Below are 115,343 nucleotides of genomic sequence, written 5' to 3' on the forward strand. Positions count from 1 at the left end.
TTTCTTTACTTTGGCAACCAACCTATCGTTTTTTCGAGCAATGGATAGCACAAATTTTAAGCTATACAATTCTCATTGTACTCCTAGCTACCGTATCTAGTTTGCTCATGAATATCTTTGCAAATTACATGACAGATTTGAAATTTGATGGCACTCAGAATGTGAGTTACGCGCTTGGTGGAGCCCTCATTTTATCCATTATCTCCATTGTACTGTTGTTCAAACTCTCAAGCATTGCCAATGCCCTAGCAAAAGGCGTTACATTGGGGCATTTATGGAGGAGATGAAATGCAACAAGAAATAATATTTGCCGTAATAACCGCACAATCAAATAAAGATATCAGCTGCCCAGTAAAAACATCTAGGCCGCAGTTAAACGTTTTCATAAACAAAAAAAATAATAAATACAATTTAAGCAAATATATTTTATAATCAAAATTGAAATAATGACAAAAAAATGTTAGAAAAATACATTGCGATTATAAAATAGGAGTATTAAAATGAAAAAAATCGTTTTTGCAATTTTGATTGCAAACCTTTTATCAGCTTGCGAATCGGCTCCAAAGCCAAAACAACCAAGTAATTGGAACCGCCTACCTATTAATAAAACAATTCCTGCCGAAATTCAGCGAGGAGCCATATGAAAAAACAACAAGCTAAACCCGTAAAAGCCGAAAAACTTAATAGCTATTATGAAGAAAGCCGAGGCTTAGAGCGTGAACTTATCAACGAATTTGTAAAATCGCGTAAAACAGCTTGGCGTGTAGCAAGTGTCGTTGGTATTTTTGGATTATTCGGTATGGTATGTGGAGTTGTTGGTTTTTCTCAGCCTGCTCCAACACCTTTGGTGTTGCGCGTTGATAACACAACTGGTGCGGTTGATGTAATTTCTGTGATGCGCGAACATGAAACCAGCTATGGTGAAGTTGTGGACAGATATTGGCTTAACCAATATGTGCTTAACCGTGAAACTTACGACTACGATACCATTCAGCTCAATTATGACACAACAGCGCTTTTAAGTACTGCAACTGTTCAACAAGAATTCTATAAAATCTATGAGGGGGAAGATGCCCGTGATAAAGTGCTCTCCAACAAAGCGCGCATCACGGTGAAAGTACGATCAATCCAGCCGAATGGACGTGGTCAAGCGACAGTGCGTTTCACCACGCAACAACATGATAGTACCGGTAGCGTTGGAGCAAAACAACATCAAATTGCAACAATTGGCTACACCTATGTTGGTGCACCAATGAAATCATCTGATCGATTGCTGAATCCTCTTGGTTTCCAAGTGACAAGTTACCGCACCGATCCGGAAATACTGTTAAATAATTAAAGAATTGATTATTATGAAAAAACTTACGTTCTTTGCCTTACTCTATTCGTTTTCCTTTCTTTATACGGTACCCGTACAAGCACTCAAAACCCCTTCCAATTCACAATATGATCATCGCATTCGCTATGTAACATATAACGAAGCTGATGTGATTCAAATTGAAACTGTTCTTGGAGTAGCAACACATATCATCCTTGAGGAGGGTGAGCACTATATCACACATGCTTTTGGTGATTCAGACGCTTATGCCTTTGCTCATAAAGGACGACATATTTTTATTAAGCCTAAAGCAGAACTAGCCAATACGAATCTCATCGTCGTAACAGACAAACGTAGCTATAAATTTCGCTTGCAATTTCGAAACGACCGTGCTGGAGCCACCTACGAATTAGCTTTCCATTATCCTGATACAAATACTCAGAAATTAGAGATTAAAAGCCAGCAGCTTGATATTGAACGTGGCTTTCACCGAGGTGTAAAAGGCTATAACCTTAGCTACACGATGAGTGGCAACCAAGATATTGCTCCTATAAATGCTTGGGATAATGGACGTATTACCTATTTCAAGTTTCCTGCCAACATGGATATGCCGTCAATTTATGTCGTGGATGCTGAAGGCAATGAAAGCTTAATACCACGCACTGTTATAGGCAGTTCCAATAATATTATTGCCGTTCATAAGGTTAATCCAAAGTGGCTTATACGGCTTGGCAAAAGTGCTTTAGCTGTTTTCAACGAAGCTTATGACCCTAATGGTATACCAAATACAACTGGAACAGTGTCTTCAATGGTTCATCGTGTTAACAAAGGAGGAAGATAATGTTTGGCGATAAGAAAGGAGATGAAATCAACAAGAATACGGAGCGAGATTACGCTGAGCAAAAACATATTGAAGGTGCCTATGGTAGTTCTGAATTAGGTATAGAGCGTCGTCCAAAAATTCCTGGTGCCCGTGCGTTATTAATAGTAGGACTCATTGTCATAATAGCAGTGCCAATAGCTTTGACTTGGAAAGCTTTAAAAATGCGCAATAGCATAGAAGTTGAGGAAGAAAAACCTCAACAAACGGTGCAGCAAATTATACCAAGCTATACCCCTCGCGTTATAGAAGAACCAAAGGTGGAAGAAGAAGAAAAAAGTGCAGAAGACTCGACGCAGGAAATTCCAGCAGCCTTAGCGAAACTTCTACAGACAACGATACCCCCACATTTGATCAAAGATACTGAAGATTTGGCGCGCAAGCGTATGTTTAGTTCTGGTCTCAACAACGGTGGCAGTAGTGAAAGCTCTACAGAACATTCAAAAAATAATACATCAAATGATGATAGAAGTAGTGCATTATTTGATAACCTTCAACCTGTACGATTAGGTCAATCACAAGCAATGCAACTCCGCAACCGTGATCTCTTGATCACCCAAGGTACGCAAATAGATTGCACATTGGAAACAAAAATTGTCACAACCCAACCAGGAATGACAACATGTCATTTAACACGTGATGTTTATTCTACAAGTGGGCGGGTTGTTTTGCTTGATCGTGGTTCTAAAGTTGTTGGTTTTTACCAAAGCGGCATACAGCAAGGACAAACACGCGTTTTCGTACAATGGTCCCGTATTGAAACACCCTCTGGTGTTATCGTCAATCTTGATTCACCCGGCACAGGTCCTCTTGGCGAATCTGGTATCGGTGGTTGGATCGATACACATTTTTGGCAACGATTCGGTGGGGCTGTTATGGTGAGCATCATTGGTGATTTGGGAGAATGGGTCAAAGACAAAATTTGGCGAAAAAAACATAAAAATAAAGAAGAAACACAATCCCAAGCTGTGCCCCAAATAGCACAAAATGCTGAATCGATGGTAAACGATATTCTTCAAAATTCAATCAATATTCCGCCAACACTTTATAAAAACCAAGGTGAGCGTGTGAATATTTTTGTTGCTCGAGATTTGGATTTCAGTGATGTCTACAGCCTCGTTACCCGTTAATGGAATACAGAAAGACCAAGCAGTTGCACAGCTTTTGCAACCGCTTGATCATTTCTTAGAAGATCCAAAAATTATTGAATTATCGATAAGCCGCCCCTGTGAAGTGTGGACAAAAAGCTTTGAGGGTTGGCAGGTGCATAATGTGCCGGAATTGACGACTGCTTTTTTGCAAACGCTTATTACAGCCATTATCGTTTACAATGGTATGGCACCCCGAAGTATTAATTATGTACGTTTACCCGGAGGACAACGTGGTACAATTATACAAACGCCAGCGGTCATTGATGGCACACTATCCTTTGTAATTCGTAAACATTCCCTCACAGTTAAGACTTTAGAGGAACTAAACAGAGAAGGTGCATTTGATAGTTTTGCCGATGTAAGTTTCAATAAGCCTTCGGAAAAAGAAGCCGAAAGCCTGTTATCAAAGCAGGATTTCACGCGGCTCGAGCTATTTGAAAAGCAACTCCTGCATCTCAAACGTGAGAGAAAGATTCTTGAGTTTTTAGAAAAAAGCGTACTCTATAAACGTAATATTATCATAGCAGGAAAAACAGGATCGGGTAAAACGACATTCGCTCGCTCACTTATTGAAAAGGTACCGATAGAAGAACGCATTATTACTATTGAAGATGTTCATGAACTTTTTCTGCCCAATCATCCAAATCACGTCCATATGCTGTATGGTAGTGGTGCAGGTCGCGTTCCAGCTGATGAGTGCTTAGATGCCTGTTTGCGTCAATCGCCTGACCGCATTTTTCTTGCAGAACTGCGTGGCAACGAAGCATGGGAATATCTCAACTCCTTGAACACTGGGCATCCAGGCTCAATTACAACAACACACGCCAACAATGCTTTGCAAACATTTGAACGGTGTGCTACGCTGATAAAGCGATCAGAAGTTGGTCGCCAGCTTGATCTAGAAATGATAAAAGTAGTGCTTTACACAACAGTGGATGTGATATTATTCTTTAAAGATAGAAAACTCTCTGAAGTCTTTTATGATCCTATTTTTGCTAAATCAAAGATAGTTTAGGTGAAACGCTTCTTTTAAGAATATGATACAAACAACAACAGCCGTGACAAATTGTTACGGTTTTTTATTAGATTTTCTTCTTCCTCTAACCTTTTTGATAAAGTTTTTATCCTCTTACAATGGAGAAGATAAAAGTTGATGATAACAATCCTACGAGAAAAACCAAACTACATACAAAATTTTGTTTTTGCTCATTTATTTTTGGCAATTTATGTAGATGCAAAAGAGAAAAAATGCGACAAATATATTTTTAAAGGCGGCGTTCAACCATAAGCTTTTTAATCTCAGCAATTGCTTTTGCTGGATTTAATCCTTTTGGACAAGTTTGCGCACAATTCATAATTGTATGGCAGCGATAAAGACGGAAAGGATCTTCTAAATTATCAAGACGCTCACCACACATCTCATCACGTGAATCCGCAATCCAACGATAAGCTTGAAGCAAAATGGCTGGTCCCAAATAACGATCACCATTCCACCAATAACTCGGACATGATGTTTGACAACAGGCGCATAAAATACACTCATAAAGGCCATCAATTTTTTGGCGGTCTGAATGACTTTGTAACCATTCTTTGGCAGGTTCAGGTGAAACCGTTTGCAACCAAGGTTCAATCACGCGGTGTTGAGCATAAAAGCGTTTTAAATCAGGAACCAAATCTTTAACAACCGGCATAGAGGGCAAAGGATAAACCTTAATGGGGTGCTTTACATCATCCATACCTTTGGTACAAGCTAACGTATTGAACCCATCAATATTCATGGCACAAGAACCGCAAACACCCTCCCGACATGATCGGCGAAGAGTCAAAGTTGAATCAATATGGTTTTTAATAAACAAAAGCCCATCAAGAATCATAGGGCCACAAGCAGAACGATCCACATAATAGGTATCCAGATGGGGGTTTTCTTCATCATCAGGTGACCAACGATAAACATGGAACTCTGTCAGTTGCGTAGCACCTTCAGGTTTAGGCCAAACTTTCCCCGGTTTTACTTGAGAGTTTTTGGGAAGTTTAATTTGTACCATAATTCATTTCCCCCTTAGTAAACACGCTTTTTAGGTGCAATACGTTTTAAATCGATACCGCCATCTGCCTCAGCTGTTAACGGATCAACATGAACAGGCCGATAGGACAAAGTCACCTTACCTTTTTTTGACAAATGTGAAAGTGTATGTTTGCGCCAATTTTTATCGTCACGCTCCGGATAATCTTCACGGGCATGAGCACCCCGACTTTCCAAACGTGCTCCTGCAGAATAAACAGTAGTAATTGCATTAGCCATCAGATTTTCAAGCTCTAATGTTTCAACCAAATCAGAATTCCATATCAGAGAACGATCTGTGACTTTGAGATCAGCCAATTCATCCCAAATTTGACTGATCCGCCGACATCCTTGTTGTAAAGAATCTTCTGTACGGAAGACGGCAGCATCTTCTTGCATCGTGCGCTGCATTTTTTCACGCAATACAGCTGTTGGTATTGCTCCTTGAGCAAAACGTAAACGATCAAAACGGGCCATAATTTCGTCAACCGCCACCTCATTGAGAGGAGGAATTTCTGCATCTCGATCAATCACTTCACCAGCACGAATTGCAGCGGCACGACCAAAGACGACAAGATCAATTAATGAATTTGACCCCAAACGATTAGCTCCATGAACAGAGGCACATCCAGCCTCCCCCACTGCCATCAAACCTGGCTGGACACGATCAGGCGAATCGTCTGTTGGATTAAGCACTTCCCCATAATAATTGGTAGGAATTCCTCCCATATTATAATGAACCGTAGGCAGAATAGGGATAGGTTCTTTTGTCACATCAACACCAGCAAAGATTCGTGCGGATTCGGAAATCCCTGGTAAACGTTCATGCAATATAGCGGGATCAATATGATTGAGAACCAAATGGATATGATCTTTTTTTGGACCAACACCACGCCCTTCGCGAATTTCAAGGGTTATACAACGTGAAACCAGATCCCGTGAAGCCAAATCCTTAAAGGAAGGCGCATAGCGTTCCATAAAGCGTTCGCCCTCAGAATTGATCAAATAGCCACCTTCACCCCGCGCCCCTTCTGTAATGAGACAGCCTGAGCCATAAATGCCTGTGGGATGAAATTGCACAAACTCCATATCCTGAAGAGGTAATCCAGCACGTGCAATCATTCCACCTCCATCACCTGTACAGGTATGTGCCGATGTTGCCGAAAAATAAGCACGCCCATAGCCACCGGTTGCGAGAACAACCATCTTGGCAGAAAAACGGTGTATTGTACCATCATCAAGATTCCATGCCACCACACCTGTACAAACACCATCAGTCATGATGAGATCAAGTGCAAAATACTCAATAAAGAACTGAGCATTATATTTTAAGCTTTGTCCATAAAGCGTGTGCAGGATAGCATGCCCTGTACGATCAGCTGCTGCACAAGTCCGCTGCACAGGGGGCCCTTCACCAAATTGTGTTGTATGCCCACCAAAGGGACGTTGATAAATTCTGCCTTCTTGTGTACGTGAAAAAGGCACTCCATAATGTTCTAATTCATAGACAGCGGCAGGCGCATTACGAACCAAATATTCCATTGCGTCGGTATCGCCCAACCAATCAGATCCCTTCACGGTATCATACAAATGCCACTGCCAATTGTCAGGTCCCATATTAGAAAGCGAGGCCGCAATACCCCCTTGTGCCGCAACAGTGTGTGATCTTGTTGGAAAAACTTTTGTAATACAAGCTGTTCTTAATCCTTGCTCTGCCATCCCAAGTGTTGCCCGCAAACCTGCCCCCCCTGCCCCAACAACCACAACATCGAATTTATGATCGACAGTGCAATAAGGGGCATTTCCTGCTCTCGCGCCCAGAGATGATACTGTATCCGCCATATCCATTAACCCCCTAACGCAATTTTCAAAAGAGCAAAAATGATGACACCCCCCAAAACAAAACAAAACAAAATATTTAATGTTAAAAAGAATATCCGGAAACCTTCACGTGGAATATAATCCTCAATCACCACCTGCATTCCAAGTTTCATATGATAAAGCACTGAAACCGTAAGCAATCCCATTAAAATAGCCACAACAGGATGTGCAAGCCGTGCCCGCACCACGCTATAGTTCTCTCCAACGAGAGAGAGAATAAGAACAATAAAAAAGATTAAAAGTGGTAAATTTATAAAACCTGTCAAACGCTGTAACCAAAAGTGCTCTGTACCCTCATGTGCACTTCCACGTCCACGCACTTTGGCAAGTTCCGTTCGAAAATCTTTTTTCATAGCCCTCTCCACCCCCAGCTAAACAATGCTATATCCAATAAGCCAAATTGCAAGAGTTATAATAAGAGAAATAAACACAGTTGCCCATGCCACCATTGTTGCTTTTTCTTTAGCTAAAAGGGCAGGTTTCAGATCCCAAATAATATGACGAAGTCCACCAACCATATGATGAACGCCAGCAAGCGTATAAAGAAATAAGATACAAAGCCCAGGCAAAGAACTATAAATCTCATGAACGGTTCTAAATACTTCTGCTCCACAAGCAATTGCCATTAACCAAAGAGCGAGAAAGATCATTCCAAAATAAAGAGCCATACCCGTTATGCGATGAGCAATCGACATCGCCATTGTAATAGTCCAACGATAAATACTGATATGAGGGGAACGAGGGCGCTCTTTTATCCTAATTATCTCTGCCATCAAATATCCTGACCTGGCTTTTACTGCAACTACATCATGGGCGATAAGATTCGCACAAAATGCCAAGTGCATTATTATTTCCACTTACAATTTAGCATTTCAAGATGCCAATATTACAGGTCGGTTGTCTCAAATAACGGATTAAAGGTCACGCATAAAAAAACCGATTATTTTACAGCTATACAGCTGTAAAACGCGTTTTAATCTAATACAATTTTATCTTCACGTCAAAGGGCTAACATCATTTCTCAAATATAAATATTTATTTTCTCAAGCAGACTTCCATCCTTTTCTAAATATCAACACTCTCTTTCAAAAATCTTGAAAGTTATCCATAACTAAAAAAAACAAAACCCTAAAGACTTTGAGAAGCATTGTATGGGTACGTCAAATCCACTTCCTTAGCTGAAAACACGAACCACGGAGAATAAAAAGCTGCTTTTGTATAAATTTTAGTAACTACAGCTGTTATTCAGCAGTTTGCGCTGATGTATCTACATTTACAGCTGTTGTTTCTACAACCTCAGCAAATTTTTCAGCCTTTTTGCGGTAATCTCTCTTTTCAGCGATACGGGCAGCTTTTCCTCTCAAACCACGAAGATAATAAAGTTTCGCACGACGCACTTTACCTTTTCGCACAAGCTCAACGCCCTCAATGAGGGGAGAATATACTGGGAAAACACGTTCAACACCTTCGCCATAAGAAATCTTACGCACTGTAAAGGTCTCATTTAAACCACCACCTGAACGTGCGATGCAAATTCCTTCATAGGCTTGCACACGTGTACGTGTACCCTCACTCACGCGTACCATCACCCGCACGGTATCACCTGGCTGAAAAGCTGGTAGTTGGCGTTTTGCTGCAATTTTTGCACATTGTTCAGCTTCGAGCTGTGCGATAATATTCATTTTTTTATCCTTCATGTTCTTTATCGAACAGTCAGAGCGCTCAACTCTTGCCGAAAAAAACTACTCATCAACAGAAAAGAAGTTCTTTAGGCTATGCCTTACAACAGGAGCGAATACACCATTCCTTCATTTTAATTTTGGAACTATAGAAAACTCTTTAATCTAAAGAGAGCCATGCCATACACCACCTTACAACATGAATCAAGTTTTCTGACGATTTTTATCATAACGGGCATAAAGATCAGGACGCCGTTGACGCGTTAACAGTTCCGCTTGCTGTTGCCGCCAATCGGCAATAGCTTTGTGATGTCCTGATGTCAACACTGATGGAATAGCGCGTCCTTCGAAAAGAGCAGGACGTGTGTACTGGGGATGTTCTAGCAAACCATTCTCAAAACTTTCACATTTTGCAGAAATCGCATTGCCTATAACACCGGGAATAAGACGTATAACAGCATCCAAGACAACCAGCGCTGCTGTTTCACCTCCTGAAAGAATATAATCCCCAATGGACACCTCTTCTAATTTCCGCGCTTCTATGATCCGTTCATCGACACCTTCAAAACGTCCACAAACCAATGTCAGTCCCTCCTCACATGCCAAAGAACGGGCATAAGTCTGGTCAAAAAGCCGCCCCCGTGGACTCATTAACAATCTTGGCGAATCATCTAAGCAACTGTCTAGTGCAGCGGCTAACACATCTGCTCGCATGACCATACCAGCGCCCCCACCAGCTGGTGTATCATCAACACTATGGTGTTTATCCAAAGCAAAATCCCTAATTTGCACTGTCTCCAACGACCATATCCCCTTCTCTAAAGCTTGACCGGCTAAAGAATACCCCAAAAATCCAGGAAACATTTCAGGGTAAAGTGTTAAAACACGCGCATGAAACTTCATTATTTATCTTCCATCTCCACCTTATACCCTCAAGCTGCACGAGACCAATAGGCGACCACAAACACCATAATATGCAATCCACAACAAAAGCCCCCAACTCCTTAAATATCAAATATCCATATTCCCTGCATGCTTGTCCTGCTAAACAATGCTTAAAAATCCAAGAATCTTTTAGAATTCACATAATACTTAGAAGTGCATTTTTTTATTTTTCACTTTATTTTTTCCTCAGTTATCACTTAAACCAGCAGCCACTGGATCAACAACCAAAAAACCAGAAGCAAGACAAATTTCTGGCACGGCTGCTTTACTAAAGGGAATGAGCACAGTTTTACCCGTATTCAAACGGATTTCAAGCAAATCGCCAGCACCAAAATTAAAAAAACCATACACCTTGCCCAAAATTTGACCAACACCATCTTGGACACGAAGCCCAATTAAATCAACTTGATAAAATTCATCCTCAGTCAAATCCTCTAACAATTGATCACGGGTAACATACAAACGGATGCCTTTTAAGTTTTCTGCTGTATTGCGATCTTCAATCCCTTTAAAATGCACAATCGCGTTATTTTTTAGCATGCGAAATGTTACAATTTCATAACAACGCCCCATATCATCATAGAGAGCACCGTAAGTCTTTAAATGCTCTGGTTTAGCACTCAAGACTTTCATCATAATGTCTCCTTTTATACCATGAGCGGAACCAATAATGGCAAGATAGACTTTATTTTTAAGCTTTTTTTTATTATAATTCATGCAAAAACATTATCTCTCACAAACGGATCTTCACGCGTAATTTTCTGTTCAATTTTGTTGCCATATGAGACAATCTTCCCCAAAGACCTTTCTTGGTAACAACAGCAAATTAATAAATAAATTAATATATTAATATTAAGGAGAAGTCTTATGGCAAATGTTATGCTCTTTTACAAAGATATCACCCCAATCAACAAAGTTTCCCATAAAAATCTAAAATTTGCTCCTCCAAGTGATATGTCTTTTGCCAAAGACACCCATTGGGTTCCTCTCGCAAGCAGTGAATATTTTCAAGCAGCACTCGACTATCCAATTTTATTTATGTGCGCCGAAGATGAACAAAAGAAACGGCATTATACATCTGCAGCTCTTGTTGGTCTTTCTAATGACGAGAATGACTATATCGCTTCTGATAAAAATTGGAAAACAAATACTTATGTTCCAGCTTTTGTCCGTCGTTATCCCTTTGTTCTTGCACAATTAAGCAATGAAAAAGAGCTTTCCGTTTGCTTTGATCAAAAATCAGGCATGTTTAATGAAGTGGCAGGCACAGAACTTTTTAATTCTGATGGCTCTATTTCTCCTTTCATGGAAGAGCGAATTCGTTTTCTTGAAAGCTTTAAAATCGCTATGGAAAAAACCACTGAATTTATTGATGCCCTTGTGGAAATGGATCTTCTCAGTCAAAAATCCATCAATGTAAAAAACGACCAAGGCCTTTCAGCGCAATTAGAGCATTTTTGGATTGTTGATGAAGAAAAACTCAATAAACTCTCTGCAAGCCAACTTGCAAAGCTGCACAAAAATGGTTTCTTAGGATTGATCTTTGCACATTTGATGTCAACGCATAATCTTCTAAAAATACTCTCTCTCAAAGGGGAAAAGCAACTTGCCAATAATGAAGAGCAACAACAAAGTGAAAAAAGTGAAGAATCTACAAAGAAAGAGATACTCAATTAAGAAATGCCTATAAAAGATGACACGAGAAAAGACGAAAATGTTCCTCTCATTCCAGCAGACCATGCTGTTTTAAATGCAAGAAAAAATTGGCTGGACTGTCTGCGAGAAACACGTCGTATGGCTGTAAAAACAGTAGAAGCCTATGAACGTGATACACGACAATTTTTATTTTTTCTCTGTCAACATTTGGGGCATAAATCAACCTTTCATGATCTGGCCAATTTACGCGTTTTTGATTTGCGGGCTTATTTGGCTTATCGGCGTGCGAATAATATAAGTGCACGCTCGTTAAGCCGAGGCTTAGCTGGTTTACGTTCTTTTTTCAGCTATCTCTCGCGCGAAAAAATTGTCACCATCCCTGCAGCTCAGCTCATCAGAACCCCAAAACAGCCAAAATCTCTGCCAAAGCCTTTAGCAGTACAGTCCGCACTGCATTTAGTTAAACAAGAAAACCAACAAGAAAATAAACCATGGATTATCGCCCGTAACAGTGCTATTTTAGTGCTTCTTTATGGCAGTGGCATGCGAATATCAGAAGCTTTAAGCCTCACACCAGAACAATTTTCTGATCCCCAAAAAACAAGTTTATTCGTGACAGGAAAAGGGGGAAAAACGCGCCTTATTCCTCTCATCAAAGTTGTTCACGAAGTCGTACAAAATTATCTCAAACACTGCCCCTATCCTTTAGTGGACAACCAACCAATGTTCCGCGGAGCGAGAGGTGGTCCCCTGCAACCAGCTATTATTCAACGCGCTATGCGAAACTTACGAGCGCATCTTGGTTTACCAGAAACAGCAACCCCACACACATTGCGCCATTCTTTTGCCACCCATCTTTTATCACGAGGTGGGGATTTACGCTCTATTCAAGAACTTCTTGGTCATGTGAGCCTTTCTACCACCCAAACCTACACCCATGTGGATACAGACCATCTTTTGGAAATTTATCAAAAAGCACATCCACGTTCTCGAAAGATTTGCAAAAAAAGAAAATTAAAGATGCAGCTTTCTAATACTAAAGCATAAATACAGATTGTAGCTTCTTCTAAAAAACTTAAATATAGGAGCCTAAAGAATCTCTACGCGCACCATGCCTGTAAAGACTACATTCTGTATCTACAAACTCTTATTACAAAAATAAAAATTAAACAGAGATAATTTCCAACGCTAAAGCATGAACACAGGTCGCCAATTCTTTTTTTAAAACTTGATAAATTGCCCGATGAATTTCCACACGCGTCATCTCTTTAAAAGAAGAAGACGAAATTTTCACCCGAAAATGCGTTTCTCTTTTACCATCAAAAACATGTTGATCATGCTGATGTCCCTCATGCAGATGACTCTCATTGATCACCTCAAGTTTCTGTGGATGAAACGCATCTTGAAGCTTAATCTTAATGGTTGTTTGAACAGCTGTAGACATTTTTATTCCTTCACAAAATGAACGATGCAAAGCATCTTGTTCGTGAGCAAATAAGTGTGAAAATAAATTTTTCAAAAGTCAATTCTTGTAAAATTAATCGATTTTGCATAAATCAAAGACATGACAATAACATCTAAATTATTCGACTCAATTCGAATCAGCTCCAATAAAAAACAAAAAGCTGAATTAGAAACACAGCAGTGCCAGTGGGAAGGGTGTGAAAAATCAGCATCCCATAAAGCACCAGCGGGCCGAAATCACGAAGGACAGTATCTGCATTTTTGCATTGAGCATGTGCGTGCCTATAATAAGGATTTTAATTATTTCTCTGGCCTTAGTGATAAAGATATTGCAAAGTTTCAAAAAGATGCCCTTACAGGACATCGCCCAACGTGGCGGACTGATTTTAACAATGGCACATCGAAAAAAACAGCTGCCAATTATGCACAAATTCGCTCTGGCACAGCAGCCTATCAAAATCGTATGCGTGATCCCTTTACACTCTTTAATGAGCGTCATTCAACCAATAATTCGTCGCGAAGGTTAAAACCCTTAGAAGCAAAAGCTTTTGATACATTAGGGTTACAAGCAAACGCTTCAGCTGAAGATATTAAAATGAAATATAAGGAGCTGGTAAAAAAACACCATCCTGATTCCAATGGTGGCAACCGCTCTTCAGAAGAACGTTTCCGCGATGTTTTACATGCCTATAATTTGCTAAAAAAAGCTGGTTTATGCTAAAAAAGATGCATTCCAATTCCTAAGTTTGTTTTCGCTGTAGAAAATTCAAAGAGGAGATCAAAAGAAACAGTCTTCTGATTCCAAAATGGTGGCATTATTCTTTGAAAGGGGTGTTTTTGCAATGTTCTACCTACTTAGTAATTCACTTTAAAAAGCTGGTTTATGCCAAGAAAAATTGCTCCTATCAAATTCATTCCTCACGCGCATTATCGTTGTTTGTAAAAATATGATAATATAAATTTGTTCCTCCCTATCCAAGACTTTCATGATAGGGCATTGCATAAGTGCTCTAACTCTTGTATCGTTTCCTAACAAATGAAAATAGCATTCTTTCCCTTCCAGAAAAACCATGACAAAAACAAATCTTACAGTCGAAAATGTGCCTGATATCTCACTCTGTGCCCATGATTTGTTTCATGTTGATACGGATATGAAGGTTCCTGCTTTTAGTACAAAAAGCCCCCATGTTCCAGATATAGATCCCGATTATGTTTTTGATCAGCAAACAACATTAGCGATTTTGGCAGGTTTTGCGTTTAACCGCCGTGTGATGGTTTCCGGTTATCATGGAACAGGGAAATCGACTCATATTGAACAAGTTGCTGCACGTCTTAACTGGCCTTGTATCAGAATTAATCTCGACAGTCATGTAAGTCGTATTGATCTTGTGGGAAAAGATGCCATTGTTTTAAAAGATGGCTTACAAATTACTGAATTTAAAGAAGGCATTTTGCCATGGAGTTATCAAAACAATATTGCTCTTGTTTTTGATGAATATGATGCTGGTCGTCCTGATGTTATGTTTGTTATCCAACGGATCCTTGAAGCCTCTGGACGCTTAAGTTTACTTGATCAAAGTCGTGTGATTACCCCTCATCCAGCATTTCGTCTTTTTGCAACGGCAAATACTATTGGGCTTGGTGATACAACAGGCCTTTATCATGGTACGCAACAAATCAATCAAGCGCAGATGGACCGTTGGTCTATTGTCACGATCCTCAATTATTTACCCCACGATAAAGAAGTTGACATTGTCTGTTCAAAGGTCAAATCTTTTCAAACAATAGAAGGAAAAAAGACAATTTCTCAAATGGTCCATGTTGCTGATATGATACGTCAATCTTTTATCAATGGGGATCTCTCAACCGTCATGAGTCCACGCACAGTGATCACTTGGGCAGAAAACACGGAAATTTTTCAAAATGCGGGCTTTGCCTTCCGACTTACTTTTCTCAATAAATGTGATGAACTCGAACGCACTATGGTTGCAGAATTTTATCAACGTGCTTTTGGAGAAGAACTTCCCGAATCACTCATTCATGGTGTTGTGCCTTAAGGAATCTGTCACGCATGGCTACCGATATTAGCGACAACAAAAATCCGGCAAAGAACTCTCTCAACACCACTCTTGATACTGAAGCTTTTAAACAAGCACTTTCCACCTGTATGCGTGCCATAGCAGGTACTCCCAATCTTGAAGTTTCCTTCAGTCAAAACCGACCATCTTTAAGCGAAAATTATGCCCGTTTACCGGAATTACCACCTCACACCACAAAGAAAGATATAACAATTAGACGTGGATTAGGGGATTCCATGGCTCTGCGTACAGCATGGCATGACAAGCACATTCACAGACAATTTTCTCCACAAGAATCGGAAGCATGTGCCATTTTTGATGCCCTTGAGCAAACACGTATTGAAGCCATTGGCACTTTACGTATGGAAGGAATTGCACAAAATCTTGATGAAATGCTCGCAGATAAATATCAAAGAGCCCATTACCAAAAGATAAGCAGCCAAAGTGAAGCCCCCATTCAGGAAGCCATTGCACTTTTATTGCGCGAGAAAATAACAGAACGCCCTCCTCCAAAAGAAGCGGGGCCTGTCTTAGAATTATGGCGTCAAGAAATTGAAAAAAAAGCCGCCACAGAGCTGAATGAATTAACAGGATATATTCACGATCAACAGACATTTGCACGGATTGTTCGTCAAATGCTTGTTACGCTCAAAATGGCAGTTCGACTTGAAGAAACCTTTGAAGGTGAAAACAATAAAAAATTAAAAGACGGGTGTGAAGTTCAAAACCTAGCAGAAAAAGAAAGCAAAAACCAAAAACACGATAATAATGAAGAACAAACAGCTACTGAACAAGAAAGTGATGTGCAAGACAAAGGCAAAACCCAAGCGGCAAGATCAAATGACAATGATAAAGATGAAGAAGAGCAAGAAAGTAGCCCTTGGCACAAAAAATCGAGCCAATCCAAATATCTTTCTACTGTTTCAGAACAAATGCAAAAACTGACTGATTATAAAGTTTTTACCCGTCAGTTTGATGAAATTCTAGAAGCCACGGATTTTTGTTCTGCAAGCGAATTAGATCACTTACGCCGTTATCTTGATAAGCAAATCAACCATCTACAAAACATTGTTGGGCGCTTAGCAAATCGTCTGCAACGCCGCCTTATGGCACAACAAAATCGCAATTGGAATTTTGATCTTGAGGAAGGATATCTTGATACAGCACGGCTTTCACGCCTGATTATAGATCCCATGCAACCCCTTTCTTTTAAAATGGAAAGCAATACCCAATTTCGCGATACCGTTGTTTCACTGCTCATTGATAATTCGGGCTCCATGCGAGGACGCCCCATTACGGTTGCGGCAAGTTGTGCGGATATTTTGGCACAAACGCTTGAACGCTGTGGTGTAAAAGTCGAAATTTTAGGCTTTACCACAAAAACTTGGAAAGGAGGAAAATCGCGGGAAGAATGGCTCAAGCAAAACAAACCCACTCATCCAGGCCGTCTGAATGATTTATGTCACATTATCTATAAAAGTGCGGATACTCCATGGCGTCGTGCTCGACGCAATTTAGGTCTCATGATGCAAGAAGGATTACTCAAAGAAAATATCGATGGAGAAGCATTAATTTGGGCATATCAGCGCCTTTTATCACGGCGTGAACAACGGCGCATTCTTTTGGTTATTTCTGATGGAGCCCCTGTTGATGATTCAACACTCTCGGTCAATTCCAGCAATTATTTAGAAAAACATCTACGCGCAGTGATCCAAGAAATTCAAACACACTCACCTATAGAACTCATTGCCATTGGCATTGGTCATGATGTCACACGTTATTATCAACATGCTGTAACCATTATGAATGTCGAAGAACTTGCTAATGCTATAACAAAACAATTAGAAGCGCTCTTTAGCGAGAAAAAACTTCGTTCTCATCATCATAAGAAAATTTAAAACAACCCTATATTCTTTATTCAATTTTCACCTTTTAAAAAACACCTTCATCACATATAAAAATGCCAATCAAATCGTTTTGCTCTTGCGCCGCTGTTTCATAAACCATTCCTCTCTCATAAGAAAACCAACCATTGCGCGCGGTATCAACACCAAACACAAACAGATTTAAAGCATAGCTTGTTTTAGAAAAATGAGACTATCCCTCACCAGAGAACAGCGATTTGTGGAACGTTCTTTATGCTTCTCATCATTTATAAAAAGTTAATCGTCTAGAATGCACACAACCATAAGTTTCTAAGACTATCATCTCCTAGATTAAAATAGCATTTTGAAGTTATGCTGGCAGATGAAAAATCTATAGAAAAGCCTCTCTAGTGTAGATACAGCTAAAATACTTCTGATAAAGACAAGAAAAAATTTTCTTCTTTAAAAATAACAAGAGGAGAAATCATGATTTATTTGCTGCTCATAAAAGATGAAGTATCTTTTGAATGTCCTTGATAAAGGGGTATTTTCAGAGCGTTAAGCATTGTTCCATAAGGAAGCAACATAAACAGACTCATAATGATTTTTACAGAAAAATCACCAAAGGCCAGTGAAAGCCAAATTGGAATCGCAATTCCTCCAAAAACAGTACTTTCCAAAATGGAACTATCAGCATAACCTGTTACCTGATCAACAAAAGCAAAAGAGCTAGAAAAAGCAAGAGCAAAAAACACAACCGTATCCAAAGCCGAACCGACCAATGCTGCTGCTAGAGGTGCTTTCCACCATGTTTTACGTCGCAAAGGAGTAAAGACAACAATATCGAGAAGTTGCCCAAACAAAAATGCTAAACTTGAAGCAACTGCAAGCCGCGGTGTAGCCAATATCCACGAAACAAAAACACCGGCAAAAAAGCCAGCATAAACCACGCGCCGTGCAGCAGCCGGACCATAAAAACGATTGGTTAGATCATTGATAAGAAAAGCAAACGGATAAGTAAAAGCTCCATAAGTGAGCAATTCATTTAAACCAAACCAGTAGACAGGATACTGAACCAAAATATTAGAAGCAGTGACAGTAGCACACATGGCAAGAATGGAAAAAGCAATATACTTTTTTTCTTGCCATGCTAATAAAAAATCGTGTTTTGAAGACATTTTTGTAACCTGGGATATGGAACCAATCAAATACAACGATCAAAAACTATAAAATCATAAAATGCTGGGAGAGAATAAAAACAAAGATTCAGCTCCATAACCACCAAAGGCAATTAAGCTGCTTGTTCAGCTTTTTTCTTAACAATTTGGCGCTTTAACAAACGCGCACGTTGTGACAATTCTTTATCATCGGCTTTAAGTAAAAAACCATCCAAGCCACCTCGATGCTCCACAGACCGCAAAGCACTTGCCGAAACCCGTAAACGGTAATTTTGCTGTAATACTTCCGAAATCAATGTCACATTACAAAGATTTGGTAAAAAACGACGACGGGTTTTATTGTTCGCATGGCTAACACTATTGCCATAAAGGACTGTTTTCCCTGTCAATTCGCAAGCACGAGACATAAACTTCACCTTTAAATTCTGAAAAACTCTTATAAAATCCCAATACCCACAAAATAGAATGAAGGCAAAGAGCACACAACACCCTTATATATTGGGAAGGTTTGTTTTTAATAGGGTGTCGATACCAAAAGGTCAAGTCTTTTGTAAAGCCTTTTGCATTCCTTACCGACTCATTTTGCTCTCTTTTCTCAATTAAAAGGCACAGAAAATGTTTTTTTTTAACAAGCATCATGCTAAAAGAATGCTTATCATCTTAAATAAGGAAGCATTCATCATGAGCAAAGCAGATTCCACCATGACGAAACTTCCACAAAAACAAAGCCGTTTTTCTTTATTTCTCTTTAGCGTTTTCTGTGTGTGTTGTTTTGTTCTCTTCAGCGCACTCGGTATATGGCAAGTACAACGATTAAACTGGAAAACAAATCTTATCACCAGTGCCAATCAACGGGTTCATTTGCCTCCTATAACAGCCCCATCACAAAATCAATGGGCGCAGATTACTTTTGAAAAAGATGAATATCGCCCTGTTACGATCACAGGAAAATTTTTGACAGATAAAAATATCTTGGTCACAGCTGTTACTCAAGATACGAGCGGCTACTGGGTTTTAACCCCCTTACAAACAGCGGACAACACCCTAACTTTCATAAATCGTGGTTTTATTCCCATGGATGCGCGCCATGACTTTCAAAGCTCTAAGCCATTACAAACAAAGGCAAAATCTCATCCCTATGAGGCTATAAATACAAAACAAACCACCATCATAGGATTGTTGCGCATGAGTGAAAAAAATGGGTTTTTTCCACGCAAAAATAATCCTGATAAAAATATATGGTACACGCGCGATCTCCCAGCTATGGCAGAGAAACTTGGTTTGTCCACGGTTGCGCCTTATTTCATTGATGCTGGCAAAAAAACAGCCCCGTACGAAGCCCTTCCCATTGCTGGTCTCACAATTGTGCACTTTCGAAACAATCATCTTGTCTACGCCATCACGTGGTTTATCTTAGCTGCTGGTATCTTGGGTGGCTCTCTTTTTCTGCTACGACAAAAAAGCTAAACAGACAAAATATTCAACCTTGTGAAACATTACCGTTAACAAGTCTGCTTTAAGTCACTCCCTAAAACAAAACATATTCTCCTCTCCATGATGTAGAGAATTTTAACAGCAAAACATTTGTTTTTGAAGCGACTAAGAGAAATACCTATCATCTCCCTATACTCTCTTGACCGCATCATAAATAAATGGGGAGATAAAAAGCCACTTCCCTTCATCTCATAATGAGACAATACAGTGATTTATAAAGATAATAAAGGTTTTACATCTCGCATGAGAAGGTCAATTAGATCAGGATTCTCCCATATCAAGCCTATTTACGTTGAAGCAATTAAGATTCACCTTAGCCTATCACAAATGAGATTAGCGTGTGGATAAAACTCTCAATGACTAGTAATAAAAGCAGCCCCCCCGCTCTCTCAAATGTAAAAGCTACCATTTGGAAAATCGTGCAATTATAAAGCCTTGCACCTTTACAAACATAAAGATAGTGGTGATCGATAATTTCTACACCATACCATTCACCTACAGCGTCACAAAATTTACTCGAAAAACACCAAAAGATGTTTCTTTACGAAAAGACACATTTCTTACTTGTCATCACAAGTAAATTTTATCAGGACTTCTGAGAATAACGCCGCGCAACAGAATCAATATTGCCACGATAAATACCAAGATCTTTAAGCTCATCTGTTGAAAGACGACTCAACGCATTTACTGTGCGCCGGTAACGACGCCAATGACTATAAGAACGCAAAATATCCATCTCTTTTACTCAAACTTGCTGTTACTCACCCTAGAGCATAAGGTAGAGCAAATTACAAAAAAGAGTTGTGCTATAACTTCATAACAGATATGCAACTATGATATGGGAAGCATCTTTAAAACTTATCTTACTAAAAAAACCATCAAAAGCTGTTAATGACGAAAGTGCCGCACACCCGTAAAAACCATTGCCAAACCATGCGCATCAGCAGCGGCAATTACTTCTTCATCACGCATGGAACCACCTGGTTGAATAACCGCTGTTGCTCCTGCCCCAGCAACTGCCAACAAACCATCAGCAAATGGGAAAAAAGCATCTGATGCAACCACAGAACCTTTCGCGAGAGAGTGTGTTAAACCTGCTCTCTTTGCACTTTCTTCAGCTTTGCGTGCAGCAATTTGAGCTGAATCGATGCGACTCATCTGCCCCGCGCCAATTCCAACGGTTGCATTATTTTTTGCATAAACAATAGCATTTGATTTAACATGCTTTACCACCCGAAAAGCAAATTGAAGATCATGCATTTCTTCTTGACTGGGAGCCCGCTTTGTCACCACTTGCAGTTTAAGATCATCAACCACCATATTATCACGCGACTGTACTAAAATCCCACCTGCAAGCGTTTTGGCAAGAACCCCTCCACACCGTGGATCGGGAACACCACCTGTTATCAGCAAACGAAGATTTTTCTTGCTTGCAATAATTTCACGTGCCGCCATTGTTGCATCAGGAGCAATAATCACTTCCGTAAAAATTTTAATAATCTCTTCTGCACTTTCTTCATCAAGAGTTTGATTTAATGCAACAATTCCACCAAATGCCGAGACATTATCGCACATCAAAGCTTTCAAATATGCCTCTTTCAAATTCGCCCCTTCAGCAACACCACAAGGGTTAGCATGTTTAATAAGCGCAACAGCAGCAGTTTTTTTAGGATCAAATTCTGCCACCAGTTCAAATGCCGCATCGGTATCATTCATATTGTTATAAGAAAGCGCTTTACCTTGCAAAAGTTTGGCTGTTGCAACTCCAAAACGTTTTTCATTATTGCGATAAAATGCTGCCTGTTGATGCGGATTTTCCCCATAGCGCATCACCGTTTCAAGATGCCCAGAAAAACTCTGCCATGTTGGTGGTACAATTTTTAAATCCTCGGCAAACCACGCCGCTATTGCCGCATCATACGCAGCCGTATGTGCATAAGCACGCATTGCTAACTGACGTCGCAGGGAAAAACTTAAACATCCCTCATGCTGCTTTAATTCAGCAAGGACCACTTCATAATCACGCACCGCTGTTACTACACCCGTATAAGCATGATTCTTTGCCGCAGCACGGATCATTGCCGGTCCACCTATATCAATATTTTCAAGAATGGTTTGTCCATCCGCTCCAGATTGAACAGTCTCTTCAAAAGGATAAAGATTCACCACAAGCAGATCAATACCATGAATGCCATACTGCTCCATAGCACTCTTATGGCTAGGATCTTCTCTTACACCTAACAAAGCACCATGAACTAAGGGGTGAAGTGTTTTGACACGTCCATCCATAATTTCTGGAAACCCTGTGACCACGGCAACATCTTTTACCGGTAAACCAGCAGCCATTAAGGCTTTTGCTGTTCCTCCTGTTGAAATCAATTCAACACCATAAGCGTGAAGCGTTTGTGCAAAAGCAACTACACCTGTTTTATCAGACACGGAAAGAAGAACACGACGAACCCGATGAAGATCAGGTATGGGAAAATTTTTTACAACAACACCCATAACAGGAATCCTAAAAATGAAATGGTTAAAATTCAAATAAAATAAGCTTATAGCTTCATAGCACACGCTATTATCAAAATACACTGCAAGGATAAAATCTCTTTCTCTTTTAACAGAGAAAGAAGAACTATCCATTTATCAACAATGATCAGAAAAGTATCATTGTTCTCATGAACGGCGGATAAAACGCCAACGAACTTTTTCCTGAACTGTGGGGCGAAAATACAAAACAATCTGTTGTGTACGTTGGGGTCCTGTTAATTCAGCAAAATCAATTGAATTCTCAAGGTAAATATCTGCATCAGGCGATATAAAATACCATACTTGCCCATTTTCCACAGCTAAACGCACATGCTTCCCATCATAATTGACTTCTACTTTTGGGTGAAGATGAAAGCGCACAGCAACATTATTTTGTTCACTTTGTACCCTCTTATGTCGCTTTGACAGTACTTTTTTTGGCACAAAAAAGTGATCAAAACCTTCTATCATATCGCCATTTGTCGCTAGAATGAGGCCACGTTCATGAACAAGATTAAAAGGTCGCACATACCCATCATGGCTAGCAATAAAACCAGTTTTCTCTGAATCGTCTATACGACGCACTTTAACATCCGTTGGTCCCTCAAGCAAAAAGGAAGCACCGGTTCTTTTTTTATGAAAAACCCCGACTGAACAATCATTCACCGTTGCTGTTGAATGTGCTGCGGTCACACGCCCTAAATGTCGATATTCCTCACGACCATAAGGATTAACACCCATATTAATAACAAAACGGCTTCCCTGTGAAGACATTTCAAAAGACAAACATCCCGAACCAGCATATTCTGCAGCAGAACGTGGTGGAAATTTTCCTGTATCAGCCAACACTGTTGTCTGATTGGCTTGTAAACGCTGAAATCCTGAATAACGTGCATAACTAAACGGTTGGCCAGCTGTCTTATCGAGCTCTAACAGTGCTGATAGCCGTTCCGATACAAGGGGTCCCACCCCATTAAAATGCGCTAAAGTTTGATCTTCATGGATAAAAAACCGTAAAGCTGGTAACATACGCTCCACAGCATCAATCAAAATACGCGGTGCCGTTTCATTGCTATGCATAAAAAGATGCCGTAACGACAATAAATCCGCTAACAAATTGAGCAAAATAACAGGGCTACGCGAAATATGTCCACCATCAACCAAAATTTGGCATGAAAGTTCCTCTATAAGAAAATTTTGCAGCTTTTTTTTCATGACCGCAGATACAGGCAAAGCCAGAGAGGCAAATGTCAAAGCTATTGCTGCTTGTAGACGTTGATCATTATTTTCCATACTGGAAATCGTGACACGTAAATATCGAAACTGGAATCCAACAGCACGCAAAAAGCATTTTTCAAACCGCTCATTTGCCCCTTGCAAGAGCATTCTTGCGTGACAAATCCATGAAATTAAACGCCGTGCTACAACTGGTGTACTCCAAGCCAACCCTTTTACTTTTTTGCCTCCATGGTCCAGCCAATCTTCTAAGAGCGCGCGTGCATGGGCTGCTGCCAAATTGCTCTCCGCTGCTTCCATATGCCGCAACCAATGAAAATCATGAAGAGCTTCCTCCCATTCAGGTGTTGGTGGAACCAATGCAAAAGGAGAAACAGCACCAGAGTGAACAACATGACCGGCAAAAGCAAAACGACCATGGTAAAACTCATGTGCCATCACTGGATCAGCCAAATGCAAATCCATGGGATACGCTAAAATTTTATGGGGACGAAACCCTGAAAATCGCCAACGAAACAGTGGTCCAACCCATAAACGCCGTATAAATTGTTGTGCTCCATAGACAAAATCCGAGGCCTTTACCTGAGGATCTTTTACTGCAATTGCCACAATCTCATCTCCGTACCTACTGAATCGTGTACAATTTCAGCCATTTTAGTAAATGAACCGTTAACTAAGTCACTTTTCGCAAGCGTGCAGCAAAAAAACCATCCATGCCTAAAAATACGTTTTTCTCAGTATTAAAATCTTCATGACAAAAATCTGCAGGTGTTGTGCGCAAAATCCCCTCACTTGAGAGCAAATGCGCCATACCCCGCATTTCCTCTGCAAGAATAGGCTCTAAAACAATGTCGCTACGTGTCGATAAAATCTTCTCAATAACATCTTCACCTTCTTGTTTTGCCAAAGAACAATTGGAAAAAACAATGCATCCGCCTTTTTCCACCAAAGCAATGGCTGCAACAATTAAATCATATTGTAACGCTGCTAATGTGGCAATATCATCTATTGATTTTGTCCATAAAACGTCTGGATGGCGACGTATTGTGCCCGTAGATGAACAAGGAGCATCAAGAAGAACAGCATCAAAAAGCTGTTCGGGATGAAAATTTCTCACATCCCCCTGCCAAGTAGAAACTAAAAAATGAAGACGACCCATATTCGCCTTTAAACGCTTTATCCGACTAGCAGAGAGATCAATTGCTGTCACATCAGCGCCCTGCAAAGCCAATTGTGCAGTTTTTCCTCCAGGACTTGCACAAAGATCCGCCACCCGTTTGCCCTGAACATTGCCCAGTAAAACAGCAGGCAAGGCCGCAGCAAAATCCTGAACCCACCAAGCTCCCTCCTCATAGCCTGGCAAATCAATCACAGAACAATCTAAACTGTTCAACCGAACAGAACCATTGGGCAAAACAACACCTCCCAGCCGTTTAGCCCATCCTACACTATCGGATTTCACGGTTAAATCGAGAGGAGGCTGGACACTTTGAATTGCCAAAATCTGTTTAGCCTTTTCTTTTCCATAAGTTGACACTAAAAGCTGAGAAAACCATGCTGGCACTCCTTTAATGTTAGGAGCTTGTTGGCGTAAAAATTCTGCCTCCCGTGCAACATTGCGTAAAAGAGCATTGACCACACCTGAAAACCGACGCATCCGCGGATCAAGTTTAGCCACCCGCACAGCTAAATCAATGGCCGCATGATCAGGAATATCAAGATAGAGAATTTGTGCTACACTGATGTGCAAAAGATGCTGAAAAGAAAAAGCTTGTGAGGGTAAAGGGCGCGATAAGAAGCGTGCTAAAACCTCTGTAATCTGCCCTCGATGACGCAACGCCGCGGCCAAAATAGCGCGACACAACAAACGATCTCGCTGGGAAAGCCTTAAATATTGAGAATGTCCATGTTCATTATCAGTGAGCCCCGAAAGGGACACATGCTTATCAAGCACCGCCCCTAACAGACGAACACACATCCGTCGCACAGCCAATCCCGGAATCTCTTTCTCGGACACAAGCCCCGCTTTCTTGTCTTTCAAAACAACACCTCTATGCCTTTAAGAGTTCGATAATCAAAGCTTTTTTCTATCTCTATAATGAAGCCAAGAAGGACGTTTTGTAACGCGCTGAAAATCACTCTTTTGCTGATAATCGGATACACCAGTTTGCGCATGAGGCTGCAGATCTTGCTCATTTAAGCCACTGCTTTTTTCATGCAAACCGCTCTCTTCATTCCACTCTATATTTTTAGCCAGAGCTTCTTTCATCTCTTCAGCCTGCCGATAAAGAGCAGCAATACGATTTGCCGTTGCTGGATGGGTAGAAAAAAGGCTATCAGCTCCCTCACCACTCAAGGGATTAATAATAAACATATGTGCTGTTGCTGGATTATGCTCTGCCTCTTCATTGTATATTCTACGTCCACCATCGGCAATTTTACGCAATGCTGAAGCCAACCACAACGGATTACCACATATCTCACCACCTCGCCGATCAGCAGCATATTCACGTGTGCGACTAATAGCCATTTGCACAAGCATCGCGGCAAAAGGAGCCACAAGCAGAGCAATAATTCCTCCAATTCCGCTCGTACTATGAGAACCCTCTGAAGAATGACGCTGTCCCCCCATAAAAAAAGCGAAATTACCAAGCATTGAAATTGCACCTGCAATCGTTGCCGTCAAGGTCATCGTCAAGGTATCACGATGCTCAATATGTGCAAGTTCATGCGCCATAACTCCGGCAATCTCCTCTGCACTTAACTGTGCTAACAATCCGCTACTTGCCGCAACAGCTGCATTTTGAGGATTACGTCCTGTAGCAAAAGCATTAGGCTGTGCATTATCAAGAATATAAACTTTTGGTTGAGGCAGAGAAGCTTTTTTGGCCAAATCGTTTACAATCCTATAATAAACGGGTGAGGAATGCTGATCTACTTCACGCGCCCCATACATACGTAAAACGATTTTATCCGAATTCCAATAAGAAAAAAAATTAAGTCCACTTGCCATAATCAGTGCAATAACCATGCCACTGCCCCCTCCAACAAGATAACCAACTCCCATAAAAAGAGCGGTCATGAAAGCCAAAAGCATGGCTGTACGCATTATATTCATTACTCAAAAAACTCCATGATAAAATACAATCAATATTATATGATGGGGTTTTCTTTCTGCTTCTTCAATGGAATAGGTGTAAAATGGATAAAAAAGATGAGAAAATAAGCACACAAAATGTCATTATCGATAAACAACAACCCCTCTCTCCCGCTGCACAACGCGCACTCAAAGAAGCAGAAGAAAGGCGTAAGCATGAAAAAGATGAAGAAAAACCTTTAGAAAATGGTGGACGTGGCGGCAAAGACCCTTCACGCTACGGAGATTGGGAAATTAAAGGCCGCGCCATTGATTTTTAAAAGCATATTTTCATTTCTTCAAAATGAAATCGGCTTTTGGCAAACAAAAGTAGAGAACCGTTTTTGTCCTCTCATAAAAAGTTTTACACAAGATACATCCAAGGTATATCTAAAAAATGAAGAGAAATACTACAAAATGAAGCATAGCAACAAAAATCCATTCTCTTATGGAAACAAAAAAGAAAACCACGCCATGATTTTTCAAAAAGAATATTGATTAAAAAAATCAAACATCTTCTTAAAGGAATATCCGTTTTTGAAAAACAAAAACGGATAAGAGTTATTCTTTTCTATAAAAGCTTTTAAAAGCAGAATTGATTATTTTTTAAAAACAATCACCCTTATGATTCTGAAGCGGATTCAGCTTCAGCCGCAGCAGCTTCTTCAGCAGCTTGTTTTGCAGCGGCTATACGTTCTTGTGCTTTTTTGCCTGGCTCAGCTTTTTGGGGATTATTACGGATTGGACGTTTTTTCAAACCAGCTGCATCTAAAAACCGTAACACGCGATCTGTTGGCTGTGCCCCTTGACCAAGCCAATATTGGATACGTTCTTCATTCAATTTCACACGTGGTCCATCTTTCGGCAACATTGGGTCCCATGCACCAACACGTTCAATAAAGCGTCCATCACGCGGACTCCGTACATCCGCAATAACGATGTGATAATAAGGACGTTTTTTTGAACCTCCACGGGACAAACGAATTTTTAATGCCATATTTTATCTCCTATTGTCAGCTCTGGCTTTCGTTTAAATTAATTTGCGTTGTTTTGCTCTTTGGCAATCACCTCATGGTGCCGCACAACCTCTTTAATAACAAACTTCAAAAATCTTTCAGCAAAATCGGGATCAAGATGACTTTCTATAGCCAATTGCCGCAATCGTGCTACTTGATGTTGCTCACGCAGAGGGTCAACAGCAGGCAAATCACAACGGGCCTTTAGATGCCCCACCATCTCTGTACAACGAAATCGCTCTGCCAAAATATGTATCAAGGCTGCATCAAAATTATCAATAGATGCTCTTAAACGCACTAATTCATCCAATATTTTTTCTTGCATCCTCTTATCCTTATCCTCTTTGCATCTTACTTTTTCTTAGGATGCTGAGGATATTTTCCCCTCTCAGCTATGCCACTGGAAAGATCAGAAAATGGAAACGAACGCCCTGGAAGACCGGGCAAGACTTTCCCTTCCTTGCCACTTTCCATCTGCCTTTGTAGTGTTGCAAGCTGCTTTGGATCAAATCCCGATAAATCAGGTAATGTTGCAGAATCGCCGCCCACAGGCCCCGTACTAGCAAGTCCCATTTTAGAACCAAGCCCGCTCAACATTTTTCCCATAAAACCACCTTTGCTTTTGCCACCGATGGCTTTTACCATATCAGCCATCTGTCGATGCATTTTTAAAAGCTTATTAATATCAGCAGCGCTTGTACCAGAACCTTTAGCGATTCGTTGTTTACGACTATGTTTCAACAACTCGGGATTGGCACGCTCCAAGGGAGTCATAGATGAAATGATAGCCAATTGCCGATTAAACAAGCGATCATCAAGCCCCGCAGCAGCCATCTGATTTTTTACTTTACCCAAACCGGGTAGCATTCCCATAATGCCGCCCATTCCGCCAAGTTTTTTCATTTTCTGCAATTGTTCTGCCAAATCATTGAGATCAAATTTACCGGCTTGCATTTTTTTTGCAAAAGCAGCAGCTTTTTCATGATCCATCGTCTCAGCAGCTTTTTCCACCAAAGAAACGATATCTCCCATTCCGAGAATACGATCAGCAATGCGGCTTGGATGAAATTCTTCCAAAGCCTCTATTTTTTCACCGATCCCGATTGCTTTAATGGGCTTGCCTGTAACAGCACGCATAGAAAGCGCCGCACCACCACGACCATCACTATCCATACGCGTTAAGATAATTCCTGTAATTCCCACACGTTCATCAAAAGAACGTGCAAGATGGACAGCATCTTGACCGGTCAAACTATCTGCCACCAACATAATTTCATGCGGCAAAGAACACGCTTTAATTTCAGCCAATTCAAGCATCAAAGCTTCATCAATATGGTTACGACCAGCTGTATCAAGGATCAGCACATCATAACCACCCAATTTGGCTGCTTGTACTGCTCGTGTTGCAATATCAACAGGAGATTGCCCAGCAATAATAGGTAAACTTTGCAAATTTGCTTGTTCTGCTAATTGACGAAGTTGTTCCTGTGCAGCAGGACGGCGTGTATCTAAGGACGCCATAAGAACTTTTTTATTATTTTTATTCGTAAAACGCTTAGCAAGTTTTGCAGTTGTCGTTGTTTTTCCTGACCCTTGCAGACCAATCATCATGATCACAACAGGTGCTGGTGCATTTAAATCACTAAGAACACCTTCACTTCCAAGGACACGAACCAGTTCGTCATGAACAATTTTAACAACCATCTGGCCCGGTTTAATTGATTTAACAATCTCAGCCCCAATTGCTTTTTCACGAACCCTATCGGTAAAAGAACGTACCACATCAAGCGCAACATCAGCTTCCAATAAAGCACGACGAATTTCCCGCAATGCCTCTGTAACATCCTGATCCGACAAAGCACCACAGCCTGTCAAGTGAGACAGTATGGAGCCAAGCCGCTCTTGTAAGGATTCAAACATTCTTTACCTCATTGCTGCACAACACATAAAACAAAATGGCACCCGAGAACGCATCGCGCCGTCGGATGTTGACCTCTGAGATCTCTTTATACCCTATAGCATTGGGGTCTCAGTCGGTGGCTCCAAGTCAATCTTGTTACTGAAAGCTCACTCTTTCAAACAATAAAACCTAAGCTTTGTCAAGATTTATCATACAATAGCTTCAAAAGACAGCATACATTACACTGCATCTGTCTCAACTTCAACACGCACAAAGCGCCCTGTTTTCTGTTCTACACTCCACAATTCACCGCTTGAGATATCAAACCAAACACCGTGTAATGTCAAAACGCCCTGCTCTTTACGTGTCTTTATCCACGGAAAGGTTTCTAAATTTTTCAGCGAATAATGTATAGACAATCGTTCTAGTGTCATTTGCTGTTCTGATGCGGTCAATGTTTCATCGTTAAGAACTGTTTGTGCTGCTGGTACTAAAAGACTGATCCATTGACCAATAAAATCATTTGAAGATAAAGACTTACACGCTCCTTGCAGAGCAGCACACACCCCGCCACAATGGGCATGACCAAAAACAACGATATGTTTAACCTCAAGCAATTGCACGGCATATTCAATTGCTGCTGATGTTGCGTGATATTGGTTATCAGGAGAAAATGGAGGTACCAAATTTGCCACGTTGCGCAATGTGAAAATTTCACCTGGCTTAGCATCAAAAATCGTTTCTGGTATTGCCCGCGAATCACAACAAGCAATGACCAAAACTTCAGGTTTTTGCCCTTCAACTGCTAATTGTTGATAACGTGCTGTTTTATATGAAAAATGATTTTTTCTAAAGGATTGGTAACCACTTAAAAGTCTTTCAGGCAAACACATCATTCTCTCTTTACTTTCTTGTCTATATTTTTTAAAGAACAAACCATTAACATATGAGAATACTAAAAATGTCTTTTACCCAACGCAAGATACTTAATCTTACCTCAAAGAAAAATATTCCCGTAAAATAACAGACTATTACTATAAAATGGAAACAACAATTTTATTCTTTCCAAATAAATAACTATTCCCTACAAAAAGAAAGTGCTACACTAACTAGAGAGAATAGTATAGAGATCTATTTTTATAAAAAGACTAAAGAACAGCAAGATCAAAAAAGGGAAAATCACCGTGTTAAAACAACAAACACCAAAGACAAAAAGTCAAACGCAAATAGAACAAATGCTTTTTGCTCATACCGATAAAGAAGATATTATTTTTTACGAAAAGAAAGAACTTGAAAAGGCTACAAGCGCTGCTATTGAGGCTTTTAACCTCCATAAAGCAGGAAAAAGTACTATCTGCTTTGCACAAAATTTAACCCGCAACAACAAACCTATCACCGTTATAACGCTCGTTAACGATAACAAACCCTTCCTCCTTGATTCTATTTTAAATATCTTTAATCAGCATAAAAATCATATTTATTTGATTGCCCATCCTGTCCTTGATTGTGCCTCTGGACAACGCATTAGTCTGATGCAAATCCACATTGAGTCCTTGAACGAACAACAGACACAAAAACTTAAAAAGGAACTTACCTTAGTCCTTGAACAAGTCAATGCCGCAGTGCAAGATTGGCAGCCGATGCTTAAAGAAGTTAAAAAGCATATTCACGCCTATCAAACCAGTCTTCCACCTCATTACAAACAAGAAGGGGTAAAAGCCATTGAATTTCTCAATTGGTTAATGGACGATAATTTCATCTTTCTTGGCATGCGTACGTATAATTTTCTTAAAGACCAAGCGCCTACAAAATCCTTTACAGCCAGCGACATTGAACTGGGTATTCTCACCGATGCTTCTATTCGTATTATTGGTGATGCACAAATGGAAGAAGCATCCCAAGAAATCCTCTCCTTTATGGAAAGTAATAATCTGCTTATTGTTACAAAAGCCAATAGCCGTTCAAAGATTCACCGTTCTGTTTGGCTTGATTATATTGGTCTTAAAATCTTTGACAAAGCAGGGCACCTTAGTGGAGAATTGCGCATTGTAGGGCTTTTTAGCTCATCAGCTTACACTCGTTCTATTTTGCAAATCCCTTTTTTAAAAGAGAAGGCAAAAACCATCATTCAACGCCTCGGACATAATAGCGCTGATTACTCTGGAAAAGCCCTTATCAGTGTTTTAGAAACTTATCCAAGGGATGAAATGTTTCGCTCTAACATTGATACACTAACGGAAAATGCTAAACTTATTATGCAATTAGATGAGCGCCCTCGTTTGCGGGTGCTTGCCCACACGGATCCTTTTGGGCGCTTTGTTTCTATACTTGTCTATATACCGCGTGACCAATACAACAGTAACATTCGTGAAAAAATTGGTGAATATTTTGTTGAGCTCTACCAAGGTGATTTTTTTGAATCCTACCCTCTCTTTTTGGAAAGCACACTGACGCGTGTCTATTATATCATCCACCGAAAAGTCAATGAAAGCGTTCCCCTTATAGAGCGAGCCACACTTGAACAACATGTACGTTCTATCGCAAGAAGTTGGGAAGACAGTGTTCAAACCATAGCACTTGCCGGTAAAATAACTGAGAAACAAATGCGTTTGGCCGGACAATTTCCCAATAGTTATCGTGACCTTTTTTCAGCTGAAGATGCCCTTAAAGATGCAGGACACATTTTAAAGCTTCATGATAAAAAACCACTTTTTGTTACATTTTATCATACACACAATAAAGAAAAACACAGCATTTCCCTTCGGCTTTTTCACCACCACGAAGCGTTAGCTCTTTCCAAGCGTGTCCCACTTCTTGAAAATATGGGATTTCGCGTCATCGCTGAACAAACACTTGAATTACCAGATGGAAACGGACGCTCTGTATATCTCCATGATATGCAATTAGAAAGTGCTTTCCAAGCTTATATCGACTTCGATAAAAATGGTCAAAAGCTCGCTGAAACATTTGAAGCCATTTGGGCACAAGATGCTGATAATGATGCTTTTAATGCTTTAACGCAAACAGCTGAACTCAATTGGCGTGAAATTGTCATTTTGCGCCATTATGGACGCTATCTCCAACAAACAGGCATTCCTTATTCACAAGACCGCGTTGCCCAAACTTTAAATAGCTATCCTGATATTACGCAAGATCTTTACGCTCTGTTTCATTTAAAATTTCATCAAAACCATACAGAACAAGAAAGAGAAAAAAACCAACGAATCATTCAAAAGCGAATTGAAGAAAAATTACAGAAAGTCTCTGGTTTAGATGATGATCTCATCTTACGCCGTTATCGTAATCTTATTGATGCGAGTTTACGTACCAATGCCTTTACTCCTTTTTCCGATGGGAAACCGCGGCGTATTTTAGCCACCAAATTAGATCCACGCCAAATTGAAGGCTTGCCTGAACCACGCCCCTATCGAGAAATTTTTGTTTATGGACCAGAAGTAGAAGGAGTTCATTTACGCTTTGGACCTATCGCACGCGGAGGAATTCGTTGGTCTGATCGCGCACTTGATTATCGTACTGAAATACTTGGTTTAGTCAAAGCCCAACAGGTCAAAAATGCCGTTATTGTTCCTGTTGGTGCCAAAGGTGGATTTTATCCACACCGCCTTCCCCAAACGAATGATCGCGCCATAGTCATAGAAGCTGCACGACAAGCTTATATTGATTTTATTACAGCTCTGCTTTCCATTACTGACAATCTGGTTAGCGATAAAATCACTCCTCCTCATGACATCATCTGCCATGATGGTGATGACCCTTATTTTGTTGTTGCAGCAGACAAAGGTACCGCAACATTTTCTGATACAGCCAACAGCATCAGCCAAACAAACCACTTTTGGCTTGATGATGCTTTTGCTTCTGGAGGTTCAGCAGGCTATGACCACAAAGAAATTGCGATTACAGCCAAAGGTGTATGGGAAGCGGTTAAAAGACATTTCCGAGAATCCTTTAACCACGATATTCAAACGACACCTTTTACCTGTATTGGTGTTGGTGACATGTCTGGCGATGTTTTTGGCAATGGAATGCTGCTTTCCAAACAAACAAGGTTGATTGCTGCTTTTGATAACCACGATATTTTTATCGATCCGAATCCCAATATAGCTGAAAGCTACGCAGAACGTATGCGCCTTTTTAAACTTCCTAGTTCAAGTTGGCAAGATTACGACGAAACAAAATTATCAAACGGTGGTGGCATTTTTTCACGCAGCATGAAAACCATTACACTCTCCCACGAGGCAGCACAAGCTATTGGTTTTGAAAAACAAACAGGAACGCCTTTTGAAATTATCTCTGCAATTCTCAAAGCACCTGTTGATCTTTTATGGTTTGGTGGCATTGGTACTTATATCCGTGCAACCACAGAAACAGATGCCCAAGTAGGAGATCGAGCCAATGATGGACTACGCATTACCGGTGAACAAGTTCGTGCGAAAGTGATCGGTGAGGGAGCTAATCTTGGAGTTACACAACGTGGTCGAATTGAATATGTTTTAAACGGTGGGCGGTGCAATACAGATGCCATTGATAATTCGGCAGGTGTTAATTGTTCAGATGTTGAGGTCAATATCAAAATTGTTTTAGCATCTGCACTGCGTGCAAAAACGCTTACCCTAGAAGCACGCAATAAACTCTTGAAAAAAATGACCCCACAAATTGAACAATTAGTTTTGCGCAACAACTATTTGCAACCTATTGCTCTTTCTTTAGCTGAAAGCCAAAGCATTGTTGATTTACCTTATCAAATACGCTTTATGCACGATTTAGAACAGAAAAAGCGTCTCGATCGCAAAGTGGAAATGCTCCCTAATGACCAAATTTTGCGACAAAGAATGACGCAAGGTCAGGGACTTATACGTCCAGAACTCGCCGTTATTTTGGCATATGCGAAATTAACCTTAAAAGAAGAAATCGCTCACAGCCCTATTGTTGATGATCGTTATTTTGATGCAATCTTATTGCATTATTTCCCAACACAAATGCAAAGAGACTTTGCAAAAGAAATCATTCATCACCAGTTGCGTCGTAATATTATTGCAACAGTACTTGCCAATGATATTGTCAATCGTGGAGGTCCCACGTTTGTGAGTCGGCTACAAGATGCCACAGAACAAAAGGTTGAAAATATACTTCGCGTTTTCGTTGCATTATGTGATGGTTTTGAAATAGCGCAATTGTCTAATCAAATTGATAAACTTGATAATAAAATACCCGGTCTTGTACAAAACAAATTCTATGCAGTCATTACTTCAATGCTCTTTGAGACAACAAATTGGGGATTGCACAATATGGATCTCTCAACTCCATTAGAGGATCTTGTAAAAACAATAAAGCAAGCTCGTACTGTTATTGAAAAACTTCTTACACATTCCAATAATAAAGATATCAATCAAAAAATTAAAGAAAAAACGATACATTATAGCGAAGATGGAGCACCAAAATCTCTAGCAAAACAATTGGCTCTCTTGGAAGCTGCTTCAATAATTGGTGACATTTCTTTGATTGCGCAAAAAAGCAACAGCGATCTTATTACAACCGCAGAGATTTATTTTTCACTTGCTCAGGTCATTCGTATCAACCGCATAAACGAAGCAAGTAAAACAATTTCTGTTCTTGATTATTATGATAGTATGGCTCTAAGCCAAGCGAAAGAAAATATTACTGAAAGCTTACGACAAATTGTTATGAAAATCCTGAAAAATTATGGAAAAAAAGACAATCCTTTTACCACTTGGAGTAAAAGAGAAGAAAGCCACATTAACAATATAACAAATCGTATTAGTGCTCTTATTGAAAATGATCTCAATATTTCTCGCTTTACTTTTGCAGCTGGGTTAATTGCACAACTTCAAAACACCGGCTTTCAAACCTAAAAATGGCGCAAAACGGCTAAGTTTTAAAAATCCTAACTTTGTCCATTCATAATGGATGGACAAAGGTACAACAGGAGTGCAATCGGCACTTTTAGGCATAGCATCTTAAAAATCTTATTTTACCTCTCTGATTAGGGTAAATGTGCAACCACAGGCACATGAGCTTTCAAATCTAAAATGGCGCAAAACGGCCAAGTTTTAAAAATCCTAACTTTGTCCATCCATGATGAATGAACAAAGGTATAACAGGATAGCCATCGGCACTTTTAGGCATGGCACCAAGAACAAAAAATAAAGCCTGTAGATTGTTAGCTTGTTCAGGAAACAAGCGCTGCATGGTTGTAAGAAGTTCCATATGCTTAACAAAGACAAGTTCAAATTTTGCCGTCAAATATCCTTCATCATCAAAAGAAAAAGGCCCACTAACACGCAATGTACCACCTGTATGAAAAATCAATTCACCACGCTTTAAAAGCCCACTTTTACCATATAGGCGTTGTTTCCAACTGCCTCTACCATTTTCAAACAGATGAAACATATCATTGAAAATCCATTCCAAATTGCCATCAACTTTGGGAACTTCCACAAAGTAAGCAGCAAAAAACATAGAAGGATCAAAATCATCAAAAGTGATCTGCCCCGATAAATGATTTTTCTCGCGTTTCAGATCAAGGCGTAAAAATTCTGCTGTTATTTTTGGGGTTAAATTCTCTTGATTTAACACAGGTACAATCACATCTGGAGCATCTTTAAAAGATATTTTATCTCCAATATTTTCTTGAATTGTCTTTTTATTTTCCGTCTGTGATTGCGGTTTTTCTTGAAATTTTTGATCTTCGAAAGATGAAACTATAGGGGAAATTTCAAGCCCTTCAGCGATCAATTTAAATGTTTTATCCGTTTTCCGATAAGATTCTGTTTCAATCACCAAATTGCGCCAATATGATACGATAGGCGTTTTTCCATCAAAAATAATGGATACAGGAGAATGAATATGAAACTCTACTCCATAAGGTGCATAAATTGGTGCTTCTGCCGTCAAATATCCCGTCAACAAAGAAAGCTCATGTAAAGGCCAAGTTAACTGAAATTTATTACAAGCAACACCGATACGTAATGGATAACCACTCTTGTGAAGTTTCTCGCACACAACGCTCATATCATGGGCAGCTGCTTTTGCGAACAGACCGGCAACACGATCTTCTATTTTACGTGAAAAAAAAACCCACAATGCGCTATAAATAAGTACCAGAGCAAGACAAAAGAACCCACAAAACAAATAGCTTAAAGAAAAGCTTTTCCGTATTGATTTCAATGGAGAAGACATAGACACAATAAAAACTTTCCTTATTTTATGATTATAAAAATTTTTTAACTCTCATACGCTTGTGATGGATAGACAAAAATTTGTTGCAATGCATTTTCAAACCATTTGCTCAGAGCTTGATCATAGATTAAACGACCTTGCAAATGTGTAGAAGCGGGTTGAGCGCCTTTTTCCATAAGTTTGTCTGCCGAACGCACGACCAAACGCCGCATCATAGCCCGTGTAAATTCAGCGTGAAATTGTAAGCCCCATGCATTTTTTCCATAACGAAAAGCTTGTGTAGGATATGTATTACCTGTTGCCAAAAGCTCTGCTTCTTTAGGTAAATCATAAATACCTTCATCATGAAAATGATAGACCATTTGTGGCCAATTCATCACTTCTTTTCCTTTCATGGTCGCTTCCAGTGGATACCAACCAACTTCAACAGTCCCATCACTTCTTGTCCTAACCCCCCCCCCTAAATTTCGTGCTAACATTTGCGCTCCAAGACAAATACCCAAAAAAGGCTTATTTTCTTTCAGGGATAAAGAAATCCAATCAATTTCCTCACCAATATAGGCATCCTTGTCATTCACACTCATCGGTCCCCCTAAAATGACAACACCAGCATAATGCTTCAATGTATCCGGGAGTTTTTGTCCCAAAATAGGACGATAAATATCAAGAACAAAACCATTTTGTTGCAAAAACTTTCCCAAACGACCAGTATACGTAGAGCGCCGATGAATAACAACTGCAATCCTTGATTTACTCTTTCTTTGTTTTTGACCAATACACCTTTGACTTAAAAACATCTTTTAACCAATTAATTCTGTACCCAAGTAAAGTTCCATACTTTAAGTATAAGAAAATAATTTTGACGAACAATATTGACTATAATTTTACTTATTTAAATAAACGAAATTTCTTTTTCGATAAAGATGTTCTCTTATCTTCTATTTTAACTCCTGGATCATCAACATTTAAATGGGTTCTGCTGACTGTGTTCGTTTCTTGTTCTTTTATATTTTGTTTTTCTACCTGTACATCATACAAAAAAGAATCCTCTAAAGGAGGTAATTTTTCCAGTATCTTATCTTCAATATCGGCAGCTTTTCCCACAATATCTTCTTTATCTTGTTTTTTAGGCACAATATTGACAGCCTCTAATGTAATGGGAGGCATACATGGAGGGGCTTTCCATTCAAAACAGCCCAAACGGCCACTTATTGGAGAAATCACCGACCAAGAAGGAAAAATGGACCCCTCACACATCCACACCGGATCACGTTCAGCACGAAGTGCTAGAGAAAGCCATTGACGCACAGCCGCCTGATTATTGCCCTGTGCTTCTTCAATATCTGCCAATAATAAATAAACACTTTCCCGTTGATGATATTGCAAAGCTTTTTGTGCCTGTAATCTTGCTAATGCTATCTCTCCAGCATCCAAAGCAGCTTTAGCAATAAGAAAGGTTGCTGCAAATGTATCTTTATTGTAAGAAGCAAGTGTCTTAGCCTTTTTCAATCGCCCAACTGCTCCTTCTTCTCTTTCAAGATAAAGCGCACTCAAATCAGGATGAGGTTCTTTTTGCCAAGCTGTAATAATCATTTTATCAGCTTTACGTGTTTCATTTAACTTATAAAGCATATCAGCAGCAACAACTGTTATCGGAACAAAATCAGGCTCCAATTTATGTGCTTTCAAAATGGCTGCCCGCGCTTCTGCTGGATGTGTTTCAAACAACTGAAGCGCTTTCCCACAAAGCAGCAAAGCCTGTGTATGTTGACGCTCTAGAGTCGAGCGAACAGAGCGCGGTATAACTTTTTGCGCGCGTTCAAAAACAGTAAGTGCTTTATCCCACTGCCCGCTCATACTAAGTTGATCAAGCACCGCCCGATGTGCCCATACAAGTGCTGGTGATAAAGTCAGCGCTTCTTCTGCATATTGCTGCGCTGCTTCATAAGCTTTGCTTTTTACAGCTTCGCGAAATAAACCATAAAGCCCTGCCAATTTTGTTGATGTATTTTTTTTCATTTCTTCATAAAGACTGATGGCAGAAGCCGAATTATTTTGCAAAGATAAGGTTTGTGCTTGTAAGAGTTTTACCAATGGTTCACGTGACCCTGCAAGATATTTATCAACACGTGCTTTCATTTGTTGTGCCAAAACACTATCACCGGCAAACACCGCAAGAATTCCTTGTGAAAGCGCCTCATAACCGCGCCTTTTATGACGTTTATAAAAATAATTGGAAAAAGCACGAGGTACAGAAAAAAGTATAGAAAAAAACCACCATAAAAGTGTCAAAATTCCCAAAAACAAAATAAGGACGCTTAACACTGTAAGTAGTGAAGCAGAAAATCGAAAATGCAAAAATGTTAAAACTAAAACACCATTATGATTAGCAACCCAGCCAAACACTAAACCCAGCACACATACAACAAAACTATAAATAAAAACACGTATCATCTGGAGCCTATTTACATCTTTGTTGCCTTAAAAGATTCTTGTTGCACAGACATCAACAACTTCTGCAACAACTGATGAACAGCAATATATGTTTCAAGCAGACGAACAAAATCTGCTGAAACATCTCTTGCATTTTGGGGCAATGTTCGCCATTCACTCAAAGCCTTTTGGTAATCACCCATCTGAATGGCCACTTCCATCCGCGCCGCAATTGCCCCCAATGTCATACCTTCAATATTTCCAATCGGACGCGAAACAATAAGACCTTTTACCCATGCTAAAATCCGTTGAAAAAAACCAGCATTTTGTGAAACACTATTTTGTGTTGCAACGATTTCATCCGCAACGCGAGCAAAATCTGCTGCAAGTTGTGCTGAACTTGGCAGCCCCACGATAGCTGTTTTTTGTAACAAATCAAGCCCATCAATCGAAGGCGATAATTGCTGTAACAGCTTTAATTCATCACGATAAGATCCACCACGCTCTACAGCATTTTTTAGGGAACTGATCGCAGTAAACAATGCAATATTTATTTCTTGTTTTTCATCTTCTTTCGCCGCAATTTCTTTTGCCGCCACAATTTCTTCTTGCATAGTTTCCAGCTGTTTTTTCAAGAGAGCAAGAGCATTTGCATTGGTTTGTCCTGCCACTAAAGCCTTTTCTGTTTCTTTTGAAGCATCAACAAAAGCTTGCACAGACGTTTCAAGATCATTTACTTTTTTCTCTAAAGAAGCAACAGCTTTTCTAATATATTCTTGCACTTCTTCATCATTGTGAATTGTTTTCACCTGTTGTGAAGAAAAAGAAGCAAATTCTGCTTTCAACGTCTCAATTTCTTGCAATATACGTCCCAAATGCTTGCCTGTCTTTTCACTTTGATTTTTTGCAATTTCTGCAATTTGCAAAGCTTTTTCCTCTCCCACATTGTTTTCCATTAAAGAAAAAGGAAGCATGCTCGCCCATTGCAGCCCTATCAAAACACCTAAAGCGATAAAGCCACCTAAAATTCCTGAAATAAACGAGTAAAAGCAGGTCCTATAAGACATGCATTGTTTTTGCTTACTTTTCTCATTCTGTTCTTCTTTCACATCCGATCCTGCTAGATTTTGTGTTATTTGTTCTGAATCATGATTTACAATTTCATGTTTAATCACTAGCGCTTTACGGCGCGTACCAGCGTAATGTGATTTAGCTTTTGGTTTTGAAGAATCTACCATCTTAGTTACTTTTTGTGCACATTTTTTCTTATTGATAAAATAACAAAATGAAAAAATCTTTAAAAAATAAAGACTTTCTCAAAGAGCATAGCGTATTTTAAATCTTTTTTATAAAGCTTATCACTTCAGTGAAATTTTCAACACTGTATTTTTATCGAGCACTGTTAAACCTATATACTTTAAATAAATAATATTTTGCAAACATATTACCATTTATACTAAAAAATACAGCTTCATTTTGAATCAAAAGCTCAATTATATTAAAAGCATGTGTTAAAATGCATTTTTTCACAAAGAAATTAATTTCTAGGGGCATTCTTTGCATCTTTGCCTGTCCGTGCTACCCACAAAAGAAAAAGAATCTTTAACACAAGGTATTGTTTGAAATGCGCCTGTTAGGAATAGAAACAAGTTGCGATGAAACTGCTGCTGCTGTTGTTGAATACAACAACGCTGAAAACAGTAAGATTCTTTCCAATATTGTTTGGAGCCAAATTGATCATCATGCCCCCTATGGTGGTGTTGTTCCTGAAATTGCCGCTCGTGCCCATGTTGAAATTCTCGATAGTCTCATTCTAAAAGCACTCACAGACGCAAACACAAAATTGAAAGACATTGATGCCATTGCAGCCACCTGTGGCCCCGGTCTAATAGGAGGGCTTTTGGTAGGCGTTATGAGTGCAAAAGCACTTTCTCTTGCTATGGAAAAACCTTTTATTGCCGTAAATCATCTGGAGGGTCATGCATTAACAGCCATGCTAACGCATAATGTTCAATGTCCTTATTTATTACTGTTAGTCTCAGGTGGTCATACACAAACAATCCTTGTTCACGAAGTAGGCAACTACCAACGTTTAGGAACAACCATTGACGATGCCTTGGGCGAAGCTTTTGATAAAACAGCAAAACTCTTAGGTCTTCCTTATCCTGGAGGTCCAGCACTTGAAAAAGCTGCCCTTTTAGGTGATAAAAATCGCATTCCCCTTCCACGACCTTTAAAAGGAGAAAAGCGGTTAGATTTTTCTTTTTCCGGTCTTAAAACTGCTGTTCGGCAAGCAGCAACAGCTATGGCTCCTCTTACAGAAAACGATGTTGCTGACATTGCGGCAGGCTTTCAAGCAGCCGTTACCGATACGCTTCATGATCGTGTACATTTGGCTCTACAACATTTTAGCCACCAATATCCCCTCTCTTATAATCCAGGATATCGTCCTCCTGCTTTAGTTGTAGCAGGTGGAGTTGCCGCTAACCAAGCCATTCGCTTGACATTACAAGAACTCGCCCATCAACATGGTTTTGAATTTATAGCTCCTCCCCTTTCCTTATGTACCGATAACGCGGCAATGATTGCTTTTGCTGGTGCCCAAAAACTTGCACGGGGAGAAACAAGCCCTCTCGATATTGCCCCTCGCTCACGCTGGCCATTGGATGAAAAATCCGCACCTCTCATCGGAATGGGACGCCGTGGAACAAAAGCATAACAAAAAGAAATTATTCCTTATCTGTTCTACAAAAGAGCAATCACCATTATTTAACATCTTATCTGTCAACTCTTAGTTATTGGAAATTTTAAATTTCTAAGACAAAATTACATTATCTTTTCAATGCAAAGCAATCATAGACAGCACTTTTTAGATCAAGGTTTAAAAGAACCAAACTTGTCATGCTAAGGTGTACACTTTAAGCGTATACTGCAATTCGCACACCTATCTTCTTTCCTAAAGGCAAGAAAAAAACAAAGCTCCCTAATACAATTAATCCCCTTAATGCCATTTATGAAACTTTACTCTAGCGCATTATCTACATCAATACGATGATTTCTAAAAAAGAACAAAAAATCGATCCTGTGCACTCTTGACTTCATTTTAAAAGAAAAATCATAGTTGGAATACTCTATAAAAATGCATATAAAAAAGACCTGTGGTATGTGAAATACATTCACGATCCATTGATAAGGAGAACACATGGCTTATTGGCTTTTTAAATCTGAGCCCCATAAATGGTCATGGGATATGCAGAAAAAAAAAGGTGTAGAAGGTGAACAATGGGATGGTGTACGCAATTATCAAGCCCGTAACAATATGCGTGCCATGAAATATGGTGATAAAGGTTTTTTTTATCACTCTAATAAAGGATTAGAAATTGTTGGTATTGTAGAAGTCTGTGCGCAAGCACATCCTGATTCTACCACTTCTGATCCACGCTGGGAATGTGTAGATATTCGTGCAGTTTGTGATATGCCAACTCCTGTTTCATTAAAACAGATTAAAGCCAATCCCAAACTGAAAAATATGGTATTGGTCAATGCCAGTCGCTTATCAGTCCAACCAGTAACAGAAGATGAATGGCAAGAGGTTTGTTTAATGGGCAACCTTAAATAAGGAAATGCTTTTAGCTTAACACAATAATTTTTGTCTATCTGCTTATCTATGGCAAAAGACGTTCCATATCACAACGGGCAAGTGCAATATACTCTTCTGTTGGCAGACTATTCTCCCGTGCTAAATGCATCAATATGGCACTCCTCTTGCCATTTTTATTCAGTAATATTCCAATCCAAAACCACAACAATTTCATAAAGCCTACCTTCACGCTGCATTTTTTCGGCACTGTTAACATAAGTGAAGACGTAGCAAACGACTATAATTGGTATCATCACACACATCACCCTAACCATCTCGCAATCGAATACAATGAAAAGACAAAGTAGAACGTGGCAAAAAACGATAAGAATTGCCACAAAATCCACTCAAACAACGCATATGTGCTAAAGATGTGCACCGTCTCCTTCACGCTTAAAAGTAGAAATACCAGCCCGCCCCAGAACACAAAAAGATGATTTTGACCAATGCACAAAGTACCTCACTCCGCATGATGATCTGCCTGTCGACGAACAATCTTAGAAGCAACGAAAGTTTGTTTTTTAGAGGTTTTCTTTTTCAATTTTCCTTGCATGAAATCTCATTTTTCATGAAACTATTTTTCACCTCTTTTTGCACTAAGATATCTTATAAGGAAAAAAATGACCCATTATACCCTTTTAATTGTGGAAGCAGACAATGATTTACGCCCTATTTTGGTAGAACAATTGCAAATACATAAGGAATTTGAAATACTCCAAGTAAAGACAGCGAAAGCAGGAATAACGATAACCCAAACAAATAATGTTGATCTGGCTATTTTTGGACTTCAGCTGCCTGACATTGATGGTCATGAAGCTGTTAAAAAATTACGCTCCCAAGGATTTCGTGCTCCCATTATCATGATCACCAATCATGATACAGACTGCGATACCCTTTTAAATCTTGAAACAGGTGCCAATGATTATGTCAAAAAGCCCTTTCGCTTTGCAGTGTTATTGGCACGAATCCGCGTCCAATTGCGCCAATATGAACAAAATGACGATGCAATCTTTCACATTGGTTCCTATATTTTTACACCTCGACAAAAGCTCCTTATTGATCAACACAACAACAAAATTCGCCTGACAGAAAAAGAAGCAGCAATTCTTAAATACCTTTATCACTCTCATGATCAAATGGTGAATCGTGAAACACTATTGGAACAAATTTGGGGCTACAATGAAAATATTGTCACCCATACCTTAGAAACCCACATCTATCGTTTACGACAAAAAATTGAAAAAGACCCCTCCAATGCACAAATTCTCATTACTGATCAAAATGGCTACCGTTTAAATCTTTAAACTTCCCCAATAGGAACTGCTAAAAAACGATTGTAATGCCTGCAAGCCTTTTGAAATACAATTTTGATTTGCTAAGATAATTTATCACTTTGTAATTTCAATGAACCATGTTAGATAAAATAAGCTTGCTCACTGCAGACACATCTGAGAAAATATTTTGCTTGTACATCAACAAAATTGACACAGAGATAAAAACCATTTGAAACAAGGTTACAATATCCTCTTATCTACCCATGCAAAAGTAATAACAACATTGTAAGCTAGCAAAAAAATAGTTCCTCACGGATCCTTATATTCCTCATAGATGCTGACGTAAGATAGAATTGGAAACAAGCTGAGGAGAGCTTTCATAAGCTTGGGGTGACAAAGCAGGAATAAAAACACGCCGCGATTGACGACGCTGTACAAGCAAGCCTTGATAAACACGTTTCTGTGCTTGACACATTAAGAGTCCACCAAAATAAGGCAAAAGATTACGTGCAAATGGCTCATAAAAAAATGAGAATAACCGCGAAATACAACCTGAAGAAGGTGTATAATATACAATTTCTTGCACGGGCTCAGCAATAAAATTTGTTTTTTCAAACAAACGAGCAATCTGTTGCCGACTATAAGGTTCGCCATAACCAAAGGGTGTAGAAGCATTACGTGCCCAAAAACCGGAACGATTAGGAACAATAACAATCAAACTACCATTGGGAGCTAAAATGCGCCATATTTCATTGAGTGTTTCGAAGGAATTTTCTGTATATTCAAGCGCATGCACCAATAAAACACAATCAACAGAAGCATCAGGAAGCGGCAAATCTTCTTCAAAAACAAGTGCTGTAGCGACGTTTTCAGCACAAGGCCAAGGCGAAGCACCCTGAGCAGCTGGCATAAAAGCAAAACATTGTTGTGCCCGTGTACGCAACACCGAAAGATAAGGAAGGGCATAGCCAAAACCCATCACCCGTTTATCAGCAAGATCAGGCCACCATAAATTTAATTGGTCAGACAATGTTGCCTGCACGCGCAGTCCAAGGGTCGAAGCATAAAAATCTCTCAGAGTGACTATATCCAACGCAACATACCGTTTTAGAAAAAAGCTTTAAATATTACAGGCTTTCATATATCTCATTTATATGGATTTTTGCCATTTCAGCACAATAGGGAATATTTCATATTTTAAACGCAAATCACAAAAAAACATACAAAATATTTTTATAGTTGCTTCAAACAAGCACTTTAAATGACAATTTTATTTTTAAATTTTTCGCTCTATAAAGCTTCTAATGCACTCTTTTTACATTGATAAATAAAATAGCTAATTAAAACGAAGCAGCCTTTCAAGATAACTTTTTTCTTCTTCTAAAATATGTTCCTTACCCAAACGTTTGCGAATTTCTTCCAAAATCTGCCGTGTACGCATCTGATCACTTTCTTGTGGTATAGCTGTTCCTTCTTGCTCTTGATCTGTTTTTGAAGAAAGTGGGCGTCCCAATGGATCTTCAGAACCAGCAGCAGTATTTTTGTTGTTTCCATCTTCTTTAAGTGTTTCGCGCATTTTTTCTAAAACATTTTGTGCAGCTTTTCGCAAAGCTTCTAAAGCATCCGCCTGATTATGCATAGATTTTTGATGATCCCCCTGATCAAGAGCATCTTCTGCAGAATTCATTTTCTCTTCTGCTTTTTTGAAAGCATCGCTCACCCCCACCCCTTGCGCTGAGAGTTCTTTTTCTAACATTGACAATTCAGATTGCAATTCGGCCTGCCGTTTTTTTAAAGATTTTCTTTGCGTTTCTGGAATATTTTCTCCACGTTGTTGTTCTTTTTCTAATTTGTATGTTTCATTGAGAATTTCTTGCTGACGACGCATGAAATCTCCAAGCCTATCCATTTTTTCTTTCATCTTTGTGAATTGGCTTTGGCGCGTCCCCCCACCCCGATTGCCTTTTTGGACTTGTAAATGATCGAGAGTCTGTTCAATTTCAGCCAACAGCTGCTCAGCGGCCAAAGAAGAGCCCATTTTGGCCATTTCTTCAATGAGATCTAGTTTTCTTTCTAATGAATCCTCTGAAAGATTAGAACGACTAAGAGTGTTATTGTTAGCATGCGTACTATCTTGTGCATTTTCAGCCAAAGCCTGGATATACGTATCCATGGCTTGGCGTAAATCTGCCATAAGCCGTTCAATTTCTGCCGCCGGAGCACCATAACGAAGTGCATCACGCAAAGCAGCTTGTGCTTGTTTTAAATTTTTCTGCACGGATTCCAGTTGATTTCCTTCAACACCCAGAGCAATCTGCCATAAATAATCGACCACCCCACGCAAATCATCCTCTGTCTCTGCCATAGAAAGCCTTGTCCAAGCACTCTGTAGAACAAGAAAATGTGTGAGATTCTGCAGCCCCTCCTTTGGACGTACAAGTAAAGCAGAAAGCATATCAAGGACACGCTCCTGCATAGAAGCATCAAGTGCCAGTAAACGACGCAATTCAACCACTGCACGCGCAATAGGATTCGAAAACACGCGCTGTGGTAGTGTCATCACAAAAGTTTTACTCCGTCCTTGCTGACCTGCACCATCTTCTGCCAACAAAGTAATTTTGACTTGCGAACCAGCCCATGGATGTGCTGATACATCTTTTACCATCCGCATTTTACCCTTTCCACCACGAGGTAGAAGAAGTTTTATTTCAGGTGCCTTATAGAGAGAAAGAGTGTTTTTGTGCTGATTAAAAAACGGTTCTATTTCAACAACAGCTTTTGTCACGCCATAATCGTCATAGAGTTCATATTGCAACTCTAATGAACCGGTTAAAATCCGCCCTGGCTTTTCCAGCCAACGGATTGTTGGTTGTTGATCTTGCATCACCTGCAAATGCCACTGCTGTTGTTTGTGACGTGAAGAGACCAACAAATCTATTGAATATTTTAACTGCGTTTCAAACTGAACAATTGGATCCTTTAAAGCCACCTTTTCATTTTTTTTTGCCAACAAAACTTCACGTGCATCCTCTTTAGATACCGCTTTTACTGAAATACCAGCACCATTGACAACACGCACAACCAAATCACTCCCTTCAGGAACTTCTAGCTGTTTTGTCTCGCCTTTTGTTAAATAAAGAGGTGCAACACCGGTATAAGCAGGAGGTGTGACCCAAGCATCAATCCGCATTGTTGTTTCATCAATGATAGGACGAAAATCAAACGCATCTGCCAAACGCCCCCCTAGCGAGCCAAAAGAAAAACTAAAAGCACAGACACAAAAGAGAACACATAAAGCCCTCAAAGCGAAAGGATCGAAAGTTGCACTATTAGGAAAAATAAATCCAGTTTTTAAATGATCTAATTGTTCTGCCATACGGCGCTGATGTTCACGCCAAACAATAGCATGAAAATCATCATCATTTTCAGAACATAAACGATCTGTTTGAACACTTAAAGGCTGATGTTGAAGGCCGTTTGCTTGTTCAAGACGCCGATTAACCTCGCGTGTTGTAGGAAATCGAAAAGATTTAAGAAAAAATAAACTGCCCACGACCAAAATGAGTATAAGCCCAAGCAAAAGCAAATGTAACCAATAACCCAGAATGCCAAAAATACCCAACCAACTCAGTGAACAAAAAACACTAAGAACGAGGAAAAACGGTAACAATCGCACCCACATACGCTCCAATGAGAGGATAAACCACATCAAAATGCGCATACCAACAAGTTTTATTCTTGCAAAACTTTTGATGTTTTCATTTCTCATAGACAAATGTTTGTCCCTTTTTACAGCGATGAATTGAGATCATAAAACCCATATAAGACAATTTCCAGAAAATAAATTGTTTCATCAAAGTTTAATAAAAATAAGACCTAAAAGACTCAAAACAGACTAGATCCAATCAGGGACATGATCACATTCTATCAATTGTGCATAATCAAGGCGTGGACGAATAACTGCATACCGCGTATCCTGCACAAGAATTTCTGGCACCAAAAGCCGGCTATTATAAGTGCTTGCCATTACTGCTCCATAAGCTCCTGCTCCCATAATCGCTAAAAGATCCCCCGGAGCCAAAATTGGCAAACAGCGATCTAAGGCCAAATAATCGCCGGTTTCACAAACAGAACCCACAATATCTGCCCGAATATGTTCTGCATCTTTTGGTGTCTGTTTTATTGGCATCACATTCTGCCAAGCATCATAAAGCGTTGGACGTATAAAATCATTCATCGCCGCATCCACAATAACAAAATTCCGCCCTTTCCCTCTTTTTAAATAGAGAACAGATGTCACCAACACACCCGCTTCACCAACAATACTGCGTCCCGGCTCCAGGATAATATTGATTCCTAAAGGGGCAATATGTCTTTTCACAAGCGCTGCATAATCAAAAGGAGAGGGTACGACATGTTGTTCATGACCGTATGTTATACCAAGACCACCACCAATATCGATATGCTTTATCACATAGCCATCGCTCCATAATTGACGCACAAAATCTGCGATAATAACGAAAGCCTCCTCAAAAGGTTTTAAATCACAAATTTGACTTCCAATATGCATATCGACACCGCAAACCTGCAATCCAGGTAAAGAAGCGGCTTTTTTATAAGCCTCCCTTGCGAACACCAATGGAATACCAAATTTATTTTCAGACTTTCCTGTTGTAATTTTCTTATGCGTTTTTGCATCAACATCTGGATTAATACGCAGTGAGACACGTGCTGTTTTTGCCAATGCTACAGCACGCTGAGACAATTGTTCAAGTTCTGACTCTGATTCAACATTAAAACAATAAATATCCTGAGAAAGAGCAAAATCTATCTCTCTAACTGTTTTACCAACCCCAGAATAAACAATATGATGGGCAGGAATACCAACAGCAAGTGCGCGCCGCAATTCACCCTCTGAAACCACATCAGCTCCCGATCCGTTTACCGCCAAAAGCCGTAAAACGGCTTGATTAGAATTGGCTTTAACCGCATAAGCAATCAAACTGGGCATTTCAAAAAATGCCTTTTGATAATCCTTAAAACGTGTCAGCAATGCATTAGCTGAATAACAATAAAAAGGTGTCCCCACATCCTGTACAAGAGCAGGAAATGAGAGCCCTTCAGCATGGAGCATAGCTTGACGATAAGAGAAAAACTGCACATCTCCCCCTTATTTTATCAAACGGTCAAGAATAAAAGCTTTATCATCTTCATTTTTGGCAACAGATTCGCCTTTTACAGGCTTCTGTACACTTGAAGGTGGCATTTCCAACGCGCCTTTACGCCCACATCCAATAAGAACAATACCCCCCAAAAGGACAATTGTTAAACTCCTTAAAATGCTTTTCATATGCCCTTTTCTCTCCTATCGATATTTCTTTTTATATTATTGAATTATAAAGCCAACTCTTCAAGCTGTCACAAGACGCTTTTTCCAATAGGCAATTTGGTAAAGTACTTCTGAAGGCGCTGTACCTCCAAAACTTTTACGACTTTCAACTGACTTTTCAACCGTTAAAACATCAAAAACTGTTGCATTAATTTTAGGACATATTTTTTGCAGCTCCGCCAATGACAAATCATGAAGGCGACATTGTTTTTTTTCTGCCAACGCGACAACACGCCCCGCAATATGGTGTGCTTCACGAAAAGGAAGCCCTAGCACACGCACCAACCAATCCGCAAAATCTGTTGCCGTTGCATAACCAAAATCGGCTGCTTGCCTCATTGCTTCTTTATTGACCTGCAAATCACCTATAATCTCTGTCATTACTGCCAACGACAACTCTAGATTCAAAGCACCATCAAAAACATATTCTTTATCTTCTTGCATATCTTTTGAATAAGCAAGGGGCAATCCTTTCATCACAGTTAACAACCCCATCAGTGCGCCATTCAGTCGTCCTGTTTTAGCCCTTATCAATTCTGCTGCATCAGGATTTCTCTTTTGCGGCATAATAGACGAGCCAGTAGAAAAAGCATCTGACAAACGAATAAAATGAAATTGTTCACTTGACCAAAGAATAATTTCTTCTGCCAAACGCGAAAGATGCATAGCACAAAGAGCACCAGCACTTAAAAATTCCAAAGCAAAATCACGGTCCGAAACACTATCAATGGAGTTGCGTGTTGGTTCTCGAAAGCCTAATGTTTGTGCTGTCATAAAACGATCAATCGGAAAGCTTGTTCCTGCCAAAGCGGCAGCCCCTAACGGCGATTCATTCATTCGTTCAACCGCATCCCGCATCCGTGATAAATCGCGAGCAAACATTTCAACATAAGCCATCATAGAATGACCAAATGTTACAGGCTGTGCTGATTGTAAATGCGTAAAACCTGGCATAAAACTATCGACATGTTGCTCAGCTCGAACAAGTAATTGTTCTATTAATCCCTTTAAAGCTTGCGCTATTCTCTGTGTTGCTTCACGCACCCACAAACGAAAGTCAACGGCTACTTGATCATTACGTGAACGAGCCGTATGCAAACGTCCAGCAACCGGACCAATCAATTCACAGAGTCGTGCTTCAATATTCATATGAATATCTTCAAGTTTTCGTGAAAAAATGAACCTACCATCCTCAATTTCTTGACGAATAAGTTTTAAACCATGCACAATTTTTTCATAATCTGATTGTGAAATAATCTCTGTTTGCGCTAACATTGCAACATGAGCAAGTGAACTTTCAATATCTTGCCGATAAAGTTTTTGGTCAAAATCAATTGAGGCATTAATTTCTTCCATAATTGCAGCAGGTCCTGCTATAAATCGGCCTCCCCACATTTGGTTTTTGAATTTCTCGGCTGTCATATTCTAAAAATACCCATAAAAAGGATAAAAATCATGGTTCCTCAAACTTTTACTAGCACAAAAAAGAAAAACAAAAAGAGGCTCGTCATCGCATTCTTTCTCACTGCCTTAATCTTTGTTGGTATCAGTTTATACGCAATAAAAGCACCTCATGACAAGAGAGCGCCTTCTTTTGCCAACTTTATTTCAGAAAAAAACACTGAAAAAAGACAAACGGAAAAAATGGAAACGATAAAAAAAGCAGCAAAAGGCTTTTTCACCAACATACGATTTGCTGATATGCTTTATAACATGAACAATCTTTCTTTCAAAGATCTTCAAGGAAAAGATCACAAACTCTCTGAATTCTCTGGAAAACCGATTCTGATCAATCTATGGGCCATCTGGTGTGCCCCCTGCCGCACGGAAATGCCTGAACTAGCGCAATTAAAACGTGAATTGGGTGGAAAAAATTTTGATGTAATAGCTATTAATACCGATAAAACAGCTTCTCCTGAAAAGATTCAGCAATTTTTACAGAATGTTGATGCTGATAATTTAGACTACTATCGTGATGAAACAATGAATATTTTCAACGATATTCGAAAACAAGGATTAGCTTTAGGATTACCCATCACACTCCTGATTGATAAAAATGGTCATCTCATTGCTTCCTATAATGGTGCAGCTCCATGGGCTAATGAAGATGCTAAAGCACTTATAAAAACTGTCATAGAAGAAGCAGAATAACCTAATAACCACGCCTTTTTAAACGTTGTATAGCAACATCTAATGCTGACAAAAAAGCAGAACGATCTTTGCGCATCAAAGGACGGGGACCACCTGTCATATTGCCCTGTTCGCGCAAATCCTCCATCAAATTGCGCATCGCCAAAGCTTGACCGATAGAGTTTATATCAAAAACACGCCCCTTTGGCGAAAGACAAAGTCCACCAGCCTGCACAACGCGTGCTGCTAAAAGGATATCACTAGTAATAACGATACTCGCCTCATGCACATGTTCTACAATCCAATCATCTGCACAATTGAATTCACCAGCCACAATCACTCTTTCAATGAGCTCTTCATCTGGAAGAAAGAGAAAACGATTTGCCACAACAAATGTTTTTAGCTGATAACGATTCATCACACGATAAACTTCAGCTTTTACAGGACAAGCATCCGCATCAACCAATAAAGTAATGGCAGGTTTTATTTGTTTACTCGTCTGTTGGCTTTCACACACGCATTCGTTCTTTCACGTCTTTAAATGCTGCAAACGATTGCGATAAAACATGATTGCTGCGTTTATTTCGCCTCCCAAAATAAAAATTGCACTTAATATGTAAAGAAGAATAATAGCAACCATAATAGATGCCAACCCCGCATAAGTAGAAATATAATCAAACATTGCTAAATAGTGTGCAAAAGCAATGGAAGCCATAAACCACACCGACATTGTTACCAAGACTCTTGGTAAAATATCTATAAATTTCCGCCTTTCTGCTGGAAGCCATTTATGAACAATCAAAAGACTAACAAACAAAATAACAACGGCGATAACATAACGCCATAGACGAATAACACCGATATATTCACTCATAAAAAAAGATTGATTTTGCATAATTTTGATCAACAAAGGTGCCAAAACCAACAAAAAGCTAATCACCACAAGACCAACTGCACCAAGAATGACAAAAAACAAGCTTTGGAAACGACAAAACAATAAACCACGCCGATCAGTGACACGATAAGCTTTGTTTAAAGCCGCACGCAAAACTTCTACCCCATTAGAGGCAAAATAAGCTGCTCCAATGACAGAAATCGTCAATACATCCCCTCGCTGAACGGTTAAAACATTGATAATTTCCTTTGATAAAGGATCCGCAATAACATCTGGCAATAAGTAAACAAGCGCTTTAATTTTTTGTGGTGTATAGGTAAAAGCGCCAAGAAAACTGGCAAGAGATGTTCCAAAAATAAAAAAAGGAAAAAACGCTAGCAGCCCCGACAAAGCAACATGACTAGCAAAAGCACTGCCATTATCGCGCCAATAATGGCTTATTGCATTAACAAAAATACGATAGCTATACCAAAAGATATTTTTTAACAAATCTCAATACTTTCTGGTAACACTCTTTGTAATTTATAAAAGCTTCACAACAATCATCAAAATTCCACAGCAATCTTTTAATATAAAGGGCAATAGTCAATATGGTCAAATCTCACTATGTATTAAAAGTGAAAAGAATCAATCAAAAAATTTTATAGATTAAGAACCAAAGGCGATGAAAATGAATATAATACAAAACCTTTTTCACACGCCCTCTTTAAAAACACTATGGCGCCCAAAATCAGGCGTATCAATTTCCTGTCCCGCTTCAATAATATTACGACGCACAGCACGCATACGTGTAAAAAAGCTAAACAGTGTTTCCCCATCTCCCAAACGAATAGCCTGTTCTAAAGCAGTAAGTCCTTCAGTAAAACGGCTCAACATTTCTAAAATAGCTTCCTTATTATGCAAACAAATATCACGCCACATAACAGGATCAGAAGATGCCAAACGGGTAAAATCACGAAAGCCTGAAGCGGAATAAGCAATCACTTCCGAATTGGTTACCTTTTCTAGATCACTGGCTGTTCCAACAGTATTATAAGCAATCAAATGGGGCAAATGCGAAACAATCGCCAAGACAAGATCATGATGTTTAGGGTCCATTTTTTCGACACGCGCACCACAAGCTTCCCAAAATGCTGTCAATTGCGCAACCACCCCAGCATCACTTTCAGCAAAAGGCGTTAAAATACACCAGCGATTTACAAACAGATCGGCAAAACCAGCATCGGGTCCTGAATATTCTGTTCCGGCAATCGGATGCCCTGGAATAAAATGAACTATTTTGGGCAATAAAGGTGCCATTTCTGCAATGACCAATTCTTTTGTGGAACCAACATCACTTACAATCGCTCCAGGTTTTAAATAATCACGAATGGTTTTTGCCACCTCAGCACTTGCTCCAACAGGAACAGAAACAATCACAAGGTCGGCTCCTTTGACAGCTTCTGCATTATCGGTTGTATAAAAATCCCCAAGTTCCAATTCACGTGCTCTTTCCAATGTTTCTTGACGACGCGTTGCAATAGAAATTTGAGCTGCAAGATTTTTCTTTTTAATGACTCTTGCTAAAGAAGAGCCAATCAAACCAATCCCTATAAGTGCTATTTTTTCAAACCGTATATGGAGCATTTCTCACCTTTAAAGTCTCTTTGAAAGCTGCATAAAAGCAAAATTTATTTACTTCTTTGTTTAAGAGTTATGTACCAAACATTTTAAAAATCACAACCAACAAGAAAATAAAATAATAAGGTCACAGCAAACCTACCAATAACCACTTAGCACAAGCCATTAATAAATTATCTTATCTGAAAAATACCCACAATAATGACAGGAAGCATAACATCGAGCCTTAAAACATGAAATTTTGGGCCCACAAACAGGCTTCATGGCACAAAATACAAATGCTCTCTTTTAAATTCTTGAGCAATAACAACAATCATTTTCCATAAAACTTTCCAAGTTTTCAAATAAACTCTTACAAATACAGTGTAATACTTTAAGCAACTTTTTGGCGCCGCGCGGCAATTGTAAGTCCCAGCAAAGCTTGGCGAATAATCGCTTCACTCAAAAATGGGTTTTTACGGCTTTCTAAAACAGCAGTTTGAATTCTTTCCATCGCGGAGGAAATCTGCTCTAATTTCCAATATCTTAAAGCTTGTTCAACGATTTTTTTCCGTTGAAAAAAAATTGGTGGCCGTGCTTGAGAAATCACAATAGAAGGAGGTTTTCCTTCAACCTCCACTTGATAACGCAAAAGCTGCAGTTGCTGAAAATGCCTTTGTGCGGTACTCAAAATCAAAAAAAATGCACCACTCAATGGAGCATTTTGGCTAAAATGTGCTTCAAAACTTGATATATCACCCAATAAAAGAGCATCAATGACTTCATCGAAAGAAACAGCACTCACATTACTCACAATAGCTTTCACATCCTCAAGAGTAATCTGTCTATCAGCAGCATAAAGACAAAGCTTCTCTAATTCACTTCGAGAAACAAGGCGATCTCCTCCCAAACTTTCATGCAACCACTTGCGTGCATCCAAAGAAATGCTCTTTTTAAAATAACCCACAACCTCATCAATCAGACCATCAAGAGAACGAGTATCATCAGCAAAACAAGGCAGAGCCATTGCTTTTGCTGCCGTTTCAATAACATTTCGTAAGCCTGTTCCTTTTTTCAAATCTTCCGCCTCAATGAGAATAAAACTTTTCTCTGGAGGTTCCTTAATTAAAAGCTTTAAGGCTGTAAGAAAACCTTTTTGGTTAGCAGCATGAGAAATCCAAATCAAACGATCGCCTCCAAAGAGTGATAAAGTATTCGCTTCATTTCCCAAACGAGCAGGATCTTTATCAATCTCAGTCGCATCCAAACGAATTGTTGAAAACGGATCATCTATTGCGACCTGTGTAAGCTTAGCAAAGCGTTGTGCATACTCACAAACAAGCCCTCGATCTGGTCCATAAATGAGAACAATAGGAAAAGCACGTGAGAGACGCGTTAGAAAATGATCAACTTCATGTGCTTTTTTCTGAGCCAAAATATTAATCCATTAACAGTTCATCATCATCAAGAGCTTCCCCACGAACCTTTTGAAACAGGCCAATTAAATCATTGACATTCAAGCCTTGACGTTTTTCCTGACAGACATCTAAAATCACTTTTCCGCCATGCAACATCAATGTTCGATCTCCATGATCAAGCGCTTGCCGCATAGAATGCGTCACCATAATAGTTGTTAATTTTTTCTCTTCAACGATTTTTTCGGTCAATTGCATCACAAAATCAGCCATTCCAGGATCTAAAGCCGAGGTATGTTCATCCAACAATAAAACATCCGCATGCGCCAAGGTAGCCATCACAAGACAAACCGCTTGGCGTTGTCCCCCTGACAAACTGTTCATAGGATTATGGATATATGCTTCAAGACCAATACCCAATTGAGCAATTTCATCTCGAAAAAATTGTCGTTTTTCATGATTTAAGGCTGAACGCAAACCACGACGACTCCCCCGAAGAGCAGCAAGAGCCAAATTTTCTTCAATTGTTAAAGAACCGCAGCTTCCTATTGATGAATCTTGAAAAACACAAGCAACCCTTCCCGCACGCTCACTCACCGATTGCCTAGAAACATTTTGTCCATTGATGATTACTTTTCCTGTGGTGGGCAGAGTTGGGCCTGCTAAAACGCTCAGCAAAGTTGATTTACCAGCACCATTTGAGCCAATAACCGTAACAAAGCTGCCCCGATCAATCTTGAGATTAACATCTATTAAGGCTTGTTTTTGCAAAGGTGTTTGCGGTTTAAATGTAACGCCCACATGTGAAAATTCAATCATGTTTACGCCTCCCCCAATAACGCGGTATAATAAGAGCCAAAACAACAAGCAACGAAGTGATCAATTGTAGATCTGTCGATGTATCAATACCAATTCCATTTGCTTCAAAAGCAAATTGCACAGCAACACGGTAAAGAACGGAACCCACAATACAGCTGACAATAATCCAAAAAATATTACGCGTACGAAAAAGAGTTTCCCCAATAATAACCGCTGCTAAACCGAAAACAATCGTACCAGCTCCACCAGTAATATCGGTAGCAATTGCAGTTTGAATATAAAGGGACCCTCCAAGAGCAACACAGGCATTAGAAAGCCCCATACCAAAATAAATCAATGCTGAGGTATGAACGCCTTGCGCTGTAGCCATCCGTGGATTAGCTCCCATTGCACGCATAGCAAGACCTATTTCACTTTCCAAAAAGCGCCAAATCAAAAATGCCATAATTAATAACACGGCACCAATAAAAAGAGGACGCACAAAAATATCAGACAAGCCAAACAGATTATAAAAGGGTGTTAACGCCGTATCAGAAAGTGCCAAATTAATATTAGAGCTTCCCATAATCCCCATAATACGAAGATTAACCGTATAGAGCGCTGACATTGTTAAAATGGAAGCCAAAAGATTTAAAATACCGAAACGCAAATTGAGCAAAGCTGTTATCAAACCTGCCAACATCCCAGCACAAAAAGCGCCAGCCATAGCAATCCACGCATTGAAACCTAAAAGAATCAACACCCCACAAACACAGGAGCCAAGAAGAAATGAACCATCAACCGTTAAATCAGGAAAATCTAAAACGCGAAAAGAGAGATAAACCCCTATAGCCACAAACGCATAAACAAGACCTAACTCCACAGCGCCAGAAAAAGCAAATATACTCATCCAAAGATAACCCTATAAAAATTTAACGTACTTTTATTGTGTCAATATTATATGAAAAGCCTATTGAAGAACTTTTGTCGCACGTTCAATAACTGCCTGTGGAATAACAATACCAGCTTTCTTTGCTGCCTTCATATCAATTCTAATGTCGTTATTAGCTGCCTGTACAACATCAATATCGCCAGGCCTTTCACCTTTTAGAATACGCACAGCCAGTTTTCCAGCATCAACCCCAACATCGTAGAAATTCACACCCTGTGTCATAAAAGGTCCGCGCCCAAGAGCGTTAAAATCAACAGTAAATACAGGCATATTTCCTTCCTGTGTAACTTTTACGGCCCCCTCTAAAACAGAAAGCACCGTATTATCAGCGGGAATAAAAATGATATCTACCTTACCAATTAAAGCGCGTGTTGCTGCCTGAACATCAGAAGGTTTAGGCGCCGATGAAGGAATGATTTCAATGCCAGCTTTATTTGCCACATCTTTTAAGATTTTCAATGTCGCAACAGAATTGGCTTCAGAAGCATTATAAAGGAAACCAATTCTTTTTAAATCTGGTTTTACTTCTTGCAAAAGTTTAACAGTTGCTTCCACATCTATGCGATCAGAAGCTCCCGTTACATTTCCACCAGGTTTGGTAAGCGAAGACACTATTTTGGTACCAACAGGATCAGAAATCGCAGCAAAAACAATAGGGATTGTTTTCGTTGCCGCAACCATTGTTTGAGCTGAAGGTGTGGTAATTGCTACAATAACATCGGGTTTATCACCAACGAACTTGCGTGCAATTTGCGTTGCTGTAGAAATATTGCCCTGTGCTGATAAAAAGCTCAATTCGAAATTTTCACCCTGCTTATAACCATTTTCTGCTAGCGTATCTATAATCCCTTTACGAACAGCCTCTGCAGCAGGATGTACCATAATTTGTGTAACTGCAACTTTAATGTGTTTAACGTGATCACCAGCTTTTGCAAAGCCACTCATAATAAAAACAGTTGCAATTACAATGCATAATATATTGACTCTTTTCAACATTCTACTCCGCCCCTCTTTTGCAACAATTAAAGAGGAGCAATTTATTGAAGAGTATTGGTAAAATCAATCGTTATTTTTATTTTTGAAATATTTACAAAATAAATCAGACTGACATGTTATTTTTTTGTTGCAATTCGTTAAAGCCTACGCCATACAGGCAGCATCTGAAGCAAAATATGTTTCGAATCGGTGAGCGGGTGTAGCTCAGGGGTAGAGCACAACCTTGCCAAGGTTGGGGTCGTGGGTTCGAATCCCATCGCCCGCTCCATTTTGAATTTTGTATGTATTAAATTTTGTTGTAGCTTGTCAGCAGATTTTGTATATTTTTGTGCCAATTTATTTTCTTTCAAATAATTTTTAAGAGTTTCTCAAAGGGTCTTCAAAGACCTTTCAAAGGTCATTTAATTTATCTTTTTCTTTTCTCTTAAAGATCACAATTGGTAATGATCAGTTCCTTTGCCGGAATCGCATCATTTGACAAATTACACGAATAAATTGTTCTCATCTCTTTTAAGTTAAATTGACTGAAAGTTTTTCGTATCTCTATAGGCACATCATTAAGAGACAGAAGAAACTTCTCCTTATAATTGCGCAAGCAGCACAGACATCATCTGATAATTCTCACGCTTAAACAAATCCTTTCCATAGTAAGCCTCCACATCATGATGATAGAACAGCAATCGACTAAGATTGTTCACGAAAATCAACCTAATGAAACAATCCACCCCGCACGAATAGGTATCCAGCCAAACAATGGGCTAAATTTCTTGTTAACGATGGTTGACGCACAGATCCTAAAATAATTGCAATATTCAACAAAACACTCCCCTCTATTTGCCCCGACAAATCTGATTACATGTTGAAAAATAATCGTAAACAGAATGACTGATACAAATACACTATCTAATAACAACAATCGTTATTGCAAAGCATGGCCTAAAATCGATCAACCTTAGCAATTTGCTCATTTTATCTCCCTTATCCCACCTCTTTCCACTTAAACTAAATTCTCGTTCCCAATGGCACTTGTTTTATCATTTTTTATATGAACATAAAAAATATTACGACGAAACACGCAGAAAACAGGATTTTTTATATCAATTGTTTCATACACTCTTCCATAATTCATAAAAATGATGAAGAGGGCCACGTCCTTTCCCAACTTGCAAAACATCTGCAGCAGATAAAGCTCCATGTAAATAGTCCTTTGCTTGTTTAACCGCACAAAACAAAGGCTGTATAGGCAATAATGCTGCAATTGCAGCAGAAATAGTACAACCCGTACCATGATCATGAGTGGTTTTGAGACGAGACGCATCAAGCATGACAAGATCTTCACCATCACAATAAAGATCCGGACTAGAAGAATTGTCATTCTCCATACTCTCTCTCGCAAGCGTGCTCAAATGCCCACCCTTTAACAGAACTGCTTTACAACCAAGTTCCAGCAATTGTGGAGCATATTGGTACATGGAGTTTAATGACCATTGCACCTCACATCCCAACAGCAGAGATGCCTCAGGTAAATTGGGCGTGATCAAAGTTGCCATGGGCACAAGAACATCACGCATAATTTCAATGGTGTCAGGCTGTAAAAGCACATCTCCACTTTTTGCCACCATAACGGGATCAAAAACAATGAAACGCGCTTTGTGATGAGCAAGACGCTCTGCTATAACCCTTGCAATCTGAGCATTTGCCACCATACCAATTTTAACAGCATCAACATGAATATCCTCAAAGACTGAATCAATTTGATCAGCAACAAAAGAAGCTTCCAACGCTTGGAAAGAACGCACACCCTGAGTATTTTGTGCAACAACAGCTGTAACCACACTCATACCATAAGTTTTCATGGCTGAAAAAACTTTTAAATCCGCATGCATTCCAGCGCCACCAGAAGGATCTGTTCCCGCAATAGATAAAATCCGTGGAATAAAAAGTTCATCTTTTTGTAATTCCATCAACTCTTTCCTTCTGTTTTTAAATATTAGAAAATGAATTACCTAAAAAAGAGAAGCATGAAAAAACATAAAAAGAGATGTTTTCTCATGTAAATTACGTTATATATACGGTCTTTTTGTAGATATAAAATGGAAAATCTAGTGCTTATCCTTCGTTCTATTCTTTTCACATTAGCTTTTTATACCACAACTTTCGTACAAATGATTCTTTATGCTCCCATTTATTTTTTCATGCCACGCAAAAAAGCCTGGATTGTACCAAAAACATGGGCGCGCATTACACTTTTTTTACAAAAACACATAGCAGGTACAAATTATGAAATTGAAGGATTAGAAAATCTTCCCAAAGGCCCCTATATTATTGCTCCCAAACATCAATCCGCTTGGGAAACCTTTGGCCTTGTCCCCTATCTTGATGATCCTGCTCTCATTTTAAAACGTGAATTGACGTGGATTCCACTTTTTGGCTGGTACATGGCAAAAACACAAATTATCCCCATTAACCGAACAACACCCATCAAAGCCCTGAAAACCATCATACAAAAAGCCAAAGAAAAAGCAAAACAAGAGCGCCAAATCCTCATCTTTCCCGAAGGAACACGCCGTAAACCTGGTCAAGAACCAGATTATAAATCAGGGATTGTTGCTCTCTACAATGAATTAGGACTTCAAGTTGTTCCCATTGCTCACAATGCCGGCCTATATTGGCCACGCGGCAATTTTCGCCGTTATCCTGGAACAATCCGCGTTCGCATTCTACCCCCCATAGAAGCTGGTTTAAACAAACGTGATTTTTTAGAACAACTCATCGAAAAAACAGAAAAAGCCTGTGATGAACTGCTTTTATTAGCAGCACAAGATTTACAGCCCCCCCCTCTGCCACCTTGTGCGATGAGAAAGCTTCAAAAACTGAAACAGCTTGATTAAATATTGACGTATAAAAATAATTACTGCTTTTCATATTGCCTTAAAATGATCCAACATAAGAATAATTTCTCTCTCGCTCTCTATATAATAAATCATTAAAAAATTTTCTTACAGCTTATAAAATCGTAGATGAACAAGCAACATTTGAGAAAGAAAAAGAGGAAAGTGCATATATCTGAACTCCCTCAAGAGAAGAGCAGTTGCAACATCTAAAGAGTTATCAAATAGACTATAATGCCAACCTAAACAGGTACCAAATGGTAATCCTCGATAGATTTTATATTACACTCTCCTCAAGTCATGCTAAAAGATGAGATTGGGATAAATGAAACATTTCTTCAAATAAATATATAGTAAAGCGCATTTTAGTGTACTTTTTTTAAGAAAAGCACAATAAAACAACAGATAAAACATCACCTAATATCTATTTTTAAATAGATACTGCTTTAGAGAATTCTGCAAGCTATAAAGTTAAACTTAAAGGGGAAAAGTAAAAAGCAATGGTGTATTTTATCTCGATAAACAAAACTAATATGCTATAAACCATTTACCCTCTAGATCATGGACTAAAAAGCCTTTTGTACTAAATTAGAATAGTTTTAAAGCACTGATAAGAAGGTATTTAACTTAAACTTCATGCAAAAACTCTTTACTAAATTATTTTTATCCTTGATTTTGAGTTTGATAAGCACTCTTTCTCTGGCTCAGCCTTTTATATCTGTTGATGTTACAACGGGACGTATCTTAGCGCACAATCAAGCTTTTGAGCGTTGGTATCCAGCCTCTTTAACAAAATTAATGACCGCTTATGTCATTTTCCGCGCCATAAGTGCAGAGGAAATTTCGCCCCAAAAACATATAACCATCAGTCAATATGCAGCCAAAGCTCCAGCACACCGTTCAGGTTATAAAGCTGGCTCTGTTCTCACCCTTGATACAGCCTTAACCATCACTTTGACAACTTCCACAAACGATTTAGCCATCGCCATGAGTGAAGCGATTGCTGGCTCACAAGAAGCTTTTGTACAAAAAATGAATGCTGAAGCGCAAAATTTAAAAATGTTTGGTACCCATTTTGCCAATGCAAGTGGATTACCAGATCCGCAAAATTATTCCACAGCACGCGATATTGCTCTTTTAGCGATTCAAATTCGTCGTGAATTTCCTCAATATGCCCATTATTTTTCTATTCCTGCCATTGATTTTGGTAATAAACGAAAAATCCAACCCAATTCAAACAACCTCATTGGTCGCTTTAATGGCATAGATGGCATGAAAACAGGTTTTATTTGTGCCTCTGGCTTTAATCTTGTTGCCTCCGCAACCCGCCATAAACGCACAATTATTGCTGTTATTTTAGGAGCCAACAATATAAGCGAAAGAGAAGAAAAAGCTGCACAACTGCTTGAAGCAGGTTTTTTACATCAAGGCGTACCTCAATTAACACTGGCAACACTAAAACCCTATGGTACTAAAATGACCAAAGTAAATGATATGAAACAACAAATGTGTACACCTAAAGCTATAAAATTGCATACAAATTCTTATGATGATCAAGGAAATCTTATCTTTACTTCACCTTTTATTACTGATCCACCTTCTTCTATACTTCCTTTACAAGTACGACTTATCAGTGAGCCACAAACAAATGAATCCACTCCTCAATATAAAGCGAAAGCAAAAGCAAAATCGCTAAAAAAATTTCATATTCCGTATCAAAATAAGAAAACAGTTCTATAATCAAGTCGGCAAATAATGGTTGGTAAAAACATGAAAATAAAGCGCATTCCACTCACCCTCATTACCGGCTTTTTAGGTTCAGGCAAAACAACTTTGCTCAACCGGATGCTACGTGACCCACTTTTGGCTGATTGTGCTGTGATTATCAATGAATTCGGTGAAATAAGCATTGACCATCTTCTAGTTGAAAAAACAACGGAAGGAATTATCGAACTTGCCAATGGTTGCTTATGCTGCAATTTACGTAGTGATCTCATTGATACTTTGACTAATTTAATAAATCGCATTCAAAGAGGAGATCTCAAACCACTCAATCGCATTATCATTGAAACAACAGGCATGGCTGATCCTGCACCTATTTTACAAGCTCTTCTAAGTCACCCTGTTTTCATGCAAACATTATTCATCGACGACGTTTTGACAACATTTGATATATTCAAGTCGCTTTCCCTCCTTGAATGCTATCCTGAAATACACAAACAATTAGCAATTGCTGATAAAATTATCCTCACCAAAACAGACCTTATTGATGAAAAAAGACTTTCCAATACCCTTCTCAAAACACTCCAAACAATTAATCCTACTGCACAAATCATTGATGCCCATTCTGATCATTGCTGTTCAAATGCATTAATAAGCAAAACATTATGGGATGAAAAAATAGAAAATACACGACATAAACAACAGCATAATATCTCTCCCAGTGAACATACACATCACTCAACCATTCATGCTTTTTCACTAAGCTGTGGAGAACCAATAGATTACACTAGTCTTGATGTTTTTTTAGAACTCCTAAAAGATCTTTATGGTGCGAAATTACTTCGTATTAAAGCAATTATTGCATTACGTGATGATCCACACCGTCCCCTTGTTTTACACGCTATACAAACATTTTTCCATCCACCCACAAGATTACCAGCGTGGCCAAAAAGAAACATACAAACGCGTTTCGTTATCATTGCCGACGGTGTTGAAAAAGAAGCAATACAAAAACTTTTCAATGCTTTTTTTAACAAACCAGCAATAGATACAGCAGACAAAACTGCTCTATTAGATAACCCTCTGAGTATTCCAGGAATAAAGTTTTAATCTTCTCTCCCAAACTCAATAAAATAAAAACTTTTAATGAATAATACTGCTAACTTCCGAATATGCTCTATGATATCCTACAAAAAACACGAACATATCATTTTAGCCGCATCCTAAAAGACAAGAACTTCTATCCACCAGCAATCTGTAATCAGATTGATTTTCTGAAGGATGCCATTGTTCCTCACGCAAAACAGTGCAACATAAAATAACATTATGGTACCAATTCACGCACTTGTTTTAAAGAGACATTTCTCAACGCATATAAGTCTATTTCACGACAATACTAGTAAAGAGTAGATTGGTACCCCTCTATAAATGACATAATATAAGATCCATTCTACAACACCTACTATCTTTACACTCATGAAAGGACAAGCCGATACCATTATCGCTATTCTAGCTATCAATTATGACAGCTCTTACATTTAAGTATTGTTCATAGAAATCTTTTCTTTAAATTTTTCATCCACACGCTCTCCATTTGTGACGTATAAAATAAATGATTTCAAACAATTTAATATAAACAAGTTTGTCATAAGAAAATCTTATGGTATGAGAATCTCTCCCCAAAGTTACAAAATAATAAATTACTATGACAAATTAAGCTATTACCCTTTAATAAACTCCACCTGCTCACCACTTCATGTGATTGCCTTCCCCAGACAAACCTCACCTTAAGATAGTTTCACTTGAACGATAGATATCTTCACTTTATTGATGAAAAGATGAACATAAAACCGTTGTTTAATACGCACTAACGGATTTTATATGACCATACTGCAAAACAAAATTCATAACATTACAGATAAAAAATAATGAGCATTCCATTTTATGATAAGACAATATTCACCGCGTTAGAGTCATTGAAGTTTTATGAGTGCCACGATTAAAAACATAACGCTTTTCATAAACATAAACCGTTGGAGGCATACGATTTTCTTCAAAAAAATCATAACCTTCCTTAAGCATCACCCAGAACGGATAATGAGGATCAGTCTTATGGCGTTCCATATTGTCATCAGTCATACGGAAAGGAAAAGCCTGTAACTGAAATTCTCTCTGTCCACCTTTAAAAGCATCGCGTGCAAAAGCATAAATCTGTGCCATATTCTTATCACTCATGGAATAGCAACCAGCGGAAAAGCAAGAACCATGCACCATCAGATTACTTCCCGTTCTACCATTTGCTTGATCGTAGAGATTAGGAAATCCGATATTAAAAGAAAGATAATATTTTGAATAAGGATTCATATGATTTGCACTAATGGTGTAAAACCCTTCTGGTGTCTGACGGTCTCCTTCTCTATATTTAGGTCCAAGCTGACCAGACCATTTGCAAATACCATAACGCGCCATCAACATAAAAGCCCCTGAACGAGACTGTTTCCAAATTTCAGCAACACTTTCTTCCTTAAAAAACCGCATCATAATCGGCGCATAAGGATCGACGTTGTACAATAGCATTCTATTTTGGATTTCTTGGGGTAAAGGCTGTTCAACTTTAGCGCGAATAGAAGCAGGCAATCTTCCCTCACAAGCTGTTAATATTCCCATTGCAAACAATAAACATACTGCAAGGAATCTATTGAATATCATCGAATTAAACTCCTATCCATCCCCTCACAAGAAATGATTTACGCTAATGACCTACCAATTTGAAGATATTTTTCCCAACGATCTTTTTTAAGCTCTTCACCATCTTTTCCAGCCATAGCTTTTAAAGCCTCTGAAATCACAGCGCCCGCCTCATCAATTACAGTCTCTTTTTCTCTATGAGCGCCTCCCAAAGGCTCCGGAATAATACCATCTATAATTTTTAACCGAAACAAATCTTGCGCGGTAATACGCATATTCATTGCAGCATCTTTTGCCCGCGCTGGATCACGCCATAAAATAGAAGCAGCGCCTTCTGGTGAAATAACAGAATAAATCGCATGCTCTAACATATAAACTTTGTTAGCAGCAGCAATTGCTATGGCTCCTCCAGAACCACCTTCTCCAATAACAACCGAAACAACAGGAATTTTTAGGCGCAAAGTTGCTGCCGTTGATTGGGCAATTGCTTCTGCTTGACCGCGTTCTTCAGCACTTACTCCAGGATAAGCGCCTGCTGTATCAACAAAAGTAAGAAGAGGTAAACCAAACCGATCAGCCATTTCCATAATGCGTACAGCTTTACGATAACCTTCTGGACGCGCAGAACCAAAATTATAACGTAAACGTGTTTGGGTATCATGCCCTTTTTCTTGACCTATATAAGCAACTGCTTCCCCCCTAAAGCGTGCAAACCCCGCTTGAATAGCCTCATCTTCAGCAAACTTACGATCTCCTGCCAAAGGTGTAACATCGCTGAGTAAACGTGCAGAATAGTCCATAAAATGGGGACGATCAGGATGGCGAGCTACTTGTGTTTTTTGCCATGGCGATAATTTTTTATAAATATCGCGCAACGCCGTTTGAGAACGCACCTCAAGGCGTGCAATCTCATCACTCATATCAAGGCTGCCCTCTTCTTGAGCAATTTGTTTTAATTCAAGAATTTTTCCATCGAGATCAGCAACTGGTTTTTCAAAATCAAGATAATTATACATTGTATCCAACTTATTTTGTGTCACTTATACACTTATAATCCACTTCATAAAGCTTTTTTCAAAAATATCACCTTTTCTTTAAGGAGCCTTCTGCTCATCGGTAAGAGGATGATGCTCATTCACAAGACGATAAAGCCCTGCTTCCAATACATGAGTATAAATCTGAGTAGTAGCAATATCAGAGTGACCTAACAAATGTTGAACAGCACGCAAATCCGCACCATTTTGCAAGAGATGACTAGCAAAAGCATGGCGCAACACATGGGGAGAAAAGCTATCACTTTTTATCCCTGCTCTTATGGCGAGACCTTTCAACTCCCGTGCCACAACTTGCCGCGCAATATAACCTGTCTTTGAATGGGCAGGAAAAAGATAAGGACTTGCAGCATCTTTTCCCTGATCACGCAAATCTAACCACTGTGAAAGAACCTGGTGTGCTTTTTTTGATAAAAGCACCATTCGTTCTTTTTTGCCTTTTCCGCGCACCAAAAAACTATACCCTTTTCCGCGAACAGCTTGCACAGGAAGACTCACCAATTCACTAATACGGAGCCCTGTTGCATAAAGCATTTCCATCAACAACTGAAGACGTACTGCATGCAAATGCTCCTTTGACCCACAATCTGCTTGAGAAGCTTCTACTTGCGCAAAATCAAGCAATTTCGTTACCATATTTTCGCTGATAATTTTCGGCAAAGGACGTATCTGACGCGGTGCATCAATATTATGAGAAGGATCATCTGCTCTCAATCCTTCGGCATAAAGAAATTGATAAAATTGACGCAAAGTCGATAAACGACGCGCTTGTGAAGATGCTGCACAACCAAGAGTATGCATAAGCGACAAAAGACCAATTAAATCTTCTCTTTGTGCTGCAAAAAGTGAAAGAGATTGCGAAGCCAATATCTCCTGTGCCCACTGCAAATCATGCTGATAAGCTGCAAGCGTATGGTCAGAAGCACCTCGTTCGGCACTCATCATCTCAAGAAAACGCTCTATCACAGCAGCATCTTTCATTTCATTGATCCGCTTTTGAAGAAAGATTCAATGAATCTAAAGGAACATCGATATACATATCTACAGTGACTGGTTTAACAAAAACCACAAGAGTAATCATGATAGTAAAAAGGATAGCAAGTGAAATAAAAAGAATCATCAAAAATCTGGTCAACGTTGGCATAAGATAATAAACTCTCTCCCGAACACTTCATCTTTTATTATACAGTATAAAAATTAACAAGAATTGACTTTAAAGCAGATAAATGCCGAAATAAATTATGGAAAATAATCGACTAAAACGTATTCCGATAACACAAATAAAGAATCAGCTCTTATCATCTCTTGGGAACCGATCTCTTGTCTTTGTTGGTCTGATGGGTGCAGGAAAATCAGTCATCGGCAAACGCGTTGCCACTATGCTTCGTTTACCCTTTTATGATTCTGATCATGAAATTGAACAAGCCTCAAAAATGACCATCACTGAACTCTTTAAAACTTATGGTGAATCAGAATTCCGCGCTCTTGAACAGCGTGTTATTTTCAACCTGATAAAAAAAAGTCCTCTCATTTTAGCAACAGGTGGTGGTGCTTACATAAATCAAGACATTCGAAAAACCATTCAGCAAAATGCTATATCCATTTGGCTCAAAGTTGATCTTGATATCCTCATGCAACGTGTTTCAAAGCGAAAAACGCGACCACTCCTTCAAACAGAAAACCCTAAGGCAACCATGCAAAAACTCATGGAACAGCGTTATCCTATCTATGCAAAAGCAAATGTAATAATTAACAGTCATAAAGAAAACCGTCTTATCGTAGCCAAAACCGTCATACGATCTGTACAACACTACCTCGATACAGAATAACGATAGAAAGAACAAATATGCAAGCCAAGACCGTTACCGTTAAACTAAACAAGCACTGTTACGACATTATCATTGGACCAAATCTCCTTGCACAAGCGGCTTTGCAAATCAAGCGCTCTCTTCAGCAAAAAGATTTGCGTCAAATGCGTTTGGGAATTATTACAGATAGCAATGTTGCCTCCCTTCACTTGGAGACATTACAGAAAGAATTAATAAAAAATAAAATTCATACTGTTCCAATTGTTGTAGAAGCAGGGGAACAATCAAAATCATTTTCAACCTTGCAAATTGTCATTGATAAAATTCTTTCTGCACGTTTAGAAAGAGGTGACTGGATTATCGCTTTTGGTGGTGGTGTTATTGGCGACTTGGGAGGATTTTCTGCAAGTATCATACGCCGCGGCATGAATTTTATTCAGATGCCCACAACATTGCTTGCACAAATTGACTCCTCTGTTGGGGGAAAAACCGGTATCAATAGCCGATATGGCAAAAATCTTATAGGCACTTTTTATCAACCGCAATGTGTTATTGCTGACACATCTGTTCTTGATACCCTGCCCTTACGCGAATTTCGCGCTGGCTACGCGGAAATGGTCAAATATGGTCTCATTAACCAGCCTGACTTCTTTGCATGGCTTGAAAAAAACGTGCAAGAGATTTTCTCCAATAGCCCTATGCGAACAGAAGCTATTGTCCGCTCATGCCAATTTAAAGCCGATATTGTAGCACGTGACGAATGCGAAACAGGAGAACGTGCACTCTTAAACCTTGGTCATACATTTGGACATATGCTTGAAACAGCAACCGCTTATGATTCAAACCGCTTAATTCACGGCGAAGCTGTAGCAATTGGAATGATTCTAGCCCACCAATTTTCTGCACAATTAAATTTAATAGATTCCGCACTTATAGACCGTATTGAAACCCATTTTAAAGCCATAGGATTACCTACACAACTAAAGGACATCCCAGGAACACTACCAGATGCTGAAACACTGATGAATTTTATTGCCCAAGACAAAAAAGTTTCGCAAAACAATTTAACGTTCATTTTAACACGTGGACTTGGTCAATCATTTATTGCAAAAAATGTTTCACCAAACGCAGTTTTATCGTTTCTGGAACAAAAATTAGCGAAAATTCGTTAATTCATATTGAATATAATTGATTCGTTTTTATACTTCTATTAAAGAATAGTGATGATGATGTCTGCGTAGCTCAGTAGGATAGAGCACAGGATTCCTAAAGAAATTGGGCGCTTTGAGAAGAAATTCTTAAAGTGGATCTGCTCAAATTCGGGGAAAGCTTCATAGGAAACTATATGCCAATCCCGAGCCAAGCCTCTTTTTAAGGGAGAGGAAGGTGTAGAGACTGAACGGGCAGCACCTAAAGAGCATACGCTCTACGGTAAAGAGACAGTCCAGACCACAAACAGCTTCTAAAGCTGGCGATGAAAATCGAAGTGGTATGAATCCTGGGGTCGCAGGTTCGAATCCTGCCGTGGACACCATCATATAAGTCAAATGATTCCTGTGCACAATATAGGGAAGTATTATGAAAAAAACTTTACATATTTTAGGATTTTTGGCCACTTCAAGTCTCTTTAGTTTAGGCAATACTTTTGCTGCTTCTTTAGTCATTGAAATGCCAGATAATCCAGAACCAACAACACAAACCGTAACCTATCAATGTGATACGGGAACAAATAAAGAACGTATTGAAGCAACTTATCACAACGCTGGTCATATTTCATTGGTTGATTTCAAATGGAAAGGTGATCGCATTATTGCAGCCAATGTCATCGCTGCTTCTGGAGCAAAATTTATGGGAGAACAATATATCTGGTGGGAGAAAAACAAAGAAGTTACACTCTACGATCTTATTAATGATCCAGAAGAAAAAAATCCTATCCTTTGCAAAGATGAATCAACATTATTATTCTAAAGAACTTAAGGAAGCATTATGAAAAAAAACATTTTTACCACAAGATTGTGTGCTGTTTTGAGCCTATTTCTTTTTAGTTCACTCAATACCTTTGCTGCTTCTTTAGTCATTGAGGTACCAAATGATCCAGAACCAACGACAGAAACTATTGCTTATCAATGTGATATAGATACAAATAAAGAACGTGTTGAAGCAAGCTATCTCAACGCTGGCAATATTTCACTCGTTGACTTCAAATGGAAAGGCAAACGCATTATTGGTTCGCGTAGCATGAGTGCTTCTGGGGCAAAATATGTTGGAGGTCAATATGTATGGTGGACAACGAAAAATGAAGTCGTATTTTACGATCTCATCAACGATCCCAAAGAAGAAAAGCCCATTTACTGTGTAGAAGAAGAACGAAAAACAAAATAAAAATACGATTCACATATCAAAAATTGCGCTGGCCTTTATCGCATGACAGATCTTTTGATGTGGGTGGTTGTTCTTCCATCTGACGTGCTAAAAGAGCCAGCGGTCTTTCTTCTAATCTATTTTCTGAATGGTGTCGATAAGCTGCCGCCTGTGATACGAGCATAGAAGCAACCGGTATTGTTACAAACAAAAAGCCCATTAGTAAGATTTCATGAAAAACAAAATGGTGATCCACAAACACTGAATAAAGAAATGAAGCAATAAGAATACTTCCAGCCCCCCAACTCGTACTCAAAGAGAGCATATGTAAACGCTTATAAAAACTGGAAAGACGCAGCAATCCTATTGTTCCAATCAATGTGAGACCAGATCCTAAGATTAAAAAAGCTGTGACAACAAGAGCAACGGTAAGCGATATATCATCCTTCATTCAATAATCTCCCCCCGCATAAGAAATTTGGCTAAAGCGATACTTGATACAGGTCCCAACAACCCAATAATGAGAGCAGCAATAAAATAAATGGTTGTTCCTGAACGGATATCAAAGGTCAAAAACAAAAGAATAGTGGTTATATAAAGGGCATCTAAGCCCACAATTCTATCTTGTGCTCGTGGACCACGAATCAAACGAAAAAAAGCAAACATTATTGCCAAACTTAAAAGAAACTGTGACAGAAAAATTCCCCAATAAAGAATCACCATACTCATGCAAAAATCTCCAAAAGCAATTGTTCATAGCGTTGTTTGATCAACTGTTGGTAATTATATCTATTTTCAAAATCTAAAACATGCAGCAAAAGTTCACCATTTTTTCTATTATAAGCAATCCAAACAGTTCCTGGAGTAACAGAAAGGATACATGCTAAAACAGCCAAAGCGGTACGACTCTCAATCAAAAGGGGTACCACAATGAAACCAGATTTCTGCCCTTGAGATTTTTTTGTTAAAACAAAACGAGCCACTGAAATATTTGAAATGATAGAATCGATAAATACGCGAAAAATCAGAAGAAAAACCGCACGCCAACTTTTAATTGTAATCTTTTCTGGTTCAAGAAACCGCATTATCCAACCACTAAACAAAGCAATTATAATTCCTAAAAGCAATTGATCTAAACTAAAATCATTTAAGGTCAGCCACATGCAAACAATTGCTAGACTGAAAAAAGGAAAAGGACAAAAATAATTCACTGGCCGCTCTCCCTTTTTTTGAGAGAAAAATCACCTAACACACTCTCAATATAATATTGAGGATTATACAAAGTCTTAGCTGTTTCAGACATATAATGGCTAACAGGACCAGCTACAATTGTTATAAGAAAACACAAGGCAAGTAAAACAGCAATAGGAGCAAATTCAATCACCTGCACACGGGGAACTCTTCCTTCAAGAGAAACCCAAAAAGTTCGAATCCCCGCTCTTGTCAGAGCAATCAAAGCAGCAAAACCAGATAACGTGACAAAAACCACAAAAAGCCAATCTTGATAAACCAGTAGAGAATCAGAAAAGCTTTCTTTGCTATGATTTAGGATTGCCATAAACATCATAAATTTAGCAACGAAACCAGAAAAAGGTGGTAGACCAATAATTAAAACTGCACATAAACTAAAACATCCCCCAAGAATCGCCAAGGTTGCTGGCAAATATGTCCCTATTTCTTCTTCCTCTTCCTCTTCATCATCACCATAGACTTCCATTGTAACAGTCAAAACATTCGCCGCTATATCTTGACAGCGTTCCACCAACTCCACCAAAAGAAAAAAAGCGCCCAATGCTAAAGTTGAAGAAACAATATAAAAGAGAGCAGCTGCTGTCAGTGCTGTATTGGCCATCCCAATTGCTGCCAACAATGTACCAGAAGAGACAAGAACGCTATAAGCTGCCAAACGTACCAAAACTTGGCTAGCCAAGATACCAATAAAACCAAAAGCCATGGTAGCAAGTCCACCATAAAATAAAATCACATGACCAAAATAGCTAAAATGTCCATTTTCAGGACCAAACCATAGCAATGCTAAACGTAAAATAATATAAATACCTACCTTGCTCAAAAGTGCAAAACAAGCTCCCACAGGGGCAGCAGCGGCACTGTAAGTTGGCATCAGCCAAAAATTAAGTGGCCACATCCCTGCTTTGAGTAAAAAGGCAACTCCTAAAAGCGCAATACCTATTTCAAAGAGAACAATATCCGTTGAAGCTATCTGTTTTATTTTTACAGCTAAATCAGCCATATTCAAAGTACCAACGACTCCATAAATAAGTGCCGTACCAATGAGAAACAATAAGGAAGCCACAAGATTAACCACCACATAATGTAATCCCGCACGCACGCGTAACTGACCGGAACCGTGCAAAGCAAGCCCGTAAGAAGCGGTTAACATCACTTCAAAAAACACAAATAAATTGAACAAATCCCCTGTTAAAAACGCACCATTTATTCCAACCATGAAAAACTGCATCAAAGACTGGAAATGAGGACCAGCTTTATAGCAATGGGCCTGTGCAAAAACCAACGCCGCAACCATTAACAAGCTGGAAAGGACAAGCATCATAGCACTTAAGCGATCAAGGACTAAAATAATACCAAAAGGAGCAGGCCAATTTCCCAATCGATAAATCCTCGCAGCCGGTGCAACTTCAAGAACACGCATTACCAATAAAATAGCGATAATAACCAACAATCCCGCAGAAAAAAGGCTTATGAATGACTTAAGTTTTGCACGGCGTTCATCATAAAAAAGCAGGAGTGCTCCAGTGATTAACGGTAAAAGTATAGGCAAAATGAGAAGATGGCGCTGATAATCTTCCATCATTGTACCTCACGCCCATCAACGTGATCTGAACCTGTTAATCCGCGTGAAACTAGCAAGATAACTAGAAATAAAGCTGTCGTTGCAAAACCAATCACAATTGCTGTTAAAACCAACGCCTGAGGAAGAGGATCAATGTAATTTTCTGGATTAATGACTTTAGTAGGATCAACAATTGGTGCAGCATTGCTACGTGGTCTACTCATCGAGAACATAAAAAGATTGACACCATAGGAGATTAAAGACAAACCAAGAATAACTTGAAAAGTTCGTGGGCGTAAAATGAGCCAAATGCCTGATCCAACAAGAACACCAATAGCCAAAGAAAGAACAACTTCCATTAATTTTCCTTCTCTTTCAAAAGAGGTTTCTTACCGATTCGGTAACTACGAATGGACTGGTGTGCAAGTGCAATTAAAATGAGAACCGTTGCTCCTAAGACAAGAGAAAACACGCCAAGATCGAACAAGAAAGCAGATGCCATAGGAATCTTTCCAATCAAAGGAAGATGCGCATATTGAAAAAAGGAAGTTAAAAAAGGAGTGCCAAAAAACCAAGCCCCTATTCCGGTTGTAACAGACAACAATAAGCCAACGCCCATCCAACGTAAAGGCAAAACCTTCAAATGGTTTTCTACCCAACGAATATCACGAGCTAGATATTGCAAAATAAAGCCTATCGCTAAAGTCACCCCACCGACAAATCCACCTCCTGGAAGATCGTGCCCGCGTATAAATAAGTAAACCGAAAAAGCAACAATAACCGAAAAGAGCCATCCCATAATAACAGCCGGAACAGCAAGGTAGTTTAAGACCGTATCTCCCACATCTTGATCAGACTCAGCCATATCAAAAGCTTTCTGAACACGTTTTTGAAAAGGCGCATCAATACTTTCAGGAGCAGGACGAAACCGTCGTAAAAGAGCAAAAACAGTGAGTGAAACAACACCCAAAACGACAATTTCTCCCATAGTATCAAAACCACGAAAATCAACCAACAACACATTGACAACATTGCGACCACCAGCACCACTGTAAGCATTTGTCAGAAAAAAATCAGAAACTGTTTCACCTTGCGGGCGTGTCATTATTGCAAAAGAGAGCCACGCTACACCAACACCTCCCACAAGAGCTATAATGAAATCACGAACACGACGCAAACGAACAGACACACGAACAGAGGTTGAAGCAGGATAATATAAACGTTTAGGCAACCATCGCAAACCAAGCAATAATAAAACGGTTGTGACTACTTCAACAACCAATTGTGTGATTGCCAAATCAGGTGCAGAGAGCCACAAAAAGGTTGCGCAAGTCATCAAACCAGCACCGCCCAACAACATAAGCGATGCAAGACGATGAAATTTTGCTTGCCAAGCCACTAAAAGGGCACATGATCCACCTACCAACCAAAGAGCCAGAAAAGGTATATCAAGTGGGAAAAGCGGTAATGATCCCACTGAAATAAAACCATCAGACCAAAGTAAAAGACCAATAAATGTAAAACATAGCAAAAAAATCCAATGTAATTGGATTTGCAAACGACGTGTTGACAAAGCAGCTTCCACCGCACGTGCCCATTTCCAAGAAATAATCACCAGAACGCGTTCAAAAATGCGCGTTCCTTTCAAATGACGAAAAAAAGGAGCACCATCATCACAAGATAAAAAATAACGACGCCCGATAACATAGAGCAACCCTCCCCCTAATAAAGCTACCAAACTCATCATTAATGGGGTATTAAACCCATGCCAAACAGCCAAATTATAAGGAATTGTCATAGGTCCTAAAACAGAAACAACTGCATTATCCAAAATAGGTCCTATTGTTAAATTAGGAAGAATACCAACAGCCAAACAAATAAACACCAAAAGCTCCATTGGTAAACGCATAAAATATGGTGGTTCATGAGGAAATTTTGGTAAATGAACAGGTTTTTTCCCAAAAAAGACACTATGAATAAAGCGTATAGAATAAGTCACACTAAACAGGCTCGCCAGTGTTGCTACATAAGGTGCAATCCAATCGAGCCATGAGTCCATATGCATTTCCACCGCTTCAGCAAAAAACATTTCTTTCGATAAAAAACCATTCAATAAAGGAACCCCAGCCATCGCTGCACTCGCCACCAAAGCAAGAGTTGCTGTAATAGGCATAGAGTGATAAAGCCCTGCCAATTTACGCATATCACGTGTTCCCGTCTCGTGGTCAATAATACCAGCAGCCATAAATAAAGAAGCTTTAAAGGTAGCATGATTAGCCATATGAAAGATTGCTGCAACACATGCAAGTGGACTACCAAGACTTAAAAGTGTGGTAATCAAGCCAAGATGACTAATTGTTGAATAAGCAAGCAACCCTTTTAAATCTTGCTGAAACATGGAAAAATAAGCACCAAGCAGGAGTGTTGAGAGTCCTGAAAAGCCAACCAGCCAAAACCAAGTTTCTGTTCCAGAGAGAACAGGCCATAAACGTACAAGCAAAAACAACCCTGCTTTTACCATTGTCGCTGAATGCAAATAAGCTGACACGGGTGTTGGAGCCGCCATAGCACCAGGTAACCAAAAATGAAAAGGAAATTGGGCACTTTTCGTTAGGCCTCCCAACAAAATACAAATAAGGACAACATTATAAAGCGCATTTGATCGGATCATATCCCCAGACTGCAATACCTTATCCAAATCAAAACTTCCAACAATGTGGCCGATCAATAAAACACCCGTAAAAAGGACAAATCCACCAAAACCTGTGATTGTTAAAGCCATACGCGCCCCCTCACGCGCACTTGCATTATGGTACCAATAACCAATCAACAAAAAAGAAAAAATGCTAGTGAGCTCCCAAAAGACAACCAAGAAGACAAGATTGCCTGATAAGACTATTCCTGTCATTGACCCCATAAATGCTAGAAAAAAAGAAAAGAAACGGGGTACAGAATCTGACGGATCCATATAATAACGTGCATAAATAACAACAAGGAGTCCAATTCCTGTAATGAGCAAACAAAAAAGCCAAGATAGGCCATCCATACGAAGGATCAAATAGCCCCCCCACTCTGGAAGCCAAGCAATATCTAAACGCACGATACGATTTCCGTAAACTGCTGGATATAAGGCTATTGTAAAAAGAAGCGTAAAAAGTGCAATAACCCCAGCAAACCACGCTTCATTATTCTTTGCTGTCGAACGAAAAAAACCAATAACAGCACTTCCGCCAAAGGGAAGCAAAACGAGCAATATCAACATTGCTTCCCGTGTTGTCATTCTCTAAGCTCCATCCTATCTTTAAATATTTTGTCTATGACAAAAAAAATTTATATTATCCCCCCTCCTCATCTTATACTTAACGATAATAAGATTTAATAAAATTTAAAAGTATTTTAAATTTTCAAAAAACAACTGTTGCGTAAAAAATATGCAACATACAACATCCCTCTTTATTTTAAGAGCGGGAACGAGAACGACAAGAGCTGATACAGATTTTTCTATATCTTAATAATTTCTAACCTTTAAAAAAGCTTGAAAAACAGGGTTTGCGAGGACCATAAAAAGGCTGATAGCTATTATCATTTTTATTATACGAGCGATAACGTGCTAAGCAAGATTCGATATGTTGTTTAAGCATCCATAGCTCTTTTTTTTTCAAAGAAGAAACCAAAAATGTGCTTTTCATATCTGACAAAATTTTTAATGACGCCTGTTTTGTATCCGGGTGCGCTAACACAACAAAGGCAGCTTCAGGATACCACCAATTATCTTTATATTTACGATAACCACGTCGATAATTATGATACCCTTTAAAACCATTAAGTTCTCTACGCCCTGTAAAAACCAGCGGCACCGGATTTTCCTGAACCAAAGCCGAAGAAGTCACTTTAGCTTCAACGTCGCTGTTATTTTGCGCAACATCAATAATATTGGTTGTGATAATGAAAAAGCTGCCAATAAATAGAAGCGCTAAAGCATAATATAATTTTTTTTTCATATACATAACGCAAATCTCAACATAAAAAAACAAAAGCAATTACAGAAAGTCTTTCTACGGCTAGACAGAAACAAATTCTTTTTTTAAGACTCTTTTTCTTGAGACATTCTGTTGCTCTTTGTACTAAACGTTCATCTTCGCAATAAGATCCTTCAAATAGAGAATGGATAAATAATGATAAGAACCCCCTATTACCTTATAGACAAAATGAAACTCATAAAAAATATGGAGGTTATTGCGCGCTTACGCGCGATGTCTGGAGCAAAAGTTTTGCTTGCTTTGAAATGTTTTGCCACATGGAGTGTTTTTGATTTCATGTCTGAATTTATGGATGGAACCACATCATCCTCCCTTTATGAACTGCGCTTGGGAAGAGAAAAATTTGGCAAAGAAACCCATGCTTATTCAGTTGCTTGGGCAGATCATGAAATTGATGAAGCTTGTAGCTACGCAGATAAAATTATTTTTAATTCCATCCAACAACTTCAACGTTTTTCTGATAAAACAAAAAACATTCAACGAGGTCTAAGGTTAAATCCAGGCATCAGTGCTTCTCATTTTGATCTTGCTAATCCTTCTCGCCCCTTTAGTCGCTTAGGAGAAACCAATAAAAGCGCTATTAAAAAAGTTCTTCCTCTCATTAATGGCTTGATGATTCATAACAATTGCGAAAATGCTGATTTTAATCTTTTCAACAAAATGCTTGAGTATATGGAAGAAAAATTTGCAGAACTTTTCGCCGCCGTTGATTGGATAAGTCTTGGCGGTGGAATTCATTTTACAGCTGAAAATTATCCCCTAGAAACTTTTGCAAAACGCTTAAAACACTTCTCAGAAACTTATGGCGTCAGCATTTTTTTAGAACCAGGAGAAGCTTCTATAACAAAAAGTACTACCCTAGAAGTCACTGTTCTCGATACATTGTATAATGAAAAAAAACTTGCTATTGTTGATAGTTCCATTGAAGCTCATATGCTTGATCTTCTCATTTATCGTGAAAATGCCAAATTAGAATCAAATCAAGGACCGTACGAAATTATGGTCTGCGGAAAATCTTGCCTTGCCGGTGACATTTTTGGAACATTTCACTTTCCAAAACCTCTTAAAATAGGCGATAGATTATCTTTTCAGGATGCAGCGGGCTATACAATGGTTAAGAAAAACTGGTTTAATGGCGTTTCAATGCCTGCCATTGTTATTAAAGAATGTGATGGTACACTAACACTTCAACGACAATTTAACTACAATGATTATCAGACAAATCTTTCATGAAAGAATAACCATAAAAAACGTTATACAACAAACAGTATTGAAAAGGAGATGACCCCCCGATGAAGAAAAATGTTCTCATTATTGGTGCTGGAGGTGTTGCACAAGTTGTTGCGCATAAATGCGCTCAAAACAATGATATTTTTGGTGAAATTCATATTGCTTCACGAACAGCCAAAAAATGTGAAGCCATCATTGCTTCCATTAAAGAAAAAAAATCTATGAAAGAACAAGGCGTTCTTAAAGCGCATACACTCAATGCCATGAATATAGAAGAAACTGTAAAACTCATCCAAAAAACCAAATGTGAAATTGTCATCAATGTTGGCTCAGCCTTTCTCAATATGTCCGTTCTTTCAGCTTGTATCAAAACCAAATGTGCTTATATCGATACTGCCATTCACGAAGATCCTCTTAAAATTTGTGAAACACCACCCTGGTATGGCAATTATGAATGGCCTCGGCGTCAAGAATGCGAACAAGCTGGTATCACTGCGATTTTAGGCGCAGGCTTTGATCCAGGTGTTGTGAATGCTTATGCAGCAGTTGCACATAAATGTTATTTCGATAAGATCACTGATATCGATATTATTGACATTAACGCTGGAAATCATGGACGCTGGTTTGCCACGAATTTTGATCCAGAAATTAACTTTCGCGAATTTACAGGACAGGTATGGTCTTGGCAAAATAAACAATGGGTTTCCAATAAAATGTTTGAAATCAGCCATGAATGGGATCTTCCCGTTGTTGGAAAACAAAAAGCCTACATGACAGGACATGATGAAATTCATTCCTTATCGAAAAATTTTGATGTTCAAAATGTCCGTTTCTGGATGGGATTTAGTGAACATTACATCACTGTTTTTACCGTCTTAAAAAATCTCGGACTTTTATCTGAACAACCAGTTACAACAGCAGAAGGTCAAGAAGTCATTCCTTTGAAAGTTGTGAAAGCTGTTTTACCCGATCCAGCTTCTCTAGCACCAGACTACACGGGCAAAACTTGTATCGGAGATATTATTAAAGGCGAAAAAGATGGAAAACCAAAAGAAATTTTTATCTATAATATAGCTGATCATAAACAAGCCTTTAATGAAACCGGTGCACAAGGCATTTCCTATACAGCCGGTGTACCAGCAGCAACAGCAGCTCTCCTTATTGCCACCGGTGAATGGGATGTGAAAACCATGGTCAATGTAGAAGAATTGCCGTCACAACCTTTTCTCAAACATCTCGATCGTATGGGGCTTTCCACCTATATAAAAGAACAACAAGAAGAAAAAAAATTACAGTTTTAATTTGTCTATAGTGTCATAAAATGTTGTTCTTTAACGATGATAAAGCATCTTTGATGTATAATAAGAACTATTTGAGGACCGCTTTTACATCAAAAAATAAAGCAATCTATAGTTGAAAGAAATATTGAGAAATAAAATTTCTCTGTAGAACCTGAAAGATTACATAATTGCTCAATAGATACAATAGGCCTGAGAAATGTCATTCTTATTTTACTTACAGACAGAAAAACCGCTCTTTCAAAAGCGGTTTTTCCCAAAACATACAGCGTATAAATTTGTCAGTAAACTATCTTTTAGACGTTTTCAAGAAAACTCATAAAATATTCAAAGCGCTTTTAGATATGAAGTGGTTTAGCAAATGTCGCTAAAGCCGCTTCGCGCACTACTTCTGATAAAGTAGGATGCGCATGGCAACAACGTCCCAAATCTTCTGATGAACCACCAAACTCCATTAAGACTGCAATTTCATGGATCATTTCGCCAGCACCAAATCCAAGAATATGCCCTCCCAACACCCGATCTGTCTTTTTATCAGCAAGAATTTTAACAAACCCATCACTCTTGTGCATAGCACGTGCGCGACCATTTGCCATGAAAGGAAACTTACCAACATTATATTCAATACCAGCAGCTTTAAGTTCTTCTTCTGTCTTACCTACACTGGCAATTTCCGGCTGTGTATAAACAACGCTGGGAATCACATCAAAATTAACATGCCCTCTTTGACCAGCCAAAATTTCTGCTACAGCAATACCTTCTTCTTCTGCCTTATGTGCCAACATCGGTCCTTTAACAACATCTCCAATCGCATAAATTCCTGGTACATTTGTCTGCCACTGAGCATCGATGTCAATAAAACCGCGCTCATCCACCTGGACACCAGCCTCATTCAATCCAAGACCTTCCGTGTATGGAGAACGTCCAGTTGCGATAAGCACAACATCGGCCTCTAAAGCTTCAGATTCACCGCCTTTAACCGCTTCAAAACTGACCTTAGCCGTTGAACCAGATTGCGTAATAGCTGTGACTTTTGCACCAGTCTTATATTCAATCCCCTGTTTTTCCATGATTTTTTGGAACTGCCGTGAAACTTCACCATCCATTGATCCTAAAACTTTATTAAGATATTCAATAATGGTTACCTTTGCACCCAAACGGCTCCAAACCGAACCAAGCTCTGAACCAATAACACCGGCTCCAACAACAATCATACGCATTGGCACTTTTTCAAGAGCAAGGGCTCCTGTAGAAGAGACCACAACCTTTTCATCAATTTCAACGTTTAATCCAGGAATACTCGCACTCTCTGAACCCGTAGCAATAATAATATTTTTTGTTTCAATTTTTTGTGTGCTACCATCCCGGGCAACAACTTCCACATAACCTGCGCTTAAAATTTTCGCTGTACCAAATAAAGTGTCAACTTTATTTTTTTTCATCAAAAAAGAGACACCGCTTGTATTGGCTGTCACCACAGCTTTTTTATGCGCCATCATCTGTTCAAGATTAAACTTAGATTTTGCAATAGAAATACCAAGTATTTCAAAACCATGTTGTGTTTCAGCAAACACTTCTGAGGCATGCAACAACGCTTTAGAAGGAATACAGCCAACATTAAGGCATGTCCCCCCTAATGCCACACGTTTTTCAATAATTGCCGTTTTAAGCCCCAATTGTGCCGCTTTTATTGCCGCGACATAACCACCTGGCCCTGCTCCAATCACAACTACATCGTAAGACATCCGTTTTTCCTTTCATCCTGAAAATTGTACTTTTACAAGTCAAGAACAAGGCGTTCCGGATCTTCCAAACTTTCCTTAACACGCACAAGGAAAGTCACTGCTTCTTGGCCATCGACAATACGATGATCATAAGAAAGTGCCAGATACATCATGGGACGAATGACGATTTGTCCCTCCACAACCATTGCCCGCTCTTTAATCGCATGCATTCCCAAAATACCAGACTGTGGTGCATTCAAAATTGGCGTCGACATTAACGATCCATAAACCCCCCCATTTGTAATGGTAAAAGTCCCACCCTGCATGTCAGAAACGGCTAATTTTCCATCACGAGCAAGACGTCCCAAACGACCAATCTCTTTTTCAATCTCCGCAAGTGACATCTGATCAGCATCACGCACAACGGGAACAACAAGCCCCTTATCCGTTCCAACAGCAATTCCTGCATTAACATAGTTTTTATAAATAATATCTGTTCCATCAATTTCTGCATTAACAGCAGGAAGTTCTTTTAATGCATGACAAACAGCCTTGGTAAAAAATCCCATAAAACCAAGCTTAACACCATGTTTTTTTTCAAAAATATCTTTATAACGCTTACGCAAATCCATCACTGCAGACATATCAACCTCATTAAATGTGGTTAACATTGCCGCTGTATTCTGGGCATCTTTAAGACGACGGGCAATTGTTTGGCGCAATTTTGTCATACGAACGCGCTCTTCATGTATTTGCTGAACATGAGCTACCGGAGAGCTAGATGTAGAAACCGCAGAAGAAGGTGTTTTTATCTGTTTTTCTAACACCCCAAGAACATCCTCTTTGAGAATTTGTCCTCGCTTTCCAGAACCAGAAACATCACTTTTTGCAACATTATTTTCTGCCATCATTTTCGCTGCCGAAGGTGCAGGAGGCATTGTACCACTGGAAGAAGACTTCTCTACCGCAGATTCAGCCGCAGAAATAGGTGTAGCAGCAGGTGAAAATGATTGAGAAACACCAGCTACTCCTGCTTCAACCGCCCCTAAGAGCGCATTCACTTCAACCGTATCGCCTTCTTTTGCAATGATTTCAGATAATTTCCCTGCAACAGGTGAAGGAACCTCAACCGTTACCTTATCAGTTTCTAATTCAACCAAAGGTTCATCCATAGCAACAGTTTCACCAAGCTTTTTAAACCATTTACCAACAGTCGCTTCGGTAACCGATTCGCCCAAAGTAGGAACACGAATTTCAGTAGTCATAATATTTTTCCATACATCAGAGTAGTCATAAATTAAGAGCCTAATGCGTCTTCAAGAAACGCAGCAAGCTGTTCAAGATGTTTCACCATCAACCCAGAGGCTGGTGATGCACTAGCAGGACGTCCTGCATAACGTGCCCGTGAATATTGCGCACTAATATGTGTCAAAACCCATTCTAAATAAGGCTCAATAAATGACCAAGCCCCCATATTCTTTGGTTCCTCTTGGCACCAAACAATTTCTGCTTGCAAAAATCGAGATAACACATCCACCAAAGCTTTTGCAGGAAAAGGATACAGCTGTTCAACACGAAGCAAATAAACATCATCAACACCCCTTTTTTCACGTTCTTCATAAAGATCGTAATAAACTTTTCCTGTACAAAGAACGATACGACGAATTTTATTATCTTTTTGCAACTTAATGACAGAATCTTTGAGGCGTTCTGCATCATCAAGCAACAAACGGTGAAAATTCGTTTCTAGTTCCATTTCATTGAGAAAAGAAACGGCTCTCTTATGACGTAAAAGTGATTTTGGCGTCATTAAAATCAATGGCTTACGAAAATCACGTTTAATCTGCCGACGCAAAATATGAAAATAATTTGCAGGTGTTGTACAATTAGCAACCTGCATATTATCTTCTGCACAAAGTTGAAGAAAACGTTCCAAACGTGCTGAAGAATGTTCTGGCCCTTGTCCTTCAAAACCATGTGGCAACAAGCAAACAAGACCAGACATACGAAGCCACTTACGCTCAGCAGATGAAATAAATTGATCAAAAATGACTTGTGCACCATTAGAAAAATCACCAAATTGTGCTTCCCAAAGTGTTAATCCCCGTGGTTCAGCAAGAGAATATCCATATTCGAAACCAAGAACAGCTTCTTCAGAAAGCATAGAATTAACAACCTCATAAAGCGCCTGTCCCTTTTGCAAATTATTTAATGGGATATAACGGGCTTCATTTTCCTGATCGTAAAGAACTGAATGACGTTGTGAAAAAGTTCCTCGTTCAACATCCTCACCGGAAAGACGAACAGGTGCTCCTTCTAAGCAGAGCGAACCAAAAGCGAGAGCTTCAGCGGTTGCCCAATCAACACCCTCACCAGTTTCAAAGATTTTAGCACGGTTGCTTAAAAAACGCTGTATCGTTTTATGAACATGAAAATCGGCTGGAATCTCGACAAGTTTCTTACCAATTTCCTTTAGAGTTTTTAATTCAACACCTGTCACACCACACTGTTGCTCATCAGCACTGGTGGAAGCTTTAAGACCGGTCCAGCTTCCATCAAGCCAATCAGCCTTGTTAGGCTTATAAGAAGCACTTACTTCAAGTTCAGCTTCAAGTTTATCGCGCCAGAGCTTTTTTTGTTGTTCAAATTCTTCTACAGTCACCACCCCTTCCGCTATCAATTGGTCGGCATAAAGCTGCAAAACTGTTTTATGATTACGGATAGCTTTATACATAAGCGGCTGCGTGAAGGAAGGTTCATCACCTTCATTATGTCCATAACGGCGATAACAGAACATATCAATCACCACTGGCTTATGGAAAATTTGACGAAATTCTGTCGCAACTTTTGTAACAAAAACAACCGCCTCAGGATCATCACCATTCACATGAAAAATAGGCGCATCGATCATTTTTGCTACATCTGACGGATAAGGTGAAGAACGCGAAAAACGCGGATCGGTTGTAAAACCAATCTGATTATTGATAATCACATGGATAGAACCAGCAACATTGTAACCCTTAAGACCTGAAAGGCCAAAAGTTTCCTGAATAACACCCTGCCCTGCAAAAGCAGCGTCACCATGAATAAGCAATGGCAAGACCTTTGAACGCTCATGCAATGGAAGTTCATCACTGTGCATACGTTCCACAAGTTGATCTTGTTTAGCACGCGCCTTGCCAATGACCACCGGATCAACAATCTCAAGATGAGATGGGTTAGCTACAAGCGATAGATGAACTTTTTTACCATCAAATTCAAGATCAGCTGAAGTTCCCAAATGATATTTCACATCACCTGATCCCTCTACATCATCAGGCTTATAAGACCCACCCTTAAATTCGTGAAAAATAGCGCGATGTGGTTTTGCCAGAACTTGTGAAAGAACATTTAAACGACCACGATGTGCCATTCCTAAAACAATTTCCTGCACCCCCAAAGCACTACTACATTTAATAATTTGTTCGAGAGCAGGAATCAGTGCTTCACCACCATCAAGTCCAAAACGCTTTGTTCCTTTATATTTTGTATCTAAAAACTGTTCGAACCCTTCTGCCTCAATAAGCTTTTTAAAGATCGCTTTTTTGCCATTCTGTGTGAAAGCAATCTGCTTATCTGGTCCTTCAATACGTTCTTGAAGCCATGCTTTTTGAGCAGGATCAGAAATATGCATATATTCCACACCAATTGTTGAACAATAGGTACGATTAAGAATCTCAAGCATTTGCGGGATAGTCGCGTATTCCAATCCTAAAACATTATCAATAAAAATTGGCCGCTCATAATCAGCAACCGTAAAACCATAGGCTTCTGGAGCAAGTTCCTTATAATCTTCAAGTTTGTCTGCCAATTGAAGGGGATCAAGCTTTGCACGAAGATGCCCTCTTGCACGAAAAGCACGAATCATCATCAATGCATGAACAGAATCACGTGTAGCGCGAATAATATCTTGTTCGCTAGAGATTGCTTCTTTTTGCGCAACATCCGTTGCTGCCTTTTTCTTTAATTTATCCCCAACCTGTTTTTCAAGAGCAGACCAATCTCCATCGAGAGCAGAAACCAATTCACCATTTGCTTTTAACGGCCAATGATCACGTTGCCATGTTGCTCCTTCAGCATTTCTGAGAACATCCTCTTTTTTATCATGAAGATTTTCAAAAAAAGTACGCCACTGAGAATCCACACTGCTGGGATCCTTTTCATATTTGGCATAAAGTTGATCTATATAATCCGCATTTCCACCATACAGAAACGATGTTTGTGCAAAAAGACTATTTATCTCGTCTTGCCTTGCCATATGTCTCTCCGGAACATTTATTCCGTCTCCTTATATTTTTTCTACCTTTAACGTTTGTAAAGCAAACGCGAACCAGAAAATCCAAAAAGCTTCACCTTTTTTACATACAATACTTCATCCTAATAAGAATACATTCTTATTAGGATGAAGTTTTCTTTTATCCCTTCAAAACCGACATCAAGGTCTTACCTATCTGTGATGGTGAAGGAGAAACCCGAATTCCTGCCGATTCCATTGCAGCAATTTTATCTTCTGCCCCACCTTTACCACCAGAGATAACAGCACCAGCATGTCCCATTGTACGCCCTGGAGGCGCTGTACGACCAGCAATAAAACCAACCACTGGTTTTTTACGACCTTTTCTTGCTTCATCTTGAAGAAACTGTGCAGCATCTTCTTCAGCAGAACCACCAATTTCACCAATCATAACAATAGATTGAGTTTCATCATCAGCCAAAAACATTTCCAACACATCAATAAATTCAGTACCCTTAACAGGATCACCGCCAATACCAATAGCTGTTGTCTGCCCCAGTCCCTCATGACTCGTCTGAAAGACAGCTTCATAGGTTAAAGTTCCCGACCGCGAGACAACCCCGACAGAGCCTTTTCTAAAAATAGAACCAGGCATAATACCGATTTTACATTCATTTGGTGTAAGGATACCAGGACAATTAGGACCAATAAGACGCGATTGCGAATTTTCCAACTTCGCCTTTACTTTCACCATATCCATAACAGGAATGCCTTCGGTAATACAGATAATCAAACGGATATCTGCATCAATAGCTTCTATAATAGCTGCTGCCGCGCCTGCAGGAGGAACATAAATAACGGAAGCATCCGCACCTGTTTTTTCCTTTCCTTCTGCAACACTGCTAAAAATAGGAAGAGTTTCGCCTTTTGCCCCCTGCCATATCTCACCACCTTTTTTAGGATTGACACCACCAACCATTTGCGTTCCATGATAAGCAAGTGCTTGTTCTGTATGAAATGTTCCCGTTTTTCCTGTAAGCCCTTGCACCAGAACTTTTGTATTCTTATTCACAAGAATTGACATCACTTAAGCTCCCTTTACGGCTGCTACAATTTTTTGAGCAGCATCATCTAAATCATCAGCGGGAATAACATTCAAACCACTGTCACTGATAATTGCTTTACCCTGCTCAACATTTGTGCCTTCAAGACGAACAACCAAAGGAACCTTCAAACCAACTTCACGAACAGCCGCAACCACTCCCTCAGCAATGACATCGCAACGCATAATACCACCAAAAATATTAACCAGAATGCCTTTAACATTTGGATCAGCAGTAATAATTTTAAAAGCAGCAGTTACCTTTTCTTTTGAAGCCCCACCACCAACATCGAGGAAATTTGCTGGTTCAGCTCCATAAAGTTTAATAATATCCATTGTCGCCATAGCAAGACCTGCACCATTGACCATACAACCAATTGTGCCCTCAAGAGCAACATAAGCAAGATCATGCTTTGATGCTTCAATTTCTTTGGGGTCTTCTTCTGAAGTGTCACGCAATTCCAAGATATCTGGATGACGAAACAAAGCATTATTATCAAAAGAAACTTTCGCATCAAGAACACGCAAATGACCATCTTTCATCACAATAAGCGGATTGATTTCAAGAAGGCTCATATCTTTTTCACAAAACACTTTATAGAGAATTGGAAAAAGTTTTTCTCCATCTTCTCGCGCACTCCCTTGCAACTCCAATGCATCACAAAGCTTTGTACAATCAGAAGAAGTAATACCTTGTGTAGCATCAATGGGCAGAGACAATATTTTTTCTGGTGTTTCTTCAGCAACCGTTTCAATATCCATTCCACCTTCTGTTGAAACAACAAAAGCAACTAAACCAACGCTACGATCTACTAAAATTGAAAGATAAAGCTCGCGCTCAATATCAGCACCATCCTCAATATAAAGGCGGTTGACCTGTTTACCTTCTGGACCAGTTTGTTTTGTTACCAAAGTTTTACCAAGCATTTCTTGGACATTTGCAACAACTTCTTCAACAGATTTTGCAAGCCGAACACCACCTTTTGCCTCAGAATCAAGTTCTTTAAACTTTCCTTTACCACGACCACCAGCATGTATTTGACTTTTAACCACATAGAGTGGTCCAGGCAATTTCTTTGCCCATGTTTCAGCTTGCTCTACAGAATAAATAGCAACACCATTTGCGATCGGTGCTCCATATTCATGAAGCAGACGTTTAGCCTGATATTCATGGATATTCATGCATTTGTCCTTTTCTTTTATGGATTATTTATTAATCTTAAAATTCCAATATTAAACACTCTGTTTTCATGAACAGAATCTTGCTTAATTTATTTGAGACTAGGCACAAGAGCGATACAAGCCTCACAAAGCTTTTTAACCGCATTTACTGAATGCTCAAAAGCACCTCTTTCTTCTTTATCAAGATCAATTTCAACGACTCGTTCAACACCGCCCGCACCGAGTACGACAGGAACACCAACATAAGTATCATTAACTCCGTATTCTCCTGAAAGATAAGCCGCGACAGGAAAAACACGCTTAGTATCCTTCAAATATGCTTCAGCCATAGAAACAGCAGAAGCAGCAGGTGCATAAAAAGCAGAGCCTGTTTTTAACAAACTAACAATTTCTGCACCACCATCACGAGTACGTTGGATAATTTGATTAATTTTTTCTTGTGTAGTCCAGCCCATCTTCACAAGATCAGGTAAAGAAATACCAGCAACTGTTGAATAACGCACCAAAGGCACCATTGAATCACCATGTCCCCCTAAAACAAACGCTGTCACATCTTTAACAGAAACCTTAAATTCTTCAGACAAGAAATAACGAAACCGCGCCGAATCAAGGATACCAGCCATACCAACCACTTTATGCACAGGAAGACCTGAAAATTTCTGCAACGCCCAAACCATTACATCAAGAGGGTTGGTAACACAAATAATAAACGCTGAAGACGCATATTTTTTTATCCCAACACCAACTTGTTCCATCACTTTTAAATTAATATCAAGAAGATCATCACGACTCATACCTGGTTTGCGTGCAACACCTGCTGTTACAATAACAACATCAGCACCCTCAATAGCCTCATAAGCATTTACACCTTTTAAGCTCACATCAAACCCATCAACAGGTGAAGATTCAGCAATATCAAGAGCCTTACCCTGTGGCATTCCTTCCGCAATATCAAACAAGACAACATCACCCAGCTCTTTAAGCCCAATCATATGTGCTAAAGTACCACCTATCATTCCCGAACCAATGAGAGCTATTTTTTTCCGTGCCATTTTATTTTTCCTAACTTCATAAAACACAGCGTATACTTAAGTTGCGCCGATATATTCAATATTTTCTTTGACTTTAGTCATTTTTTAACAATATCTTTAAAAGAATAAAAGAAATTTATTAAACTTCTTTACTTCATAGAAGCCTCAATCCTCCACACGAACATGCCTATTAAAAAACACTATAATATTACCGATAAAGTGAATTTTTATAAAATACAATAGAATTATTACACTTCTTTTAAACTCAAAGAATTATTGTTCTTAACAGTTTAGATAAAAGTAAAGTTATAATCAGATTTTCTCCTTAGAATTAAGAAAACGTTTTGCCCAAATTTTAAAATAATCTTGACTTTGCATTTCGAAGAGACGTGATTGCGTTCTCTGAAATTCAAAAGTCTCGGATGTCTGTGCACACCCTTGATACAAATTTTCAAGTTTTGCCGCCGCTGACATAAATAATCTTATATGGCGTTCATAAAGAACATCAATAAGTAAAATAAATCGTTTCGTTTCATTGCGACATGTATCATCCATCACCGGCACATTATCAACAAAAATCGTATGATAGCGTTCTCCTAATGCTAAATATTCTGCTGCTGCCAAAGGCTTTGCACATAAATCTTGATAATCAAAGCGTGCACAACCCGCACCAACGCGTGGAATAGAAATAAAACGTCCTTTTATAAAAAGTTCATCAGATGTTTCCTTTTGCCCATTCAGCACCAATGCCCAAGCTTGATCCATACATTCATTGGCTCGCTTTCCTAATGGCGTTATATACACATGTTGTAGATTTAACTTTTCAAAACGATAATCTGTTTTTGCATTAAGATTGATAACGCGACTATGTGCTTTCAAAGTTTGAATAAAAGGCAAAAAAAGTTCTCGATTTAAACCATTATAATAAAGGTTATCAGGCGCAACATTTGAAGTTGCGACAAAGAAAACCCCTCTCTCAAATAAAGCCGTAACAAAGCGACCAAGAATCATAGCATCAGCAATATCCGTAACAGTAAATTCATCAAAACAAAGCACTTTTGCTTCTCGTGCAAGATCTTCTGCAACCGCTAAAATAGGATTATCTTGTCCAGTTTTTGTATATGTTGAAGCTCGACGATAAATATTGATGCGCTCATGTATATCAGTCATAAAATCATTAAAATGCGCACGCTTTTTACGCTCTTGCGGCAGACAAGAAAAAAACAAATCCATTAGCATGGTTTTGCCTCGTCCCACCTCACCATAAATATACAGCCCCTGAAAAGAACCATTACCTTGTCCTGAAACAGACGTAAAAGTTTGTTTTTTTCTCTTGAAAAAATGCCCAAAAGCTAAGGGACGTGTAGTACTCTGCTTGGCAATTTCTTGTAATAAATGATCAAAATGCTCTGTTAAAGCTAATTGAGCTGGATCAAAACTGATTTCTCCTTCGTATACTAACTCTTTATAGCGCGTTGAAACCAAAATCATCCAAACACCTTATTTTCAAACCGTTTTCAATAAAAAATACCTGTTTTTCTTACAGAATTGTGCATATATTTCTTATTTTTCATAAACGGCAAAAAGCGCTTTAACGGCTTAAAACAACAGGATAACCATCAAGTGTACGCCCCTCAAAACGATCAATATTAGAAGAATGGAGAGAAACGATAACACGTCCTGAATTATTATAAAAATATAATCTTTTTCCTTTCACTGCCCACGAATTTACTTGAGAAACGATTCCTGGACAGTGTAGAGGGCCAGCACGGTATCCTTGACCAAATTTCGTTTGTGGTGTTGCAATTCGGCAAACCTTACCTCCCATAGAAAGATTCCACACTCCAGCAATACTTGCAGGAAACAAATCAATAGCATTACCTGGCAATTCAAGGCTAGCCATTCGCCCATCACTTTGAGAGTCTCCTTTCTCATACATCGAACCATCTACTTTTTCAGATATTGGTGAACGAGAATATGCTACATCAGACATAACTTCTGTTTGCATTTGTTGAGGTGGATAAAAAACTTCTAATGTATTGCTACTATCATTACTGTCAAATCGTGATGTTGAACATCCCCCTAAAAAAACTACAGTTGATATTGCAACGAAAAATGAAATTTTTGAAAATGACATATCTACACTCTTTCCCACGACAATAAATAAACTCACTCAAAGAAATGAATGAATATTTGTTATATGTTACAAAGATAAATTAACAAATAAAAAAAACAGGATAAAAAATATTTATTTTAAGCGATCAATATTTCGCTACCAGTTTTATATTATTAAACACTAGAAATTTATAAGATTTTCAGCCATATATCTTTTATAGATAATTATAAAAGTAGAGAATTTTATGAAAATGCCATTCAGCAAAATGAACGGTCTTGGAAATCAAATTATTGTCGCTGATCTGCGTGACAGCGAAGAAGCTCTCACACCACAAGCAATCCTTGCCTTAGCAGCGGGTCGCGAAACTAATTTTGATCAAATTATGGCAATTCATAATTCAACCCACAAAGAAGCTGATTTCCGCCTTGAAATATGGAATTCTGATGGTTCAATAGCTAAAGCTTGTGGCAATGGCACCCGTTGTGTCATTGCATGGCTCACAGATCGCAATTTGGGTGAAAATTTTCGATTAGAAACACCTGCTGGAATTATTGAAGGCAAACGCCAAACCAACAACCTCATTTCTGTTGACATGGGATGGCCAAATTTCAATGCAAAAGATATGCCTGTTTCACGTGAAATAGTTGATACCAATCACGTAGATATTACAGCTGGTCCTCTAAAGGATGCTTGCCTTGTATCCATTGGCAATTTGCATGCTATTTTTTTTATTGAAAATGATATTCAACATATTCCATTAGAAAAATATGGACCAAAACTTGAACATGATCCTCTTTTTCCAGAACGGTGCAATATTTCCATTGCACATATCACGTCAAAGAAAAGCCTAAATTTACGTACATGGGAGCGAGGAGCAGGATTAACACAAGCATGTGGGAGTGCTGCTTGTGCAAGTGCAGTGGCTGCTTATCGACGTGGACTTACAAAACGCCATATAGATGTAAATTTACCGGGGGGAACGCTTCATATCTTTTATAGAGAAGACAATCATATTATCATGATCGGTCCAATTGAATATGAATTTAGTGGTTTTTTAAATCCCTTAACAGGGAGCTATAAAAAGGATCACTTTTGATGGCAATAGAAATCGTAACATTTGGTTGTCGATTAAATAGCTACGAATCGGAAATTATCCGCAAAGAAAGTACTTCTTCGGGATTAGATCAACTCAAAGACGGTGCTATTATTTTTAATACTTGTGCTGTCACAGTTGAAGCTGTACGACAAGCAAAACAAGCTATCCGCAAAGCGAGGCGTGAAAATCCTCATGCCCGCATTATTGTCACAGGCTGTGCTGCTCAAACAGAAGCGCAAAATTTTGCCTCGATGACAGAAGTAGACCTTGTTTTAGGGAATGAAGACAAGCTCCATGCCCATTCTTATCGCCAACTTCCTGATTTTGGCATCAATCATTCTGAAAAATTACGTATCAATAACATCATGGAAGTGCAAAAAATTGCCCCACATATGGTGAATGCAATGGAAGAACGCACACGTGCCTTTGTACAGGTACAAAATGGATGTGATCATCGCTGCACCTTTTGCATTATCCCTTATGGGCGCGGACCATCACGTTCAGTTCCCATGGGAGCTGTCATTGAGCAAATTAAACGGCTCATAGATAATGGCATTCAAGAGGTAGTCCTCACAGGTGTTGATCTTACAAGCTATGGTCATGATCTACCTGGAAAAGCGACTTTAGGAAAATTAACTTCAGCCATTTTGCATCACGTATCTGATTTGCCTCGATTACGCCTCTCATCAATCGATTCCATTGAAGTAGATGAAGAATTGATAAATCTTCTAGCCTATGAAACAAGGATTATGCCGCATTTACATTTATCTTTGCAAGCCGGTGATAATATGATTTTAAAAAGAATGAAACGCCGCCATTTACGTGAACACGCAATTCAATTTTGCCAAGACTTGCATGCCAAACGTCCGACAATGGTTTATGGTGCAGATTTAATTGCTGGTTTTCCTACTGAAACAGAAGAAATGTTTCAAAATAGTCTTTCTCTGGTTGATGATTGTCACTTAACACACCTTCATGTCTTTCCTTTTAGTCCAAGAGAAGGAACACCTGCCGCACGTATGCCACAAATTAACCGTAAAATTATTAAAAGGCGTGCAGAACGATTGCGCAAAGCAGGTAAAGAGGCTTACCAAAAACATCTTGTTCGCTTGCAAAATAGCCAACAAACAATCCTCGTTGAAAAAGATGAAATTGGACGAACAGAAGATTATACTCTTGCGCAAATCAAAGGTGCAAAAGCTGGAACAATTGTTCAAGCTCTTATTGTTGACCATGATAGTGATAAATTGATTGCTGTCCTTCCAAAACTAAACGCCGCTTGAGTAGGAAAGCCCTCATGACAAAATCTTTTATCAAAAAAATCTTTTCTTTTAAAAAGTCTGAAGACCGAGAAATAAAACAAATTTCCACTTCTGAAGCTAATATCGTAAAAGACAGTGAAAGCAATGAGCTAACTTCTAACGACAGAGGATTTGATGAGAAAACTTCCTCTTTTGAAGACAATTCCGCAAAAGTCCCTCTTTCTGGAAAAATTCCCCTTTCTGCAAAAATTATTGTAGCAGATACAATCAGTGAAAAGAAAAATGAAGAATTCTCCCCTATATCCTCTGTTGAACAGAAAAAGACAGCTTGGTTTTGGCGCCTAAAAAAAGGTTTAGCTCTTTCTTCACAACGTTTAAGTCAATCGATAGGTGACTTATTCATCAAAGGAAAGCTTGATGAAAATACGCTGCAAGAGCTAGAAGATATTCTTATTCAAGCTGATCTTGGTGTAGAAACAGCGACACGTATTACCGATAGTCTTGCTTCTAGCCGTTATGAAAAGAATCTCTCTCCAGATGACATTCACACCATTATGGCAGATGAAATAAAAAAAGTACTAGAACCTGTAGCGGTTCCCCTAGAACTTGATCTGAACCATAAGCCTCATGTTATTTTACTGGTTGGTGTAAATGGTACTGGGAAAACAACAACAATAGGAAAACTCGCAGCAAAGCTCACTGCGGGAGGACTAAAAGTTATGCTAGCTGCTGGTGATACATTCCGCGCTGCAGCTATTGAACAATTGCATATCTGGGGTGAGCGCACAGGTTCTCCTGTTATTTCAACAAAACTAGGAGCAGATGCTGCAAGTTTAGCATTTGACGCTTATGAAAAAGCTAAAAAAGCAAACAGTGACGTTTTAATTATCGATACTGCTGGACGCCTACAAAATAAAACGGAATTGATGGACGAATTGGCAAAAATTATCCGTGTTTTAGGGAAACACACTCCCGATGCCCCCCATACAATTCTTCAAACGCTCGATGCCACAACCGGACAAAATGCACTTAATCAAGTGGATATTTTCCGCGATATTGCCGGTGTTAATGGTTTAATCATGACAAAACTCGATGGTAGTGCACGGGGAGGAGTACTTGTTGCCATTGCAGCAAAATATAAATTACCAGTTTATTTTATCGGTATAGGAGAGAATATTGAGGATCTTCAACCTTTTTCTGCTTCTGATTTTGCCGAAACAATCGCAGGAAGATACACATGAAAAAAACTTCATTAAAAACCTATTCACATAATAATTCTAACGCAAAAAAAAATAATAATAATCAAACAGCATCTCTTTCGCCAACTTTTAAATTTCTCTTAGAAATGGGGCCATTGGTTATCTTTTTCCTTGCCAATTATAAAGGTGAATGGCTGATAAAAAATATTGAGTTTTTCAAAAATTTTCATAAACCTATTTTTCCTGCAACGGCCATTTTTATGGTAGCAATCATTATTGCATTAAGTTTATCATGGGTTCTTGCACGAAAAATTCCTATAATACCTCTCATCTCAGGGATATTTGTTCTTATTTTTGGCTTTTTAACACTTTGGCTTCACAACGACACTTTCATTAAAATGAAACCAACAATCATCAATAGCTTATTTGCTATTATTCTTTTTGGTGGCATGTTTTTTAAAAAACCACTACTGCGTTATGCGTTGGATTCTACTTTAAAACTTGATGAGTTAGGGTGGCAAAAACTGACCTACCGTTGGGCATTTTTTTTCATTTTTCTTGCTCTTCTAAATGAGATCATTTGGCGCAATTTTAGCGATAATTTTTGGACAAGTTTTAAAGTATTTGGTGTTATGCCCCTAACTGTTCTCTTTATGCTTACTCAAATGCCCCTTATACTGAAACACTCACAAGGGCTTTTTACAAAAAAGGATAATTCTCATTCTTAAATATAACACATTTGCAATACACGTTATTGTATAAATTTTATCATTGCACACTGTTCAGGAGAAAAGGTATGTTGATTGAACAGTTTATTTGTCGAAAAGATAATTTTGGTGTGCTCATTCATGATAAAGAAAGTGGTACAACAGCGGCAATTGATGCGCCTGAAAGCAAAGCTATTCAGCATGCCTTAAAACGTCGTAACTGGACACTTCAAACTATTTTTGTCACACATCATCATCACGATCATGTAGAAGCACTGGCAGAGTTAAAACAAGTCTACAAAGCTATAGTTATTGGTCCAGAAGCAGAAAAAGAGAAAATTAATCACCTTGATCAAACACTTCAACCTGACGAAAAAATTTTTTTTGGTTCTCACATACTTTTAGCTCTCTCAACCCCTGGTCACACCTTGGGAGCTTTATCTTATTATTTTCCTGAAAAAAAAGTACTCTTTGCTGGTGATACGCTTTTTTCACTTGGCTGTGGGCGCCTGTTTGAAGGCACAGCAACACAAATGCTGAATTCTTTAAAAAAGCTTCGTCAACTTCCTGATGAAACACTTCTTTATTGTGGACATGAATACACAAAAAATAATGCTCTTTTCGCATTGACACTCGATCCACATAATCAAACATTACAGCAAAGAGCAAAAGAAGTTTTTTTATTGCGCTCACAAAATGCCATGACTCTCCCTGTCACTTTAGAGAAAGAAAAAGCGACAAATCCTTTTCTTCGCTGGGATAATCACATAATCAGAAAAAATCTTGCGATGGAAAAAGCTACAAACGAAGAAGTCTTTGTTGAAATTCGAAAAAGAAAGGATATTTTTTAAATCATGTTGAGATTTGCATTGTATTTTCTTTTCCTTTTCTCCTTTGCATTACATGCTCAAGAAACAGATAATCATTTTTCTCTATCACCTCTTGTTGCAAATTATCCGTTAACAAAAGAGTTTCTTTTAAAATTGGAGACAATTGCAAAAGAATGTAAAAATTTACCTCCAGAAACAGCTAAAATCGAAAACAATCCTACCATTCACAATGAGCATATTGAAAAATATATTGCTTATATTTCTCGTAAACCAGGACTTGTAAATATTTTAAGGGAAAATAATCTCACTCCCAAAGATTTTGTTGTTGGCCACTTAGCACTTCAAGCAACATTAAATGTGCTTACAAGTAAAGAAACCTCTTTTCATGAACAAAACACTGTATCCTCAAGCAATATTGAATTTGCTAAAAAACATATGTATAGAATAATTAAAATTTTAAGAAATAGTTGCTGAAAGAGCTCTTTTTATTTTCAACAATTGATTAATTTTGCAAACGCCGACAAATATCATCTAATTGTTCTAATGAAGAGTAATGTATTTTTAAATCACCGCCTTTTTTACCATGCCGAATGATAACTTTCATTCCGATAACATCTGCAAGCAATTTTTCTAAAGATTTTGTTTCTGCATCTTTCTCTACAGAAGTTCGTTTTTTGACCTTGGGATTAGCCTGTTCATATGCAAGTATTTCTGTCTGACGCACAGAAAGACCTTCACGAATAATTTTTTCGGCTAATTCTAGTGGATTATCAACGGTTATAAGGCAACGTGCATGACCAGCAGAGAGTTGTCCATCGGTTAAAAATTGTTGCACTTTTGATGGTAATTTTAACAAACGAAGCGTATTTGCAACATGACTTCGACTTTTTCCAATAACCTGAGCCAAATCTACTTGCGTATAACCATGTTCATTCAACAAAAGTTCATACCCCATTGCTTCTTCAATAGGGTTAAGATCGCTACGCTGAACATTTTCAATAATTGCTAATTCTAAAGCTGTTTTATCATCTACATTACGAACAATCACCGGCAATTGACTTAAATGAGCACGCTGTGCAGCACGCCAACGCCGTTCTCCAGCGATTAATTCAAATTGCTGAGGATGATCACGTGAAGGTCTTACAATAACAGGTTGAACAACACCATGTTGACGAATTGATTGTGCCAAATTATCAAGTTCTGATTCAGTAAAATGGCGCCGCGGATTATGTGGATTACATGAAATAGATTCAAGAGGAACAAACCGTTCAGAAAAAGTAGAAACTAAACTAAACTCTGCTGACTTTTCAGTACTTGAAGAACGTGTAAGACTGTTATTCAAACTGATATCACCAATTAATGCTGCTAATCCACGTCCCAGTCTTTTTTTTGATTGATCATCATTCATAATTTCACTCTTTGAGTTATCTTTACAAAAATTATTTTTAATGTTTAAGCAGCAGCATGTGCTTGTTTTTCACGTTGTATTACCTCTGATGCTAAACGCAAATAAGCCTGACTTCCTGCACATTTGAGATCATAAAGCAATACTGGTTTACCAAAAGAAGGCGCCTCTGATACCCGCACATTTCGTGGAATAACGGTACGATAAACCTTATCTCCCATAAAAGAGCGTACATCTTCAACAACTTGATTAGAAAGATTATTGCGTCCATCATACATGGTAAGAACAATGCCTTGAATTTCTAGGGATGGATTAAGTACAGATCGTACTTGCTTTACTGTTTCAAGCAATTGGCTTAACCCCTCAAGAGCTAAAAATTCACATTGCATAGGCACCAAAACAGAATCTGCAGCCCCCATAGCATTCAGTGTAAGAAGATTAAGAGATGGGGGACAATCAATTAAAATATAACTGAATTTTTTTTTCATCTTCGGGTCATCATAGAGCGCTTTACGTAATCGTTGAATACGGTCTTTTGACGAAGAAATTTCCATCTCGACACCTAACAAATCAAGCGTAGAAGGAACAATATAAAGATTTGGGACCGCTGTTTTTAAAGCGGCTTTTGTCACTGAAACCCCTGAAACCAAAACATCATAAGAAGACAGAGGACGGCTATTACGATCTATTCCCAATCCTGTACTGGCATTTCCTTGTGGATCAACATCCATAATAAGAACATTTTCTCCAATGGCTGCTAAAGCTGTCGCAAGATTAATTGCTGTGGTTGTTTTCCCGACCCCACCTTTTTGGTTTGCAATAGCGATAATTCGTGTTTCGCTCATTTTGCTTTACCCTCTACATGATCGAAGATGAGAAATTTCTAAAATAACAGAATTTTCATCAATTTTACTTTTATGTTTTAGCAGATCAAACTGCCAATTGGCAGAGGCATTTTTAATTTCTGTAGAATAATCCCGACCTTTTTGCAAAAGAGCGATTGTTTTTTGTGTGAATAAAGGAAAAATAAGCCTTAAAAGATCATCAAGTGAAGCTAATCCCCGTGCTGTTATAACTTCTGGTTTTGCTATTTTTGGGTATATATTCTCAATTCTGTGGTGATAAACTGTTGCTGGAAGATCAAGTTCAGCAATGATTGTTCGTAAAAAAGCGACTTTTTTTCCATTGCTTTCAACAAGATCAATATGCCCTTTATTTTTTTCTTTCATAAAGATAGCAATAACAATCGCGGGAAATCCACCACCTGAACCAAAATCACACCAATGCAGCAAATTGCTGTGTAAAGGATAGATTTGTGCCGAATCTAAAATATGACGTGTCCATAAAAGGGGTATTGTTGCAGCAGATATTAAATTAATATGCTTATTCCATTGTATTAATAAAGTTTCAAATTGGATTAATCTTTCCATCGTTTCACGTGAAACAGAAGGTGCTATATTTAAAAGAGTTTGATATTTTTGTTCTGTAGAAAGATTCATTAAGCTATCTTAGCCTTTTCACGTCGTTGACGTTGAATATAGGTAATAATAAGCGATAATGCTGCGGGTGTCATACCGTCAATTTTTTGTGCATCAGCAATTGAACGCGGTGAATTTTCCTGAAGTTTTATCTTGAGTTCGTTTGAAAGACCAGAAATTGACTGAATATCGAGAGAAGAAGGAATTTCTAAACGCTCATCTCGCTGAAGAGCCGCAATATCTTGTGCTTGTTTTTCTAAATAAACTGCATATTGTGCTTCAATTTCTAAAGCTTCAACAGTTTTAGAGTCAATAGATTTTAATTGTGGCCAAAAATATGAAAGACGCTCTAAACTCATATGAGGATAGGCAAGAAGATCATAAGCCGAACGCCGAATTCCATCACGATTTATTTGCAAACCATGAACAGATGCTTCATTAGGTGTTAGAAAAAGACTTTGGCACAGCAATCGTGCTTGATCAAGACGTTGTTGTTTTTTCTGATAACAATCCCAACGTTCTTTACTTACAATCCCCCATTGCTGTGCTAAAGGTGTTAAACGAATATCAGCATTATCAGAGCGCAAAGATAAACGAAACTCAGCACGCGATGTGAACATTCGGTAAGGTTCACAAACTCCGCGTGAAACTAAATCATCTATCATAACACCAATATAAGCTGTAGAACGACTTATAATAATTTCATTTAAACCACCTACTTTGTGTGCAGCATTTAATCCAGCTAAAACTCCCTGTGCTGCTGCTTCTTCATATCCTGTTGTACCATTAATTTGTCCCGCTAAAAAGAGACCTGATAAACAGCGTAATTCTAAATTTTTAGTCAACTGTTGTGGATTAACAAAATCATATTCAATAGCATAACCAAATTGTAAAATTTTCACATTTTCCAATCCTTCAATAGTTCTCAATAAAGAAATTTGTACATCTTCAGGAAGAGAAGTAGAAAGACCATTTGGATAAATAGTATCATCATTTAATCCTTCTGGTTCCAGAAAGATCTGATGCCCATCACGTTCACCAAATTTAACAATTTTATCTTCAATAGAAGGACAATAACGCGGACCTAATCCTTCAATATTTCCAGAATATAAAGCAGACTTATGAATATTTTCATGAATAACCTGATGTGTTTGTGTATTTGTGCGTGTTATTGCACATTCAATTTGTGGCTGTTGGATTTTTTCTGTCAAAAGAGAAAAGGGAACTGGATCTTCATCAGCTTGTTGTTTTGCAAGAGCTTCCCAACAAATTGTCTTTTTACTAAGGCGTGCAGGTGTTCCTGTTTTTAATCTGCCAAGTTTTATATCATAACTTTTCAAACGTTCTGCAAGTTTTATACTTGACTGATCTCCCATACGTCCAGCAGACCATGTTTTATCACCAATATGAATAAGACCATTTAAAAAAGTTCCCGTTGTTAAGACAACAGCACCAGAAAAAACTAACCCTTGATTTTTTAAAATAACACCTGAGACACTTTCGTCTTTAACAATCAAATCAACAACTTCATCTTCAATGAGAATAAGATTATCCTGTTCTTTCAAGAGTTTTTGAATTGCTTCTTTATAGAGTTGTCGATCAGCCTGTGTACGTGGTCCTCTTACGGCTGGTCCTTTTCGCCGATTAAGAAGCCGAAATTGAATTCCAGCAGCATCTGCAGCACGACCCATGAGACCATCCAAAGCATCTATTTCACGAACCAAATGTCCTTTTCCAAGCCCACCAATGGCAGGATTACACGACATTGTGCCCAATGCTGCTATTTTATGTGTTATAAGAGCTGTCCATGCCCCAGCACGTGCTGAAGCACAAGCCGCTTCACAGCCAGCATGACCACCTCCAACGACAATAACATCATATGAATGCATTTGAATTTATCCCATAGAGAATCTACTCTCAAGTTTCACGTGAAACAGAATATGTAAAATACATAATCTTTAAAATCTGTCTACGAAATAATCAATGTTTCACGTGAATCATTATTTACCAATACAAAATTCTGAAAAAATAATATCAAGTAAATCCTCAACATCTATATCTCCCGTAATTTTCCCAAGAAAATCACTGGCACGACGAAGATGTTCTGCACGTAAACTGAGATCAAGAGAAGTATAATTCACAGAATCTTCTATTTCTTTAACAGCCTCTTTTAAGAGCTGAAGTTGTCTTTTACGTGCCGGAACAAGATTTCCAATTTCAGTAGCACGACGTAAACAAAATGACTCAAGTTCCTTAATAAAATGACCAAAATTCAAACCTGTTGATGCAGAAAATTCTATAAAAAAATCAAGTTTATTTTCTTTACAAAGATCGAGTTTATTACCAACACACCATATTTCAGCTGAAGTTTCTGGTAATACAATTTCCTTTGGTTTTACCATATCATAAACTAAAATAACCAAATCAGCATCTCTAACATGTTGTTTTGCAACTTCTATTCCTAATCGTTCTATTTTATTTTCTGTTTCTCTAAAGCCAGCCGTATCTGTCAAAAAAATTGGTAAACCACCAAGAACAAGTCTCATTTCTAAAGCATCACGCGTTGTTCCTGCCTCATCTGTTACAATAGCAACAGTTTTTCCAGCTAGACGATTCATAATACTTGATTTTCCAGAATTTGGAGCACCTGCAATAACAATTTTTAATCCGTCACGTAAAATACTTGCACGTTCTCCTTCATCAATATGTTTTTGAAGAGAAATACAAAGATCTTTTACATCTTTCCAAATTTTATCAGATACTAAATTTGGGATATCAGCTTCATCAGCAAAATCAAGTTCCGCTTCAATAAAAGCACGTGCTTTCATAAGTTTACTGCGCCAATCACGATAAAGCGCTGTTAAATGTCCACTTGTCCCCATAAGTGCTAAACGCCGCTGACTTTCCGTTTCTGCTTCTATTAAATCAGCAAGGCCTTCAGCTTGAACAAGATCTAATTTTCCCTCCATAAAAGCACGGCGTGAAAACTCACCTGCCTCAGCCATACGACATCCAGTAAACGTAGACAATTCATCAAGAAAACGATTTACAACTGCTTTTCCTCCATGCAAATGAAATTCTGCACAATCTTCCCCTGTAAAACTATGGGGAGCCGGGAAAAAAACCGTTAAAGCAGAATCTAAAAAGCTACCATCGCGAGCTGTAAGATTTCCATAATGCATAAACCGCGCTTTGGGCAAACAACCACAAAGCGCCTTTACAACTTCCACAACATGAGGACCAGAAAGCCGAATGACAGCAACCCCTGAAGGCAACAACCCACTCGAAACGGCAAAGATTGTATCCACAGGATATATCCCAACAAAAAACGCAATGTTTCTATGTATTCATTGAATCAAAGAATTCACTATTATTTTTTGTTTGCTTTAATTTATCAATCAAAAATTCAATTGCATCTGTTACATTCATTGGAGCCAAAATACGACGAAGTACAAAAATTTTGTGTAAATCTTGCCGTGCTACTAAAAGCTCTTCCTTACGAGTTCCTGACTTCAAAATATCCATAGCAGGGAAAATACGTTTATCAGCAACTTTACGATCAAGAACAATTTCTGAATTTCCTGTTCCTTTAAATTCTTCGAAAATAACCTCATCCATACGACTACCGGTATCAATCAAAGCCGTTGCGATAATAGTTAAAGATCCACCTTCTTCAATATTACGTGCAGCACCAAAAAAACGTTTAGGACGCTGTAGAGCATTTGCATCCACACCACCAGTTAAAACCTTACCTGATGAAGGAACAACTGTATTATAGGCACGTCCTAAACGTGTAATAGAATCAAGAAGAATGACAACATCACGCCCATGTTCAACAAGACGTTTTGCTTTTTCAATAACCATTTCAGCTACTTGTACATGACGTATTGCTGGTTCATCAAAAGTAGAAGAAACAACTTCACCCTTTACAGAACGTTGCATATCGGTAACTTCTTCTGGCCGTTCATCAATTAAAAGAACGATCAAATAACATTCAGGATGATTAGTGGTAATAGAATGAGCAATATTTTGAAGTAAAACGGTTTTTCCCGTTCGAGGAGGAGCCACAATAAGCCCTCGTTGACCTTTTCCCAATGGAGATATCAAATCGATCACCCGCGATGACATATCCTTCTCTATAGGATCTTGTATTTCCATTTGAAAACGTTCATTTGAATAAAGGGGTGTAAGATTATCAAAATGAATTTTGTAACGAATTTTTTCAGGATCTTCAAAATTAATGGTGTTAATTTTAAGAAGAGCAAAATAACGTTCTCCTTCTTTCGGACTCCGTATAGGACCTTCAACAGTATCGCCTGTTTTTAAAGAAAAAGATTGAATTTGTGCAGGTGAAAGGTAAATATCATCAGGTCCTGGAAGATAATTAGCATCAGCAGATCGTAAAAATCCAAATCCATCTTGCAAAACTTCAACAACACCTTCACCAATAATCTCTACATCTTGTGAAGCAAGTTTTTTTAAAATAGCGAACATTAATTCTTGTTTGCGCATCAAAGAAGCATTTTCAACTTCTAATGTTTCAGCAAAAGAAACAAGTTCAACGGGATTTTTACTTTTAAGTTCTTGTAGTTTCATTTCTTGCATGAAATATGCTCTTTAAATAAATGGAAATTGCCCCTGATAATCTACGGAAAATTTAGAGAATAGAAGACTCTCATAAGAAAAAGAAATTCTACACCCAATTTAAAAAATCTGCAAGTATCATTCATAAATATTTTTACATAGAATAAAATAAATATATAACTTTTAAAATACATATATTATAAATATTTAGATTAATTTACATAAGATAAAATTATAAATTAAGATAATATAAACTTATTATAAATAGAATCTGACCAAATATGGATCTATCCTTTACTACTAATAAATCAATATTCAAAAATATTTTTAGTTTTCCAGATAATTTTATATTAAAAAATTTTTAAAAGAGAGGATTCTTCTTATTAAAACCTGTGTTTAGTGTGAATTAAAAATTATACTTCATTTATCCTAAATTTTATCCACAAATGAAAAATAAAAAAAGAAAAGTATAACATTATCTTAAATCCATTATCCCCGCACTTTTCTCATAAGTGAAGATCAATATCACAACTGTTCAATTTGTGCATAATAATGGAGAATTTTCCTTAAATTTTCTTTTTATAAAAAAAGTAGACTATATATGCACATTTGTTAACAAGGAGTTAAGATTTTTGTGACAAGAGATAAAAGATCCTTTCATTTGCACATGCTTTCTGATGCAACAGGAGAAACATTAATCTCTGTTGGGAGAGCTGTTGCATCACAATATACGATGAATCAAGTAACCGAACATATCTATCCAATGATTCGCACTGAGACACAACTGCAAAGAGCTGTTGATGAAATACAACAAGAACCTGGTATTGTCCTTTACACAATTATTGATAAAAAAATTAAACTTCTTCTTAAAAAGAGATGTGAAAAAATAAAAGTTCCTTGTATTGATATATTATGTCCTGTTTTGGAAGCTTTTCAATCCTATCTTGGAATACCAACCAATTTACGTGTCAGTGCACAACATGATCTCAATGCGGATTATTTTCGTCGTATTGAGGCGTTGGATTTTACAATAGAACATGATGATGGACAATCTTCCAATGATTTATCGAATGCAGATGTAATTCTTGTAGGAATCTCAAGAACATCTAAAACACCGACCAGTATCTATTTAGCGAATCGTGGAATTAAGACAGCAAATATACCTCTTATTCCAGGAATTGATTTACCAGAAGCACTTTTAGAAGCCAAAAAATCTTTAATCATAGGTTTGATTGCTTCAGCCGAAAGAATCTCACATATTCGTCAAAATCGCGATTTGGGAAATAATTTTGCTGTTGAGAGTTATACGAATCGTATCAATATTGCTGAAGAATTAACTTATGCAAAACGCATTTGTGAACGTTTTGGTTGGCCTATTATTGATGTGACAAGGCGTTCTATTGAAGAGACTGCTGCAGCTATATTTGAACTTTTGACGCGATTTCGTGAAGGAAAACTGAAAGAATTCCATGACAACAAATAGATTAATATTAGCATCTCTTAGTTCTTATCGTATACAATTGTTGAAAAAAGCGGGTTTAAGTTTTTTCACACAAGGAGCTTCTTTTGATGAAAGAGAAATAGAAAAAACAGTTAAAACAAAGACTCCTAAAGAACTCAGCTGTTTTCTTGCAAGTGCAAAGGCAAAAAATGTTTCTGATTGCTTCCCTGATAGCTTAGTTATTGGTTGTGATCAAGTACTTGATTTGAGAGGACAAGTTTTTCATAAAGTCACAAATAGTAAAGAAGCACATCAACGTTTACGTGATTTATCAGGAAAAACTCATTCACTTCATAGTGCAGTAGCTTTATTTCAAAATGGCAAAGAAGTTTGGGTAGAATCTTTTAGTGCGCATATGTCAGTACGCCCTCTTTCATCAGAGTTTATTGAACGCTATTTAGCGCGCGTAGGAACAGATGTTTTTAACAGTGTGGGAGTTTATCAAATTGAAGGAGAAGGAATTCATCTTTTTGATAAAATTGATGGAGATTTTTTTACCATTATTGGTTTACCTTTATTACCTTTACTTGTAAAATTACGTCATTTAGGGGTTATAGATGGTTAATTTAACAATAAAGCACGAAAAAACAAAACCTCCACGTGCTTTTGTTGTTGGTACTCCTATTCATCATTCAAAATCGCCAAAGATTCATAATTTTTGGCTTAAACAATATAATCTACAAGGCGAATATATCGCACAAGAAGTAAAATCTGAAGAATTTAGAGATTTTTTAAGATCTTTAAAGAGGAGGGGATTTTGTGGGGGTAATATCACGCTACCTTATAAACAGGAAGCTTTTCATTTGGCAAATTATAAAGATGATGTAGCAACAATGATTGGTGCAGTTAATACACTTTGGTATGAGGGGAACAAACTTTGTGCCACAAATAGTGATGCTTACGGGTTTAGCGCTAATCTTGATGATTTTGCTCCTGATTGGGTAGGAGAAACAGCAGTTGTTTTTGGTGCAGGTGGTGCTGCACGCGCTGTTCTCTATGCCTTAAAAAAACGTAGATTTGAGCGTATTTGTTTAGTTAATCGTACAAAGGGACGCGCAGAAGATTTGGCGCAGCATTTTGGAAAACCTATTGAAGTTTATGATTGGCAAAATACGCATGAAATATTTTATCAGGCTGATTTGATTGTCAACACGACTTCTTTAGGTATGAAAAATCCTTATGAGAAAAAAAGTGATTCTTTTTTTTGTGATTTTCTTAATACCAAGACAACAGCATTGGTGACAGATATTGTTTATACGCCATTGATAACACCTTTTCTACAACAAGCAAAAATGCATGGTTTAAGAACTGTTGATGGACTGGGTATGCTTTTACATCAAGCTGTTATCGGTTTTGAACGATGGTTTGGAATAAAACCACAAGTTACAAAGGCACTACGAACAGCAATTTTAGAGGATATGGGTGAAGAAAAGAGATGAAAATCATAGGCTTGACCGGATCAATTGCTATGGGAAAATCAACAGTCGCTGATTTTTTCAAACAAGTGGGTATCCCTGTTTTTAGTGCTGATGATTCAGTACATCAACTTTATAATGACAAACCAGCAGTATCGCTTATAGCGCGTGCATTTCCTAATGCTATTGAAGATGGTAAAATTAATCGCTTAAAGCTTTCTGAAATTTTGCTAAATGATCCTGAAAAATTACAAAAATTAGAAAAAATCATTCATCCTCTCGTACAAGAAAAAGAAAAAGAATTCATTGAGAAAGCACGCAGAGAGGGAAAAAAATTAGTTGTTCTTGAGATTCCACTTCTTTTTGAAACAAAGAGTGAAAAACGTTTAGACAGTGTTATCGTTGTCTCTGCTCCACGAACAATACAAAAAGACCGTGCAATGATTCGCCCAAATATGAATGAAGAAAAATTTGCTTTTATCAATACGAGGCAAATGTCTGATGAGGAAAAGCAAGAACGTGCTGATTTTATTATTGATACAGGAAAAGATTTAGAGAATACACGTGAACAAGTTTTTGGTGTGATAAAAAATTTATTAAAGAATTAGAGCCATGCGTGAAATTATTTTTGATACAGAAACAACAGGTTTAGATAAAGAAAAAGATCGCATAATCGAGATTGGTTGTGTGGAGATGGTTGATCGTTATCTTACAGGGCATCGATTCCATGTTTATTTGAATCCAGAAGGAATTATTATTCCTGATGAAGTTGTAGCAATTCACGGATTGACCAATGAACGCTTAAAGAATGAAAAAATATTTAGTGATATCGCTGATGAATTTTTAGAATTTATCAATGGTGCAACAATGATTGCCCATAATGCAAATTTTGATATTGGTTTTCTTAATGCAGAATTAGAACGAGCGAATAGACCACTTATTAGTGTTGATAATATTCTTGATACATTGGCTATAGCACGGCGTAAATTTCCCATGGGACCTAATTCACTTGATGTTTTATGCAAACGTTTTGGAATTGATAACAGTCATCGTGTTCTTCATGGTGCTTTACTTGATGCGGAGATTCTTGCTGATGTTTATATTGAACTCATTGGTGGCAAGCAGGGCGTACTAGGTTTTAATAGAAAGCAAGGAGATGATGAATATCCAAAAAATGATAAAGATGTTCTCTATGCGATTAAACCTCGTTCACAAGCCTTACCATCAAGATTAAGTGCACAGGAAAGAACTATGCATGCCGATTTTATCAGCAAAATGGGAGAAAAAGCTTTGTGGAATGATTTCAAGATTTCTGAATAACAACGTAATCTTTTTCTTAAAAAATCTGAAAAGAATAAGATCTCTGGAAAACACTGCTCCTAAAAAATACGGTCGTTGTGGGGAGGGGAACACCACAACGACCACGTCGTCACATCGTACCTCAGCTATCATAGGAGGAGCAAAATGAAAGCTATTATATCCTGTAACAGCAAAGAAAAGCTCTAGGTACCGAATATAAAGTGTAACGACTTCATGCTTTATGAAAACAAAAAATGGCTTTTTAGAGGCAATTCGATAAATTTTATCATAAAAGCAAAAAAAACATGTAAGAGAGAATTCTTTTTAGGTAGAAATGGAGAAATGAAATTGTCATGAAAGCAACAGATCATCTTTTTTTGGTTGATGGGTCCGGTTATATTTTTCGTGCTTACTATGCTTTACCGCCTTTAAAGCGCAAAAAGGATGGGCTTCCTGTAGGAGCTGTGGCTGGTTTTTGTAATATGCTGTGGAAATTGCTCTGTGATGCGCGCAATACAAACAAGAGCATTGTTCCAACACATTTTGCTGTTATTTTTGATTATTCATCCGATACATTTCGAAAAAAAATGTACCCACAATATAAGGCGAATCGGGAAATACCTCCTGAAGATCTTATTCCGCAATTCACATTAATACGCCAAGCAACAAAAGCTTTTAACTTGCCTTGTATCGAAAAGGAAGGGTTTGAAGCAGATGATTTAATTGCTACCTATGCAACATTGGCAACAAAGGTTGGAGCAAAAACAACCATTATCTCTTCTGATAAAGATCTTATGCAACTCGTAAATGCACATGTGTCCTTATATGATAGCATGAAAGACAAACATATTGGTATTTCCGAAGTTTTAGAAAAATGGGGTGTTCAGCCTGAGAAAATGGTTGATTTACAAGCTTTGATTGGAGATACAACAGATAATGTGCCGGGTATTCCAGGTATTGGTCCCAAAATTGCTGCCCAACTACTGGATCAATTCGGCTCTCTTGATTTTTTATTACAGCATGTTGCAGAAGTTAAGCAAATAAAACGGCGTGAAAATATTCAAGCTTATAGTGAACAAGTAAAAATTTCTCGTGAACTCGTACGCCTTAGAACAGATGTGCCTGTAGACAATGACTTAGGTAGTTTTATTTTGGAACCTCAAGATGGTCGGCGTTTAATCGCTTTTCTTAAAGCGATGGAATTTTCAACACTAACGCGTCGTGTGGCTGAGGCAACGATGTGTGATGCAGCAGTAATTGATGCACTTGATATAGATGTTGAATGGGAAAAGCCTGAATATAAGCGCGATTCTGATACCAAAAAGGTTGATAGTATGCGCCTATATAGTTTTTCTGAAAATTCTCCACAAAGTTTAGCAGAAAAACGCAAAGCTCAAGCACGAACACAAAAAATTACAAAAGATTCTTATATGACCATTTTTGATGAAGAAGTTTTAAAAGAGTGGTTATGGCAAGCAGAAAAGCAAGGTTTTTTTGCTTTTGATACTGAAACAACTTCACTTGATCCGCTACAAGCAAGGCTTATTGGTTTTTCATTGGCATTACAACCGGGAAAAGCAGCTTATGTGCCCCTTGAACATATTGAAGGGGAAGATGATCTTTTGGGGGGCGCACGTATTGTAAGGCAAATTGAAACCCAGAAAGCTTTAGCACTTTTAAAACCGATATTAGAAAATAAAGCAGTCTTAAAAATTGGACAAAATATAAAATATGATTGGTTAATTATGAAACAAGAGGGCATTGTGATACGCTCTTTTGATGACACCATGCTTTTGTCATATGCATTAGATGCTGGAGCTTTTACCCATAATATGGATGATTTGTCTAAGCGTTGGCTTGGACATAAACCAATAGCCTATAAAGATTTAATACATAACGGAAAAAAGATCACTTCTTTTGCAAGGGTGGATTTAAAACAGGCGACTCTTTATGCTGCTGAAGATGCTGATGTAACTCTTCGTTTGTGGCAAGTTTTAAAACCACAGCTGGTATCACAAGGGATGACGAAAATTTATGAACGTCTTGATAGACCACTCATAGAAGTTCTTGCAAGAATGGAAGAACGTGGGATTCTTATTGATAGGCAGATTTTATTACGTCTTTCAGGAGAATTAGCGCAAGCTTCCTTGATTCTAGAAGAAGAAATTTATCAGTTAGCTGATGAAAAATTTAATATTGCTTCACCAAAGCAATTAGGTGATATCCTTTTTGAAAAAATGGGATTACCTGGAGGTGCGAAAACCAAGGGTGGACAGTGGTCAACTTCTGCACAAACTTTAGAAGAATTGGCTGCTGAAGGCCATGTTTTGCCGCGTAAAATTATTGATTGGCGCCAGCTTGCCAAATTAAAATCTACCTATACAGATGCTTTACCTTCTTATATTTTGCCAAAAACAGGACGCGTTCATACAAATTACTCTTTGGCAACAACATCAACAGGGCGCTTATCATCATCAGAACCAAACTTACAAAATATTCCAGTACGGACTGTTGAGGGGCGAAAAATTCGCACGGCTTTTATTGCTCCAAAAGGACATGTATTGCTTTCGGCTGATTATAGCCAGATTGAATTGCGCATTCTTGCACATATTGCCGATATCACAGCGTTAAAAGAAGCCTTTGCTAAGGGTCAGGATATTCATGCTATGACGGCATCACAAATGTTTGGGGTTGCGATAGAGGGAATGGATTCAGATATACGGCGGCGTGCAAAAGCGATTAATTTTGGTATTATTTATGGTATTTCAGCATTTGGATTAGCTAATCAATTGGGACTTTCACGGCAAGAAGCTGGGCGTTATATTCAACTCTATTTTGAAAGATTTCCAGGAATTAAAGACTATATGGAAACAACAAAAATCTTTGCGCGTCAAAATGGATATGTAGAGACAATTTTTGGACGTCGTATTCACTATCCGGATATAAAAGCAGCGAATCTACAAGTTCGTTCTTTTAATGAGCGTGCTGCTATTAATGCGCCGATTCAAGGATCTGCGGCAGATATTATCCGCCGTGCCATGATTCACATGGAAGATGCTTTGCAAAAAGAAAGACTGTCGGCAAAAATGTTGCTACAAGTACATGATGAATTGATTTTTGAGGTACCAGAAAATGAGAGTGAAAAAACCATGGCTGTTGTTAAAAAAGTTATGGAAAATGCTACAATGCCTGTTCTCTGTTTATCTGTACCTCTTGAAGTAAAAGTTATGGTTGCAAAAAATTGGGATGAAGCACATTAATCTTTCTCAATTATTTTGTTTTTAAGAATGGTCATTGCATTGGCAAGATCGAGATAGGCTTTAATAGGCAAATGATCGGAAGCAACGCGTGCAAGCGGTGATCGATGATTCTCAATATTTGTCACCAGCTGATGGGGAAAAGCAAAAATTCTATCAAGAGCGAGAAAAGGAAAGCGAGAAGGAAAGCTTGGTACAGTTTCAAGTGTGCAATCAAAATAGGAAGAAAAATGCTTTAAAGAAGAACCCTTTCCCATTCGCCATTCATTAAAATCACCAATAAGGAGTGTGGGCATAAGGGGACGTTTTTGCAGGAGTGCAAGAAGAGCTTTTGTTTGTTGATTGCGAGAAGAACGTAATAAACCAAAATGAGCAGCAATAATACGAATAAGGCCTACATCCATTTTCAACTCTACAATCACAGCACCACGTGGTTCAATACCAGGAAGAGTAATTTGCAAGATATCGCGCACATGACCTTTTCGCACAAAAAGAGCATTACCATGCCAGCCATGACCATCAGGTGACATAGTATTCAAGGGCACTCGGGTGAGGCCTGTTTTGCTTTTTAAAAGTTGAAGATCAATCAAACCAACGCGTTGTCCAAAACGTTTATCTGCTTCTTGAAGGGCGAGAATATCAACTTGTAGTTCAGTAATAACATGGACAATACGCGTAGGATTAAAAATTTTGTCAACACCTACGCATTTATGCACATTATAAGAGGCAACGGTAAGATCGTAATGACTATTTTGATTTGTTTTGTTTGATTGATGGCGATAATGGTTGTTGCTTGCTTTTGCGAGGGATCTATGAAGTTTTTGTTGGATAATTGCAGAGAAATGAGAAAATCTTTGCTTATAAGGCATCTTTGTCATTTTATTAAAGTGGGTACACCAACAGGAAAAGGGGACAAGCCTTGTGTTAAAAAAATCATAAAAAACAAAAGAACCTTGCTTCTTTTTAAGAAACAAGGCTCTTTACTTAAGTTATGGCTTTCCAAATCAGTCACGGTTTGAGCCAAGAAATTGCAATAAGAAAACAAACATATTGATAAAATCAAGATAGAGACTCAAAGCCCCCATAATAATCTTACGTCCTTTTGTGTCGCTTTGATCTCCTTCATAATACATCAACTTAATATTCTGTGTATCGTAAGCTGTTAAACCAGCAAAAATAAATATACCAATCACAGAAATAGCAAATTGCAAAGCAGTTGATCCAAGAAATATATTCACAATCATGGAAAGCATTAAGCCAACTAAACCTATAAAAAAGAATGAACCTATCGCTGTAAGATCACGCTTTGTTGTGTAACCATAAAGGGAAAGAGCGCCAAAAGATGCCGCGGTAATCACAAAGGTTTGCACAATACTTTCTGTCGTATAACGCAAAACAATCGAAGAGAGTGATAATCCAACAAGAGCAGCGTATCCAAAAAAGAGGCTGCGGGCTGCACTTGTACTCAATGTGCTTATTTTAAAACTGAGGAATAGTACCGCTATAAGTGGAGCAAACATAACAATATAGGAAAGTGGCGATGTATAGAATGTTACTCCAAATGAAGTTAAATAAACACTGCTATTGATTTGAGCGGCTGCCTGGCTCATATCTGTTGTCGTTGCTAATGATGCGATTGCATAAGCAGCTGCTGCTGTAATAAGCAAACCAATGGCCATTGTATTATAGACGCCCAGCATATAGCTACGCAATCCTAGATCAATTGATGCATTGGCATGAGAAACAGACGCCGAACGTAAATTTTTGAAATCAGCCATAATGTAAAGTCCTTTAGTATATGTTCCACCAGATTTTGGAGTTAAAAAGAATCTCTGTATATAACAGCAGTTTTGTATAAACCTTTACTTGGCGAATACCAACAACTCCAGGCGCCGCTGGCGGAATTCCAGCATACCTCCTTTTATTATGGGGATTTATTTTAAAATTACAAGAGACTTATATGGGTGAGAAACCTTACAAATTGGTAAGGAAAAAGCTTAAATGATAAAGTTGTTATTTCTCTATGAAGAACATAACGTAAAGTCCATAAATACGAATCATCTGAAAGGTTACACACCTCTTACACAGAACAGCATTGTGTTGGACATTTACGTGTTTGTTTTAAAAAGATTTCTCTTTATATTCTTCAATCCATATCATGCTGATGCTCATATAATATAAAGATACTGTATGAAATGTGATTATTTTTAGAGAATAGACAAAATTTTATTGTGACAATGGGTGATTGGAATGACGCTTTGCTTTTATCCAGATATGCAATTCATCGATGAGGATAGCAATGACACCAAGTGTAATAAAACTATCGGCAAGATTAAAAATAGCAAAATAAAAAATATCATCGATATGAAAGAGGATATAATCAGTCACATGGTGAAAACGAATACGGTCAATAAGATTACCGATTGCTCCACCGATGATGAGGGTGAGACCAAAACGCATTAAAGACCTATTCTGTGCAGCGCTTTTCCATAACCATAGAAGGAAAATAATAATAGCAAGTGTAATAACAATAAGTCCCCAATGAGAAAAGGAAGAAAAAAACGAAAACGCAATACCAGAATTACGTACATGGTAAAGGGAAAGAAAAGGAAGAAGCGGACTTGTTGTTCCAAGGGGCATATTGTGCATAACCCAGTATTTGACTGCTTGGTCAAGCCCTACTGTAATACCTAAGCCAAGCAGAAAAAAGAGTAGTGATTTATGTATCATATTTTAGTCTCTCATGGGTTTAGTGTTAAATAAGGACGACGAATTTCATAAAGCATGATAGCTGTTGCTATTGCTAGATTAAGTGAGTCTGCATGTCCGCTTTGTGGAATACGCGCAAGTTTATCACAATGATTTGCCAGAATATCAGGTAACCCTTGTTTTTCATTTCCCATGAGAAGTATAATGGGACCATTTTTGAAATCAATACTACGGTAATCGGTAGATCCTTTAAGATGTGTGCCAACGATCATGGCTTTAAATTGGTCTGACCAGTTTAAAAAAGCACTTTCATCACAACGATAAAGTGGTATAGAAAAAATTGATCCCATTGTTGCACGGACTGTTTCAGGGGAAAAAGGGTCTGTTGTCTCACCAATCAAAATAACGCCTTTAGCACCTACGGCATCTGCAGTACGAATAATGGTGCCAAGATTTCCGGGATCTCGTACCCGATCAAGTGCAAGATACACATCCTCGACCTGCTCTTTGATCATTTCAAGGAGGTGCCACTGTTGTTTGAAGATACCAATAACTGTTTGTGGATTATCGCGTCTGGTAAGTGATTCCATTACCTTTTGTGAGGCTTTAATAACAAAACCGCCATTAGCTAAGATACGTGCGGCGGTATTTTCGATAGTGGTATCACCAATTTTTCTTTTAGAAAAAATCAAAGTTTGTATTGTCCAACCGAGATTGAGAGCATCAATCACCAATTTTAGTCCTTCTGCCATGAAAAGACCTTCTCGATTGCGGTTTTTCTTCTGGCTGAGTGCACGAAGGTCTTTGATTATGGGATTGCTAAGGGAAGTAATTTCTTTGACCTTACCGATTTTTTGTATACACATATTCAAGCAGACCACCGACTAAAAAGAGAAGTAGAAAGGGCACGCCCAGAGGTTTCTTCACGCAGGATTAATTCTCCTGATTCGACAATACCACCAAGATTTACCAATTCATCACGCATGAGAGCGTGAAGCGCATAGAAAGAAACACGAATAGAATAAGCAGTAAGCACAATCGCAAGAGGTTTATCAGAAAGCAATTTA

At 38.5% G+C, this 115,343-nt stretch carries 104 protein-coding genes, 1 tRNA gene and 3 pseudogenes (2 of these 108 running past the window's edge); 40 read left to right on the forward strand and 68 right to left on the reverse strand.

The window, feature by feature from the left end; all coding sequences use genetic code 11:
• From ABD909_RS02395 to virB11, 6 genes are all read left to right on the forward strand, one after another.
• Nucleotides 1-287, forward strand: the end of a protein-coding gene (locus ABD909_RS02395) for a TrbL/VirB6 family protein (protein WP_345096368.1). The gene continues 553 nt to the left of window position 1, outside the view; the window shows 287 of its 840 coding nt (coding positions 554-840); its start codon lies beyond the left edge, outside the window; the stop codon is at nucleotides 285-287.
• A 213-nt stretch (nucleotides 288-500) separates the two neighbouring features.
• Nucleotides 501-644, forward strand: coding sequence for a lipoprotein (locus ABD909_RS02400; protein ID WP_345096369.1), 144 nt, complete (start codon nucleotides 501-503; stop codon nucleotides 642-644).
• The gene (gene trwG / locus ABD909_RS02405) at nucleotides 641-1,339 is read left to right on the forward strand and encodes a type IV secrection system protein TrwG (protein ID WP_345096371.1); all 699 of its coding nucleotides are present in this window, start codon (nucleotides 641-643) and stop codon (nucleotides 1,337-1,339) included. The genes ABD909_RS02400 and trwG overlap by 4 nt, the downstream gene beginning before the upstream one ends.
• 13 nt (nucleotides 1,340-1,352) lie before the next feature.
• Nucleotides 1,353-2,159 (forward strand): type IV secrection system protein TrwF, encoded by an 807-nt coding sequence (gene trwF, locus ABD909_RS02410; RefSeq protein ID WP_345096373.1) that lies wholly within the window; start codon nucleotides 1,353-1,355, stop codon nucleotides 2,157-2,159.
• The gene (gene virB10, locus ABD909_RS02415; RefSeq protein ID WP_345096374.1) at nucleotides 2,159-3,328 is read left to right on the forward strand and encodes a type IV secretion system protein VirB10; all 1,170 of its coding nucleotides are present in this window, start codon (nucleotides 2,159-2,161) and stop codon (nucleotides 3,326-3,328) included. The genes trwF and virB10 overlap by 1 nt, the downstream gene beginning before the upstream one ends.
• On the forward strand, nucleotides 3,300-4,364 hold the full coding sequence (virB11, locus tag ABD909_RS02420) for a P-type DNA transfer ATPase VirB11 (protein WP_345096375.1): 1,065 nt from the start codon (nucleotides 3,300-3,302) through the stop codon (nucleotides 4,362-4,364). Before virB10 ends, virB11 begins: the two co-directional genes overlap by 29 nt.
• A gap of 250 nt (nucleotides 4,365-4,614) precedes the next feature.
• On the opposite strand, the gene ABD909_RS02425 is transcribed toward virB11, so the two are convergent.
• The 7 genes from ABD909_RS02425 to rimM all read right to left on the reverse strand — a co-directional run bounded on the left by ABD909_RS02425 (nucleotide 4,615) and on the right by rimM (nucleotide 10,633).
• Nucleotides 4,615-5,394 (reverse strand): succinate dehydrogenase iron-sulfur subunit, encoded by a 780-nt coding sequence (locus ABD909_RS02425; RefSeq protein WP_345096376.1) that lies wholly within the window; start codon nucleotides 5,392-5,394, stop codon nucleotides 4,615-4,617.
• Between the two features lie 14 nt (nucleotides 5,395-5,408).
• A complete protein-coding gene (gene sdhA / locus ABD909_RS02430) occupies nucleotides 5,409-7,253 on the reverse strand; it encodes a succinate dehydrogenase flavoprotein subunit (RefSeq protein WP_345096377.1) in 1,845 nt (614 codons plus the stop codon).
• Nucleotides 7,254-7,258: 5 nt separating this feature from the next.
• Nucleotides 7,259-7,645, reverse strand: a complete 387-nt coding sequence (gene sdhD / locus ABD909_RS02435; protein ID WP_345096378.1) for a succinate dehydrogenase, hydrophobic membrane anchor protein — start codon at nucleotides 7,643-7,645, stop codon at nucleotides 7,259-7,261.
• A gap of 18 nt (nucleotides 7,646-7,663) precedes the next feature.
• Nucleotides 7,664-8,065 (reverse strand): succinate dehydrogenase, cytochrome b556 subunit, encoded by a 402-nt coding sequence (sdhC, locus tag ABD909_RS02440; protein WP_345096577.1) that lies wholly within the window; start codon nucleotides 8,063-8,065, stop codon nucleotides 7,664-7,666.
• A gap of 468 nt (nucleotides 8,066-8,533) precedes the next feature.
• Nucleotides 8,534-8,974, reverse strand: coding sequence for a 50S ribosomal protein L19 (rplS, locus tag ABD909_RS02445; RefSeq protein ID WP_345096379.1), 441 nt, complete (start codon nucleotides 8,972-8,974; stop codon nucleotides 8,534-8,536).
• Nucleotides 8,975-9,175: 201 nt separating this feature from the next.
• A complete protein-coding gene (gene trmD / locus ABD909_RS02450; RefSeq protein ID WP_345096380.1) occupies nucleotides 9,176-9,874 on the reverse strand; it encodes a tRNA (guanosine(37)-N1)-methyltransferase TrmD in 699 nt (232 codons plus the stop codon).
• A gap of 228 nt (nucleotides 9,875-10,102) precedes the next feature.
• Complete coding sequence (gene rimM / locus ABD909_RS02455) at nucleotides 10,103-10,633, reverse strand: ribosome maturation factor RimM (protein WP_345096381.1); 531 nt, start codon at nucleotides 10,631-10,633, stop codon at nucleotides 10,103-10,105.
• Nucleotides 10,634-10,783: 150 nt separating this feature from the next.
• Between rimM and ABD909_RS02460 the strand changes: the two genes are divergently transcribed.
• Nucleotides 10,784-11,593: a SapC family protein gene (locus ABD909_RS02460; RefSeq protein WP_345096382.1), complete on the forward strand. Its 810-nt coding sequence runs from the start codon at nucleotides 10,784-10,786 to the stop codon at nucleotides 11,591-11,593.
• A gap of 3 nt (nucleotides 11,594-11,596) precedes the next feature.
• Entirely contained in the window at nucleotides 11,597-12,619 is a 1,023-nt protein-coding gene (locus ABD909_RS02465; protein WP_345096383.1) for a tyrosine recombinase XerC, read from the forward strand.
• Between the two features lie 118 nt (nucleotides 12,620-12,737).
• Here ABD909_RS02465 and ABD909_RS02470 read toward each other — a convergent pair whose 3' ends face one another.
• Entirely contained in the window at nucleotides 12,738-13,016 is a 279-nt protein-coding gene (locus ABD909_RS02470; protein ID WP_345096384.1) for a BolA family protein, read from the reverse strand.
• 120 nt (nucleotides 13,017-13,136) lie between these two features.
• Between ABD909_RS02470 and ABD909_RS02475 the strand changes: the two genes are divergently transcribed.
• The 3 genes from ABD909_RS02475 to cobT all read left to right on the forward strand — a co-directional run bounded on the left by ABD909_RS02475 (nucleotide 13,137) and on the right by cobT (nucleotide 17,012).
• Nucleotides 13,137-13,757, forward strand: a complete 621-nt coding sequence (locus ABD909_RS02475) for a J domain-containing protein (protein WP_345096385.1) — start codon at nucleotides 13,137-13,139, stop codon at nucleotides 13,755-13,757.
• Nucleotides 13,758-14,106: 349 nt separating this feature from the next.
• Nucleotides 14,107-15,093: a cobaltochelatase subunit CobS gene (gene cobS, locus ABD909_RS02480; RefSeq protein WP_345096386.1), complete on the forward strand. Its 987-nt coding sequence runs from the start codon at nucleotides 14,107-14,109 to the stop codon at nucleotides 15,091-15,093.
• 14 nt (nucleotides 15,094-15,107) lie between these two features.
• Complete coding sequence (gene cobT / locus ABD909_RS02485) at nucleotides 15,108-17,012, forward strand: cobaltochelatase subunit CobT (RefSeq protein ID WP_345096387.1); 1,905 nt, start codon at nucleotides 15,108-15,110, stop codon at nucleotides 17,010-17,012.
• A gap of 458 nt (nucleotides 17,013-17,470) precedes the next feature.
• Here the strand turns inward: cobT and ABD909_RS02490 are convergent, their stop codons facing one another.
• Together ABD909_RS02490 and rpmB are read right to left on the reverse strand one after the other, a co-directional pair.
• Entirely contained in the window at nucleotides 17,471-18,157 is a 687-nt protein-coding gene (locus ABD909_RS02490; protein WP_345096388.1) for a VUT family protein, read from the reverse strand.
• Nucleotides 18,158-18,270: 113 nt separating this feature from the next.
• Nucleotides 18,271-18,564: a 50S ribosomal protein L28 gene (gene rpmB / locus ABD909_RS02495; protein WP_345096389.1), complete on the reverse strand. Its 294-nt coding sequence runs from the start codon at nucleotides 18,562-18,564 to the stop codon at nucleotides 18,271-18,273.
• 274 nt (nucleotides 18,565-18,838) lie between these two features.
• Between rpmB and ABD909_RS02500 the strand changes: the two genes are divergently transcribed.
• Complete coding sequence (locus tag ABD909_RS02500) at nucleotides 18,839-19,624, forward strand: SURF1 family protein (RefSeq protein ID WP_345096390.1); 786 nt, start codon at nucleotides 18,839-18,841, stop codon at nucleotides 19,622-19,624.
• A 613-nt stretch (nucleotides 19,625-20,237) separates the two neighbouring features.
• Here ABD909_RS02500 and ABD909_RS02505 read toward each other — a convergent pair.
• From ABD909_RS02505 to htpX, 5 genes are all read right to left on the reverse strand, one after another.
• Complete coding sequence (locus tag ABD909_RS02505) at nucleotides 20,238-20,387, reverse strand: DUF1127 domain-containing protein (protein WP_345096391.1); 150 nt, start codon at nucleotides 20,385-20,387, stop codon at nucleotides 20,238-20,240.
• 152 nt (nucleotides 20,388-20,539) lie between these two features.
• Complete coding sequence (gene purH / locus ABD909_RS02510) at nucleotides 20,540-22,156, reverse strand: bifunctional phosphoribosylaminoimidazolecarboxamide formyltransferase/IMP cyclohydrolase (protein WP_345096392.1); 1,617 nt, start codon at nucleotides 22,154-22,156, stop codon at nucleotides 20,540-20,542.
• Nucleotides 22,157-22,324: 168 nt separating this feature from the next.
• Complete coding sequence (locus ABD909_RS02515) at nucleotides 22,325-24,022, reverse strand: heparinase II/III family protein (RefSeq protein ID WP_345096393.1); 1,698 nt, start codon at nucleotides 24,020-24,022, stop codon at nucleotides 22,325-22,327.
• A gap of 64 nt (nucleotides 24,023-24,086) precedes the next feature.
• A complete protein-coding gene (locus tag ABD909_RS02520; protein ID WP_345096394.1) occupies nucleotides 24,087-25,454 on the reverse strand; it encodes an RsmB/NOP family class I SAM-dependent RNA methyltransferase in 1,368 nt (455 codons plus the stop codon).
• Nucleotides 25,455-25,487: 33 nt separating this feature from the next.
• On the reverse strand, nucleotides 25,488-26,531 hold the full coding sequence (htpX, locus tag ABD909_RS02525) for a zinc metalloprotease HtpX (protein ID WP_345096395.1): 1,044 nt from the start codon (nucleotides 26,529-26,531) through the stop codon (nucleotides 25,488-25,490).
• An 83-nt stretch (nucleotides 26,532-26,614) separates the two neighbouring features.
• Here htpX and ABD909_RS02530 point away from each other — a divergent pair, with 83 nt between their 5' ends.
• Complete coding sequence (locus ABD909_RS02530; protein WP_345096396.1) at nucleotides 26,615-26,830, forward strand: DUF1674 domain-containing protein; 216 nt, start codon at nucleotides 26,615-26,617, stop codon at nucleotides 26,828-26,830.
• A gap of 341 nt (nucleotides 26,831-27,171) precedes the next feature.
• Here the strand turns inward: ABD909_RS02530 and rpsP are convergent, their stop codons facing one another.
• From rpsP to ABD909_RS02550, 4 genes and pseudogenes are all read right to left on the reverse strand, one after another.
• On the reverse strand, nucleotides 27,172-27,546 hold the full coding sequence (gene rpsP, locus ABD909_RS02535) for a 30S ribosomal protein S16 (RefSeq protein WP_345096397.1): 375 nt from the start codon (nucleotides 27,544-27,546) through the stop codon (nucleotides 27,172-27,174).
• Nucleotides 27,547-27,562: 16 nt separating this feature from the next.
• Nucleotides 27,563-27,890 (reverse strand): annotated as a pseudogene (locus tag ABD909_RS02540) (chorismate mutase).
• A gap of 26 nt (nucleotides 27,891-27,916) precedes the next feature.
• Nucleotides 27,917-29,485 carry a signal recognition particle protein gene (ffh, locus tag ABD909_RS02545; RefSeq protein ID WP_345096398.1) on the reverse strand — a complete coding sequence of 523 codons (1,569 nt, stop codon included), beginning with the start codon at nucleotides 29,483-29,485 and terminating at the stop codon, nucleotides 27,917-27,919.
• 219 nt (nucleotides 29,486-29,704) lie between these two features.
• Nucleotides 29,705-30,361: a carbonic anhydrase gene (locus ABD909_RS02550; protein WP_345096399.1), complete on the reverse strand. Its 657-nt coding sequence runs from the start codon at nucleotides 30,359-30,361 to the stop codon at nucleotides 29,705-29,707.
• 288 nt (nucleotides 30,362-30,649) lie between these two features.
• Between ABD909_RS02550 and ABD909_RS02555 the strand changes: the two genes are divergently transcribed.
• Nucleotides 30,650-35,356, forward strand: a complete 4,707-nt coding sequence (locus ABD909_RS02555) for an NAD-glutamate dehydrogenase (RefSeq protein ID WP_345096400.1) — start codon at nucleotides 30,650-30,652, stop codon at nucleotides 35,354-35,356.
• A 172-nt stretch (nucleotides 35,357-35,528) separates the two neighbouring features.
• Here ABD909_RS02555 and ABD909_RS02560 read toward each other — a convergent pair whose 3' ends face one another.
• The 4 genes from ABD909_RS02560 to ABD909_RS02575 form a co-directional block, all read right to left on the reverse strand.
• Nucleotides 35,529-36,683 carry a DUF2125 domain-containing protein gene (locus ABD909_RS02560; protein ID WP_345096578.1) on the reverse strand — a complete coding sequence of 385 codons (1,155 nt, stop codon included), beginning with the start codon at nucleotides 36,681-36,683 and terminating at the stop codon, nucleotides 35,529-35,531.
• A 44-nt stretch (nucleotides 36,684-36,727) separates the two neighbouring features.
• Complete coding sequence (locus ABD909_RS02565; RefSeq protein WP_345096401.1) at nucleotides 36,728-37,480, reverse strand: glutamine amidotransferase; 753 nt, start codon at nucleotides 37,478-37,480, stop codon at nucleotides 36,728-36,730.
• Nucleotides 37,481-37,571: 91 nt separating this feature from the next.
• A complete protein-coding gene (locus ABD909_RS02570) occupies nucleotides 37,572-39,137 on the reverse strand; it encodes a heme biosynthesis protein HemY (protein ID WP_345096402.1) in 1,566 nt (521 codons plus the stop codon).
• An 11-nt stretch (nucleotides 39,138-39,148) separates the two neighbouring features.
• Nucleotides 39,149-40,354, reverse strand: a complete 1,206-nt coding sequence (locus tag ABD909_RS02575) for a COG4223 family protein (RefSeq protein ID WP_345096403.1) — start codon at nucleotides 40,352-40,354, stop codon at nucleotides 39,149-39,151.
• 386 nt (nucleotides 40,355-40,740) lie between these two features.
• Here ABD909_RS02575 and tsaD point away from each other — a divergent pair, with 386 nt between their 5' ends.
• Nucleotides 40,741-41,835, forward strand: a complete 1,095-nt coding sequence (tsaD, locus tag ABD909_RS02580; RefSeq protein WP_345096404.1) for a tRNA (adenosine(37)-N6)-threonylcarbamoyltransferase complex transferase subunit TsaD — start codon at nucleotides 40,741-40,743, stop codon at nucleotides 41,833-41,835.
• Nucleotides 41,836-42,318: 483 nt separating this feature from the next.
• Nucleotides 42,319-42,735: an EVE domain-containing protein gene (locus ABD909_RS02585; protein WP_345096405.1), complete on the forward strand. Its 417-nt coding sequence runs from the start codon at nucleotides 42,319-42,321 to the stop codon at nucleotides 42,733-42,735.
• 46 nt (nucleotides 42,736-42,781) lie between these two features.
• Here the strand turns inward: ABD909_RS02585 and ABD909_RS02590 are convergent, their stop codons facing one another.
• Together ABD909_RS02590 and ABD909_RS02595 are read right to left on the reverse strand one after the other, a co-directional pair.
• Complete coding sequence (locus tag ABD909_RS02590; RefSeq protein WP_345096406.1) at nucleotides 42,782-42,931, reverse strand: hypothetical protein; 150 nt, start codon at nucleotides 42,929-42,931, stop codon at nucleotides 42,782-42,784.
• The gene (locus ABD909_RS02595) at nucleotides 42,891-43,013 is read right to left on the reverse strand and encodes a hypothetical protein (RefSeq protein ID WP_345096407.1); all 123 of its coding nucleotides are present in this window, start codon (nucleotides 43,011-43,013) and stop codon (nucleotides 42,891-42,893) included. Before ABD909_RS02595 ends, ABD909_RS02590 begins: the two co-directional genes overlap by 41 nt.
• Before the next feature lie 363 nt (nucleotides 43,014-43,376).
• Here ABD909_RS02595 and ABD909_RS02600 point away from each other — a divergent pair, with 363 nt between their 5' ends.
• Nucleotides 43,377-44,060, forward strand: a complete 684-nt coding sequence (locus tag ABD909_RS02600; protein ID WP_345096408.1) for a response regulator transcription factor — start codon at nucleotides 43,377-43,379, stop codon at nucleotides 44,058-44,060.
• A gap of 298 nt (nucleotides 44,061-44,358) precedes the next feature.
• Here the strand turns inward: ABD909_RS02600 and ABD909_RS02605 are convergent, their stop codons facing one another.
• The 5 genes from ABD909_RS02605 to argH all read right to left on the reverse strand — a co-directional run bounded on the left by ABD909_RS02605 (nucleotide 44,359) and on the right by argH (nucleotide 50,841).
• A complete protein-coding gene (locus ABD909_RS02605; protein WP_345096409.1) occupies nucleotides 44,359-45,123 on the reverse strand; it encodes a class I SAM-dependent methyltransferase in 765 nt (254 codons plus the stop codon).
• A gap of 243 nt (nucleotides 45,124-45,366) precedes the next feature.
• Nucleotides 45,367-47,799, reverse strand: a complete 2,433-nt coding sequence (locus ABD909_RS02610; RefSeq protein ID WP_345096579.1) for a TIGR02302 family protein — start codon at nucleotides 47,797-47,799, stop codon at nucleotides 45,367-45,369.
• Between the two features lie 126 nt (nucleotides 47,800-47,925).
• Complete coding sequence (gene lysA, locus ABD909_RS02615) at nucleotides 47,926-49,191, reverse strand: diaminopimelate decarboxylase (protein WP_345096410.1); 1,266 nt, start codon at nucleotides 49,189-49,191, stop codon at nucleotides 47,926-47,928.
• Between the two features lie 9 nt (nucleotides 49,192-49,200).
• A complete protein-coding gene (gene lptM, locus ABD909_RS02620; RefSeq protein WP_345096411.1) occupies nucleotides 49,201-49,380 on the reverse strand; it encodes an LPS translocon maturation chaperone LptM in 180 nt (59 codons plus the stop codon).
• Between the two features lie 60 nt (nucleotides 49,381-49,440).
• The gene (argH, locus tag ABD909_RS02625) at nucleotides 49,441-50,841 is read right to left on the reverse strand and encodes an argininosuccinate lyase (RefSeq protein ID WP_345096412.1); all 1,401 of its coding nucleotides are present in this window, start codon (nucleotides 50,839-50,841) and stop codon (nucleotides 49,441-49,443) included.
• Between the two features lie 33 nt (nucleotides 50,842-50,874).
• Here argH and ABD909_RS02630 point away from each other — a divergent pair, with 33 nt between their 5' ends.
• The gene (locus tag ABD909_RS02630; protein ID WP_345096413.1) at nucleotides 50,875-51,570 is read left to right on the forward strand and encodes a TlpA disulfide reductase family protein; all 696 of its coding nucleotides are present in this window, start codon (nucleotides 50,875-50,877) and stop codon (nucleotides 51,568-51,570) included.
• A 1-nt stretch (nucleotide 51,571) separates the two neighbouring features.
• Here ABD909_RS02630 and ABD909_RS02635 read toward each other — a convergent pair whose 3' ends face one another.
• From ABD909_RS02635 to ABD909_RS02665, 7 genes are all read right to left on the reverse strand, one after another.
• Nucleotides 51,572-52,066 carry a YaiI/YqxD family protein gene (locus ABD909_RS02635; protein ID WP_345096414.1) on the reverse strand — a complete coding sequence of 165 codons (495 nt, stop codon included), beginning with the start codon at nucleotides 52,064-52,066 and terminating at the stop codon, nucleotides 51,572-51,574.
• A 12-nt stretch (nucleotides 52,067-52,078) separates the two neighbouring features.
• Nucleotides 52,079-52,933 (reverse strand): YihY/virulence factor BrkB family protein, encoded by an 855-nt coding sequence (locus tag ABD909_RS02640; protein ID WP_345096415.1) that lies wholly within the window; start codon nucleotides 52,931-52,933, stop codon nucleotides 52,079-52,081.
• A 204-nt stretch (nucleotides 52,934-53,137) separates the two neighbouring features.
• Nucleotides 53,138-54,070, reverse strand: a complete 933-nt coding sequence (locus ABD909_RS02645; protein WP_345096416.1) for a prephenate/arogenate dehydrogenase family protein — start codon at nucleotides 54,068-54,070, stop codon at nucleotides 53,138-53,140.
• Between the two features lie 367 nt (nucleotides 54,071-54,437).
• On the reverse strand, nucleotides 54,438-55,478 hold the full coding sequence (holA, locus tag ABD909_RS02650; protein ID WP_345096417.1) for a DNA polymerase III subunit delta: 1,041 nt from the start codon (nucleotides 55,476-55,478) through the stop codon (nucleotides 54,438-54,440).
• A gap of 4 nt (nucleotides 55,479-55,482) precedes the next feature.
• A complete protein-coding gene (locus ABD909_RS02655) occupies nucleotides 55,483-56,277 on the reverse strand; it encodes an ABC transporter ATP-binding protein (RefSeq protein WP_345096418.1) in 795 nt (264 codons plus the stop codon).
• Nucleotides 56,270-57,166: an ABC transporter permease gene (locus tag ABD909_RS02660; protein WP_345096419.1), complete on the reverse strand. Its 897-nt coding sequence runs from the start codon at nucleotides 57,164-57,166 to the stop codon at nucleotides 56,270-56,272. Before ABD909_RS02660 ends, ABD909_RS02655 begins: the two co-directional genes overlap by 8 nt.
• Before the next feature lie 60 nt (nucleotides 57,167-57,226).
• Complete coding sequence (locus tag ABD909_RS02665; RefSeq protein WP_345096420.1) at nucleotides 57,227-58,204, reverse strand: ABC transporter substrate-binding protein; 978 nt, start codon at nucleotides 58,202-58,204, stop codon at nucleotides 57,227-57,229.
• Nucleotides 58,205-58,397: 193 nt separating this feature from the next.
• Here ABD909_RS02665 and ABD909_RS02670 point away from each other — a divergent pair.
• A tRNA-Gly gene (locus ABD909_RS02670) sits at nucleotides 58,398-58,472 on the forward strand.
• A 156-nt stretch (nucleotides 58,473-58,628) separates the two neighbouring features.
• On the opposite strand, the pseudogene ABD909_RS02675 reads toward ABD909_RS02670, so the two are convergent.
• Both ABD909_RS02675 and thiD read right to left on the reverse strand, forming a co-directional pair.
• Nucleotides 58,629-58,881 (reverse strand): annotated as a pseudogene (locus ABD909_RS02675) (DNA adenine methylase); the annotation flags it as partial.
• Between the two features lie 429 nt (nucleotides 58,882-59,310).
• Nucleotides 59,311-60,168 carry a bifunctional hydroxymethylpyrimidine kinase/phosphomethylpyrimidine kinase gene (gene thiD / locus ABD909_RS02680; protein ID WP_345096421.1) on the reverse strand — a complete coding sequence of 286 codons (858 nt, stop codon included), beginning with the start codon at nucleotides 60,166-60,168 and terminating at the stop codon, nucleotides 59,311-59,313.
• A 129-nt stretch (nucleotides 60,169-60,297) separates the two neighbouring features.
• On the opposite strand from thiD, the gene ABD909_RS02685 reads away from it, so the two are divergent.
• From ABD909_RS02685 to ABD909_RS02695, 3 genes are all read left to right on the forward strand, one after another.
• Nucleotides 60,298-61,095, forward strand: a complete 798-nt coding sequence (locus ABD909_RS02685; RefSeq protein WP_345096422.1) for a lysophospholipid acyltransferase family protein — start codon at nucleotides 60,298-60,300, stop codon at nucleotides 61,093-61,095.
• A gap of 636 nt (nucleotides 61,096-61,731) precedes the next feature.
• On the forward strand, nucleotides 61,732-62,835 hold the full coding sequence (locus tag ABD909_RS02690; RefSeq protein WP_345096423.1) for a D-alanyl-D-alanine carboxypeptidase family protein: 1,104 nt from the start codon (nucleotides 61,732-61,734) through the stop codon (nucleotides 62,833-62,835).
• Between the two features lie 30 nt (nucleotides 62,836-62,865).
• Nucleotides 62,866-63,927, forward strand: a complete 1,062-nt coding sequence (locus ABD909_RS02695; protein WP_345096424.1) for a CobW family GTP-binding protein — start codon at nucleotides 62,866-62,868, stop codon at nucleotides 63,925-63,927.
• An 849-nt stretch (nucleotides 63,928-64,776) separates the two neighbouring features.
• Here ABD909_RS02695 and ABD909_RS02700 read toward each other — a convergent pair.
• The 3 genes from ABD909_RS02700 to ABD909_RS02710 all read right to left on the reverse strand — a co-directional run bounded on the left by ABD909_RS02700 (nucleotide 64,777) and on the right by ABD909_RS02710 (nucleotide 67,538).
• Nucleotides 64,777-65,526, reverse strand: coding sequence for a L,D-transpeptidase family protein (locus ABD909_RS02700; RefSeq protein ID WP_345096425.1), 750 nt, complete (start codon nucleotides 65,524-65,526; stop codon nucleotides 64,777-64,779).
• 38 nt (nucleotides 65,527-65,564) lie between these two features.
• Complete coding sequence (locus ABD909_RS02705) at nucleotides 65,565-66,521, reverse strand: acetyl-CoA carboxylase carboxyltransferase subunit alpha (RefSeq protein ID WP_345096580.1); 957 nt, start codon at nucleotides 66,519-66,521, stop codon at nucleotides 65,565-65,567.
• 78 nt (nucleotides 66,522-66,599) lie between these two features.
• Nucleotides 66,600-67,538: a site-specific tyrosine recombinase XerD gene (locus tag ABD909_RS02710; protein ID WP_345096426.1), complete on the reverse strand. Its 939-nt coding sequence runs from the start codon at nucleotides 67,536-67,538 to the stop codon at nucleotides 66,600-66,602.
• Between the two features lie 260 nt (nucleotides 67,539-67,798).
• Here ABD909_RS02710 and ABD909_RS02715 point away from each other — a divergent pair.
• From ABD909_RS02715 to ABD909_RS02730, 4 genes and pseudogenes are all read left to right on the forward strand, one after another.
• Nucleotides 67,799-68,429, forward strand: a pseudogene (locus tag ABD909_RS02715) (shikimate kinase).
• Nucleotides 68,404-69,537 (forward strand): 3-dehydroquinate synthase, encoded by a 1,134-nt coding sequence (aroB, locus tag ABD909_RS02720; protein ID WP_345096427.1) that lies wholly within the window; start codon nucleotides 68,404-68,406, stop codon nucleotides 69,535-69,537. The pseudogene ABD909_RS02715 and the gene aroB overlap by 26 nt, the downstream one beginning before the upstream one ends.
• A 406-nt stretch (nucleotides 69,538-69,943) precedes the next feature.
• Entirely contained in the window at nucleotides 69,944-70,333 is a 390-nt protein-coding gene (locus ABD909_RS02725; protein ID WP_345096428.1) for an MliC family protein, read from the forward strand.
• A gap of 18 nt (nucleotides 70,334-70,351) precedes the next feature.
• Nucleotides 70,352-70,747 (forward strand): MliC family protein, encoded by a 396-nt coding sequence (locus ABD909_RS02730; protein WP_345096429.1) that lies wholly within the window; start codon nucleotides 70,352-70,354, stop codon nucleotides 70,745-70,747.
• 16 nt (nucleotides 70,748-70,763) lie between these two features.
• Here ABD909_RS02730 and mnhG read toward each other — a convergent pair whose 3' ends face one another.
• From mnhG to ABD909_RS02765, 7 genes are all read right to left on the reverse strand, one after another.
• Nucleotides 70,764-71,177: a monovalent cation/H(+) antiporter subunit G gene (gene mnhG, locus ABD909_RS02735; protein ID WP_345096430.1), complete on the reverse strand. Its 414-nt coding sequence runs from the start codon at nucleotides 71,175-71,177 to the stop codon at nucleotides 70,764-70,766.
• Nucleotides 71,174-71,455 (reverse strand): K+/H+ antiporter subunit F, encoded by a 282-nt coding sequence (locus ABD909_RS02740; RefSeq protein WP_345096431.1) that lies wholly within the window; start codon nucleotides 71,453-71,455, stop codon nucleotides 71,174-71,176. The genes mnhG and ABD909_RS02740 overlap by 4 nt, the downstream gene beginning before the upstream one ends.
• Complete coding sequence (locus ABD909_RS02745) at nucleotides 71,452-71,937, reverse strand: Na+/H+ antiporter subunit E (protein ID WP_345096432.1); 486 nt, start codon at nucleotides 71,935-71,937, stop codon at nucleotides 71,452-71,454. The genes ABD909_RS02740 and ABD909_RS02745 overlap by 4 nt, the downstream gene beginning before the upstream one ends.
• A complete protein-coding gene (locus tag ABD909_RS02750) occupies nucleotides 71,934-73,556 on the reverse strand; it encodes a monovalent cation/H+ antiporter subunit D (protein ID WP_345096581.1) in 1,623 nt (540 codons plus the stop codon). Before ABD909_RS02750 ends, ABD909_RS02745 begins: the two co-directional genes overlap by 4 nt.
• Entirely contained in the window at nucleotides 73,556-73,897 is a 342-nt protein-coding gene (locus ABD909_RS02755; protein WP_345096433.1) for a Na+/H+ antiporter subunit C, read from the reverse strand. The genes ABD909_RS02750 and ABD909_RS02755 overlap by 1 nt, the downstream gene beginning before the upstream one ends.
• The gene (locus ABD909_RS02760; protein WP_345096434.1) at nucleotides 73,897-76,818 is read right to left on the reverse strand and encodes a monovalent cation/H+ antiporter subunit A; all 2,922 of its coding nucleotides are present in this window, start codon (nucleotides 76,816-76,818) and stop codon (nucleotides 73,897-73,899) included. The genes ABD909_RS02755 and ABD909_RS02760 overlap by 1 nt, the downstream gene beginning before the upstream one ends.
• A gap of 238 nt (nucleotides 76,819-77,056) precedes the next feature.
• The gene (locus ABD909_RS02765) at nucleotides 77,057-77,545 is read right to left on the reverse strand and encodes a BA14K family protein (RefSeq protein WP_345096435.1); all 489 of its coding nucleotides are present in this window, start codon (nucleotides 77,543-77,545) and stop codon (nucleotides 77,057-77,059) included.
• A gap of 168 nt (nucleotides 77,546-77,713) precedes the next feature.
• On the opposite strand from ABD909_RS02765, the gene ABD909_RS02770 reads away from it, so the two are divergent.
• Nucleotides 77,714-78,811 (forward strand): carboxynorspermidine decarboxylase, encoded by a 1,098-nt coding sequence (locus ABD909_RS02770; protein ID WP_345096436.1) that lies wholly within the window; start codon nucleotides 77,714-77,716, stop codon nucleotides 78,809-78,811.
• Between the two features lie 59 nt (nucleotides 78,812-78,870).
• A complete protein-coding gene (locus tag ABD909_RS02775) occupies nucleotides 78,871-80,109 on the forward strand; it encodes a saccharopine dehydrogenase family protein (protein WP_345096437.1) in 1,239 nt (412 codons plus the stop codon).
• Between the two features lie 335 nt (nucleotides 80,110-80,444).
• Here the strand turns inward: ABD909_RS02775 and lpdA are convergent, their stop codons facing one another.
• From lpdA to ABD909_RS02815, 8 genes are all read right to left on the reverse strand, one after another.
• The gene (lpdA, locus tag ABD909_RS02780) at nucleotides 80,445-81,851 is read right to left on the reverse strand and encodes a dihydrolipoyl dehydrogenase (protein WP_345096438.1); all 1,407 of its coding nucleotides are present in this window, start codon (nucleotides 81,849-81,851) and stop codon (nucleotides 80,445-80,447) included.
• A gap of 32 nt (nucleotides 81,852-81,883) precedes the next feature.
• Nucleotides 81,884-83,095, reverse strand: coding sequence for a 2-oxoglutarate dehydrogenase complex dihydrolipoyllysine-residue succinyltransferase (odhB, locus tag ABD909_RS02785; protein WP_345096439.1), 1,212 nt, complete (start codon nucleotides 83,093-83,095; stop codon nucleotides 81,884-81,886).
• A 32-nt stretch (nucleotides 83,096-83,127) separates the two neighbouring features.
• Nucleotides 83,128-86,127 carry a 2-oxoglutarate dehydrogenase E1 component gene (locus ABD909_RS02790; RefSeq protein WP_345096440.1) on the reverse strand — a complete coding sequence of 1,000 codons (3,000 nt, stop codon included), beginning with the start codon at nucleotides 86,125-86,127 and terminating at the stop codon, nucleotides 83,128-83,130.
• Nucleotides 86,128-86,284: 157 nt separating this feature from the next.
• On the reverse strand, nucleotides 86,285-87,187 hold the full coding sequence (gene sucD, locus ABD909_RS02795; RefSeq protein ID WP_345096441.1) for a succinate--CoA ligase subunit alpha: 903 nt from the start codon (nucleotides 87,185-87,187) through the stop codon (nucleotides 86,285-86,287).
• A gap of 3 nt (nucleotides 87,188-87,190) precedes the next feature.
• On the reverse strand, nucleotides 87,191-88,387 hold the full coding sequence (gene sucC, locus ABD909_RS02800) for an ADP-forming succinate--CoA ligase subunit beta (RefSeq protein ID WP_345096442.1): 1,197 nt from the start codon (nucleotides 88,385-88,387) through the stop codon (nucleotides 87,191-87,193).
• 89 nt (nucleotides 88,388-88,476) lie between these two features.
• Nucleotides 88,477-89,439: a malate dehydrogenase gene (gene mdh / locus ABD909_RS02805; protein WP_345096443.1), complete on the reverse strand. Its 963-nt coding sequence runs from the start codon at nucleotides 89,437-89,439 to the stop codon at nucleotides 88,477-88,479.
• 291 nt (nucleotides 89,440-89,730) lie between these two features.
• Nucleotides 89,731-90,909, reverse strand: a complete 1,179-nt coding sequence (gene zapE, locus ABD909_RS02810) for a cell division protein ZapE (RefSeq protein ID WP_345096444.1) — start codon at nucleotides 90,907-90,909, stop codon at nucleotides 89,731-89,733.
• A gap of 100 nt (nucleotides 90,910-91,009) precedes the next feature.
• Nucleotides 91,010-91,555: an AprI/Inh family metalloprotease inhibitor gene (locus ABD909_RS02815; RefSeq protein ID WP_345096445.1), complete on the reverse strand. Its 546-nt coding sequence runs from the start codon at nucleotides 91,553-91,555 to the stop codon at nucleotides 91,010-91,012.
• A 223-nt stretch (nucleotides 91,556-91,778) separates the two neighbouring features.
• On the opposite strand from ABD909_RS02815, the gene dapF reads away from it, so the two are divergent.
• The 6 genes from dapF (at nucleotide 91,779) to ABD909_RS02845 (ending at nucleotide 97,102) form a co-directional block, all read left to right on the forward strand.
• Nucleotides 91,779-92,630, forward strand: a complete 852-nt coding sequence (dapF, locus tag ABD909_RS02820; protein WP_345096446.1) for a diaminopimelate epimerase — start codon at nucleotides 91,779-91,781, stop codon at nucleotides 92,628-92,630.
• Entirely contained in the window at nucleotides 92,630-93,913 is a 1,284-nt protein-coding gene (gene mtaB / locus ABD909_RS02825) for a tRNA (N(6)-L-threonylcarbamoyladenosine(37)-C(2))-methylthiotransferase MtaB (protein ID WP_345096447.1), read from the forward strand. Before dapF ends, mtaB begins: the two co-directional genes overlap by 1 nt.
• Before the next feature lie 14 nt (nucleotides 93,914-93,927).
• Nucleotides 93,928-95,133 (forward strand): signal recognition particle-docking protein FtsY, encoded by a 1,206-nt coding sequence (gene ftsY / locus ABD909_RS02830; protein ID WP_345096448.1) that lies wholly within the window; start codon nucleotides 93,928-93,930, stop codon nucleotides 95,131-95,133.
• Nucleotides 95,130-95,819 carry a septation protein A gene (locus ABD909_RS02835; protein ID WP_345096449.1) on the forward strand — a complete coding sequence of 230 codons (690 nt, stop codon included), beginning with the start codon at nucleotides 95,130-95,132 and terminating at the stop codon, nucleotides 95,817-95,819. The genes ftsY and ABD909_RS02835 overlap by 4 nt, the downstream gene beginning before the upstream one ends.
• Before the next feature lie 68 nt (nucleotides 95,820-95,887).
• Nucleotides 95,888-96,649, forward strand: a complete 762-nt coding sequence (gloB, locus tag ABD909_RS02840) for a hydroxyacylglutathione hydrolase (RefSeq protein WP_345096450.1) — start codon at nucleotides 95,888-95,890, stop codon at nucleotides 96,647-96,649.
• A 3-nt stretch (nucleotides 96,650-96,652) separates the two neighbouring features.
• Complete coding sequence (locus ABD909_RS02845) at nucleotides 96,653-97,102, forward strand: hypothetical protein (protein WP_345096451.1); 450 nt, start codon at nucleotides 96,653-96,655, stop codon at nucleotides 97,100-97,102.
• 28 nt (nucleotides 97,103-97,130) lie between these two features.
• Here the strand turns inward: ABD909_RS02845 and ABD909_RS02850 are convergent, their stop codons facing one another.
• The 6 genes from ABD909_RS02850 to rho form a co-directional block, all read right to left on the reverse strand.
• The gene (locus ABD909_RS02850) at nucleotides 97,131-98,036 is read right to left on the reverse strand and encodes a ParB/RepB/Spo0J family partition protein (protein WP_345096452.1); all 906 of its coding nucleotides are present in this window, start codon (nucleotides 98,034-98,036) and stop codon (nucleotides 97,131-97,133) included.
• A 44-nt stretch (nucleotides 98,037-98,080) separates the two neighbouring features.
• Nucleotides 98,081-98,878 (reverse strand): ParA family protein, encoded by a 798-nt coding sequence (locus ABD909_RS02855; RefSeq protein ID WP_345096453.1) that lies wholly within the window; start codon nucleotides 98,876-98,878, stop codon nucleotides 98,081-98,083.
• A gap of 6 nt (nucleotides 98,879-98,884) precedes the next feature.
• The gene (rsmG, locus tag ABD909_RS02860; RefSeq protein ID WP_345096454.1) at nucleotides 98,885-99,532 is read right to left on the reverse strand and encodes a 16S rRNA (guanine(527)-N(7))-methyltransferase RsmG; all 648 of its coding nucleotides are present in this window, start codon (nucleotides 99,530-99,532) and stop codon (nucleotides 98,885-98,887) included.
• Nucleotides 99,532-101,400, reverse strand: coding sequence for a tRNA uridine-5-carboxymethylaminomethyl(34) synthesis enzyme MnmG (gene mnmG, locus ABD909_RS02865; protein WP_345096455.1), 1,869 nt, complete (start codon nucleotides 101,398-101,400; stop codon nucleotides 99,532-99,534). Before mnmG ends, rsmG begins: the two co-directional genes overlap by 1 nt.
• Before the next feature lie 111 nt (nucleotides 101,401-101,511).
• The gene (mnmE, locus tag ABD909_RS02870) at nucleotides 101,512-102,819 is read right to left on the reverse strand and encodes a tRNA uridine-5-carboxymethylaminomethyl(34) synthesis GTPase MnmE (RefSeq protein ID WP_345096456.1); all 1,308 of its coding nucleotides are present in this window, start codon (nucleotides 102,817-102,819) and stop codon (nucleotides 101,512-101,514) included.
• Between the two features lie 31 nt (nucleotides 102,820-102,850).
• Nucleotides 102,851-104,116: a transcription termination factor Rho gene (gene rho / locus ABD909_RS02875; RefSeq protein ID WP_345096457.1), complete on the reverse strand. Its 1,266-nt coding sequence runs from the start codon at nucleotides 104,114-104,116 to the stop codon at nucleotides 102,851-102,853.
• Between the two features lie 613 nt (nucleotides 104,117-104,729).
• Here rho and ABD909_RS02880 point away from each other — a divergent pair.
• The 6 genes from ABD909_RS02880 (at nucleotide 104,730) to polA (ending at nucleotide 111,570) form a co-directional block, all read left to right on the forward strand.
• A complete protein-coding gene (locus ABD909_RS02880) occupies nucleotides 104,730-105,578 on the forward strand; it encodes a pyruvate, water dikinase regulatory protein (protein ID WP_345096458.1) in 849 nt (282 codons plus the stop codon).
• Nucleotides 105,565-106,161 carry a Maf family nucleotide pyrophosphatase gene (locus tag ABD909_RS02885; RefSeq protein WP_345096459.1) on the forward strand — a complete coding sequence of 199 codons (597 nt, stop codon included), beginning with the start codon at nucleotides 105,565-105,567 and terminating at the stop codon, nucleotides 106,159-106,161. The genes ABD909_RS02880 and ABD909_RS02885 overlap by 14 nt, the downstream gene beginning before the upstream one ends.
• On the forward strand, nucleotides 106,154-107,035 hold the full coding sequence (locus ABD909_RS02890; RefSeq protein WP_345096460.1) for a shikimate dehydrogenase: 882 nt from the start codon (nucleotides 106,154-106,156) through the stop codon (nucleotides 107,033-107,035). Before ABD909_RS02885 ends, ABD909_RS02890 begins: the two co-directional genes overlap by 8 nt.
• Entirely contained in the window at nucleotides 107,032-107,619 is a 588-nt protein-coding gene (gene coaE, locus ABD909_RS02895) for a dephospho-CoA kinase (RefSeq protein ID WP_345096461.1), read from the forward strand. The genes ABD909_RS02890 and coaE overlap by 4 nt, the downstream gene beginning before the upstream one ends.
• 4 nt (nucleotides 107,620-107,623) lie before the next feature.
• Nucleotides 107,624-108,331: a DNA polymerase III subunit epsilon gene (dnaQ, locus tag ABD909_RS02900; protein WP_345096462.1), complete on the forward strand. Its 708-nt coding sequence runs from the start codon at nucleotides 107,624-107,626 to the stop codon at nucleotides 108,329-108,331.
• A 332-nt stretch (nucleotides 108,332-108,663) separates the two neighbouring features.
• Nucleotides 108,664-111,570: a DNA polymerase I gene (gene polA, locus ABD909_RS02905; RefSeq protein WP_345096463.1), complete on the forward strand. Its 2,907-nt coding sequence runs from the start codon at nucleotides 108,664-108,666 to the stop codon at nucleotides 111,568-111,570.
• Here the strand turns inward: polA and ABD909_RS02910 are convergent.
• The 5 genes from ABD909_RS02910 to ABD909_RS02930 all read right to left on the reverse strand — a co-directional run.
• Nucleotides 111,567-112,445: an endonuclease/exonuclease/phosphatase family protein gene (locus ABD909_RS02910; protein ID WP_345096464.1), complete on the reverse strand. Its 879-nt coding sequence runs from the start codon at nucleotides 112,443-112,445 to the stop codon at nucleotides 111,567-111,569. The two genes, polA and ABD909_RS02910, sit on opposite strands and share 4 nt — an antisense overlap.
• A 126-nt stretch (nucleotides 112,446-112,571) precedes the next feature.
• Entirely contained in the window at nucleotides 112,572-113,345 is a 774-nt protein-coding gene (locus tag ABD909_RS02915; protein ID WP_345096465.1) for a Bax inhibitor-1/YccA family protein, read from the reverse strand.
• A gap of 448 nt (nucleotides 113,346-113,793) precedes the next feature.
• Nucleotides 113,794-114,297 carry a signal peptidase II gene (lspA, locus tag ABD909_RS02920; RefSeq protein WP_345096466.1) on the reverse strand — a complete coding sequence of 168 codons (504 nt, stop codon included), beginning with the start codon at nucleotides 114,295-114,297 and terminating at the stop codon, nucleotides 113,794-113,796.
• Nucleotides 114,298-114,308: 11 nt separating this feature from the next.
• Nucleotides 114,309-115,142, reverse strand: coding sequence for a TrmH family RNA methyltransferase (locus ABD909_RS02925; RefSeq protein WP_345096582.1), 834 nt, complete (start codon nucleotides 115,140-115,142; stop codon nucleotides 114,309-114,311).
• Between the two features lie 2 nt (nucleotides 115,143-115,144).
• Nucleotides 115,145-115,343, reverse strand: the end of a protein-coding gene (locus ABD909_RS02930) for a class I SAM-dependent methyltransferase (protein WP_345096467.1). It continues 734 nt past the right edge of the window; the window shows 199 of its 933 coding nt (coding positions 735-933); its start codon lies off the right edge, out of view; the stop codon is at nucleotides 115,145-115,147.

Origin of the sequence: Bartonella acomydis (assembly GCF_039543025.1) — a bacterium.
In the GTDB taxonomy this organism is placed as follows: Bacteria; Pseudomonadota; Alphaproteobacteria; order Rhizobiales; family Rhizobiaceae; genus Bartonella; species Bartonella acomydis.

What these genes read in the sequence shown, in the direction of transcription:
- ABD909_RS02400 (WP_345096369.1), top strand. Translation starts at nt 501, where the DNA reads ATGAAAAAAATCGTTTTTGCAATTTTGATTGCAAACCTTTTATCAGCT.
- trwG (WP_345096371.1), top strand. Translation starts at nt 641, where the DNA reads ATGAAAAAACAACAAGCTAAACCCGTAAAAGCCGAAAAACTTAATAGC.
- trwF (WP_345096373.1), top strand. Translation starts at nt 1,353, where the DNA reads ATGAAAAAACTTACGTTCTTTGCCTTACTCTATTCGTTTTCCTTTCTT.
- virB10 (WP_345096374.1), top strand. Translation starts at nt 2,159, where the DNA reads ATGTTTGGCGATAAGAAAGGAGATGAAATCAACAAGAATACGGAGCGA.
- ABD909_RS02425 (WP_345096376.1), bottom strand. Translation starts at nt 5,394, where the DNA reads ATGGTACAAATTAAACTTCCCAAAAACTCTCAAGTAAAACCGGGGAAA.
- sdhA (WP_345096377.1), bottom strand. Translation starts at nt 7,253, where the DNA reads ATGGCGGATACAGTATCATCTCTGGGCGCGAGAGCAGGAAATGCCCCT.
- sdhD (WP_345096378.1), bottom strand. Translation starts at nt 7,645, where the DNA reads ATGAAAAAAGATTTTCGAACGGAACTTGCCAAAGTGCGTGGACGTGGA.
- sdhC (WP_345096577.1), bottom strand. Translation starts at nt 8,065, where the DNA reads ATGGCAGAGATAATTAGGATAAAAGAGCGCCCTCGTTCCCCTCATATC.
- rplS (WP_345096379.1), bottom strand. Translation starts at nt 8,974, where the DNA reads ATGAATATTATCGCACAGCTCGAAGCTGAACAATGTGCAAAAATTGCA.
- trmD (WP_345096380.1), bottom strand. Translation starts at nt 9,874, where the DNA reads ATGAAGTTTCATGCGCGTGTTTTAACACTTTACCCTGAAATGTTTCCT.
- rimM (WP_345096381.1), bottom strand. Translation starts at nt 10,633, where the DNA reads ATGAATTATAATAAAAAAAAGCTTAAAAATAAAGTCTATCTTGCCATT.
- ABD909_RS02460 (WP_345096382.1), top strand. Translation starts at nt 10,784, where the DNA reads ATGGCAAATGTTATGCTCTTTTACAAAGATATCACCCCAATCAACAAA.
- ABD909_RS02465 (WP_345096383.1), top strand. Translation starts at nt 11,597, where the DNA reads ATGCCTATAAAAGATGACACGAGAAAAGACGAAAATGTTCCTCTCATT.
- ABD909_RS02470 (WP_345096384.1), bottom strand. Translation starts at nt 13,016, where the DNA reads ATGTCTACAGCTGTTCAAACAACCATTAAGATTAAGCTTCAAGATGCG.
- ABD909_RS02475 (WP_345096385.1), top strand. Translation starts at nt 13,137, where the DNA reads ATGACAATAACATCTAAATTATTCGACTCAATTCGAATCAGCTCCAAT.
- cobS (WP_345096386.1), top strand. Translation starts at nt 14,107, where the DNA reads ATGACAAAAACAAATCTTACAGTCGAAAATGTGCCTGATATCTCACTC.
- cobT (WP_345096387.1), top strand. Translation starts at nt 15,108, where the DNA reads ATGGCTACCGATATTAGCGACAACAAAAATCCGGCAAAGAACTCTCTC.
- ABD909_RS02490 (WP_345096388.1), bottom strand. Translation starts at nt 18,157, where the DNA reads ATGTCTTCAAAACACGATTTTTTATTAGCATGGCAAGAAAAAAAGTAT.
- rpmB (WP_345096389.1), bottom strand. Translation starts at nt 18,564, where the DNA reads ATGTCTCGTGCTTGCGAATTGACAGGGAAAACAGTCCTTTATGGCAAT.
- ABD909_RS02500 (WP_345096390.1), top strand. Translation starts at nt 18,839, where the DNA reads ATGAGCAAAGCAGATTCCACCATGACGAAACTTCCACAAAAACAAAGC.
- ABD909_RS02505 (WP_345096391.1), bottom strand. Translation starts at nt 20,387, where the DNA reads ATGGATATTTTGCGTTCTTATAGTCATTGGCGTCGTTACCGGCGCACA.
- purH (WP_345096392.1), bottom strand. Translation starts at nt 22,156, where the DNA reads ATGGGTGTTGTTGTAAAAAATTTTCCCATACCTGATCTTCATCGGGTT.
- htpX (WP_345096395.1), bottom strand. Translation starts at nt 26,531, where the DNA reads ATGAATATAATGCGTACAGCCATGCTTTTGGCTTTCATGACCGCTCTT.
- ABD909_RS02530 (WP_345096396.1), top strand. Translation starts at nt 26,615, where the DNA reads ATGGATAAAAAAGATGAGAAAATAAGCACACAAAATGTCATTATCGAT.
- rpsP (WP_345096397.1), bottom strand. Translation starts at nt 27,546, where the DNA reads ATGGCATTAAAAATTCGTTTGTCCCGTGGAGGTTCAAAAAAACGTCCT.
- ffh (WP_345096398.1), bottom strand. Translation starts at nt 29,485, where the DNA reads ATGTTTGAATCCTTACAAGAGCGGCTTGGCTCCATACTGTCTCACTTG.
- ABD909_RS02550 (WP_345096399.1), bottom strand. Translation starts at nt 30,361, where the DNA reads ATGATGTGTTTGCCTGAAAGACTTTTAAGTGGTTACCAATCCTTTAGA.
- ABD909_RS02560 (WP_345096578.1), bottom strand. Translation starts at nt 36,683, where the DNA reads ATGTCTTCTCCATTGAAATCAATACGGAAAAGCTTTTCTTTAAGCTAT.
- ABD909_RS02565 (WP_345096401.1), bottom strand. Translation starts at nt 37,480, where the DNA reads ATGTTTTTAAGTCAAAGGTGTATTGGTCAAAAACAAAGAAAGAGTAAA.
- ABD909_RS02570 (WP_345096402.1), bottom strand. Translation starts at nt 39,137, where the DNA reads ATGATACGTGTTTTTATTTATAGTTTTGTTGTATGTGTGCTGGGTTTA.
- ABD909_RS02575 (WP_345096403.1), bottom strand. Translation starts at nt 40,354, where the DNA reads ATGGTAGATTCTTCAAAACCAAAAGCTAAATCACATTACGCTGGTACG.
- tsaD (WP_345096404.1), top strand. Translation starts at nt 40,741, where the DNA reads ATGCGCCTGTTAGGAATAGAAACAAGTTGCGATGAAACTGCTGCTGCT.
- ABD909_RS02585 (WP_345096405.1), top strand. Translation starts at nt 42,319, where the DNA reads ATGGCTTATTGGCTTTTTAAATCTGAGCCCCATAAATGGTCATGGGAT.
- ABD909_RS02590 (WP_345096406.1), bottom strand. Translation starts at nt 42,931, where the DNA reads ATGAAATTGTTGTGGTTTTGGATTGGAATATTACTGAATAAAAATGGC.
- ABD909_RS02600 (WP_345096408.1), top strand. Translation starts at nt 43,377, where the DNA reads ATGACCCATTATACCCTTTTAATTGTGGAAGCAGACAATGATTTACGC.
- ABD909_RS02610 (WP_345096579.1), bottom strand. Translation starts at nt 47,799, where the DNA reads ATGAGAAATGAAAACATCAAAAGTTTTGCAAGAATAAAACTTGTTGGT.
- lptM (WP_345096411.1), bottom strand. Translation starts at nt 49,380, where the DNA reads ATGAAAAGCATTTTAAGGAGTTTAACAATTGTCCTTTTGGGGGGTATT.
- argH (WP_345096412.1), bottom strand. Translation starts at nt 50,841, where the DNA reads ATGACAGCCGAGAAATTCAAAAACCAAATGTGGGGAGGCCGATTTATA.
- ABD909_RS02630 (WP_345096413.1), top strand. Translation starts at nt 50,875, where the DNA reads ATGGTTCCTCAAACTTTTACTAGCACAAAAAAGAAAAACAAAAAGAGG.
- ABD909_RS02645 (WP_345096416.1), bottom strand. Translation starts at nt 54,070, where the DNA reads ATGCTCCATATACGGTTTGAAAAAATAGCACTTATAGGGATTGGTTTG.
- ABD909_RS02655 (WP_345096418.1), bottom strand. Translation starts at nt 56,277, where the DNA reads ATGATTGAATTTTCACATGTGGGCGTTACATTTAAACCGCAAACACCT.
- ABD909_RS02660 (WP_345096419.1), bottom strand. Translation starts at nt 57,166, where the DNA reads ATGAGTATATTTGCTTTTTCTGGCGCTGTGGAGTTAGGTCTTGTTTAT.
- ABD909_RS02665 (WP_345096420.1), bottom strand. Translation starts at nt 58,204, where the DNA reads ATGTTGAAAAGAGTCAATATATTATGCATTGTAATTGCAACTGTTTTT.
- thiD (WP_345096421.1), bottom strand. Translation starts at nt 60,168, where the DNA reads ATGGAATTACAAAAAGATGAACTTTTTATTCCACGGATTTTATCTATT.
- ABD909_RS02685 (WP_345096422.1), top strand. Translation starts at nt 60,298, where the DNA reads ATGGAAAATCTAGTGCTTATCCTTCGTTCTATTCTTTTCACATTAGCT.
- ABD909_RS02690 (WP_345096423.1), top strand. Translation starts at nt 61,732, where the DNA reads ATGCAAAAACTCTTTACTAAATTATTTTTATCCTTGATTTTGAGTTTG.
- ABD909_RS02695 (WP_345096424.1), top strand. Translation starts at nt 62,866, where the DNA reads ATGAAAATAAAGCGCATTCCACTCACCCTCATTACCGGCTTTTTAGGT.
- ABD909_RS02700 (WP_345096425.1), bottom strand. Translation starts at nt 65,526, where the DNA reads ATGATATTCAATAGATTCCTTGCAGTATGTTTATTGTTTGCAATGGGA.
- ABD909_RS02705 (WP_345096580.1), bottom strand. Translation starts at nt 66,521, where the DNA reads ATGTATAATTATCTTGATTTTGAAAAACCAGTTGCTGATCTCGATGGA.
- ABD909_RS02710 (WP_345096426.1), bottom strand. Translation starts at nt 67,538, where the DNA reads ATGAAAGATGCTGCTGTGATAGAGCGTTTTCTTGAGATGATGAGTGCC.
- aroB (WP_345096427.1), top strand. Translation starts at nt 68,404, where the DNA reads ATGCAAGCCAAGACCGTTACCGTTAAACTAAACAAGCACTGTTACGAC.
- ABD909_RS02725 (WP_345096428.1), top strand. Translation starts at nt 69,944, where the DNA reads ATGAAAAAAACTTTACATATTTTAGGATTTTTGGCCACTTCAAGTCTC.
- ABD909_RS02730 (WP_345096429.1), top strand. Translation starts at nt 70,352, where the DNA reads ATGAAAAAAAACATTTTTACCACAAGATTGTGTGCTGTTTTGAGCCTA.
- mnhG (WP_345096430.1), bottom strand. Translation starts at nt 71,177, where the DNA reads ATGAAGGATGATATATCGCTTACCGTTGCTCTTGTTGTCACAGCTTTT.
- ABD909_RS02740 (WP_345096431.1), bottom strand. Translation starts at nt 71,455, where the DNA reads ATGAGTATGGTGATTCTTTATTGGGGAATTTTTCTGTCACAGTTTCTT.
- ABD909_RS02750 (WP_345096581.1), bottom strand. Translation starts at nt 73,556, where the DNA reads ATGGAAGATTATCAGCGCCATCTTCTCATTTTGCCTATACTTTTACCG.
- ABD909_RS02755 (WP_345096433.1), bottom strand. Translation starts at nt 73,897, where the DNA reads ATGGAAGTTGTTCTTTCTTTGGCTATTGGTGTTCTTGTTGGATCAGGC.
- ABD909_RS02760 (WP_345096434.1), bottom strand. Translation starts at nt 76,818, where the DNA reads ATGACAACACGGGAAGCAATGTTGATATTGCTCGTTTTGCTTCCCTTT.
- ABD909_RS02765 (WP_345096435.1), bottom strand. Translation starts at nt 77,545, where the DNA reads ATGTATATGAAAAAAAAATTATATTATGCTTTAGCGCTTCTATTTATT.
- ABD909_RS02770 (WP_345096436.1), top strand. Translation starts at nt 77,714, where the DNA reads ATGATAAGAACCCCCTATTACCTTATAGACAAAATGAAACTCATAAAA.
- ABD909_RS02775 (WP_345096437.1), top strand. Translation starts at nt 78,871, where the DNA reads ATGAAGAAAAATGTTCTCATTATTGGTGCTGGAGGTGTTGCACAAGTT.
- lpdA (WP_345096438.1), bottom strand. Translation starts at nt 81,851, where the DNA reads ATGTCTTACGATGTAGTTGTGATTGGAGCAGGGCCAGGTGGTTATGTC.
- odhB (WP_345096439.1), bottom strand. Translation starts at nt 83,095, where the DNA reads ATGACTACTGAAATTCGTGTTCCTACTTTGGGCGAATCGGTTACCGAA.
- ABD909_RS02790 (WP_345096440.1), bottom strand. Translation starts at nt 86,127, where the DNA reads ATGGCAAGGCAAGACGAGATAAATAGTCTTTTTGCACAAACATCGTTT.
- sucD (WP_345096441.1), bottom strand. Translation starts at nt 87,187, where the DNA reads ATGTCAATTCTTGTGAATAAGAATACAAAAGTTCTGGTGCAAGGGCTT.
- sucC (WP_345096442.1), bottom strand. Translation starts at nt 88,387, where the DNA reads ATGAATATCCATGAATATCAGGCTAAACGTCTGCTTCATGAATATGGA.
- mdh (WP_345096443.1), bottom strand. Translation starts at nt 89,439, where the DNA reads ATGGCACGGAAAAAAATAGCTCTCATTGGTTCGGGAATGATAGGTGGT.
- zapE (WP_345096444.1), bottom strand. Translation starts at nt 90,909, where the DNA reads ATGATTTTGGTTTCAACGCGCTATAAAGAGTTAGTATACGAAGGAGAA.
- ABD909_RS02815 (WP_345096445.1), bottom strand. Translation starts at nt 91,555, where the DNA reads ATGTCATTTTCAAAAATTTCATTTTTCGTTGCAATATCAACTGTAGTT.
- dapF (WP_345096446.1), top strand. Translation starts at nt 91,779, where the DNA reads ATGAAAATGCCATTCAGCAAAATGAACGGTCTTGGAAATCAAATTATT.
- mtaB (WP_345096447.1), top strand. Translation starts at nt 92,630, where the DNA reads ATGGCAATAGAAATCGTAACATTTGGTTGTCGATTAAATAGCTACGAA.
- ftsY (WP_345096448.1), top strand. Translation starts at nt 93,928, where the DNA reads ATGACAAAATCTTTTATCAAAAAAATCTTTTCTTTTAAAAAGTCTGAA.
- ABD909_RS02835 (WP_345096449.1), top strand. Translation starts at nt 95,130, where the DNA reads ATGAAAAAAACTTCATTAAAAACCTATTCACATAATAATTCTAACGCA.
- gloB (WP_345096450.1), top strand. Translation starts at nt 95,888, where the DNA reads ATGTTGATTGAACAGTTTATTTGTCGAAAAGATAATTTTGGTGTGCTC.
- ABD909_RS02845 (WP_345096451.1), top strand. Translation starts at nt 96,653, where the DNA reads ATGTTGAGATTTGCATTGTATTTTCTTTTCCTTTTCTCCTTTGCATTA.
- ABD909_RS02850 (WP_345096452.1), bottom strand. Translation starts at nt 98,036, where the DNA reads ATGAATGATGATCAATCAAAAAAAAGACTGGGACGTGGATTAGCAGCA.
- ABD909_RS02855 (WP_345096453.1), bottom strand. Translation starts at nt 98,878, where the DNA reads ATGAGCGAAACACGAATTATCGCTATTGCAAACCAAAAAGGTGGGGTC.
- rsmG (WP_345096454.1), bottom strand. Translation starts at nt 99,532, where the DNA reads ATGAATCTTTCTACAGAACAAAAATATCAAACTCTTTTAAATATAGCA.
- mnmG (WP_345096455.1), bottom strand. Translation starts at nt 101,400, where the DNA reads ATGCATTCATATGATGTTATTGTCGTTGGAGGTGGTCATGCTGGCTGT.
- rho (WP_345096457.1), bottom strand. Translation starts at nt 104,116, where the DNA reads ATGCAAGAAATGAAACTACAAGAACTTAAAAGTAAAAATCCCGTTGAA.
- ABD909_RS02885 (WP_345096459.1), top strand. Translation starts at nt 105,565, where the DNA reads ATGACAACAAATAGATTAATATTAGCATCTCTTAGTTCTTATCGTATA.
- ABD909_RS02890 (WP_345096460.1), top strand. Translation starts at nt 106,154, where the DNA reads ATGGTTAATTTAACAATAAAGCACGAAAAAACAAAACCTCCACGTGCT.
- coaE (WP_345096461.1), top strand. Translation starts at nt 107,032, where the DNA reads ATGAAAATCATAGGCTTGACCGGATCAATTGCTATGGGAAAATCAACA.
- dnaQ (WP_345096462.1), top strand. Translation starts at nt 107,624, where the DNA reads ATGCGTGAAATTATTTTTGATACAGAAACAACAGGTTTAGATAAAGAA.
- polA (WP_345096463.1), top strand. Translation starts at nt 108,664, where the DNA reads ATGAAAGCAACAGATCATCTTTTTTTGGTTGATGGGTCCGGTTATATT.
- ABD909_RS02910 (WP_345096464.1), bottom strand. Translation starts at nt 112,445, where the DNA reads ATGACAAAGATGCCTTATAAGCAAAGATTTTCTCATTTCTCTGCAATT.
- ABD909_RS02915 (WP_345096465.1), bottom strand. Translation starts at nt 113,345, where the DNA reads ATGGCTGATTTCAAAAATTTACGTTCGGCGTCTGTTTCTCATGCCAAT.
- lspA (WP_345096466.1), bottom strand. Translation starts at nt 114,297, where the DNA reads ATGATACATAAATCACTACTCTTTTTTCTGCTTGGCTTAGGTATTACA.
- ABD909_RS02925 (WP_345096582.1), bottom strand. Translation starts at nt 115,142, where the DNA reads ATGTGTATACAAAAAATCGGTAAGGTCAAAGAAATTACTTCCCTTAGC.